The 115,343-nt window shown below is 60.0% G+C and carries 112 protein-coding genes and 1 pseudogene (2 of these 113 cut by a window edge); 105 read left to right on the top strand and 8 right to left on the bottom strand.

Features of this window, described 5'->3' with window-relative positions:
• The 18 genes from E6C55_RS09385 to E6C55_RS09300 all read left to right on the top strand — a co-directional run.
• Positions 1-850 carry the 3' portion of a PucR family transcriptional regulator gene (locus E6C55_RS09385; protein WP_136369521.1) on the top strand. The gene continues 755 nt to the left of window position 1, outside the view, so 850 of the gene's 1,605 nt are visible here — the last part of the coding sequence; its start codon lies beyond the left edge, outside the window; the stop codon is at positions 848-850.
• Positions 851-956: 106 nt separating this feature from the next.
• Positions 957-2,294: a 5'-deoxyadenosine deaminase gene (locus tag E6C55_RS09380; RefSeq protein ID WP_136369520.1), complete on the top strand. Its 1,338-nt coding sequence runs from the start codon at positions 957-959 to the stop codon at positions 2,292-2,294.
• Positions 2,295-2,321: 27 nt separating this feature from the next.
• Positions 2,322-3,389: an XdhC family protein gene (locus E6C55_RS09375; RefSeq protein ID WP_136369519.1), complete on the top strand. Its 1,068-nt coding sequence runs from the start codon at positions 2,322-2,324 to the stop codon at positions 3,387-3,389.
• The gene (locus tag E6C55_RS09370; RefSeq protein WP_136369518.1) at positions 3,304-3,933 is read left to right on the top strand and encodes a nucleotidyltransferase family protein; all 630 of its coding nucleotides are present in this window, start codon (positions 3,304-3,306) and stop codon (positions 3,931-3,933) included. Before E6C55_RS09375 ends, E6C55_RS09370 begins: the two co-directional genes overlap by 86 nt.
• Positions 3,934-4,275: 342 nt before the next feature.
• Entirely contained in the window at positions 4,276-5,454 is a 1,179-nt protein-coding gene (locus E6C55_RS09365; protein WP_136369517.1) for a BMP family ABC transporter substrate-binding protein, read from the top strand.
• A 160-nt stretch (positions 5,455-5,614) separates the two neighbouring features.
• Complete coding sequence (locus E6C55_RS09360) at positions 5,615-7,153, top strand: ABC transporter ATP-binding protein (RefSeq protein ID WP_136369516.1); 1,539 nt, start codon at positions 5,615-5,617, stop codon at positions 7,151-7,153.
• Complete coding sequence (locus E6C55_RS09355) at positions 7,150-8,265, top strand: ABC transporter permease (RefSeq protein ID WP_136369515.1); 1,116 nt, start codon at positions 7,150-7,152, stop codon at positions 8,263-8,265. Before E6C55_RS09360 ends, E6C55_RS09355 begins: the two co-directional genes overlap by 4 nt.
• Before the next feature lie 14 nt (positions 8,266-8,279).
• Entirely contained in the window at positions 8,280-9,209 is a 930-nt protein-coding gene (locus E6C55_RS09350) for an ABC transporter permease (RefSeq protein WP_136369514.1), read from the top strand.
• 27 nt (positions 9,210-9,236) lie between these two features.
• The gene (locus E6C55_RS09345; protein WP_136369513.1) at positions 9,237-10,157 is read left to right on the top strand and encodes an FAD binding domain-containing protein; all 921 of its coding nucleotides are present in this window, start codon (positions 9,237-9,239) and stop codon (positions 10,155-10,157) included.
• A 5-nt stretch (positions 10,158-10,162) separates the two neighbouring features.
• The gene (gene pucD, locus E6C55_RS09340; RefSeq protein WP_136369512.1) at positions 10,163-12,502 is read left to right on the top strand and encodes a xanthine dehydrogenase subunit D; all 2,340 of its coding nucleotides are present in this window, start codon (positions 10,163-10,165) and stop codon (positions 12,500-12,502) included.
• 47 nt (positions 12,503-12,549) lie between these two features.
• On the top strand, positions 12,550-14,838 hold the full coding sequence (pucD, locus tag E6C55_RS09335) for a xanthine dehydrogenase subunit D (protein ID WP_136369511.1): 2,289 nt from the start codon (positions 12,550-12,552) through the stop codon (positions 14,836-14,838).
• Positions 14,835-15,350: a (2Fe-2S)-binding protein gene (locus E6C55_RS09330; protein WP_136369510.1), complete on the top strand. Its 516-nt coding sequence runs from the start codon at positions 14,835-14,837 to the stop codon at positions 15,348-15,350. Before pucD (E6C55_RS09335) ends, E6C55_RS09330 begins: the two co-directional genes overlap by 4 nt.
• Positions 15,337-15,825, top strand: a complete 489-nt coding sequence (locus tag E6C55_RS09325; protein ID WP_136369509.1) for a nucleoside deaminase — start codon at positions 15,337-15,339, stop codon at positions 15,823-15,825. The genes E6C55_RS09330 and E6C55_RS09325 overlap by 14 nt, the downstream gene beginning before the upstream one ends.
• Complete coding sequence (gene uraD, locus E6C55_RS09320; RefSeq protein WP_211093550.1) at positions 15,822-16,331, top strand: 2-oxo-4-hydroxy-4-carboxy-5-ureidoimidazoline decarboxylase; 510 nt, start codon at positions 15,822-15,824, stop codon at positions 16,329-16,331. The genes E6C55_RS09325 and uraD overlap by 4 nt, the downstream gene beginning before the upstream one ends.
• A 209-nt stretch (positions 16,332-16,540) precedes the next feature.
• Entirely contained in the window at positions 16,541-16,891 is a 351-nt protein-coding gene (uraH, locus tag E6C55_RS09315) for a hydroxyisourate hydrolase (RefSeq protein ID WP_136369508.1), read from the top strand.
• An 11-nt stretch (positions 16,892-16,902) separates the two neighbouring features.
• Positions 16,903-18,291, top strand: a complete 1,389-nt coding sequence (gene allB, locus E6C55_RS09310; RefSeq protein WP_136369507.1) for an allantoinase AllB — start codon at positions 16,903-16,905, stop codon at positions 18,289-18,291.
• A 5-nt stretch (positions 18,292-18,296) separates the two neighbouring features.
• Complete coding sequence (gene allC / locus E6C55_RS09305) at positions 18,297-19,568, top strand: allantoate deiminase (RefSeq protein WP_136369506.1); 1,272 nt, start codon at positions 18,297-18,299, stop codon at positions 19,566-19,568.
• Entirely contained in the window at positions 19,565-20,794 is a 1,230-nt protein-coding gene (locus E6C55_RS09300) for a pyridoxal-phosphate-dependent aminotransferase family protein (RefSeq protein ID WP_136369505.1), read from the top strand. Before allC ends, E6C55_RS09300 begins: the two co-directional genes overlap by 4 nt.
• Positions 20,795-20,965: 171 nt before the next feature.
• On the opposite strand, the gene E6C55_RS09295 is transcribed toward E6C55_RS09300, so the two are convergent.
• On the bottom strand, positions 20,966-21,157 hold the full coding sequence (locus E6C55_RS09295; protein WP_136369504.1) for a hypothetical protein: 192 nt from the start codon (positions 21,155-21,157) through the stop codon (positions 20,966-20,968).
• 506 nt (positions 21,158-21,663) lie between these two features.
• Here E6C55_RS09295 and E6C55_RS33750 point away from each other — a divergent pair.
• The 15 genes from E6C55_RS33750 to E6C55_RS09225 all read left to right on the top strand — a co-directional run bounded on the left by E6C55_RS33750 (position 21,664) and on the right by E6C55_RS09225 (position 33,475).
• Positions 21,664-21,810 carry a hypothetical protein gene (locus tag E6C55_RS33750; protein ID WP_168735548.1) on the top strand — a complete coding sequence of 49 codons (147 nt, stop codon included), beginning with the start codon at positions 21,664-21,666 and terminating at the stop codon, positions 21,808-21,810.
• 129 nt (positions 21,811-21,939) lie between these two features.
• Complete coding sequence (locus E6C55_RS09290; protein ID WP_136369503.1) at positions 21,940-23,331, top strand: hypothetical protein; 1,392 nt, start codon at positions 21,940-21,942, stop codon at positions 23,329-23,331.
• A 137-nt stretch (positions 23,332-23,468) separates the two neighbouring features.
• Positions 23,469-23,822 (top strand): YlxM family DNA-binding protein, encoded by a 354-nt coding sequence (gene ylxM / locus E6C55_RS09285; protein ID WP_136369502.1) that lies wholly within the window; start codon positions 23,469-23,471, stop codon positions 23,820-23,822.
• 55 nt (positions 23,823-23,877) lie between these two features.
• On the top strand, positions 23,878-25,263 hold the full coding sequence (gene ffh, locus E6C55_RS09280; protein ID WP_136369501.1) for a signal recognition particle protein: 1,386 nt from the start codon (positions 23,878-23,880) through the stop codon (positions 25,261-25,263).
• A gap of 81 nt (positions 25,264-25,344) precedes the next feature.
• The gene (gene rpsP, locus E6C55_RS09275) at positions 25,345-25,617 is read left to right on the top strand and encodes a 30S ribosomal protein S16 (RefSeq protein WP_136369500.1); all 273 of its coding nucleotides are present in this window, start codon (positions 25,345-25,347) and stop codon (positions 25,615-25,617) included.
• Positions 25,618-25,642: 25 nt separating this feature from the next.
• On the top strand, positions 25,643-25,876 hold the full coding sequence (locus tag E6C55_RS09270; RefSeq protein ID WP_136369499.1) for a KH domain-containing protein: 234 nt from the start codon (positions 25,643-25,645) through the stop codon (positions 25,874-25,876).
• A gap of 92 nt (positions 25,877-25,968) precedes the next feature.
• Positions 25,969-26,496 carry a ribosome maturation factor RimM gene (gene rimM / locus E6C55_RS09265; protein ID WP_136369498.1) on the top strand — a complete coding sequence of 176 codons (528 nt, stop codon included), beginning with the start codon at positions 25,969-25,971 and terminating at the stop codon, positions 26,494-26,496.
• Positions 26,497-26,529: 33 nt separating this feature from the next.
• The gene (trmD, locus tag E6C55_RS09260; protein WP_136369497.1) at positions 26,530-27,459 is read left to right on the top strand and encodes a tRNA (guanosine(37)-N1)-methyltransferase TrmD; all 930 of its coding nucleotides are present in this window, start codon (positions 26,530-26,532) and stop codon (positions 27,457-27,459) included.
• A 206-nt stretch (positions 27,460-27,665) separates the two neighbouring features.
• The gene (gene rplS, locus E6C55_RS09255) at positions 27,666-28,007 is read left to right on the top strand and encodes a 50S ribosomal protein L19 (protein WP_136369496.1); all 342 of its coding nucleotides are present in this window, start codon (positions 27,666-27,668) and stop codon (positions 28,005-28,007) included.
• A gap of 209 nt (positions 28,008-28,216) precedes the next feature.
• The gene (gene lepB, locus E6C55_RS09250; RefSeq protein WP_136369495.1) at positions 28,217-28,936 is read left to right on the top strand and encodes a signal peptidase I; all 720 of its coding nucleotides are present in this window, start codon (positions 28,217-28,219) and stop codon (positions 28,934-28,936) included.
• 51 nt (positions 28,937-28,987) lie between these two features.
• The gene (gene ylqF, locus E6C55_RS09245) at positions 28,988-29,854 is read left to right on the top strand and encodes a ribosome biogenesis GTPase YlqF (RefSeq protein WP_136369494.1); all 867 of its coding nucleotides are present in this window, start codon (positions 28,988-28,990) and stop codon (positions 29,852-29,854) included.
• Positions 29,855-30,026: 172 nt separating this feature from the next.
• Positions 30,027-30,695 (top strand): ribonuclease HII, encoded by a 669-nt coding sequence (locus E6C55_RS09240; protein WP_407923706.1) that lies wholly within the window; start codon positions 30,027-30,029, stop codon positions 30,693-30,695.
• Between the two features lie 85 nt (positions 30,696-30,780).
• On the top strand, positions 30,781-32,715 hold the full coding sequence (locus E6C55_RS09235) for a hypothetical protein (RefSeq protein WP_136369493.1): 1,935 nt from the start codon (positions 30,781-30,783) through the stop codon (positions 32,713-32,715).
• Positions 32,712-33,050 (top strand): EscU/YscU/HrcU family type III secretion system export apparatus switch protein, encoded by a 339-nt coding sequence (locus E6C55_RS09230; RefSeq protein WP_136369492.1) that lies wholly within the window; start codon positions 32,712-32,714, stop codon positions 33,048-33,050. The genes E6C55_RS09235 and E6C55_RS09230 overlap by 4 nt, the downstream gene beginning before the upstream one ends.
• 17 nt (positions 33,051-33,067) lie before the next feature.
• Positions 33,068-33,475: a YraN family protein gene (locus E6C55_RS09225; RefSeq protein ID WP_136369491.1), complete on the top strand. Its 408-nt coding sequence runs from the start codon at positions 33,068-33,070 to the stop codon at positions 33,473-33,475.
• 722 nt (positions 33,476-34,197) lie between these two features.
• Here the strand turns inward: E6C55_RS09225 and E6C55_RS09220 are convergent.
• Complete coding sequence (locus E6C55_RS09220) at positions 34,198-35,751, bottom strand: YifB family Mg chelatase-like AAA ATPase (RefSeq protein WP_136369490.1); 1,554 nt, start codon at positions 35,749-35,751, stop codon at positions 34,198-34,200.
• Positions 35,752-35,956: 205 nt separating this feature from the next.
• On the opposite strand from E6C55_RS09220, the gene E6C55_RS09215 reads away from it, so the two are divergent.
• On the top strand, positions 35,957-36,142 hold the full coding sequence (locus tag E6C55_RS09215) for a WYL domain-containing protein (RefSeq protein WP_136369489.1): 186 nt from the start codon (positions 35,957-35,959) through the stop codon (positions 36,140-36,142).
• A gap of 14 nt (positions 36,143-36,156) precedes the next feature.
• On the opposite strand, the gene E6C55_RS09210 is transcribed toward E6C55_RS09215, so the two are convergent.
• Complete coding sequence (locus tag E6C55_RS09210; protein WP_136369488.1) at positions 36,157-37,149, bottom strand: hypothetical protein; 993 nt, start codon at positions 37,147-37,149, stop codon at positions 36,157-36,159.
• 399 nt (positions 37,150-37,548) lie between these two features.
• On the opposite strand from E6C55_RS09210, the gene sucC reads away from it, so the two are divergent.
• The 71 genes and pseudogenes from sucC to E6C55_RS08850 all read left to right on the top strand — a co-directional run.
• Positions 37,549-38,709, top strand: a complete 1,161-nt coding sequence (gene sucC / locus E6C55_RS09205) for an ADP-forming succinate--CoA ligase subunit beta (RefSeq protein WP_136369487.1) — start codon at positions 37,549-37,551, stop codon at positions 38,707-38,709.
• A 27-nt stretch (positions 38,710-38,736) separates the two neighbouring features.
• The gene (sucD, locus tag E6C55_RS09200; protein WP_136369486.1) at positions 38,737-39,663 is read left to right on the top strand and encodes a succinate--CoA ligase subunit alpha; all 927 of its coding nucleotides are present in this window, start codon (positions 38,737-38,739) and stop codon (positions 39,661-39,663) included.
• Between the two features lie 136 nt (positions 39,664-39,799).
• Entirely contained in the window at positions 39,800-40,933 is a 1,134-nt protein-coding gene (dprA, locus tag E6C55_RS09195; RefSeq protein WP_136369485.1) for a DNA-processing protein DprA, read from the top strand.
• 320 nt (positions 40,934-41,253) lie between these two features.
• The gene (gene topA / locus E6C55_RS09190; protein ID WP_136369484.1) at positions 41,254-43,356 is read left to right on the top strand and encodes a type I DNA topoisomerase; all 2,103 of its coding nucleotides are present in this window, start codon (positions 41,254-41,256) and stop codon (positions 43,354-43,356) included.
• Positions 43,357-43,438: 82 nt separating this feature from the next.
• Positions 43,439-44,779 carry an FADH(2)-oxidizing methylenetetrahydrofolate--tRNA-(uracil(54)-C(5))-methyltransferase TrmFO gene (gene trmFO / locus E6C55_RS09185; protein WP_136369483.1) on the top strand — a complete coding sequence of 447 codons (1,341 nt, stop codon included), beginning with the start codon at positions 43,439-43,441 and terminating at the stop codon, positions 44,777-44,779.
• A gap of 91 nt (positions 44,780-44,870) precedes the next feature.
• Complete coding sequence (gene hslV, locus E6C55_RS09180; protein WP_136369482.1) at positions 44,871-45,413, top strand: ATP-dependent protease subunit HslV; 543 nt, start codon at positions 44,871-44,873, stop codon at positions 45,411-45,413.
• Positions 45,414-45,445: 32 nt separating this feature from the next.
• A complete protein-coding gene (gene hslU / locus E6C55_RS09175) occupies positions 45,446-46,891 on the top strand; it encodes an ATP-dependent protease ATPase subunit HslU (protein ID WP_136369554.1) in 1,446 nt (481 codons plus the stop codon).
• 36 nt (positions 46,892-46,927) lie between these two features.
• On the top strand, positions 46,928-47,692 hold the full coding sequence (gene codY / locus E6C55_RS09170) for a GTP-sensing pleiotropic transcriptional regulator CodY (protein WP_136369481.1): 765 nt from the start codon (positions 46,928-46,930) through the stop codon (positions 47,690-47,692).
• Positions 47,693-47,963: 271 nt separating this feature from the next.
• The gene (flgB, locus tag E6C55_RS09165) at positions 47,964-48,377 is read left to right on the top strand and encodes a flagellar basal body rod protein FlgB (protein ID WP_136369553.1); all 414 of its coding nucleotides are present in this window, start codon (positions 47,964-47,966) and stop codon (positions 48,375-48,377) included.
• 145 nt (positions 48,378-48,522) lie between these two features.
• On the top strand, positions 48,523-48,966 hold the full coding sequence (gene flgC, locus E6C55_RS09160) for a flagellar basal body rod protein FlgC (protein ID WP_136369480.1): 444 nt from the start codon (positions 48,523-48,525) through the stop codon (positions 48,964-48,966).
• Positions 48,967-49,017: 51 nt separating this feature from the next.
• Positions 49,018-49,341: a flagellar hook-basal body complex protein FliE gene (gene fliE / locus E6C55_RS09155; protein ID WP_136369479.1), complete on the top strand. Its 324-nt coding sequence runs from the start codon at positions 49,018-49,020 to the stop codon at positions 49,339-49,341.
• Positions 49,342-49,385: 44 nt separating this feature from the next.
• Positions 49,386-50,960 (top strand): flagellar basal-body MS-ring/collar protein FliF, encoded by a 1,575-nt coding sequence (gene fliF / locus E6C55_RS09150; RefSeq protein WP_136369478.1) that lies wholly within the window; start codon positions 49,386-49,388, stop codon positions 50,958-50,960.
• Positions 50,961-50,980: 20 nt separating this feature from the next.
• Positions 50,981-51,994, top strand: coding sequence for a flagellar motor switch protein FliG (fliG, locus tag E6C55_RS09145; RefSeq protein WP_136369552.1), 1,014 nt, complete (start codon positions 50,981-50,983; stop codon positions 51,992-51,994).
• 142 nt (positions 51,995-52,136) lie between these two features.
• On the top strand, positions 52,137-52,829 hold the full coding sequence (locus tag E6C55_RS09140; protein ID WP_230986615.1) for a FliH/SctL family protein: 693 nt from the start codon (positions 52,137-52,139) through the stop codon (positions 52,827-52,829).
• A complete protein-coding gene (gene fliI / locus E6C55_RS09135; protein WP_136369476.1) occupies positions 52,813-54,135 on the top strand; it encodes a flagellar protein export ATPase FliI in 1,323 nt (440 codons plus the stop codon). The genes E6C55_RS09140 and fliI overlap by 17 nt, the downstream gene beginning before the upstream one ends.
• Before the next feature lie 13 nt (positions 54,136-54,148).
• The gene (gene fliJ, locus E6C55_RS09130) at positions 54,149-54,595 is read left to right on the top strand and encodes a flagellar export protein FliJ (RefSeq protein ID WP_136369475.1); all 447 of its coding nucleotides are present in this window, start codon (positions 54,149-54,151) and stop codon (positions 54,593-54,595) included.
• Positions 54,596-54,641: 46 nt separating this feature from the next.
• Positions 54,642-55,559 carry a MotE family protein gene (locus E6C55_RS09125; RefSeq protein ID WP_136369474.1) on the top strand — a complete coding sequence of 306 codons (918 nt, stop codon included), beginning with the start codon at positions 54,642-54,644 and terminating at the stop codon, positions 55,557-55,559.
• A 107-nt stretch (positions 55,560-55,666) separates the two neighbouring features.
• The gene (locus E6C55_RS09120) at positions 55,667-57,094 is read left to right on the top strand and encodes a flagellar hook-length control protein FliK (protein ID WP_168735547.1); all 1,428 of its coding nucleotides are present in this window, start codon (positions 55,667-55,669) and stop codon (positions 57,092-57,094) included.
• A gap of 25 nt (positions 57,095-57,119) precedes the next feature.
• Positions 57,120-57,623 carry a flagellar hook capping FlgD N-terminal domain-containing protein gene (locus E6C55_RS09115; protein WP_136369472.1) on the top strand — a complete coding sequence of 168 codons (504 nt, stop codon included), beginning with the start codon at positions 57,120-57,122 and terminating at the stop codon, positions 57,621-57,623.
• Positions 57,616-58,017 carry a TIGR02530 family flagellar biosynthesis protein gene (locus E6C55_RS09110; protein ID WP_230986614.1) on the top strand — a complete coding sequence of 134 codons (402 nt, stop codon included), beginning with the start codon at positions 57,616-57,618 and terminating at the stop codon, positions 58,015-58,017. Before E6C55_RS09115 ends, E6C55_RS09110 begins: the two co-directional genes overlap by 8 nt.
• Before the next feature lie 145 nt (positions 58,018-58,162).
• Positions 58,163-58,987: a flagellar basal body rod protein FlgG gene (gene flgG / locus E6C55_RS09105; RefSeq protein WP_136369471.1), complete on the top strand. Its 825-nt coding sequence runs from the start codon at positions 58,163-58,165 to the stop codon at positions 58,985-58,987.
• Between the two features lie 55 nt (positions 58,988-59,042).
• Positions 59,043-59,276, top strand: coding sequence for a flagellar FlbD family protein (locus E6C55_RS09100; RefSeq protein WP_136369470.1), 234 nt, complete (start codon positions 59,043-59,045; stop codon positions 59,274-59,276).
• Positions 59,273-59,761: a flagellar basal body-associated FliL family protein gene (locus tag E6C55_RS09095; RefSeq protein WP_136369469.1), complete on the top strand. Its 489-nt coding sequence runs from the start codon at positions 59,273-59,275 to the stop codon at positions 59,759-59,761. Before E6C55_RS09100 ends, E6C55_RS09095 begins: the two co-directional genes overlap by 4 nt.
• Positions 59,762-59,834: 73 nt before the next feature.
• Positions 59,835-60,836 (top strand): flagellar motor switch protein FliM, encoded by a 1,002-nt coding sequence (gene fliM, locus E6C55_RS09090; RefSeq protein WP_136369468.1) that lies wholly within the window; start codon positions 59,835-59,837, stop codon positions 60,834-60,836.
• On the top strand, positions 60,826-62,064 hold the full coding sequence (gene fliY, locus E6C55_RS09085; RefSeq protein ID WP_136369467.1) for a flagellar motor switch phosphatase FliY: 1,239 nt from the start codon (positions 60,826-60,828) through the stop codon (positions 62,062-62,064). The genes fliM and fliY overlap by 11 nt, the downstream gene beginning before the upstream one ends.
• A gap of 21 nt (positions 62,065-62,085) precedes the next feature.
• Positions 62,086-62,448 (top strand): response regulator, encoded by a 363-nt coding sequence (locus E6C55_RS09080; RefSeq protein ID WP_136369466.1) that lies wholly within the window; start codon positions 62,086-62,088, stop codon positions 62,446-62,448.
• Positions 62,449-62,452: 4 nt separating this feature from the next.
• Complete coding sequence (locus E6C55_RS09075) at positions 62,453-63,001, top strand: flagellar biosynthetic protein FliO (protein ID WP_136369465.1); 549 nt, start codon at positions 62,453-62,455, stop codon at positions 62,999-63,001.
• Positions 63,002-63,757 carry a flagellar type III secretion system pore protein FliP gene (gene fliP, locus E6C55_RS09070; protein ID WP_136369464.1) on the top strand — a complete coding sequence of 252 codons (756 nt, stop codon included), beginning with the start codon at positions 63,002-63,004 and terminating at the stop codon, positions 63,755-63,757. It abuts the gene before it with no gap.
• A gap of 37 nt (positions 63,758-63,794) precedes the next feature.
• A complete protein-coding gene (fliQ, locus tag E6C55_RS09065; RefSeq protein WP_136369463.1) occupies positions 63,795-64,064 on the top strand; it encodes a flagellar biosynthesis protein FliQ in 270 nt (89 codons plus the stop codon).
• Between the two features lie 6 nt (positions 64,065-64,070).
• On the top strand, positions 64,071-64,850 hold the full coding sequence (gene fliR, locus E6C55_RS09060) for a flagellar biosynthetic protein FliR (protein ID WP_136369462.1): 780 nt from the start codon (positions 64,071-64,073) through the stop codon (positions 64,848-64,850).
• Positions 64,851-64,884: 34 nt separating this feature from the next.
• Positions 64,885-65,994 carry a flagellar biosynthesis protein FlhB gene (flhB, locus tag E6C55_RS09055; RefSeq protein ID WP_136369461.1) on the top strand — a complete coding sequence of 370 codons (1,110 nt, stop codon included), beginning with the start codon at positions 64,885-64,887 and terminating at the stop codon, positions 65,992-65,994.
• 60 nt (positions 65,995-66,054) lie between these two features.
• The gene (gene flhA, locus E6C55_RS09050; RefSeq protein WP_136369460.1) at positions 66,055-68,088 is read left to right on the top strand and encodes a flagellar biosynthesis protein FlhA; all 2,034 of its coding nucleotides are present in this window, start codon (positions 66,055-66,057) and stop codon (positions 68,086-68,088) included.
• Positions 68,085-69,599, top strand: a complete 1,515-nt coding sequence (flhF, locus tag E6C55_RS09045) for a flagellar biosynthesis protein FlhF (RefSeq protein ID WP_136369459.1) — start codon at positions 68,085-68,087, stop codon at positions 69,597-69,599. The genes flhA and flhF overlap by 4 nt, the downstream gene beginning before the upstream one ends.
• Positions 69,592-70,455, top strand: a complete 864-nt coding sequence (locus E6C55_RS09040) for a MinD/ParA family protein (protein WP_136369458.1) — start codon at positions 69,592-69,594, stop codon at positions 70,453-70,455. Before flhF ends, E6C55_RS09040 begins: the two co-directional genes overlap by 8 nt.
• A gap of 87 nt (positions 70,456-70,542) precedes the next feature.
• Positions 70,543-72,054, top strand: a complete 1,512-nt coding sequence (locus tag E6C55_RS09035; RefSeq protein WP_136369457.1) for a protein-glutamate methylesterase/protein-glutamine glutaminase — start codon at positions 70,543-70,545, stop codon at positions 72,052-72,054.
• Positions 72,055-72,094: 40 nt separating this feature from the next.
• Positions 72,095-74,176: a chemotaxis protein CheA gene (locus E6C55_RS09030; RefSeq protein ID WP_136369456.1), complete on the top strand. Its 2,082-nt coding sequence runs from the start codon at positions 72,095-72,097 to the stop codon at positions 74,174-74,176.
• A 25-nt stretch (positions 74,177-74,201) separates the two neighbouring features.
• Positions 74,202-74,663: a chemotaxis protein CheW gene (locus E6C55_RS09025; RefSeq protein WP_136369455.1), complete on the top strand. Its 462-nt coding sequence runs from the start codon at positions 74,202-74,204 to the stop codon at positions 74,661-74,663.
• A gap of 3 nt (positions 74,664-74,666) precedes the next feature.
• Complete coding sequence (locus E6C55_RS09020; protein WP_136369454.1) at positions 74,667-75,287, top strand: chemotaxis protein CheC; 621 nt, start codon at positions 74,667-74,669, stop codon at positions 75,285-75,287.
• Complete coding sequence (locus E6C55_RS09015; protein ID WP_136369453.1) at positions 75,284-75,778, top strand: chemotaxis protein CheD; 495 nt, start codon at positions 75,284-75,286, stop codon at positions 75,776-75,778. The genes E6C55_RS09020 and E6C55_RS09015 overlap by 4 nt, the downstream gene beginning before the upstream one ends.
• Position 75,779: 1 nt before the next feature.
• Positions 75,780-76,184, top strand: a complete 405-nt coding sequence (locus tag E6C55_RS09010) for a hypothetical protein (RefSeq protein ID WP_136369452.1) — start codon at positions 75,780-75,782, stop codon at positions 76,182-76,184.
• A 16-nt stretch (positions 76,185-76,200) separates the two neighbouring features.
• A complete protein-coding gene (locus E6C55_RS09005) occupies positions 76,201-76,986 on the top strand; it encodes a FliA/WhiG family RNA polymerase sigma factor (protein WP_136369451.1) in 786 nt (261 codons plus the stop codon).
• Between the two features lie 25 nt (positions 76,987-77,011).
• Positions 77,012-78,433 carry a DUF342 domain-containing protein gene (locus tag E6C55_RS09000; protein ID WP_230986613.1) on the top strand — a complete coding sequence of 474 codons (1,422 nt, stop codon included), beginning with the start codon at positions 77,012-77,014 and terminating at the stop codon, positions 78,431-78,433.
• A 39-nt stretch (positions 78,434-78,472) separates the two neighbouring features.
• The gene (locus E6C55_RS08995; protein ID WP_136369450.1) at positions 78,473-78,790 is read left to right on the top strand and encodes a hypothetical protein; all 318 of its coding nucleotides are present in this window, start codon (positions 78,473-78,475) and stop codon (positions 78,788-78,790) included.
• Between the two features lie 28 nt (positions 78,791-78,818).
• Positions 78,819-79,439 (top strand): DUF6115 domain-containing protein, encoded by a 621-nt coding sequence (locus E6C55_RS08990; protein WP_136369449.1) that lies wholly within the window; start codon positions 78,819-78,821, stop codon positions 79,437-79,439.
• The gene (locus tag E6C55_RS08985) at positions 79,432-80,013 is read left to right on the top strand and encodes a hypothetical protein (protein ID WP_136369448.1); all 582 of its coding nucleotides are present in this window, start codon (positions 79,432-79,434) and stop codon (positions 80,011-80,013) included. The genes E6C55_RS08990 and E6C55_RS08985 overlap by 8 nt, the downstream gene beginning before the upstream one ends.
• Positions 80,014-80,287: 274 nt before the next feature.
• Positions 80,288-80,986: a 30S ribosomal protein S2 gene (gene rpsB, locus E6C55_RS08980; RefSeq protein WP_136369447.1), complete on the top strand. Its 699-nt coding sequence runs from the start codon at positions 80,288-80,290 to the stop codon at positions 80,984-80,986.
• Between the two features lie 136 nt (positions 80,987-81,122).
• Entirely contained in the window at positions 81,123-81,773 is a 651-nt protein-coding gene (tsf, locus tag E6C55_RS08975; protein WP_136369446.1) for a translation elongation factor Ts, read from the top strand.
• A 98-nt stretch (positions 81,774-81,871) separates the two neighbouring features.
• Positions 81,872-82,600 (top strand): UMP kinase, encoded by a 729-nt coding sequence (gene pyrH, locus E6C55_RS08970; RefSeq protein ID WP_136369445.1) that lies wholly within the window; start codon positions 81,872-81,874, stop codon positions 82,598-82,600.
• Positions 82,601-83,155, top strand: a complete 555-nt coding sequence (gene frr / locus E6C55_RS08965) for a ribosome recycling factor (protein ID WP_136369444.1) — start codon at positions 82,601-82,603, stop codon at positions 83,153-83,155.
• Between the two features lie 63 nt (positions 83,156-83,218).
• A complete protein-coding gene (locus tag E6C55_RS08960; protein WP_136369443.1) occupies positions 83,219-84,025 on the top strand; it encodes an isoprenyl transferase in 807 nt (268 codons plus the stop codon).
• A 3-nt stretch (positions 84,026-84,028) separates the two neighbouring features.
• Positions 84,029-84,820 (top strand): phosphatidate cytidylyltransferase, encoded by a 792-nt coding sequence (locus tag E6C55_RS08955; RefSeq protein ID WP_136369442.1) that lies wholly within the window; start codon positions 84,029-84,031, stop codon positions 84,818-84,820.
• Between the two features lie 126 nt (positions 84,821-84,946).
• Entirely contained in the window at positions 84,947-86,083 is a 1,137-nt protein-coding gene (gene dxr / locus E6C55_RS08950) for a 1-deoxy-D-xylulose-5-phosphate reductoisomerase (RefSeq protein WP_136369549.1), read from the top strand.
• 98 nt (positions 86,084-86,181) lie between these two features.
• The gene (gene rseP / locus E6C55_RS08945; RefSeq protein ID WP_136369441.1) at positions 86,182-87,444 is read left to right on the top strand and encodes an RIP metalloprotease RseP; all 1,263 of its coding nucleotides are present in this window, start codon (positions 86,182-86,184) and stop codon (positions 87,442-87,444) included.
• A 26-nt stretch (positions 87,445-87,470) separates the two neighbouring features.
• Positions 87,471-88,919, top strand: a complete 1,449-nt coding sequence (proS, locus tag E6C55_RS08940; protein ID WP_136369440.1) for a proline--tRNA ligase — start codon at positions 87,471-87,473, stop codon at positions 88,917-88,919.
• Positions 88,920-89,569: 650 nt separating this feature from the next.
• The gene (locus tag E6C55_RS08930) at positions 89,570-93,895 is read left to right on the top strand and encodes a PolC-type DNA polymerase III (protein ID WP_136369439.1); all 4,326 of its coding nucleotides are present in this window, start codon (positions 89,570-89,572) and stop codon (positions 93,893-93,895) included.
• Positions 93,896-94,095: 200 nt separating this feature from the next.
• Positions 94,096-94,557, top strand: a complete 462-nt coding sequence (gene rimP, locus E6C55_RS08925; RefSeq protein ID WP_136369438.1) for a ribosome maturation factor RimP — start codon at positions 94,096-94,098, stop codon at positions 94,555-94,557.
• A 25-nt stretch (positions 94,558-94,582) separates the two neighbouring features.
• The gene (gene nusA / locus E6C55_RS08920) at positions 94,583-95,683 is read left to right on the top strand and encodes a transcription termination factor NusA (RefSeq protein WP_136369437.1); all 1,101 of its coding nucleotides are present in this window, start codon (positions 94,583-94,585) and stop codon (positions 95,681-95,683) included.
• Between the two features lie 71 nt (positions 95,684-95,754).
• Positions 95,755-96,072 carry an RNase P modulator RnpM gene (gene rnpM / locus E6C55_RS08915; RefSeq protein ID WP_136369436.1) on the top strand — a complete coding sequence of 106 codons (318 nt, stop codon included), beginning with the start codon at positions 95,755-95,757 and terminating at the stop codon, positions 96,070-96,072.
• Positions 96,059-96,388, top strand: coding sequence for a L7Ae/L30e/S12e/Gadd45 family ribosomal protein (locus E6C55_RS08910; RefSeq protein WP_136369435.1), 330 nt, complete (start codon positions 96,059-96,061; stop codon positions 96,386-96,388). The genes rnpM and E6C55_RS08910 overlap by 14 nt, the downstream gene beginning before the upstream one ends.
• Positions 96,381-99,533 carry a translation initiation factor IF-2 gene (gene infB / locus E6C55_RS08905; RefSeq protein ID WP_136369434.1) on the top strand — a complete coding sequence of 1,051 codons (3,153 nt, stop codon included), beginning with the start codon at positions 96,381-96,383 and terminating at the stop codon, positions 99,531-99,533. The genes E6C55_RS08910 and infB overlap by 8 nt, the downstream gene beginning before the upstream one ends.
• Positions 99,534-99,564: 31 nt before the next feature.
• On the top strand, positions 99,565-99,921 hold the full coding sequence (gene rbfA, locus E6C55_RS08900) for a 30S ribosome-binding factor RbfA (protein ID WP_136369433.1): 357 nt from the start codon (positions 99,565-99,567) through the stop codon (positions 99,919-99,921).
• A complete protein-coding gene (locus tag E6C55_RS08895; RefSeq protein WP_136369432.1) occupies positions 99,918-100,901 on the top strand; it encodes a DHH family phosphoesterase in 984 nt (327 codons plus the stop codon). The genes rbfA and E6C55_RS08895 overlap by 4 nt, the downstream gene beginning before the upstream one ends.
• On the top strand, positions 100,898-101,842 hold the full coding sequence (truB, locus tag E6C55_RS08890) for a tRNA pseudouridine(55) synthase TruB (RefSeq protein ID WP_136369431.1): 945 nt from the start codon (positions 100,898-100,900) through the stop codon (positions 101,840-101,842). The genes E6C55_RS08895 and truB overlap by 4 nt, the downstream gene beginning before the upstream one ends.
• A gap of 42 nt (positions 101,843-101,884) precedes the next feature.
• On the top strand, positions 101,885-102,856 hold the full coding sequence (locus tag E6C55_RS08885; RefSeq protein ID WP_136369430.1) for a bifunctional riboflavin kinase/FAD synthetase: 972 nt from the start codon (positions 101,885-101,887) through the stop codon (positions 102,854-102,856).
• A 152-nt stretch (positions 102,857-103,008) separates the two neighbouring features.
• On the top strand, positions 103,009-103,278 hold the full coding sequence (gene rpsO, locus E6C55_RS08880) for a 30S ribosomal protein S15 (RefSeq protein WP_136369429.1): 270 nt from the start codon (positions 103,009-103,011) through the stop codon (positions 103,276-103,278).
• A gap of 189 nt (positions 103,279-103,467) precedes the next feature.
• The gene (pnp, locus tag E6C55_RS08875; protein ID WP_136369428.1) at positions 103,468-105,570 is read left to right on the top strand and encodes a polyribonucleotide nucleotidyltransferase; all 2,103 of its coding nucleotides are present in this window, start codon (positions 103,468-103,470) and stop codon (positions 105,568-105,570) included.
• A 975-nt stretch (positions 105,571-106,545) separates the two neighbouring features.
• Positions 106,546-107,562 (top strand): polysaccharide deacetylase family protein, encoded by a 1,017-nt coding sequence (locus E6C55_RS08870; protein WP_136369427.1) that lies wholly within the window; start codon positions 106,546-106,548, stop codon positions 107,560-107,562.
• Between the two features lie 97 nt (positions 107,563-107,659).
• Complete coding sequence (locus E6C55_RS08865) at positions 107,660-108,943, top strand: M16 family metallopeptidase (RefSeq protein WP_136369426.1); 1,284 nt, start codon at positions 107,660-107,662, stop codon at positions 108,941-108,943.
• Entirely contained in the window at positions 108,906-109,349 is a 444-nt protein-coding gene (gene dut / locus E6C55_RS08860) for a dUTP diphosphatase (protein WP_136369425.1), read from the top strand. Before E6C55_RS08865 ends, dut begins: the two co-directional genes overlap by 38 nt.
• A 372-nt stretch (positions 109,350-109,721) precedes the next feature.
• Positions 109,722-110,678: a sigma-70 family RNA polymerase sigma factor gene (locus E6C55_RS08855; RefSeq protein ID WP_136369424.1), complete on the top strand. Its 957-nt coding sequence runs from the start codon at positions 109,722-109,724 to the stop codon at positions 110,676-110,678.
• 54 nt (positions 110,679-110,732) lie between these two features.
• Positions 110,733-111,050: pseudogene (locus E6C55_RS08850) on the top strand (SRPBCC domain-containing protein); the annotation flags it as partial.
• Between the two features lie 80 nt (positions 111,051-111,130).
• Here E6C55_RS08850 and E6C55_RS08845 read toward each other — a convergent pair.
• The 5 genes from E6C55_RS08845 to proC all read right to left on the bottom strand — a co-directional run.
• On the bottom strand, positions 111,131-111,547 hold the full coding sequence (locus E6C55_RS08845; protein ID WP_136369423.1) for a VOC family protein: 417 nt from the start codon (positions 111,545-111,547) through the stop codon (positions 111,131-111,133).
• A gap of 618 nt (positions 111,548-112,165) precedes the next feature.
• Positions 112,166-112,822: a methylthioribulose 1-phosphate dehydratase gene (gene mtnB / locus E6C55_RS08840; protein WP_136369422.1), complete on the bottom strand. Its 657-nt coding sequence runs from the start codon at positions 112,820-112,822 to the stop codon at positions 112,166-112,168.
• Positions 112,819-113,574, bottom strand: a complete 756-nt coding sequence (locus tag E6C55_RS08835) for a 2-hydroxy-3-keto-5-methylthiopentenyl-1-phosphate phosphatase (RefSeq protein ID WP_136369421.1) — start codon at positions 113,572-113,574, stop codon at positions 112,819-112,821. Before E6C55_RS08835 ends, mtnB begins: the two co-directional genes overlap by 4 nt.
• Positions 113,571-114,818: a 2,3-diketo-5-methylthiopentyl-1-phosphate enolase gene (locus E6C55_RS08830; RefSeq protein ID WP_136369420.1), complete on the bottom strand. Its 1,248-nt coding sequence runs from the start codon at positions 114,816-114,818 to the stop codon at positions 113,571-113,573. Before E6C55_RS08830 ends, E6C55_RS08835 begins: the two co-directional genes overlap by 4 nt.
• 117 nt (positions 114,819-114,935) lie before the next feature.
• Positions 114,936-115,343, bottom strand: the 3' portion of a protein-coding gene (proC, locus tag E6C55_RS08825; protein WP_136369419.1) for a pyrroline-5-carboxylate reductase. 474 nt of this gene lie beyond the right edge of the window; the window shows 408 of its 882 coding nt (coding positions 475-882); its start codon lies off the right edge, out of view; it ends in the stop codon at positions 114,936-114,938.

Here is a 115,343-nt window from a genome sequence, read left to right as displayed (position 1 = left end):
TCTGAACTTCAATTACGAGGATTACTTCGAGCTGTCCGTGCAGAAGGATCTCGGTCTGCTGATCAGGCGGCATCTAAAAAATGGGCTGGCGATCGAGACGGTGAAGGAATATGCCGGGAAGTGGGAGATCGACCTTGTCGAGCAGCCTTATCTGGGGGTGCTGATCGACTATCCGAAGCTTGCGGGAGGGGAGCGCCCGATCGGCTTCGAGGCGTTGAAGACCGAAGTGCTCAGCCATTCCAAGCTGCAGGAGCTTGGAGGCCTGCATATGGTTGTGGATGAGGGGTTGTTCTCCTTGTTCCCGAACAAGGCCGAAGAAGACGGCGCCGCGATCGAGGCGGCGCTGAGCTCCTGCTTGGCGGGGCGCAAGCTGGAAGCGTTGGGCGAGGCGAGAATCGCGATCAGCGGCAGGAAGCGCAAGGCCGAGCAATTGACGGAATCATGGGGCGAATGTCTCGAGACGCTTCGCCTTGCGGACGAGTGGGGAGTCGGCGATCGCTTCGTCCGTTACGAGACGCTCGATCTGGCGTTCCTGTTCGAGCACGTCTCCCGCGAGCGGATGCAGATGTATTGCGATCGCTGGCTCGGAGGTCTTATGGGCAAGGACCCGGAATACGTGCAGGAGATGATGCGGACGCTCGAGACGTATCTCGACAACGACGGCCAGATGAACGAGACGGCGAAGAAGCTGTTTATTCATCGGAATACGGCGACGTACCGGATCGAGAAGCTTGGCGAGCTGCTTGACGTCGACTTCAAACGAATCAACGATCTGCTCCGCCTCAAGCTCGTGTTCCTGTTCCGCAAGGTTCTCGGAAGAGAGGACTACGCGACGTCCGTCCGGCTCTGACTTGGCGGGCAGGGCGGATTGTTCTCTGGGAGAGATTGATCTTGGAAGAGTCTCTTCTATATAAAGAAGGAATTCAAAGAGGGAAGTCATCGGAGGTGCGCCGATTATGGCCGATAAGCTTATTCGCAATGCCGTCATTCTGACGATGAACGGGAGCAACGATATCGTGACGGGCGACCTTCTGATCGAAGGCAATCGCATCGCGAAGGTGGGCGGGGACCTGGGGGCGGACATCGTCCCGGGCGAGACCGAAGTGATCGACGCGGGCGGCAAGGTGCTGCTTCCGGGCTTCGTCCAGACACACATTCATCTGTGCCAGACGCTGTTCCGCGGCCGTGCGGACGATCTGGCGCTCATCGACTGGCTCCGCGACAAAATCTGGCCGATGGAAGCGGCGCATTCGGAGGACTCCGTCTATTATTCGGCGCTGCTCGGCATCGGCGAGCTCATTCGCAGCGGCACGACAACGATTCTGGACATGGAGACCGTTCATTATACGGATGCGGCGTTCCGGGCAATCGAGAGCAGCGGGCTGCGGGCCATCTCCGGCAAGGTGATGATGGATCACGGAACCGAGGTTCCGCTGCCGCTTCAAGAGCAGACGGAGCGGTCGCTTCGGGAGAGTGTCGATCTGCTGGAGAAGTGGAACGGCGCGGCAAACGGCCGCATTCATTACGCGTTCTGCCCGCGATTCGTCGTCTCCTGCACGGAAGAGCTGCTCGTCGGGGTTCGCGATCTGTCCGCACAGTACGGGGTTCGGGTGCATACCCATGCGTCCGAGAACCGGGATGAGATTGCGATTGTCGAAGCGGAGCGGGGGAAACGCAATGTCGTCTATCTCGATCATATCGGGCTTGCGCAGCCGAATCTGATTCTTGCCCACAGCATCTGGCTGAGCGAAGAGGAGAAGCGGATCATCCGGGAACGCGGCGTCAAGGTGACGCATTGTCCCGGCTCGAACATGAAGCTGGCGTCGGGAGTGGCGGACATTCCGGATCTGCTCGCGAGGGGCATTCCGGTCGGCATCGGCGCGGACGGCGCTCCGTGCAACAACAACCTCGACATGTACCAGGAGATGCGGTTGACCGCATTTATCCAGAAGGTGCGGCACGGGCCGACGGTGATGGATGCAAGGAAGGTGCTGCGGATGGCGACAATGGGCGGGGCCGAGGTGCTTGGGCTCGAGAACGAGATCGGCAGCGTTGAGGTCGGCAAGCTGGCCGATCTTCAATTGCTCGACCTGGAGGACTTCCATGTGTATCCTTCGTACGATGCCGATCTGTTCTCCCGAGTGGTCTATGCGGCGACGCGCGGCGATGTCGACACGGTTCTGATCGACGGGCAAGTCGTTATGGCGGGGAAAAGAGTGCAGACGATCGACCGGGCGAACGTGCTGAAGGAAGCGGATCTTTCGCTGAAGCGCCTGCTTGCGCGGATCGGTTAAGCGATTGGAAGGGGCGGAGGGAAGCGGATGGATGCGTACGAGATTTTGCGATATGCCGCCTTGGGCGGCGGGCCCTCCGTTCTGGCCACGGTCATCGGGGTGGAGGGCCATTCTTACCGGAAGGCCGGAGCGGCTATGCTGTTCTTGGAGCGGGGCGGTGAGCTGGGGAGCATCAGCCCGGGCTGCCTCGAAGCGGATCTGAGGGAGCGGGTTCGGCCGATTCTCGATTCCGGGCGGCCGGAGCTGATCTCCTATAACCTGGAGCCGGACGAGGATGCGATGTGGGGCGAGGCGATCGGCTGCGGCGGGAAGCTGCTCATTCTGATGGAAGCCGTTCGCGGAGAACTGGCAGCGGCGCTTGCCGATGCTTGTCGGGCGAACGATTCGGGAGTTGCGGTTGTGCTCTCCCGTTGGAAGAGAGCGGGGCGGATCGAGTATCGGATGAGGAGAACGGACGAAGGAGGGAGCGCGGCTCTCTCCGGGGCGGACTCCGGATTGGCGGCAGAGGCGGGCGAACGGATCTTCGAACAGCGGTTCGAGCCGCGGACCCGCCTCGTTCTGTTCGGAGCGGGGGACGACGTGGACCCCGTCTTCCGGATCGCCGGCCGGGTCGGCTTCCGTGTGGCGGTGGCCGATTGGCGGAAGCGGCTGCTGACGAGGGAGCGGTTCCCGTCGGCCGAGCTTGCGGCCGGGAACGCGGAGGCGATCGTTCGCGAGCTCGGCGTCGGCAGCCGCGACTTCGTGCTTCTCTGCGGGCATCAACTGCAGCGGGACCGGGAGATGCTGGAGGCCGTGCTTCCGCTCGCTCCGGCTTATCTCGGCGTTATGGGCTCGCGCAAACGAATTCGCCTGCTGTTCGACGGTCTCGACATGCCGCCGTTCGTCCGCGCGCCGGTCGGTCTCGACATCGGCGGCGACGGGCCGGAGGAGATCGCCGTCAGCATTGCGGCGGAGCTGATCGCCGTCCGTCGTTCATGCGCGGCAGACTGGGCTTCGGGAGGAAGTGCGAATGAAGGTGACAGCCGTTTATTTGGCGGCGGGAATGAGCCGGCGGATGGGAGAACCGAAGCTGTCCCTCGAGCTTGCGCCCGGTAGGGCGCTCGGCGGCGCCGCGCTTGCGGCGCTGCTTGCGTGTTCGGGCATCGGGGAGATCGTCGCGGTGACGCGGGAAGAGGACGAGCTTGCATGGCTCGCCGGGATTGCGGCGGGCGAGGCCGCCCGCAGGCTGGACGTCGTCCGCTGCTCGGAAGCGGCGCTCGGGATGTCGCACTCGATTCGCTGCGGCCTGGAGCGGGCGCTTGCCGGAGCGCCGGACGCGATCCTGATCGTTCTGGCCGATCAGCCGTTCGTCACGGCATTCGATCTTGGACGTCTGCTTGCGCTCGGCTTGGACGAGGAGGCCGAATACGCCGCTTGCGGCCGATCGGGGGCTGCTCATCCGCCGGTTCTGTTCAAACGCGGAATGTTCGCGGAGCTCTGCCGGTTGTCGGGAGACGAAGGGGCGCGGAGGCTGCTCCAAGGCGGCGCGCGCAGAGGGCTTCTGCTGGAGTCGTGCGAGGATGCGCTGTTCGTCGACGTGGATACTCGCGAGGATTGGGAGCGGGCTGTGGCGCTGGCGGAATCGAAGGGGCTGGAATGAGGCGGTGCCGGCGATTGGAATCGTGGTGCGGCGCAACTTGGTTGTGTAATGTGAGTGTTTATGTTGGTTATGTAATATAAAATAACATTAAACTAGGCAAAAGGTGCATCGTGCACAATAAAAACCCGTACATTTTATTGTGAAGTCCAATTAAATGTAAAGTAAGTTGACGTTGGATTCCCTCGAACGTATATTGTAAATAAGTCATTCGCAATTCCATTCGAATCTCTCGCCTGTTGGGAATGAGCGAAGGGAAGACTCGGAGCCGGCCGGAACCTGCGGATAGGCGGGCGGCGGCACCGATAGAGATGACAAAAAAACAGGGAGTCGGGGAGGAACAGTATGAAAAAGGTAAAAAGGTCATGGTCTCTTAGTCTGGCGTTGTTGTTCGGATTGACGGGCGTTCTGTCGGCGTGCGGCGGCAATAACAACAATGGGTCCAACGGGTCCGCATCTCCGTCGGAATCGGCGCCGGCCTCGTCGTCGGCCAGCGAATCTCCTTCCGCATCGGCTTCCGGCAACGGCATCGCGAATCCCCGCGTCGCCTTCGTCTACATCGGACCTCCGGGAGACGGCGGCTGGACGTACCAGCACGATCAAGGGCGTCTGTACATGGAGAAGGAGCTGGGCATTACGGCGGACACGGTCGAGAACGTGCCGGAGAGCGCCGATGCGGAGCGCGTCATCAGCGAGCTCGCTCAGAACCACGACATCATCTTTACAACCAGCTTCGGCTACATGGACTACACCCTGAACGTCGCCCAGAAGTTCCCGAACGTCAAGTTCGAGCATGCCGGCGGCTACAAGACGGCCGACAACATGGCGACCTACTTCGGCAAGAACTGGGAAGCCAGCTACCTGAGCGGCATCGCGGCGGGCAAGACGACGAAGAACAACACGCTCGGCTATGTAGCGGCATTCCCGATTCCCGAGCTTATCTACAACATCAACGCGTTCACGCTTGGCGCCCAGAGCGTCAATCCGGATATCAAGGTTAATGTCGTATGGACGAACACGTGGTTCGATCCGACGACGGAGCGCAATGCGGCCGTCAGCTTGCTCGACAAGGGCGCCGACGTGCTGCTCGCCTACCAGGACTCCCCGGCTTCGCTGCAAGCGGCGGCCGAGAAGGGCGCGATGGCCGGCGGCAACGACTCCGACATGACGCGTTATGCGCCGGAAGCTTACTTAACGAACCCGGTCTGGAACTGGGGCCCGTACTACGTTAAGAAGGTTAAGGCGCTTATGGACGGCACCTGGACGAACGAGCAATACCTTGGCAACTTCCAGGACGGCATGGTCGACATTGCGCCGATCGGCGAGAATGTGCCTGCGGAAGCGAAGACGATCATCGAAGAGACGAAGGCGAAGTTCGTCGCCAGCGACATGAATGTGTTCACCGGCCCGATCTACGATCAGGCGGGCAACGAGAAGGTCGCTTCCGGTCAGTCTCTGACCGATGCGGAGATTCTTGAGATGAACTGGTTCGTCAAGGGAGTAGAAGGAACGATTCCGCAATAATCGTCGCCTTGGTCATCCGTTCATCCGTTCATCCGTTCGCCCATGGTTCCATCAAGAAATCCCTTCTCCAAGGGATTTCTTGATTTATCCCCCTCGAAGGCGAGTTATCGTCAACCCGCGAGGGAAGATCAAGCCCTCGCGGCACAAGGAGGAAGCTAGCATGAGAGAGACGTATTCCCTGGAAATGAGACAAATCGTCAAGCAATTCGGCACCGTCCTCGCGAACGACCATGTCGACTTCAACTGCAAGCCGGGCGAGGTGCATGCGTTGCTCGGGGAGAACGGGGCGGGCAAGAGCACGATCATGTGCATGCTCTCCGGCGTCTATCGGCCGACCAGCGGCGATATTTACATTCATGGCGAGAAGGTCAAAATCCGTTCGCCGAAGGATGCGACCAAGCTCGGGGTCGGCATGGTGTTCCAGAACTTCCGGCTCGTTCAGACGCTGACCGCCGCGGAGAATATCGTGCTCGGGGAGAAGTCGTCCTTCTGGCGCGGCCCGAAGTGGATGAAGAGCAAGGCGGAGGAGATCGATTCGATCGCGAAGCACTTCGGCCTGGCGTTCCCTGTCGATCGGCCGATCTGGCAGTTGTCCGTCGGCGAGCAGCAACGAGTCGAGATCGTCAAGACGCTGTATCGCGGCGCCGAATTCATCATTCTGGACGAACCGACTTCCGTCCTGACGCCGGGCGAGGCGGATCAATTGTTCCTGACGCTCGAACAGATGAAGGCGGAAGGCAAGACGGTCATCCTGACGACCCATAAGATGAAGGAAGTCATGGCTGCGGCCGACCGCATCTCGGTCATGCGCAAAGGCCGGATGATCCACACGATCGACAAGGCCGACACGAACGAGAAGGACTTGGCCCGTCTTATGGTGGGCAGCGACTTCACCCCGATCGAGATCAAGAGCAGAGCCCGCCCGAGAGGCGAGGTGCTCCTGAGCGTCGACAATCTGGACGTGTACGCCGAGCATGGACGCAAGGCGCTGAACGGCTTGAACCTTCAAGTGTACAAAGGCGAGATCGTAGGCGTTGCCGGAGTGGCCGGCAACGGGCAGAGCGAATTGGCCGAGGTGCTGAACGGCCTGTGCTCCTGGAAGAGGGGCAGAATCGCGTTCAATGGCAACGAAATCAAGTCCGCATCTGTGCGCGGAGCGATCGAGTCCGGAATCTCCCATGTGCCGGAGAATCGGATGAAGAGCGGCCTCGCGGGCAGCTTGGGGGTTGTCGATAATCTGTTGTTCAAGTCTTACCGGACGGACGATCGCTCGAAGTTCGGCTTCCTGAAGATCAGAAGCAATCGCGAATGGTCGCAGCAGCTTGTCGAGCAATTCGACGTGAAGACGCCGGGCATCGATGCACCGGTCCGGCAGCTCTCCGGGGGCAATCAGCAGAAGCTGCTGTTCGCCCGGGAGATCGACCGCAAGCCGGAGCTGATGGTCGCCGTCCATCCGACCCAAGGTCTCGACGTCGGCGCGACCGCAGGCGTGCACCAGCTTCTGCACGGGCTGCGGGACGAAGGCAAGAGCGTGCTGCTCATCTCCGAAGACCTCGAGGAAGTGATGCAGCTCTCGGACCGCATCCTCATTATTTACAACGGCAGCATCGTCGGGGAGATGACCCAGGCCGAAGCCAACCGCGAACGAATCGGCATGTACATGGCCGGCATCAGAGACAATGAGGAGGAAGCCGTATGAAGGAACAGCCTGCCTCCGGCACGCTTCAGTTGGACCCTTCGGCGAGCTCCGTCCGCCGCAGGCTCGGCTTCCGCTTCGAGATCGACCCTGCCCGCAAGGAGAGCCCGTGGTGGATGACGATCGTCTCGGTCTTCCTGGCGCTTGTCACCTGTGCTATCTTCATCGCCGCCAACGGCAAGAGCCCGCTCGTCGTCTACGAGAAGATGTTCCGCGGCGCGTTCATGACCGAGTTCGGCATCACCGAGACGCTCGTCAAGGCGATTCCGCTGCTGCTCTGCGGACTCGGCGTCGCGATCGCCTATCGCATCGCGGTATGGAACATCGGCGCCGAGGGGCAATTCGCCGCCGGCGCCATCGGCGCGACCGCGGTCACGATTTATTTCCCGGATCTGCCGATGTACGCAACGATTCCGCTTATGGTCGTATTCGCGATCGTGACGGGCGGCGTCTGGGGGGCTCTCACCGCGCTTCCGAAGATGTATTTCCAAGTGAATGAGCTGATTACGTCCCTGATGCTGAACTACGTCGCGCTGCTGCTGCTCGATTACCTCGTGTTCGGTCCGTGGAAGGACCCGAAGGGCTTCAACTTCCCGGGCACCCCGATGTTCGGAGCCGCGCAGTCGCTTCCGGTGCTCGGCGACACCCGCCTTCACTTGGGCCTCGTCTTCGCTCTGGTCATCGTCGTGCTGTATTGGTTCACCGTCAAGTACACCCGCTGGGGCTACGAGCTTCGCCTGATCGGCGCGAACCAGGATGCGGCGAGGAACGCGGGCATTAACATCAAGAGACACATTCTGATCGTCATGATCGCCAGCGGAGCGGTCGCCGGCATCGCCGGCATGAGCGAAGTGTCGGGCGTGACGCACCGCCTCATGTACGGCATCTCGCCGGGCTACGGTTACACCGCGATCATCGTCGCCTGGATCGCCAAGCTGAATCCGTTCGGCCTTGTCGTCTCGTCCGTTCTGTTCGGCGGGCTGATCGTCGGCGGCTACAGCGTGCAGACGCTCGGCCTTCCATCCTCGATCTCGAGCATGCTTCAAGGGGCGATTCTCTTCTTCCTGATCGCCGGCAATATGGTCAGTAAATTCCGGTTGCGCCGCAACGGTTAAGGAGAGATCGGATTATGGACTTGCTTACACAACTTCTCGTCGCCGCCATCTCGTCCGGCACGCCGCTGCTCTTCGCGACGCTCGGCGGCATTCTGATCGAGAGATCCGGCATCATGCAGCTCGGGGCCGAAGGCTTGATGCTGATGGGTGCGGTGATCGCGTGCATGACTTACATTCATACCGGCAGCCTCGGGTGGACGCTGCTTGCCGTATTCGTCGTCAGCGCGGCGCTCGGCCTGCTTCATTCCTTCCTCACGGTAACGCTGCGGGCGAACCAGGTCGTCAGCGGGCTGGCGATGACGCTGTTCGGCTCCGGCCTCAGCGCTTACCTCGGCAAGTCGATTACCGGCACGCCTATTCCGGGCGCCGTTCCGAAGATCAACCTTGGCTTCCTGGACGATGTTCCGATTATCGGCGACATGTTCGCACATCTGGACATCCTCACCTGGTTCAGCTTCGCGCTCGTCATCGCCGCCCATCTGTTTATCCATCGGACGTCGTTCGGTCTGCATCTGCGGGCGATCGGGGACAATCCGGCGACAGCGGACGTCATGGGCATTCCGGTGCAGTTGTTCCGCTACGGCTACATCATCGTCGGCTCCATGCTGATCGGCCTGGCCGGAGCGGACTTGCTCCTGATCTATTCGCCGACCTGGATCGAGGGCATGACCGCCGGACGCGGCTGGATCGCCGTCGCGCTGATCATCTTCGCCCGCTGGAATCCGATTCGCGCCCTGTTCTGCGCGTACTTCTTCGGGGCAATGGACACCATCGGGTTCAAAATCCAGTTGATCGGCAGCGCGATTCCTTCGTACTTCCTGAAGATGATTCCTTATATCGTCACGATTCTGGTGCTGATGTACCTTGGCTGGCGCAGCCGCAACAAGCCTTCGGGCTCTCCGGAAGCGCTTGGCGTTCCGTACATTCGCGAGCAGCGCTTCTAAGACTTCAAGCGGTTCCAAGACATTACAATGAGAAGAGAGGGGGAGCGGGAGATGGCGATGAGTCAAGAGGAGCTCCTTCGATCCCCTGCAGTATGGCAGCCTCGCTCGCCCGAGGAGGCTGCCAGCATGAAGACGGCGTTCGGGCCGGACGCCGTCTATGCGGCGGGCTCGACCTTGCTCCGCACCCAATGGGAAGCCGGGACGGCGACCATGCCGCGCCATCTGATCGATCTGGGAAGGGTCGCGGGCCTGAAGGGGATCACGGAGGACGGGGCGGAGACGGTCATCGGACCGATGACGACATTAACCGAATGCCGCACAAGCGAACGCCTCGCGGAGTCGGCGCCGATTCTGGTCGAAGCCGTCAAGGCGATCGCCGGCTGGTCGGTGCGCAATCTCGCGACTCTGGGAGGCAATGTCGTCTTCCGCGTCGGGGATTCCGTTCCGGCGCTGATCGCGCTGAACGCCAGCCTGGAATGGCTCGAGGGCTCCCGCCGGGTGAGGACGAGCGCGGAAGAGTGGGCCGCCGCTCCTTCGTCGGCGTCCCGCTTGCTGACGTCCATCCGCATTCCCGGCGGGGAAGCGGGAGCCCGGGCGAACGCGAAGCGGTTCTGCGCGTACCATAAAGTCGGCCGCCGGGAGGCGTTCACGCCCTCGCTGGTGACGATCGCCATCCAGGGAACGAGGGAGGAGGACGGGATCTCTTCGATCCGGATCGCGGCCGGAGGGGGGCAGACGACTCCCGTCCGGATGACCCGCGCCGAGGAGCTGCTGCTCGGCGGCAGACCGGACGCGAACCTGCTGCAAGCGGTCTATGAAGCGGTGCTCGAGCAGTACGAGCCGAAGACCGATCCGTTCGCCGCGGACCTGTACCGGAAGCAGACGGCCGCGAATCTCGTCGCGGCGGCGCTCTGGACGCAATTCCGCGATTCGGCTTCGAAGGGGTGAACGACATGCTGCTTACTCGCGAATCCAGCGGAGAGCGTTGGCGCATCCGGCCGGACGGACCGGGGAAGGTGACGGGAGAGTTGGCTTATCTGACGGATATGGCGGCTCCCGGCATGCTTCACGGCATGGTGCTGAGAAGCTCTTATCCGCACGCCAGAATCGTTGCGGTGTCGACGGAGAAGGCGAAGACGATGCCGGGCGTGCGGGCGGTGCTCACCTGCGCCGACGTGCCGGGGCTTAACCGGTTCGGCATTGCGCACCCCGACCACCCCGTCTTCTGCGAAGACCGGGTGCGCTTCATCGGCGATGCGATCGCCGCGGTGGCGGCGGATACGGCGCTGCAGGCGGCCGAGGCGCTGAAGCGTATCGAGGTCGAGTACGAGCCGCTGCCGATCGTCGACGATCCGGAGGCGGCGCTGCTCGAAGGGGCGCCTCAGCTTCACGAGCAGGGGAATGTCCAGCATCGCAACGATTACCGTCACGGCGATCCGGAAGCGGGCTTCGCCGCCTGCGCCCATATCGTCGAGGAGACGTACGCGACACCGCGCCAGATGCATACGTACATGGAGACCGAAGGCGGCCTGTTCATTCCGGAGAGGAATGGCAGGCTGACGGTCTATTCGCCGACCCAGCACGCGTTCATGGACCGGATGCAGCTCGCCCGCATTCTCGACCGGCCGGAGGCGGACATCCGCGTCGTCTCCAGCCCGATCGGCGGCTCCTTCGGAGGCAAGGACGAACTGAACGTTCAGCCGTACGGGGCGCTGCTGGCGCTGGCGACCGGCAAGCCGGTGAAGCTGCACAACTCCCGCTGGGAGTCGGTGCGAGCCGGCCTGAAGCGCCATCCGATGAAGATTCGGATGAAGACCGGGACGGACGCGGGCGGCAAGCTGCTCGCCCACCGGGTCAGCATCGTCTCCGACGCGGGGCCTTACTCCACGCTGAGCGCGGAAGTGCTCAACTTCTCCGTCGAGCACGCGCTTGGGCCGTACCGGTTCGGCGCGGCGGAGGTGAAGAGCGTCTGCGTGTTCACGAACAACGGCATGTCGGGCGAGTTCCGCGGCTTCGGAGGCAACCAGGCGGTGTTCGCGATGGAAGGGCAGCTCGACCGTCTCGCGGAGAAGCTCGGCATGGACCCGTGGGAGCTGCGGAGGATCAATCTCCGCAAGCCGGACGATCCGGGGCCGCTCGGCCAGCCGATCTCCGCGACCGACGGCGTCCGCCAAGTGTGGGAAGCGCTCGGCGAGAGCCGACTGTGGCGGGAGCGGGAACGGGCGCGGTCGGCCAATGCGGGCAGGCGAGCGGAGGTCGGGGCAGGAGCGAAGGAGGCGGACGCAACTTCGACAGGGGGAGGGCCGGCTGCGGTCGAGCCGCCGCCCTGGATCAAGACCGGCTACGGCGCCGCCTTCGTTATGCACGGCGCCGGGCTCGGCGTCGGCATTCCCGATCCGGCGGGCGGGCGCCTCCGCCTCGCGCAGGACGGGAGAATCGAAGCCGTCTTCGGCTACGAGGAGTTCGGCCAAGGGCTGATCGCCTCGCTCGAGCAGATGCTTATCGAGCAGTACGGCTTCGCGGCGGACGATCTGCGCATCGTTATCGGCGATTCCGACGTCGTGCCGAACAGCGGCTCGAGCACCGCTTCCCGCTCGACAAGCATGATGTGGCAATCGCTGCGGCGGCTGCGGGCGCCCTTCAAGGGCAAGCTGCGAGCCGAAGCGGCCCGCCTGCTCGGCCGCCCGGCCGAGAGCGTGAAGCCGTTGGCCGGAGGGGTGCGCGACGCCGGGACCGGGGAGCTGCTGCTGACTTACGCCGAGCTGGCAAGCCGGGCGGAGGAAGAGATCGCCGCCGAGACGAGCTTCTTCTATCCGACGTCCCCCGTCGATCGGGTCGGCTCCCACTTCATGTATTCGTATTCCTCGGTCGCGGTCAAAGCCGAGGTCAACACGCTGACGGGCCGGGTCCGGCTGCTCGATCAATTCCACGCCGTCGCCGCCGGGCCGGTCGTGAACCCGCAGGGCTACCTCGGCCAGATCGAAGGCGGCAGCGGCATGGCGCTCGGCTTCACGATTACGGAGGATGCCGTCATGGATAGGGGCGTGTACCTGACCCGGAACCTGGATACGTACCTCGTTCCGACAATCGCGGAGCTTAGGGGCGCATGCGAGGTGCTTCCGATCGAGGAGCTGCCGGAAGGCGACGAGCACGGGCCGCGGGGGATCGGCGAGCTGGGCTCGGTCGGCCTCGCTCCCGCGATCGCGCAGGCGATCTTCGAGGCCGTCGGCAAGAGGGTGGCGAAGCTGCCGGTCGATCCGCAGCTTCTTCAGGAGCGAGTCGGCTTCGGCTGACCGATCCGAACGACAGAGCCGGACGACAGGATGAAGGAGGGAACGGGATGTTGAATCGAATGTCGGCCGGAAGCCGTTGGCGGACGAGGCCGGACGGCAGGGGCAAGGTGACGGGCGAGCTGGCGTATCTGACCGACATGGCCGCAGACGGCGAGCTGATCGGACTCGTTCTCCGCAGCGTCCATCCGTTCGCCCGGATCAAGCGCATCGACACGGCGGCGGCCAAGGCCGTTCCGGGTGTCCGCGCCGTGCTGACGCACGCCGACGTGCCGGGGCTTAACCGCTTCGGAATCGTTGTCCGGGACCAGCCGGTGCTGTGCGAGGACGTCGTCCGTTACATCGGCGACGCGGTCGCCGCCGTGGCCGCGGAGACGGAGGCGGCGGCCAGGGAAGCGCTTCGGCTGATCGAGGTCGACTATGAAGTGTACGAGACGATCGCCAGTCCCGAAGCGGCGCTGAAGCCGGACTGCCGGAAGCTCCACCCGGACGGGAACGTGCTGAAGCGCATCCGCTACGGGAAGGGCGACGCTAGGTCGGCGTTCGATAGGTGCGTGTGCATAGCGGAAGAGACGTACCGGACCTCCCGGCAGATGCACACATACATGGAGACCGAAGGAGGGCTGTTCGTTCCGGGGCCGGACGGCCGCTTGACCGTCTTCTCCCCGACGCAGCACGGGCGCAAGGATCGCGAACAGCTTGCGGACATCCTCGGCATTCCGGAGGAGCGAATCCGGGTGCTCTCGAGTCCGATCGGCGGCTCGTTCGGCGGGAAGGACGAGCTGAACGTGCAGCCGTACGGAGCGCTGCTTGCGTGCCGGACGGGGCGGCCGGTACGCATTCACAACTCCCGGACGGAATCGGTTCGCGCCGGCATCAAACGCCATCCGATGACGATCCGGATGAAGACGGGAATCGATGCGAAGGGGCGAATTCTCGCCCATCAGGTCTCGGTTCTGGCCGACACCGGCGCCTACGCGACGCTCGGCGGCGAGGTGCTCACGAACGCGCTGGAGAACAGCCTCGGCTGCTACGTGTACGAGAATATCGAGATCGAAGGCGTGTCCGCCTTCACGAACAACGGGGTGTCGGGCGAATTCCGCGGCTTCGGCGCGAATCAGGCGGTGTTCGCGCTCGAAGGGCAGATGGATCGCCTGGCGGAGCTGTCCGGCATCGACCCGTGGCAACTGCGGAGGATCAATCTTCGGCAGATGAACGATCCGGGCGCCTACGGGCAGATGATCGTGCCGACGGACGGGGCCAGACAGGTATGGGAGGCGGCAGGCGCCTCTCCGTTGAAGCGGGAAGAGGCGGAGCGGCCTGGCGCGGGAGCCCCCGCCGCACCGTGGCTCAAGATCGGCTACGGCTCAGCCGTCGCGATGATGGGCACCGGCCTTGGCAAAGGCATTCCGGACCCCGGGGGCTGCCGCCTCTCGCTCGCGCCGGACGGCAAGCTGGAGGTCGCGTTCAGTTACGAGGAGTTCGGGCAAGGGCTGCTTGCCTCGCTGGAGCTGATGCTGATCGAGCGGTTCGGCCTGTTCGAAGGGGACTTCCGGATGGTGATCGGCGACACCGACCGGGTGCCCGAGAGCGGCTCGAGCACGGCGGCGCGAACGACAACGATGATGTGGCTGGCGCTTGGGCGGCTGATGCCGGAATTCAAGGCGCGGCTCGCCGAGGCCGCATCGCGGATGACCGGGCGAAGGGCGGAGGCTCTCTCTCTCGGGAGGGGCGGCATCTTGGACGAGGGAGGCGCGCTTGTCGTCCCCTACGCAGCTCTGGCGGCGGCCGAGCAGGCGAACGGGCGGACGATCGAGTGCGTGACGTCCGCGTCGTTCCCGGAGTCGCCGAACGGGGACTTCGCGAACCGTTTCCTGTTCGTTCAGGCCGGAACGACGGTGAAGGTCGAAGTGAACGAGCTGACCGGACGGGTGCGGCTGCTCGACCAGTACCATGCGGTTGCCGGAGGACCGGTGGCGAATCCGCAAGGGTATCTCGGCCAGATCGAAGGGGCGAGCGGCATGGCGCTCGGCTTCGCGCTGACGGAGGACGCCGCGATGAAGGATGGTCGCTATCTTTTCCACAACCTGGACTCCTATCTGATTCCGACGATCGTCGACCAGAGCAAGAGCATGACGGTCGAAGCGATCGAGGACGTCCCGGAGGGAGATCCGTACGGCCCCCGCGGCATCGGCGAGATCGGCTCGGTCACGCTGGCTCCGGCGATTGCGCAGGCGATCTGGAACGCCACGGGCGTGCGGATTGCCCGGCTGCCCGTCGATCCCGCCGAGCTGCAGAAGCGTCCCTACTACCTTCAAGAGGCGGTGCCAACGAGATGATAGACAACACATGGACGGAACGGACGGCGGGCGCGAGGCTCGAATGCGAGGTGAACGGTCGGCCGGTATCCCTTGACGTTGCCCCCTCGGCGCGGCTGCTCACGGTGCTCCGGGAGGAGCTGGGGCTCACGGGAACGAAGCGCTCCTGCGAGATCGGGCGCTGCGGCGCGTGTATGGTGATGGTCGACGGCAAGCCGATCAATTCGTGTCTGACGATGGCCTACCAGGTGTCCGGCTCCAGAATTACGACGATCGAAGGGCTGGCGAGCGAAGCGGAGCTTCATCCCGTTCAGCAGTGTTTTCTGGAGGAGGGGGGCTACCAATGCGGCTATTGCACGCCGGGCATGATCGTCTCCGTGACGGCCATGCTGGAGCACAACCCGAATCCGACGATGGAAGAGATCGAGGAAGCCATGTCCGGCAATCTGTGCCGATGCACCGGGTATGGCGGAATTCTTCGATCGATAGCGCGAGCGATAGAGACAGGAGGACAATCCAATGATTGCAGATAAAGAACACCATGTCGCCTACTTGCGCCGAGCCGTGGAGGTGTCCCGCAGGGCAAGAGAAGCCGGCAACACGCCGTTCGGCTGCATTCTCGTCGACCCGCAGGGGCGCGTTCTGTGGGAGCAGGGCAACATCGAGATTACCGAGCGCAACTGCACCGGCCACGCCGAGACGACGCTGATGGAAGCCGTGTCGAAGCGCTACTCCAAGCATGAGCTGTGGGGCTGCACGCTCTATACGACGGCGGAGCCGTGCGCGATGTGCGCGGGCTCCATCTATTGGGGCAATGTCGGCCGGGTCGTCTTCGGCATCACGGAGAAGCGGCTGGCGGAGCTGACCGGCGACGACGAGCAGAACCCGACGCTCGACCTTCCGTGCACCGAGGTATTCGCGGCCGGACGCAAGTCGATCGTCGTCATCGGGCCGTTCCCGGAGATCGAGGACGAGGTCGTGGCGGTTCACGAGGGCTACTGGCAATGACGGGGCCGGCGAAGCTGAAGCTGGAAGCCGTCAACCGGATGGAGCGCTCCGAATTCGTCGCTGCGCTGGGGGGCATCTTCGAGCATTCCGCGTGGGTGGCGGAGAGCGCCTGGGAGAAGAGGCCGTTCGGATCGGTCGCGGAGCTTCACGAGAGCATGATGCAGGTCGTGACGGGCTCGCCGGCAGAGAGCGTCATTGCATTCCTGAGGGCGCATCCGGATCTCGGGACCCGGCTCAAGGTGACGGACTACTCTGCATCGGAGCAGCAGGGGGCCGGTCTCGACCGGCTGTCCCCGGAGGAATACGAGATATTGTCGACGCTGAATCGCAACTACGTGGAGAGGTTCGGCTTCCCCTTCATTCTCGCCGTGCGCGGGCGAAGCAAGGACGATATTCTTGAGGCGATGAAGACGCGGATCGATAGCGGCATTCCGGAAGAGAAGGAAGAGGCGCTTCGCCAGATCGGGCGGATTACGCGGTTCCGACTGGACGATCTGCTGGAGTAACGGCCGATATGGGCGAGGGTCGCATAAGCAAGGAGAGCGCGAGCAATCATCGACACGGGCAAGGGCAGCACGGGCAAGGGCAGCACAGGCAAGGACAACGCTGGCAAGGGCAACACGAGCAAGGACAACACGGATTAACATAACACAGGCAACAATCGGCAAGAGCTGTACGCTTCAAAAAAAGTCGCAACAAAGGCGGAGGCGGGACCATGGGAGGCAAATTGACGACGCACGTGCTCGATACAGCGATGGGGACGCCGGCGGCCGGGATGAGAATCCAGCTCTGGCGGCTCGGAGAATCGGGCGGCGGGAGGGAGCTGCTGTCCGAAGGCTTCACGAACGAAGACGGGCGGATGAATCATCCGCTGCTGTCGGGAGAGGAGATGGCTGCCGGAACGTACGAGCTGCTGTTCGACGTCGGCGAGTACTTCCGCGGAGGCGCCCATGCCGCCTTCCTGGAATGGGTTCCGGTCCGCTTCCGTCTGGCGGACCCTTCTTCTCATTACCATGTGCCGCTGCTGGTCGCGCCGGGCGGCTACAGCACTTATCGCGGCAGCTAGGGGGAATCGGAATGAGCGGCACGTTCGATCTATTGTTGAAGGGCGGTCTCGTTGTTCTCCCGGATCGCGAGGCGCAGCTTGACATCGGCGTGAAGGACGGCCGAATCGCCGCGCTCGGGACCGATCTCGCAGCGGGCGAAGGAACGACGGTCGTTCGCGCGGACGGGAAGTGGGTGCTTCCGGGGATGGTCGACACCCACGTTCATCTGAACGAGCCGAACATGGGGCATTGGGAGGGCTTCGCCACCGGCTCGGCGGCGCTGGCCGCAGGGGGCGTGACGACCTACATCGACATGCCGCTGAACGGCTTGCCCCCCACCGTGAACGTTCCGGCGCTGCGGCTGAAGGAGGCGCTGGCACAGGGAGCTTCCGCCGTCGATTACGCGTTCTGGGGCGGGCTTGTTCCCGGCAACGTCGGCGAGCTCGAGGCGCTGGGGCGGGAAGGCGTCGCCGCCTTCAAGGCGTTCCTGTCGAACCCCGGCGGGGACGGGGAGGAGCGGTTCCGCGAGGTGGACGACGTGACGCTGCTCGAAGGCATGAAGGCAATCGCCTCGTTCGGCGGGCTTCTCGCTCTTCATGCGGAGAGCGATGCGATCACTTCCCGGCTGGCGGACGAAGCCGCCGCCGCAGGCCGGACCGGGCCGCGCGACTTCGCCGCGACCCGGCCGATCGTCGCGGAGCTGGAGGCGGTCGGCCGCGCGCTGCTGTTCGCGAAGACGACCGGCTGCCGGCTGCACTTCGTCCACATCAGCAGCCCGGAAGGCGTCGAGCTGATCGACATGGCGAAGCGGGAGGGCGTCGACGTCACCGTGGAGACGTGCCCGCATTATCTCGCCCTGTCGGAGGAGGATCTCGTCCGGCTGGGGCCGATCGCGAAGTGCGCGCCGCCGCTCCGGGACGAAGAGCGGATCGAGCGCATGTGGAAGCAGCTCGCGGAGGGCAAGCTGGATGTGATCGGCTCGGACCATTCGCCGAGCCCGGAGGAGCTGAAGTCGCTGGAGGGCCGGACGTTTATGCAAGCCTGGGGCGGCATCGCCGGCGCGCAGAGCAGCGTGGAGGTCATGCTGGAGGAAGGGCACTTCCGCCGCGGGCTGCCGCTGCCGCTTCTGTCGCGGCTGCTGTCGACGCAGCCGGCGAAGCGGTTCGGGCTCTACCCGCGCAAGGGAGAGATCGCGGTCGGCTTCGACGCCGACTTCGCCGTCGTCGATCCGGGCGCAGGCTATACGCTGACGAAGGAGCATCTGCTTCAGCGGCACCCGATCAGCCCGTACGCGGGCCGGACGTTCTCCTGCCGGGTGTCGTCCACCTGGGTCAGGGGCTGCAAGGTTTATTCGATCGAAGAGGGCGTAAGGCTGCCGGGTCACGGCATTCCGCTGAGCCCTAATCCACTGGGGAGGTAATCTGGATGATACCGAATTTGCCCGAACCGAACGAGACGGCTCACGAATTGACCCGTCTGCTGGATGAACTGGCTGCTTACTCCGACGGAACGAATCCGGAGGAAGGAGTTACGCGCCTGCTCTATTCCCCGTCGTGGCTGGAGGCTCAGCGCTACCTGTCGTCGACGATGCAGGCTGCGGGGCTTGCGCCCCGGTTCGATGCCGCAGGCAATCTGTACGGCCGGCTGGCCGGTCGCGATCCCGACGCTCCGGTCGTTCTGACCGGCTCCCACGTGGATACGGTGCGCAACGCCGGCAAGTACGACGGCGCATACGGCATCGTCGCGGGGCTCGTCGCAGTCTCTTATTTAAAGAAGAAGTACGGCGATCCGATCCGGCCGATCGAGGTCGTCTCCTTCGCGGAGGAGGAAGGCAGCCGCTTCCCGATCGCCTATTGGGGCTCGGGCAATGCGGCGGGCTTGTACGACTGGCGGCAGGACGGAACCGAGCTGAAGGATGAAGATGGCATCTCCTTAAGGGAGGCGATGCTTGCTTCCGGCTTCGGCGGCCGCGAGCAAGAGGATGCCCGCCGAAGCGATCTGGCCGCGTTCGTCGAGCTGCACATCGAGCAAGGCATGGTGCTCGAACGGATGGAGAAGCGCATCGGAATCGTCGAGACGATCGTCGGGCAGCGCCGATACGCGATCAGCCTGGAAGGGGCGGCCAACCACGCCGGCACGACGCCGATGACGATGCGCCAGGATGCGCTGGCCGGGGCGGCCGAAGTGATCTTCCGGCTGGAGGCGCTCGCGGCGCAATGGGGAGAGCCGCTAGTGGCGACGGTCGGCAAAATCGAGGCCTCGCCGAACACGCCGAACGTTATCGCCGGCGGCGTGGCGTTCACGGTCGACGTCCGGCATTCGGACGAATGGAAGCTGAACGCCTTCTGCGACCTGGCGCTGTCCGAGATCGAGCGGATCGCCTTGCGCAGAAGGCTGCGGCACCGGATTACGCCGTGGCTGGCGACGAAGCCGGTGCCGATGAGCCACGCGCTCACCCGCAGCACCGAGCGAATCTGCCAGGAGCTTGTGCTGCCTTATCGGAAGATGGTGAGCGGAGCGGGGCACGACGCGCAGTTGTTCCCGACGCTCTGTCCTGCGGCGATGATCTTCGTGCCGAGCAAGGCGGGCATCAGCCATTCGCCGAGCGAATACACGGAGCCGGGGCTGCTCGCGGACGGGGCTCGGGTGCTGACCGCGATGCTGTACGAATTGGCTTACGAGGAGAAATCAACATGAGGACCTACACCGAATTATGTCCATCGCCGAGAACGATTATGACGCCGGGGCCGGTCGAGGTCGATCCCCGCGTGCTTCGGGCGCTGTCGTATCCGATCCTGGGGCAATTCGATCCCGAATTCACCGCTTATATGAACGATACGATGGAGATGCTGCGCAGCGTCTTCCAGACGAAGAATAGGTGGGCGTTCCCGATCGACGGAACGTCGCGCTCTGGCCTTGAGGCCGTGCTGACCGGCCTGATCGAGCCCGGCGACAAGGTGCTCGTGCCGATCTTCGGCCGCTTCGGCCACCTGCTCGCCGAGATCGCCGAACGCTGCGGGGCCGAGGTGGCGACTCTTCATTGCGAATGGGGCACGGTGTTCGACCAGGAGGAGATCGTCTCCGCCATTCGCCGCGAGAAGCCCGAGCTGGTCGCTCTCGTGCACGGCGAGACGTCGACCGGCCGGGTGCAGCCGCTGGACCGGATCGGCCCGGCCTGCCGCGAGTCGGGGGCGCTGCTCGTCGTCGACGCGGTCGCGACGATCGGAGGCATTCCGGTGTTGACGGACGAATGGTGCCTGGATGCCGTCATCGGCGGCACGCAGAAGTGCCTGTCCGTCCCTTCGGGAATGGCGCCGATCACGTTCAACGAACGCGCGGAGCGCAAGATCCTCTCGCGCAAGCGCATCGAGCGGGGCATCCGGCCGCCGGGCTACGAGGAGCCGGAAGGCTTGGGAGCGCGCATCCAGAGCAATTATCTCGATCTGGCGCAGCTCATGGATTATTGGAGCCCGGTGCGGCTTAATCACCATACTGAGATGACGTCCATGCTGTACGGCTTGCGCGAAGGGCTCCGCATCGTTCTCCAGGAAGGGCTGGCGAGCCGCTTCGCGCGCCATCGTCTGAACGAAGCGGCGCTCATGGCCGGCCTTGCGGCGATGGGGCTTGAGCTGTACGGCGACCCGGGCTGCAAGATGGCGGTCGTCACCTGCGTGACGATTCCGGACGGAGTCGACGGGGAAGCGGTTCGTTCGATGCTGCTGGACGCGTTCGGCATCGAGATCGCCAGCTCCTTCGGCCCGCTTAAGGGCAAGATCTGGCGGATCGGCACGATGGGCTACAGTTGCAGCCGCAAAAACGTGCTCCATCTGCTGGGAGCGTTCGAAGCGGCGCTCGTCCGGCACGGCGCGCAGATCGAGGTCGGCCGGGCGCTGCAGGCGGCGCTTGATGTATATGAAGGTTAATCGGGAGACGGTGCCGGGGATTTTTCTCGGCGCTGTTTTTTTGACATATAAGAGGACGAGGGTGGCGAGCGATGTGAAGGCTCCTTCAGACGTTTAGTCGGAGTAAATTCGAAATCATCGATGCTGATTGTTGATCCCATCGGTTCGACATCTGAACTCTTCATATTTAACTTATACAATTATTTCAACATTCCCAGTATCGAAAACCTCCTCCAAGGTCATGCCATCAATAAGCACAGCAGCATAGAGGTCTTCAAGTGTTATGAAGTTTAGCGGGCTGTTTGTATCGCTTACCTTATAAAAGTACCTGCCTTCTTCAATAGTTTGGCCGACCGATATTGAGTATATTTCATTGTTATACATATAATGATACTTCTTCTCCGATTGATAGTTCCTCCTGAAATGTTGTATAGGAATACACTTCATCATCTCCTTGGTTTATCTTCTCAGTCAGGTCTGCAACGCTTCCCGTGGATGGATAGCCTATTGCAATGTCACCATGTCGCGTAAGCATCAAAATAGTATAAAAAAGACGATTTCTCGTCAAGAATATTATTCCTTTTGTTGAACTGACAACCGATCGATCACCTTCCGAGGGGGCGTGTGCAAGCGTATAAGTCATACTCAGCGGTAGTGGTGGGCCGATTCCGCCGCAGGCTGGCAGGAATTTATGCGAAAATTCACATTCGCGCAGCGCGATAGCGGGGGGGTGGGGCGATTCTATGTGAAAAATAGCATACATGGAGGAAATTCCGGATCGAATTGCTGCATATATGCGAAAAACCGCATAAAACGCTGCGATTGCCTTCGATCCACGTCGACGAATGTGAAAAATCGCATAAAATCGGAAAAGCCGTCGGGCGGGGGGCGTGAAGAGCGGCGGGGAGCGGACAGGATCGGACAGGAGCGGACAGCAGAGGGCGGAAGACGGCAGGGAGGCGGAAGACGACGGAAGACGACGGAAGGCAGGGGAAGGCAGCGGAAGGCAGGGGCGGGAGCTGGGCAACGGCGCTTGAGACGGCGATGCGGGCGGCAGGGGGCTGGCAAGTCTGCGGCTGGCGAGCTTGAGCAACTTTGTTCGTTGGTGTTCGTCTAATGTAGCGAATATCCGATAACGAACGAAATTTGCCGAAGGGGCGGACGGTATGAGGCTGCGCAAGGTTGGACGCTTAAGCATGTTGGCGGGGGTGACGGGCGTGCTGCTCGTATCCTGTGCACATTCGAACGATTCTGTCGGGCCGGCGAGCCCGTCCGCAGCGGCGGAAGCGTCTGTCGTCTCGACCCCGGTTCCATCCGCATCCCCGACGGAGGACGCGGCGGGAGCATCCGCGGAACAGCTTCTGAGCCGCAACTTCGATGCGGTCGTGTCGCTCCCGGACGACGGCTTCTATTACGGGGGCATCGTCGCGGCAAGCGACGAGGAGATCGTGCTGATCGGGGAGAATGAGGCCCGGGATCGCACGAGGCTGGCGAAGGTGAACCGGGAGACGCGAACGGTGGAGGAGTGGTTCACTTACGACGGGGAGCTTGCCTTCTATTCCGTGAAGCGAAGCGGCGAGCTTGGCGTGGAAGGCTTGGCGTATGCCGCAGAGGAGCCGAATCGTCGGACGGTCGTGCTGAAGGACGGGGAGTTGGTCGAGAGGCCGGGCATTCGGAGCTCAAGTCCGGATGGAAAATGGGCTGCCGTCTACGAGGACGGTCAAGAGGGGATCGGCGGAACCGATGTTGCGAGCGGCAGTGAAGTCCGTTGGACGAAGGGGGCGAACGACGCCCAGCCCCTATGGCTCCCGGACAGCTCCGGCTTCCTGTTCCTCCAGGATACGGGAGAGCGGCTCGGCGACGGGGCAGGCCCCAAGTACGCGCTGGCGACGTTCGACATCGAGACGAAGCGGATCGAGCGGCTGCCGTATGAGCAAGGCTTCTGGGGAAGGATCGAGTGGCTGGTGCCCGGGCGGGTCGTGCTGGCGCGCAACGGATTCGACGACGGAATCGGCCTGAAGCTGGTCGATCTGGCCGCCGGCACGGAGAAGCAGCTCGTAAGCACGGCGGACCTGACGACGCAGATCGCCTCCCATTCCGGCACGGAGCGGGTTCTGGTCGCCGAGCGGGACTCGTTTGTTTTGTATTCGGCCGAGGGGAACGAGCTGTCGAGGATGCCGTGGCCGGTCGATCTCGACGAATACACCGGGCGCAATCCGGATTACGACGCCAAGGCGGAGAACGAGCGGGCGCCCTACTACAAGTCGGGTCTGTCCGCGAGCTTCGGCATCAGCGGCCTGCGATTTCTCCCGGACGGCAAGCGGATCTCCTTCGAGCTCGGCGCGATCGGCGCGAGCATAGGGGACGTCGTGACGGGAACGAAGCTGTACACGGCAGCGCCCGGAGGCGGCGAGCCCGAAGCGGTGACGATGGATTACTTGACCATCGGAGCCTACGAATGGACATCTTCCGGCCGGAGCGCGGCTCTTCTGTTCGCTCTGCCGGACAGCGCCCAAGGTGCCTATATCGGATGGAAGGACGTTCCCGCTCGCGGATGATCGATGCTCCAGGCCCTTTTTTTCCACCCCTGTTAAGGTAATTGCCTTGACATCCCTGAGACTATCCCGTAAGATAAAGAACGTCACTGAGCTGTAAAGTTGTTTTCCTTGACACCGTTCGAAGGAGATGAGCCTTTGTGCAGGGGGAGAACGCGCTGAGCAAGACGAACCGGATCAACGTGCTCTTCGATTTCTACGGGGCGTTGCTGACGGAGAAGCAGCAGACTTTCTTGAAGTGTTACTACCACGACGACTACTCCTTGGGCGAGATCGCGATCGACTTCGAGATCAGCCGGCAGGCGGTGTACGAACACCTGAAGCGCTCGGAGCAGGCGCTCGAAGAATATGAGACGAAGCTGGGACTCGCTCGCCGCCATGCACGGCTGCAAGCGGGATTGGATAAGCTGGAGCGGCAGATCGGAGAGCTTCCCGAGCCTTGGCGCGGCGAGCTTCGCAGAACGGCGGAGCTGCTTCGCGGCGCGGAGAGTTGAGCGGGGCCGTCCGGCGCTGTAGAATGGAGATTATGCAGGAAGGAGGAGATGGGCCATGGCATTCGAAGGATTGACGACCAGACTCCAGAACGTGTTCGGCAAGCTGCGGGGCAAGGGCAAGCTGAGCGAGGACGACGTCAATGAAGCGATGCGGGAAGTTCGGCTGGCGCTGCTCGAGGCGGACGTCAACTTCAAGGTCGTAAAGGACTTCATCGCCAAGGTGAAGGAGAAGGCCGTCGGCGCGGAGGTGCAGAAGAGCTTCACGCCGGGCATGGTTGTCGTCGACATCGTTCATAAGGAACTGATCGAGCTGATGGGCGGCACCCAGGCGAAGCTGGCGAAGTCGAACAAGCCTCCGACGGTTATCCTGATGGCCGGTCTGCAAGGGGCGGGCAAGACGACGCTGACCGGCAAGCTGGCGAAGCTGCTGCAGTCGCAGGGCCATAAGCCGCTCCTGATCGCGGGGGACATCTACCGACCGGCCGCCATCAAGCAGCTCGAGGTGCTCGGCGGGCAGATCGACGTGCCGGTGTTCTCGCTCGGCGACAAGGTAAGCCCGGTGGACATCGCAGGGCAAGGCGTCCAGCTCGCGAAGGAGCAAGGGCATGACTACGTGCTGATCGATACCGCCGGCCGGCTGCAGATCGACGAAGCGCTGATGGAAGAGATCAAGCAGATTCACGCGGCGGTGAAGCCGGACGAAGTGCTGCTGGTCGTCGACGCGATGACCGGTCAGGAAGCGGTCAATGTGGCGAAGAGCTTCCACGAGCAGCTCGAGCTGACGGGCGTCGTGCTGACGAAGCTCGACGGCGATACGCGCGGCGGCGCAGCGCTGTCGGTCAAGGCGGTCACGGGCTGCCCGATCAAGTTCGCCTCCACGGGCGAGAAGATCGACCAGCTCGAAGCGTTCCATCCGGACCGGATGGCGTCGCGGATTCTCGGCATGGGCGACATGCTCTCGCTGATCGAGAAGGCGCAGACGAACATCGACGCCGAGAAGGCGAAGGACCTCGAGCGCAAGATGCGCAACGCGGAGTTCACCTTCGACGACTTCCTCGAGCAGATGGAGCAGGTTCGCAAGCTTGGCCCTCTCGATCAATTGCTCGACATGATGCCGGGCATGAACAAGCTGAAGGCGGCGCCGGGCTTCAAGATCGACGAGAAGCAGATCTCGCGCACGGAAGCGATCGTCAAGTCGATGACGAAGGCGGAGAAGGCGAAGCCGGACATCATCAACTTCAGCCGCCGCAAGCGGATCGCCGCAGGCAGCGGCACGAACGTGGCGGACGTCAACAAGCTGATTCGCCAGTTCGAGGATATGAAGAAGATGATGAAGCAGTTCTCCGGCATGATGGGTCCGAAGGGACCGAAGGGCGGCATGAAGGCGCTCAAGGGACTGATGGGCAAGGGCGGCGGCAAGGGAATGAAGTTCCCTTTCTAGAACAATCGTTCGCTGCGGGCTCGGAGTGTTGTTTTCCCCCCTCTAACTATTCGATACTCTATCAAGGAGGTGAATTTACCAATGGCAGTACGTATCCGTCTTAAGCGTATGGGTGCTCACAAGAACCCATTCTATCGTGTGGTCGTGTCCGATTCGCGCTCCCCGCGCGACGGCCGCTTCATCGAGGAGATCGGCATCTACAACCCGGTCGCTCAACCGACTCAAGTCCAAATCGACGAAGAGAAGGCTCTGAAGTGGCTGCAGAACGGCGCGCAAGCGTCCGACACGGTTCGCAATCTTCTTAGCAATGCAGGCGTTCTGAAGAAGTTCCACGAGTCCAAGATCTCGAAGTAACGTCCAACTCCCGGAGGGCTGAGCCATGGAACAATTGATTCGGGTCATTGCCCGGGCATTGGTGGATCATCCGGATGACGTGCAGGTCAAGGTCAAGGAAGACGCGCGCGGCCTCGTGTACGAGCTTTCCGTCCATCCGGGCGATGTCGGCAAAGTTATCGGCAAGCAGGGGCGTATCGCCAAGGCGCTGCGCACCGTAGTTACTTCCGCTGCCGTGAAGGAGCGGAAGCGCGTCATCGTGGACATCGTATCAGAATAACGCAAGGCAAGGGGCCGGCTGCCGATGGGCATGTCCGGCTTCTTGCCGTTTAAGAATAGATTCGCTGCACATATGCAAAGGAGGCTGCTTCCGTGACGGAAGAGCGATTGCTCAACGTTGGCAAGATCGTCAATACCCATGGCATCCGCGGCGAGGTGAAAATCTGGCCTCAGACCGACTTCCCGGATGTGCGCTTCCGTGGCGGAAGCCGCTTGCTCGCCTGCCCGCCGGAAGGGACGGCGGGAACGCCGTTCGAGGTCGAGGTGCAAAGCTCGCGCGAGCAGAGCAATGTTTTCGTCGTGAAGCTTAAAGGGTACGACAATATCAACCAGGTCGAGAAGTACAAAGGCTGGGAGCTGAAGGTGCCGGGCGCCGAGCGCGTCGAGCTTGAGGAAGGCGAATATTACTTCCGCGACATCATGGGCTGCGAAGTGGTGACGGAGGAAGGCGAGAAGCTCGGTACGATTGCGGACATCCTCTCGCCGGGGGCGAACGACGTGTGGGTCGTCAAGCAGGCGAAGGGCAAGGAGCTGCTGCTGCCGGTCATCGACGAGGTTGTGCTGAACGTGGACGTGGCGGCCAAGGTCGTCAAGGTGCGCCTGATGGAAGGGTTGCTATGAAGAAAGGCTGGCTCAATGGAAGGGTTGCTGTAGATGAGGATTGACGTTCTGACGCTGTTCCCGGAGATGTTCGAGGGCGTGTTCGGGAGCAGTATTCTCGGTAAGGCCCGCGACAAAGGAATCGTCTCGCTGAACACGGTCAACTTCCGGGATTATGCGAACAACAAGCACAACACGGTGGACGATACGCCGTACGGCGGCGGCGGCGGAATGGTTCTGAAGGCGGAACCGATCTTCGCTGCGGTGGAGGATGTCGTCCGGCGCGCGGAGTCTGCGGATGAGGTCGGGTACGCGGAAAATGCGGGCGGGGACGGGCTAAAGGAAGCTGCGGATGAGGTCGATTGTGCGGAGATGGCGGGCGAGGCCCGAGTCGCGACTGCTGCGCCTGGCGGCGTTAGGCCGCAGTCGTCCAAGCCACGCGTCATCCTTCTCTGCCCGCAGGGCGAGACGTTCACGCAGGCGAAGGCGCAAGAGCTGTCGCGCGAGCGGCATCTGATCTTCATCTGCGGCCATTACGAGGGCTATGACGAGCGCATTCGCGAATTCCTCGTGACGGACGAGCTGTCGATCGGCGACTATGTGCTGACCGGCGGCGAGCTTCCGGCGATGGTGGCGATCGATTCGATCGTCCGGCTGCTGCCGGGCGTGCTCGGCAACGAGCAGTCCGCCGCGCTCGACTCGTTCAGCGACGGCTTGCTGGAATATCCGCATTATACCCGTCCGCCCGAATTCCGCGAATGGAAGGTTCCGGACGTGCTGCTGTCGGGCCACCATGCCGAGATCGACAAGTGGCGGCGGCGGCAATCGCTCGAGCGCACGCTGCTGCGGCGTCCCGACCTGCTCGAGAAGGCCGAGCTGACCGCCAAGGAGCGGCAGTGGCTCGCCGAGAGGAAGCGGGAGCTGGAGTTGGAGAGGGAAGCGCCGTCCGCCGGCGATTCGACGAATGAAGCGGGACGGGCATAAACCTGCAGTCTCCTGCAATCTCCTCGTTGATTTTCTCCGCTGGATGTGATAAAATTTCAAATGTTGTTTGTGCCTAGCTGCCTATTCGTCCTTGAGGCGAAATCAGCGACGGCCGATAGTCGGACGGTCCTCTGCACGCCATGAGGCGAATCGCTGGATTCGCGGAGCGGGGTACGAACGTCTGTGATGAGAGGAGTTGAATACTCATGAATTTGATTCAATCCATTACGCAAGAGCAACTGCGCAAGGACATCCCGAGCTTCCGCCCAGGCGATACGCTGAAGGTGCACGTGAAGGTTGTGGAAGGCTCCCGCGAGCGTGTTCAGTTGTTCGAAGGCGTCGTGATCAAGCGTCGCGGCGGCGGAATCAGCGAGACCTTCACGGTTCGCAAGATTTCTTACGGCGTTGGCGTTGAGCGCGCATTCCCGGTTCATTCCCCGCGTATCGATAAGATCGAGGTGGCACGCCGCGGTAAGGTTCGCCGTGCGAAGCTGTACTACCTGCGCGGTCTGCGCGGCAAGGCGGCTCGTATCAAGGAAATTCGATAATAGCTGTCTAAGGGAGGGCTTGGCGAAGTTCAAGTCCTCCTTTTTGCGTATATCAGAAAGGATAAGATTCGGATATTCTTATCCTATCTGATACCGACGCAAAGCTTCTTCGGCCCCTTGGGGATGCCGAAGGAGTCGAAGCTGGATGGCCGGGCATCGCGAAGATGCTCTGCGGCGGATTGTTGGACCAGGAGAGAGGCGAATTCGACATGGATCAATCGAGTAACGGGAAGCGCGAGGACGAGGACGTTCTGGAACGAAGCGGGCTCGGCGGCGAATTCGGCAAGTCGGATGCCGCTTATCCCGAACGCTCCGAAGGAGCCGGCGAGGCGCCGCGCTCGGGGCCGGCCCCGAAGAATCCGTCCAAGGCGGGGAACGAGACGAAGGAATGGATCAAGGCGCTGGCGATTGCGGGCGTGCTCGTCGTCATCCTGAGATGGTTCATCATTCAGCCGTTCGTTGTGGACGGGGAATCGATGGAGCCGAACTTCCAGAACCGGGAACGGATCATCGTCAACATGCTGCTGTACGACATTCGTCAGCCGAAGCGCGGCGAGGTCATCGTGTTCAAGGTTCCGGAAGAGAACCGCAACTTCATCAAGCGCGTCATTGCCGTGCCGGGCGATACCGTTAAGGTCGAAGGCGACGATGTATATGTTAACGGCGAGAAGCTGAATGAGCCATACTTGACCGATGCGATCGAGCAGGCTCACGAAGCAGGGCATAACTACAACGATACGGACTTCCCGAACTCACTATACCCGGACGGTACCGTTCCGGAGAATATGTTGTTCGTAATGGGTGACAATCGCGGCAACAGCAAGGACAGCCGGATGATCGGTTACGTCCCGATGGACCATGTGATCGGGCGTGCCGAGCTGATCTTCTGGCCGCTTAACGAAATCAACTACATCGGTCGCGGATATTAAGCAACACGGAACGCCAACTCCGATTCCGCGCGATGTGCGGCGAGGTGCGGCATGACGATTCAATGGTTCCCCGGTCATATGACCCGGGCGAAACGCCAAATTCAAGACAAGCTGAAGCTGATCGACGTCGTTCTCGAGCTGATCGATGCGCGGGTGCCGGTGTCGAGCCGCAACCCGATGATCGACGAGATCGTCGGTCCGAAGCCGCGGCTTATTCTGCTCAACAAATCCGATCTGGCGGACCCTCAGCAGAACGCGAGATGGCTGGACTGGTTCCGCTCGTTCGGGCATGAGGTTCTGGCCATCGACGCGAATACCGGAACGGGCACGAAGGACATCTCCGCCCGGGTGAAGCTGCTGCTGAAGGAGAAGATCGACCGTCAGATCGCCAAGGGCATGAACCCGCGTCCTTCGCGGGCGCTCATCGTCGGCATCCCGAATGTCGGCAAGTCAACGCTGATCAACAAGCTGGCCGGGCGCAGCGCCGCGATTACCGGCGACCGTCCGGGCGTCACGAAGGGTCAGCAGTGGATTCGCACGGGAGCGGATCTCGAACTGCTCGATACGCCGGGCATTCTGTGGCCGAAGTTCGAGGACCCCGAGGTCGGCTTCCGCCTTGCGGCGACGGGCGCGATCAAGGAAGAGATTCTGCACGTGGACGAGGTGGCCTGCTTCATTCTTCGTTGGCTGGCGGTGGAATATCGGGAAGCACTGGCGGAGCGCTACGGCTTGTCGGAGCTCCCGTCGGAGCTGCCGGACATTGCATCGGCGGCCGAAGTGCTGGAGCAGATCGGGCGCAAGCGCGGCTGCCTGGCCGGAGGCGGCCATGTCGATTACGCGAAGGCGGCGGGAGTGCTGCTGCGCGATCTTCGCACGGGGAAGCTGGGGCGGATCACGCTCGAAGCTCCTGTCATCTAACGAGACGCACGTCGCTTCGGAAGGACTCCGGGCTGGCGGGTCGGCGATTCGCCGGTTCGCTTGTCTGCGGAGTCTTTTTTTTATGGGACAATGGGTGGAAAAAAGGTTGCGCGACCCTCCGTTCATGTCGGACAATGTTGGGTAACGGTACAGATGAGAAGGAGGAACGGAAGTGTCCGAGAAGAAAAAAAGCGGCTCCAGGGCGGTGTTTGTCGAAGCCGAGCCGGATCGATTGGCGTTCGAGGCCGAGCTGTGGGGGCGGGGGCTGACGGCGGTGGCCGGCCTGGACGAGGTCGGTCGGGGATGCCTGTTCGGGGACGTCGTCGCTGCCGCGGTTATTCTGCCGCCCGGGCTTGTCCTGGACGGCATCAACGATTCGAAGCAGCTCAGCGAGAAGAAGCGGGAACAGCTTTACGACGTCATTGTCGAGAATGCGGTCGCCTGGTCGGTGGCGCGCGTGGATGCGGCGACGATCGACCGAATCAATATTCGGCAGGCATCGCGGCTCGCGATGAAGACGGCGACGGAAGGGCTGCAGATGGCGGCGGAGCACTTGCTCATCGACGCGGAGAGCGTGGATCTGCCCGTGCCGCAGACGGCGATCATCAAGGGGGACTTCCGCAGCCAGACGATCGGAGCGGCATCGATTCTGGCGAAGGTGACCCGGGATCGGCTGTGCAAGACGACGTGGGACGCTCTCTATCCGGGCTACGGAATCGCCGGCAACAAGGGATACGGGACGAAGGAGCATCGCGAGGCGCTGCTTCGTCTGGGGCCGACGCCGATGCATCGGCGGAGCTTCCTGGAAGGCATTCTGTCCGAGCAGATCTCGTTGTTCTGATGGGAAGGGCGTAGGGAGGCCGCTGCAAAAAAACAGCCCGAAAGCCGATACAGTTACTAAGAGTACATAAGGGGTGAGCGCGAGCGTGAACATGAATATCGGGAATCTCATGCGCGCCATGCTGAACGACGGCCAGCCGACGGATGCTCGTGCGCTGGAGCTGCGCATCGGTCAGATCGTGCGGGGAGTTCTTCTGGAGGTGCTGGACGAAGGCGAGGCGCTCATCCAGATTAACGGGGCGCAGGTGCGGGCCAAGCTCGACGCCGAACTGCCGGTCGGCCGCGGCACGCTGCTGCAGGTGTCGCAGGATTCGAGCGCGGGGGCCATCGTGCTGAAGACGCTGGCCGACTTGACGGCGGCTCCGGCGGACGAAGCGCTGAAGGATGTGGCGAAGTCGTTCGGCTTGCCCGATCAGAAGTGGAGCTTCGAGCTGATGCGGGGCCTTCGGCGGGACGGCTATCCGATCGACAAGGAGACGGCGAGCTGGTTTAAGCAGGCGGCCGCCGCGAGGCCGGCGGGCGAAGATGTCCAGACGTGGATGAATGCGGCGGGAGTTGCTTTCAGGCGGGGCCTTGAAGCGACGGAAGCGACGATCTCGTCTCTGAAGACGGCGCTGTACGGCCCGCAACTGAGCGAGCAGATGAACAAGCTGGAATCGCTGCTTGCCGATTACGTCGGCAAGGGGACGACGCAAGAGGGCGAGCCGGCGGATGCGGGCCTGCAGGCCGCGAAGAAGCTGCAGCAACTGCTGGCGCGCGGCCAGGAGCTGCTGAGCGAAGGGGCGAGACAGCTTGCGGGCGGCGGCGGAGCGGAAGGGGCCGCTCCGGGCCGTAGCGCATCCGTGCAGGAGGGCGGAGGCGGCCGGGCGGCCGTCCCCCCGATGTCGGGAGGGCGCGAGGCCGCCGGGCAGGCGATGCCGGGTGCGGCGGAAGGGGCGAGCGCCGCGGCGAAGGGCGGCGATCCGGAGCTGAACGCCGCCGGTCGGTCGGCCGGCGGAACGCCGAGCGGAAGCGGAGGCAGCGGCGGAGGCGCGGCGGTTGGCGGCGTGGCCGGCGGAGCGGACGGCGCCCGGGGTGCGCTCGCGGCAGGCGATGAGACGCGCGGCGGCGCTTCGGCCAGGCCGGCGGACGCCGGACGAAGCGGCGAAGCGGTCGAGGCGGGCGCCCGAGGCGCGGCGGGCGGCGAGGCCGCAAGAGCCGGGGCGGCAGCGCAGGCGGCGGACGCTCGCGGAGGTTCGGCCGCGGATGGGGCGGCGAATGCCCGGCCTGCGGCGGACGGCTCCTGGCTCGGCCGCTTCATGGAGCTGCTCGGCGCGAGCCATGAGCGGCAGCTTGCGCATCAGTTGCTCTCTGGCGAGCTGGTCGGCCGAACGGCGGCGGAGACGGTCGGCAGAGCGGCGGACGACGCTCCGTCGACCTCGATGGAATCGCTCAAGAGCGCTCTGCTGGCGCTGGCCGGCGGTGACGACGTGCCTGCCGCGCTCAAGGAAGCCGCGCAGGGAATGGCGCAGCAGATTACCGGCCAACAGCTGCTGCTCTCCGCGGAACGGCAGAATACGGCGATGATGAGCCACATGACGCTGTTTGTGCCAATCAAAGGACAGAACGGCGACACGACCGCCACAATCCAGATCCAGACGCGGCGGGGGCGCAAGGGCGAATGGGACTCGGGCAATTGCCGCCTTGTTTTCCAACTGAATATGAGTCACATTGGCGATACGCTCGTCGACGTGCAGATCGTGGACAAAGTTGTCTCGCTGCGGGTGCTGAACGACCGTCCATGGGCGCTCGAACTGCTCGAATCCGCCCGGGACGAAGCGGCGCGCGGGATGCAGGAGGCGGGCTACCAGCTCCTGTCGCTCAAGACGTCGGCATTCCCTGTCGCGGTCCCCGCGGAGCCGGAGAGCTCGGACAAGGAAGGCGCGTCGGCGTCCTCCGCATGGGCCGCGGGCATTCTGCAGGAGCAAGCGGGTTCCGCTTATGCCGCCAAGCCGTACAAGGGAGTTGACTACCGAGCATGAGCGAATCATCCGGCTTGCCCGACGAGAAGAACGAGGAAGGGCTGTACCCCCGGCGCAAGGCGGTCGCTTTGAAGTACAGCCCGGAGCGCGGCGCGGCGCCGGTCGTCGTGGCGAAGGGACAAGGCGTCATCGCGGAGGAGATCGTCCGCAAGGCGAAGGAGAACGGGGTGCCGATCCAGGAGGACACCTCCCTCGTCGAAGTGTTGTCCAAGCTCGATCTGGAGCAGGAGATTCCGCCGGAACTGTATCGGCTGGTCGCGGAGGTGCTCAGCTTCGTCTACCGGACGGACCGGCGGGCGGGCTTGCGATCCGACGACGGTCATATGCTTCCTTAGCGAGGAGGAGGTCGTGAATGCAAAGGGAGCACTCGTCTGACAAGCGCAGATTGTCCCGGCCGGACCTGCGCCTGGCAACGGGCCGGGCGGCCGAGGAAGCCGCGGCGAAGCATCTGGAGCGGTGCGGCTACGGCATCGTGGCGCGCAATTGGCGTTGCCGCACAGGCGAGCTCGACCTCATCGCCACGGACGGCGATGCTCTCGTGATCGCGGAGGTTCGCTCGCGCCGCGGTGGGGCGACGCGCTTCGGCACCGCCATCGAGGCGGTCACCCTGCGCAAGTGCGCACAAGTCCGAAGCACCGCACAGGTCTACCTGAACCAGACCCGCCGCGAGCCGAGCCGCATCCGCTTCGACGTCATCGCCGTCACATTTGCCCCCGGCGGCGAGATCGCCGAGCTGAAGCACATTAAAGGAGCCTTCTGAGGGGCTCTTTTTTACGTTGTGGGCCAACTCAAAACACACCGAAACCATCAAACCTACTGAACTCGCTAAACCGAGATGAGTCGTGGTTACTCAAATGCGGGCGTACGAGCAGGTATGGTGGGCGTGGATCAGCAACCACGGGTCAACTGGAGCAGCGATAGGTGCGCGGAGGTACCGAGATGAGGAACATGGTTACTCAAGTGAGGACATACGAACAGACATGGTGGGTGCGGCTGAGTAACCACGACTCAACTGGAGCGACTATAGACGCGTGGAGGGACTGCTAAACTCGCTGACTACGCCGAAGTTACTGAAGCCATCACAGCCGACGAACCCGATGGGAACCTGATTTTATGTGAAAAATCACATTGGTGCTGCCCGAAAAGGGGGACATCGCCTATTTTTATGCGAAAAATCATATTCATGGAGGAAATTTCGGTTCGATTTTCCGTATACATGCTAAAAATCATATAAAACGCCTCGATTCTATCCAATTCAAGCCGACGAATGTGAAAAATCACATAAAATCGCAAAAGTCAGCGAATTGGAGGTGAATATCACGGCTGCGCAAAAGGACCGCCAGGGCGATCTTCCCTGACGGTTGTTTAAGCGTAGTTCGGATTAAGCTCGATGATTAAAATTTATCGATCGCATTCGAACCCGATCCACACCAATGGAATATGAAAATTCACTTTAGCCGATGGCGGAAATCCGGCTGTCTCTTACACTTCGGAACGGTCCAGGCAGCGATATTGGATCGCTTCGGCGACGTGCTCTTCGCGGATGGCGTCGGAGGAGTCCAGGTCGGCGATCGTTCGGGCCATCTTCAGGATTCGGTCATGCGCTCGGAAGCTCAGTCCCATGCGGTCGTAGGTGGTGTGCAGCAGCTTCTCGGCAGAGCCGGACAGAGCTGCGTGTTGGCGGAGATGTCGGCCGTGCAGCTCACTGTTCCAGCGAATGCCGAGCTTGCGGTAGCGATGAAACTGTCGCTCGAAGGCGGCTTCGACGATGGCCCGGGCTTCGGCGGAGGACAGGCCTCCCCGCACGCCGCCGGGCGACGCTTGCCGGGGCATCTCCACCTGCAGGTCGATGCGGTCGGCCAAGGGGCCTGACATCCGCCCCCGATAGCGAGAGATGGCAATCGTGGTGCAGGTGCAAGCGTTCTTACCGGGGGCTGAGCTCGAATCCGTGCCGTAAAATCCGCAAGGGCACGGATTCATCGAACAAGCCAGCATAAACCGCGCGGGAAAACGCACGACGCCGCGGGCGCGGCCGATCGTCACGTGCCGATCTTCAAGCGGCTGGCGCAGCGCCTCGAGCGCGGCACGCTGGAATTCCGGCATCTCGTCGAGGAACAGCACGCCGTGATGGGCGAGCGTCACTTCTCCCGGCTTCGGGACGGAGCCGCCGCCGATGAGGCCGGCCGCAGATACGGTGTGATGCGGAGACCGGAACGGGCGTTGCCGAATCAGCCCGCGTCGTTCGCCCGGCAGCTTGCCGCTGACACTGTAAATCTTCGTGACGGCGAGCGCTTCGTCGTCGTCGAGGTGCGGCAGCAGCGTCGGGAGGCGTCGGCACAGCATCGTTTTGCCCGTACCCGGCGGACCCATAAACAAAACATTGTGCATTCCCGCGGCTGCAATAAGAAGCGCGCGCTTGCCGTGTTGCTGTCCGATTACGTCGGAGAGATCGATCTCGGCATCGGTGTCGGCAGGAACGGAAGAGAAGGCGGCTCCCTTGCCAGGCGATTCGAGAGGGTAGATCTGGGCGCGACCGCCTCCGATGATCCACTCGCCGAGCGAACCGATTCCCCGCACGCGAATACCTTCGATGAGCGAAGCTTCGGCAACGCACGCTCGCGGTACGAACACTTGCTTTAATCCTTCGTTCCGGGCCCGTTCGACCATCGGCAGAACGCCGGGAACCGCCTTAATCTCTCCGCTTAACGACAGCTCCCCTATCAGCAGCGAGCCTTCCAGCATCTCGGGAGGGAGCTGGCCGCTCGCCCCGAGAATGCCGGCCGCGATGGCGAGATCGAAGGCGCTTCCTTCCTTGCGCATATCGGCAGGGGCGAGATTGACCGTGATGCGGTCAAGCGGAAACTTCATGCCACCGTTGCGGATGGCTGTGCGAACCCGCTCGATGGACTCCCGGATCGCCGGGTCGGGAAGTCCGACCACATTCACTTGAGGCAAACCGCTCGCAATATCGACTTCCACCTCGATCAGTCGTCCCTCGACGCCGGCGACGGTTGCGCTGAGCATTTTCACATACATAACAAAGAAACACCCTCCTCCCAAGCAACGATGGAGAAAGGTGCTTCCTTTCCGCGCTGTTCCATATATTTGCATTCTAACTTGGATAAGCAAGGGTGTCAAATCGTCGGCCATCGCCCAAATTTCCTCTTGATAAGAACGTAAGTTCGGGTTTATAATGTCTCATATAACAAGAACGAACGTTCCTATTCGGAGGCGAACGGAGATGCCTATCGGTAAGTATATCGGTTGTCGAGTAGAGATTGTTTATTTGAATTCCATCGGCCGCCTTACGCGCAAAGTGGTTCATGTTCTGGAAGTAACGAGCAAATCCGTATATGCTTTCGACAACGGCAAGCAGGCGTATCGGACGCTTCGACTGCAACGAATTTTGGCCGTTCTGCCGGCGTAGAGTGCTTCCCGATGTTATTTGTAATCGGGAGGAAGCAAGATGCGAAGGGGGGATTCTGTCGTTGCTGCGACTTCTTCCGCGCGCTCCATCGACTCCAAGATTTCGTCCGTTTCCGCGGTCTCCTCGGGATTCTCATCGCTCGCAAGATCTTGAGTTTGTTTGAGGTTGAATTTAATGTACAGGATGGACGATTTGGGGAGAATGATTTTGTTGTCGGTCTCATCGTCGAAGTCCTTCACAAGCAAGGAAGAGCCATCGATGCTTGTTTTGAGGATCGCCATGTTCAAGAACACCTCATTCGTAATCAGCTTGATGTCCGCCGTGATTTTGGTTGATGTGAACAAGCTGCTGATATAAAACAACTGTGCGTAGATTACTCGTACGGCTAAGTAGAGAATGAAGTAACAGATAACGAGGAACACGCTTTCGAATGCCGGCACGTCTGAGAACAAATAACCCACTGTTTCGATGGTACTCTTGACGTCTAATTCGAACGCGGCTGACCAGTAGAACAATAACACGTTAAGCGTGTATCCGGCTATAATTATCGGGCTAAGGATATAGGCATAGAAGAAAATGAATAAAACGATAATTTTTACGACCCTGCAATTGACTTGTTTATCGCCTATGTTCATGGTTGTCGCAAACCAGAGCTTCGCCTTGTTTACCCATCTGATTCCAAGAGCGCATCCGAATAGAAGCACCGCAACCCATAATGAGGTATAAAGCACCCAAGAGGGAACCGGCAATTCGGAGACATACGGAAAGTGTTCGATTCTCGAACGGTCTTGTTTCTCGAAGGAACCGATGAACAAAGCGATTCCGGTGATCAAGAGAAATTTGCCGATCCCCGCCAGCAGCTTCAAAAAAATTTGAATGTTTTGGTGAAGCAGCAGTTTTTCTTCTCGCGACATTTTTATGTATGTAATCAAGCTGCTGATAAACGGGGCTGCGATTGGAATGATTAAAGCCGTGGCCCATCCGCTGAACGAAACGTCAAAATCCACGATTATCCCCCTTGCCTACAAATAATATCGGGACAATCGGGGAAATAATTGAGAGCTTCAAGCAATTGGAAAAATCCCCATCCAAGAAGAGGAGAGGCTTGCGAGCGAGGCGGTTAAGCGCGGGGGCGAGGAGCAGCCGGACATCCAATTGAAGAAAATCGCACCCGCTGCGAAGAAAACGACAGCGGATGGTTAGATTTCTGCGTATTGGTAAATCTATTATCGGTTAGGGGTTGAATGATCGCATTCCGATATGAAATCATTGCCGATTGGGACTAATAAAAAGATGAAAAATGGAGGAAGACTCGCGGAAAAGGTGTTACAATGGTTAAGGTTTCGGTACATGCAAAAGTACCCAGAGATTCTTCAGATGCGTGCAAAACGGGAGGATGCTAGGCCATGAATATTCATGAGTATCAAGGCAAGGCAGTCTTGAGACAGTACGGCGTCACCGTGCCGAACGGCAAGGTCGCTTTCTCTGTCGAAGAAGCTGTAAGCGCGGCTCAAGAGCTCGGCACGCCTGTCGTTGTCGTCAAAGCTCAGATCCATGCGGGCGGACGCGGCAAGGCCGGCGGTGTCAAGGTTGCCAAGGGCTTGGACGAAGTCAAGCAATATGCGGAGCAAATTCTCGGCAAGGTGCTGGTTACTCATCAGACCGGTCCGGAAGGCAAGGAAGTCAAGCGTCTTCTGATCGAAGAGGGCTGCGACATCAAGAAAGAATATTACATCGGTCTGGTCGTTGACCGCGGAACGGGCCGCGTTGTGCTGATGGGCTCCGAAGAAGGCGGCACGGAGATCGAAGAAGTCGCCGCTCATTCCCCGGAGAAGATCATCAAGGAAGTCGTCGATCCGGCGATCGGCCTGACGACATTCCAAGCGCGCCGCCTGGCATATGCGATCAACATCCCGAACGAGCTTGTCAACAAGGCAATCAAGTTCATGCTGTCGCTGTACGCGGCTTTTGTGGACAAGGATTGCTCGATCGCGGAGATCAATCCGCTCGTCGTAACCGGTGGAGGCGATATTATCGCTCTCGACGCGAAGCTGAACTTCGACTCCAACGCATTGTTCCGCCACAAGGACATCGTGGAGCTTCGCGACCTGGATGAAGAAGACGAGAAGGAAATTCAAGCATCCAAGTTCGATCTGTCCTACATTGCCCTCGACGGCAACATCGGCTGTATGGTCAACGGTGCCGGTCTCGCCATGGCGACGATGGACATTATCAAATATTACGGCGGCGAGCCGGCCAACTTCCTCGACGTAGGCGGCGGCGCAACCAAGGAGAAGGTTACCGAAGCGTTCAAGATCATCCTCAGCGATGCGAACGTCAAGGGAATCTTCGTCAACATCTTCGGCGGCATCATGAAGTGCGACATCATCGCCGAAGGCGTCGTCGCGGCTGCCCGCGAGCTTGGCTTGGACAAGCCGCTCGTCGTACGCCTCGAAGGCACGAACGTGAATCTCGGCAAAGAGATCTTGAACAATTCCGGCCTGAACATCGTGGCTGCGGATTCGATGGCTGACGGCGCGCAGAAGATCGTTGCGCTCGTGAAATAGGGAGAACCAACCGGGGAGTGTGAAGTCATGAGTATCTTGATCGATAAGAACACCAAGGTGATCACCCAAGGCATCACAGGCGCAACGGGCGCGTTCCACGCCAAGGGTGCTCTGGATTACGGCACGCAGATGGTCGGCGGCGTTACGCCTGGCAAGGGCGGCCAAACGATCGATTTCGACCTGGAGAACGGCACTAAGGTAACGCTGCCGATCTTCAACACGGTTAAAGAAGCGATAGCGGCTACGGGCGCAACGGCTTCCGTTATCTATGTCGCTCCGCCGTTCGCGGCCGACTCGATCCTGGAAGCGGTAGATGCCGAGCTCGACCTCGTCATCTGTATCACGGAAGGCATTCCGGTGCTGGACATGGTCAAGGTCAAGCGCTACATGGAAGGCAAGAAGACTCGCCTGATCGGGCCTAACTGCCCGGGCGTCATTACGCCGGACGAGATCAAGATCGGCATCATGCCGGGCTATATCCACAAGAAGGGCCACGTAGGCGTCGTCTCCCGTTCGGGAACGCTGACGTACGAAGCGGTTCATCAGCTCACATCCCGCGGCATCGGCCAATCGTCCGCTGTCGGCATCGGCGGCGACCCTGTCAAGGGCTCCGAGTTCATCGACATCCTTAACCTGTTCAACGAAGACCCTGACACGTATGCGGTCATCATGATCGGGGAGATCGGCGGAACGGCGGAAGAAGAAGCGGCGGAGTGGGTCAAGGCGAACATGACGAAGCCGGTCGTCGGCTTCATCGGCGGCGCAACCGCGCCTCCAGGGAAGCGCATGGGCCATGCCGGCGCCATCATCTCGGGCGGCAAGGGCACGGCGGCCGAGAAGATTGCGAAGCTCGAAGAGTGCGGCATTCGCGTGTCCCCGACTCCTTCGGAGATGGGCGCTACGCTGGTGGGCGTGCTTGAAGAGCGCGGTTTGCTGGAGAAGTGCAAGAGCTAATTCGGCTTTAAGCCATAACGATATCGGATAGGCAGGCAGCCTTCCGCATTCCTCGAACGAGGGAAGCGGAGGGCTGTTTCTGTTTTGAAGCGATGAACGATTGCGGCAGTCGGTGCCCATTAGGAGGCGGGGGAGCATGGCGCGGGATTGGGAGGCAAGCGAACTGCTTGTCGGGATGCACGAGACGGAAGGCGTAGGATGGATCACGATAAGGCGCGTGATCGCGTGCGGGGCGTTGGAAGGAGCGAACCATCGGAGGGCGATGGATTGGCGGGAATTCGCCTTGTCTGCGAGGCAAGCGGCGAACCTCGCCGAGAGGCTGACGGACGAGAAGATCGAGCTGGCGATTCGCAAAAGGGAGAGGGCGGGCATCAAAGTCGTCACGAGGTTGGACCCGGAGTATCCGCCTCTGCTGAAGCATATCGAGGACCCTCCTTGGGTGCTGTATGCCGTAGGAAGGCTGGAGCTCCTTCTGAGGCCAGCGATTGCCGTTGTCGGCACACGGACCGCAACTGCCTACGGCAAACGCATGGCGGAGGAGCTGTCGGCCTCGTGCGCGCAGTCCGGGATAACGGTCGTGAGCGGACTGGCGAGGGGCATCGACACGTCGGCGCACATCGGCGCGCTCGGCAAGCCCGGGACGACGATCGCCGTCCTGGCCTCGCCAGTCGATCATCCGTATCCGTCGGAGAATCGCGGACTGTACCGGGAGATCGTCGACGAAGGGCTTGCAATCTCCGAATCTCCGCTCGGGGCTCCGTTGACGAAGGCGCACTTCTACTTGCGCAATCGGATCATCGCGGGCTTATGCCAGGGAGCGCTTATCGTGGAAGCGGGCGAAGGGAGCGGGGCGTTGATCACGTCCACGCACGCCTTGAATTACAACCGGGACGTATATATTGTGCCGGGGCCGATCACGTCGCCGCGCAGCGTCGGAGTGCTCAAGCTGCTGAACGACGGGGCCAAGCCGGTCCTTGGCGCGAACGATGTTCTCACGGATTACGTTCGGACGCTCGGAGAATGGAGAAGGGCGAACGGCCAGCCGGAGGAAGCGGCCGCCAGCGGCCACTCGAATGCGGGGAAGGCCGAGGAGCTGACGCCGGAGGAAGAGGCGCTGCACGAATGGCTTGCAGAAGAGGGGGCGCGCACCATCGACGAGTTGCTTGCTTGGAGCGGGATGCCGGCGGGCCAATTGCACGCGGCTCTTCTCGGCTTGCAGATGAAGCGGCTCGTTCAGCTACTGCCAGGATCGATCTACGAAGTCATCTAGTATATTAATGAAGGGACGCGATTCGGGAAGGGAGGAATTTGAGCTCTTCCCGATGCTCGTGTTATGATGGGCAACGAGAACCCGAGGAGGGAATATGGTCCGCCGAAGATGGTCGTTATCGCGAGGACAAAAGGGCGATCGTAGGGGCCGCTCGCGAACGATGTTTGCGTTCGGACGGTTTTATGAGTATCCTTACAGATAAAGCGCATATTTTCACCCAACACCTTGGTTCGTATAAACGATTCGCTGAAGGGAAGTTCTTGCGGAGCGATGTAAGCTCGGTCTAAGAACTTGTTGACTGTTGGAGAGGAGGAATGGACGTGGCGGATTCACTCGTTATTGTAGAGTCACCGGCTAAAGCCAAGACAATCGGCAAATACTTGGGCAGCAAATTTATCGTTAAAGCGTCCATGGGCCATATTCGGGACCTTCCGAAGAGCCAGATCGGCGTGGAGATCGGCAATGAATTCCAACTGAAGTACATTACGATTCGCGGCAAAGGGAGCGTCCTCAAGGAACTGAAGGACGCCAGCAAGAAAGTCAAGAAAGTCTATCTGGCGGCCGACCCCGATAGAGAGGGAGAAGCGATCGCCTGGCACTTGGCGCATTATTTGGAGCTCGACGAGTCGGACACGTGCCGTGTCGTATTCAACGAAATTACGAAACAAGCGGTCAAAGACGCCTTCAAGGCTCCGCGGCCTATCAATATGGATCTGGTGAACGCGCAGCAGGCTCGCCGCGTGCTTGATCGCCTGGTCGGCTACAAGATCAGCCCGCTGCTCTGGAAGAAGGTCAAGAAGGGGCTTAGCGCCGGTCGCGTTCAGTCGGTCGCGGTCAAGCTGATCATCGACAGGGAGCATGAGATCAAGGCGTTCGTGCCGGAAGAATACTGGAGCATTACGGCGCATCTCCTTAGAGAGGGGAAGGCGTTCGAAGCGAAGTTCCACGCGCTTGGCGACGACAAGAAGGAACTGAAGAGCCAATCGGACGTGAACGAGGTTCTCGCCGCGATTGCGGGGCAGCCGTTCTCGGTCGGCGAAGTGAAGGAGAAGGAGCGTCAGCGCAACCCGTCTCCGCCGTTCATTACGAGCTCCCTGCAACAGGAAGCGGCACGCAAGCTGAACTTCCGCGCCTCGAAGACGATGCAGATCGCGCAGCAGCTTTACGAGGGCGTCGATCTCGGGAAGGAAGGCACCGTCGGTCTCATTACGTACATGAGAACGGACTCGACGCGTATCTCTCCCGTCGCCCAGGAGGAAGCGCAGGGCTTTATCGTAGGCAAGTACGGTGCGAGCTATTACCCCGAGACTCCCCGGGTATACCTGAAGAAGAACGCGAACGCCCAGGATGCGCACGAAGCGATCCGTCCGACGTCCGTGCTCCGCGAGCCGGAGCAGATGAAGCCGTTCCTGTCCCGAGATCAGCTTCGTCTCTACAAGCTAGTGTGGGAGCGCTTTGTCGCCAGCCAGATGTCTTCCGCCGTGCTCGATACGATGACGGTCGATCTTGTAAGCGGCCCGGCCACGTTCCGCGCGAACGGTTCGAAGCTGAAGTTCTCCGGCTTCATGAAGGTGTATGTCGAGAGCAACGACGACGGCACGACCGAGGAAGATCGCCTGCTGCCGCCGCTCCGTTCCGGAGATGCGGTCGAGACGAAGGAACTCGATCCGAAACAGCACTTCACGCAGCCTCCTCCTCGCTATACGGAAGCGCGTCTCGTGAAGACGATGGAGGAGCTGGGAATCGGGCGCCCGAGTACCTATGCTCCTACGCTGGAGACAATTCAGAAGCGCAATTACGTCGCGATTGAAGAGAAGAAGTTTTTCCCGACGGAGCTCGGCGACCTGATCAATCAATTGATGGAAGAGTTCTTCCCTGAGATTCTCGACACCGAGTTCACGGCGAACATGGAAGGCGATCTCGACCATGTGGAAGAAGGCAAGGAGAACTGGATCGACGTCATCGAGGAGTTCTACAAGTCGTTCGAGAAGCGTCTCGAAGTGGCCGAGGAAGAGATGAAGGAGATCGAGATCAAAGACGAGCCTTCCGACGAGATCTGCGAGAAGTGCGGAAGTCCGATGGTGTACAAGATGGGCCGCTTCGGCAAGTTCCTCGCCTGCTCGGGCTTCCCTGAATGTCGCAACACCAAACCGATCGTGAAGGCGACCGGCGTTGTGTGCCCGAAGTGCAAGAAGGGCCACATTGTGGAGAGGCGGAGCAAGAAGGGGCGCATGTTCTACGGCTGCGATCAATATCCGGAGTGCGACTACGTCTCCTGGGATAAGCCGGTCGCGAAGCCTTGTCCGGAATGCGGTTCAATGATGACCGAGAAGCGGACGAGGAGCGGGGCGACCTGGAATTGCACGCAGTGCTCGCACAGCGAGACGGCTCCGGAGGCCGACGAAGGGCCGGATCTGGAATAATCCGAGCCGGAAGCGGCCGGTGCCGGCATGAAGCGGAACCGGTATCGAATAGGATACAAGCAAGGCGCAGGAGGTACTTAAGTTGGCTCACCATACGCAGGTTACCGTCGTAGGCGCGGGACTCGCGGGAAGCGAAGCCGCTTGGCAAATCGCTTCCCAGGGGGTTCCGGTCACACTGTACGAGATGCGACCCGTCCGCCGGACGCCGGCGCATCATACGGATCAGTTCGCGGAACTGGTCTGCAGCAACAGTCTAAGGGCGAACGGGCTGACGAACGCCGTCGGCGTCCTTAAGGAAGAGATGAGGCGGCTCGATTCGCTTATTCTGTCCGCAGCCGACCGGAACGCCGTTCCTGCGGGGGGAGCGCTCGCGGTCGACCGCGAAGGGTTCTCCGGAGAGGTGACGAGCCGGCTGCGGGAGCATCCTCTCATCACGGTCGTGAACGAGGAGTTCACCCAGATCCCGGCGGACGGCATCGTCGTGCTGGCGACCGGGCCGCTCACGTCGCCGGAGCTATCGGCGCAGATTCGCGAGCTGCTCGGCGAAGAGTACTTTTACTTCTTCGATGCTGCGGCGCCGATCGTCATGAAGGACTCTATCGACATGAACAAGGTTTTCCTTGCCTCGAGATACGACAAGGGCGAAGCGGCTTACCTGAACTGCCCGATGACGGAAGAGGAGTTCGAGGCGTTCTACGAAGCTCTCACGACGGCGGAGACGGCCGAGGTGAAGGACTTCGAGAAGAATATGGTGTTCGAAGGCTGCATGCCGATCGAAGTCATGGCGGGGCGGGGCAAGCAGACGATGCTGTTCGGTCCGCTGAAGCCGGTCGGGCTGGTCGATCCGAATACGAGCAAGCAGCCGTTCGCAGTCATCCAGCTTCGCCAGGACAACGCGTCCGGAACGCTGTACAATCTGGTCGGCTTCCAGACTCATCTGAAGTGGGGAGAGCAGAAGCGCGTGTTCTCGCTCATCCCGGGCTTGGAGAACGCCGAATTCGTTCGATACGGAGTCATGCATCGCAATACGTTCATCAACTCTCCCCGCCTGCTGAAGTCGACCTACCAATTCCGCGGACGGGAATCGCTCTTCTTCGCGGGCCAGATGACGGGCGTGGAAGGATATGTGGAATCGGCCGCATCGGGTCTTATCGCCGGGCTCAACGCCGGACGACTGGCACGGGGGCTGGAGCTGCTGCCGCTGCCGTCCGAGACGACGCTCGGCAGCATGGCCGAGTACATCACGACGGCCGACTTTCGGCACTTCCAGCCGATGAATGCGAACTTCGGCCTGTTCCCGCCGCTGGACACCCGCGTTCGCAGCAAGAAGGAGAAGAACGACAGGATCGCGGCGCGCGCGCTGGAAGCGATCGACGAGTTCAAGTCGACAATTCGCCAATCAAGCGAGATCAAGGCACAATGAAGCAGCGGCAGCCGGACAGAGCGCCTGCTGCTTCGCCGCGTTTCATGCCTTGGATGCTTGTCATAAGTTTGCAATTCGAGGAGGAATCCGAATGGAGATGTCATTCCACGCCACCACGATATGCGCGGTGCGCCATAACGGCAAAGGAGCGATCGCCGGCGACGGGCAGGTGACGTTCGGCAACAGCATGGTAATGAAGAGCACGGCCAAGAAGGTTCGCCGTCTGTACAGGGGGCAAGTGCTCGCGGGCTTCGCGGGCTCCGTCGCGGATGCGATCACGCTATTCGAGAAATTCGAAGGCAAGCTGGAAGAGCACCACGGCAACTTGCAGCGGGCGGCGGTCGAGCTCGCCAAGGATTGGCGGTCGGACCGCGTGCTGCGCAAGCTGGAGGCGATGCTGATCGTCATCGACGCCTCCGGCATGCTGCTCTTGTCGGGCAACGGCGAGGTGATCGAGCCGGACGACGACATTCTGGCGATCGGGTCGGGCGGGAGCTTCGCGCTGTCTGCGGCGCGAGCGCTCAAGCGCCACGCTCCCGATCTGGAAGCGAAGGAGATCGCGAAGAACGCCCTGCAGATCGCTTCCGAGATCTGCGTGTACACGAACAATAATCTGGTCGTCGAAGAGATCTGAACGCGAGCAACAGAATCGGAGGGATGGCAATGATGAACGATTCATTGAAGAAGGATGCGGGGAAGGATGCGGGCAGAGATTCGTGGAATGATTCGTGGACTCCCCGCCAGATCGTTGCAGAGCTCGATAAGTATATCGTCGGACAGAAGCCGGCGAAGAGATCCGTCGCTGTCGCGTTGCGGAACCGGTATCGCCGCAGCAAGCTGCCGGAGGCGATGCGGGACGAGGTCGTGCCGAAGAACATTCTGATGATCGGGCCGACGGGCGTCGGCAAGACGGAGATTGCCCGCAGGCTCGCGAAGCTGGTGCAAGCCCCGTTCGTCAAGCTGGAGGCGACCAAGTTCACCGAGGTCGGCTATGTGGGCCGAGACGTCGAGTCGATGGTACGCGATCTCGTCGAGACGGCGATCCGCATGGTGAAGGAGGAGCGCACGGAGAAGGTGCGCGACAAGGCGGAGGAGGCTGCCAACGAGCGGCTGGCGGCGCTGCTCGTGCCGTCTTCCTCGAAGCAGAAGCCGCAGCGCAATCCGTTCGAGATGCTGTTCGGCGGAGGGCAGAACCAGCAGGCGGCCGACGAGCCGGAGCCGGTCGATCCGTCCCTGCAGACGAAGCGCGCGGATACGCTTGCCAAGCTGAAGGCCGGCACCCTCGAGAACGAGATCGTCGAGATCGAGGTCGACGATACGACGCCGACGATGCTCGATATGCTCGGCGGGCCGGGGCAGGACCAGATGGGCAATATGCAGGAGATGCTGAGCCAATTCATGCCGAAGCGGCGCAAGAAGCGCAAGCTGTCCGTCAAGGAGGCGCGCAAGGCGCTTATCGTGGAGGAAGCGGGCAAGCTGATCGACATGGACGACGTGATCTCCGAGTCCGTAGCGCGAGCCGAGCAGTCCGGAATTATTTTCATCGACGAGATCGACAAGATCGCCAGCAACGGCAGGGGGCAAGGGCCTGATGTGTCCCGCGAAGGGGTGCAGAGAGACATTCTGCCGATTGTCGAGGGATCGACGGTGGTGACGAAGTACGGCCCCGTCAAGACCGATTACGTGCTGTTCGTCGCGGCTGGTGCGTTCCACGTATCGAAGCCTTCGGACCTTATCCCCGAGCTTCAGGGACGTTTCCCGATCCGGGTCGAATTATCCAGCTTGACGGATGACGATTTTGTGCGTATTCTTACGGAACCGGAGAATGCGCTGACGAAGCAGTATGCCGCGTTGCTGGCGACGGAGGGGGTCGAGATCGAATTTACCGATGCCGCGATCGTCGAGCTGGCGCGAATGGCCCAGGACGTGAACCGCAACACCGAGAACATCGGCGCACGCCGACTTCATACACTGCTCGAGAAGCTGCTCGAGGATTTGAGCTTCGAGGCGCCGGAGCTGCAGCTCACGCAGCTATCGATTACGCCGGAATATGTGAGAGATAAACTGTCCAGCATTGCCAGCGATCGCGATTTGAGCCAATATATTTTGTAGCGGCAGCGGGCGGTTACGTAGGAGGATATCGTTAACATGAGTTTGCTTTCTAAGATCAGAACGCTGAACGGCCTGCTTCAGGAGGCGGCAGGCAAGCCGCTCAACTTCCGAGTGATGGCGGAAGCGCTGCGGGGAACGCTCGGAGGCGGTGTGTTTGTCGTCAGCCGCCGCGGCAAGATTCTGGGGGCGGCGCAAGCCGCTTCCTTCGCGGAAGCGTGGCTGCGCCAGAATTCGGCGGACGAGCTCCGTTTTCCGGGGGAGACGAACGAACTATTTTTACGAATTACGTCCACAGCCTCGAACGAAGCGCCGGAGAAGGCGCTGAGCCCTGTAGAATCCGCATTTTCCGGGCAGAAAGTAACGATCGTGCCGATTATCGGCGGAGGAGATCGAATTGGGACTATAGTCCTATCTCGTGAAGAGGAAGTCGGGGATGATGAACTCATTCTAGCGGAATACGGGTCGACGATTATCGGGATGGAGATTCTTCGCGAGAGGGCGGAGGAGCGGGAGGTCGAAGCAAGGAGCAAAGCCGTCGTAACGATTGCGGTCAATTCCTTGTCGTTCAGCGAGCTTGAAGCCGTCGACCACATCTTCGAAGAGCTGGAAGGCAAAGAAGGGCTGCTCATCGCGTCCAAGATCGCCGACCGCGCCGGCATTACCCGCTCGGTCATCGTAAACGCGCTGCGCAAGCTGGAGAGCGCCGGGGTTATCGACACTCGTTCTCTTGGGATGAAGGGCACCTATATTCGCATTCTCAACGACAAATTGCTTCAGGAACTGGAGTCCCGCAAGGCATAGTCCGATTGGAAATAGTTTCCCGTTCAAAAGTCCGATCTTGGAAACAAGATAGGGCTTTTTTCTTATTGTCACTTTTTGGCCGATATCGGATGATTGATCTTAGAAATTTTTAATCTGCCAGGAATCGACTCGAATTGTGACGATTTGAAAAAAGATGTCGAACAGGCAGGATTATGCGCAATGGTTGTTGAATAATGGAATGTTGAATGTTTCATTTATGCAGCCGATGGGTACTTTAAAAGACTTAAAAATGGAAAAGGGGCGGTACGTGGTGGATTTGTTAGGCGGAGCGTCGTTCCAGAGGCTGGAAGGCGCCATAAAAGCCGCTTCGTTGCGACAGCAGGTCATCGCCAATAATGTGGCTAACGTGGATACTCCCAACTTCAAACGGTCGGACGTCGTCTTCGAGGAACTGCTGGAGCAGGCGATGAATTCGCAGGGCATAGGCTCCTTCGCAGGCACGCGTACGGACGAGAGGCATCTGGTTATCGGCAGCTCGCAGAGCGCGATCCCTTCTTCTAAAGTGGTGACGGACGAGAGCACGATATTCAACAACAGCAAAAACAATGTCGACATCGACAAAGAGATGTCGCTGATCGCAGAGAACCAGCTTCGCTACAATCTGTTCGTTCAGCAGATCAGCCACGAAGTCACGATGATGCGAACGGCGATCAAGGGCACCTGATAAAGCGCCGGATTAAAGGCCGATCGATTCGGAAGCCCCGTTCGGTAGCTTTAAAATGTCGATATGTCGATATGTCGATAGATTCAAGCCATCGATAGATTCAAGCCATCGATAGATTCAAGCCATAAGGAGGCAACCCAACTCTATGAAGCTAAGCGGATTTGATACGAGCGCGTCCGCATTGACGGCTCAGCGGCTTCGCATGGATGTTATCTCCTCCAACATCGCGAACGCCGAGACGACGAGAGCAAGCTACGTGAACGGCGAATTCGTGCCGTATCGCCGCAAGGAAGTCGTGTTCGAGCCGGATCAGCCGAGCTTCTCCGACATTCTGAACGGCAAGCTGGATTCCGGCACTTCGGCCGGCGTCCGGGTAACGGAGATTCGCGAGGATTCGACACCGTTTAAGCAAGTCTACAATCCGACTCATCCGGATGCGGACGCGGACGGCATGGTCAGCATGCCGAATGTCGACATCTTGAAGGAGATGGTCGACATGATCTCGGCCACCCGCTCCTATGAGGCTAACGTCACCGCGCTTAATGCCAGCAAGGCCATGTTCATGAAGTCCTTGGAGCTCGGCAAGTAAGCCTTCCGACCGAACCTCGACCGAACCTATTGAATGCGAGGAGGAAAAAGTATGATAAGTATACCTTCTTTATCGGCAATTCAGCCGGCAATTTCAAGTGTTTCCGCAAATTCGAATATTTCCGCGAATGCGAAGACTACGACTCCTGCGGAGGCGACCGAGAGCTTCGCGAATTTCCTTCAGCAAGCGCTCGACAGCGTCGCCGCGCAAGAGCAGAACGTACATACTGTCAACGATCAGTTCATCATCGGCCAGGCCGATGTAAACGACGTGCTGATTGCCGCGTCCCGGGCGGAGCTCAGCCTCGACTTGACCTCACAGGTTCGGAACAAGGTTATCGAAGCTTATCAGGAAATTATGCGGATAACCATCTAATCGCAGATCTACGATGCAGCAAAGTTCGCAAGTGAGGTGGAATCGTGAGCGAGAAGTTGGCCCGTATGCGGGATAAAGCTAAGGGCTTCTGGAATCAGTACAGCAAGAAACAAAAGTGGGTATTGGCCGCTTCGGCCGGACTTCTCATTATTGTCATTATCCTTCTGACCGTCTTGTTCACCCGAACGGAGTATGAACTGGCCTTCCAGGATCTGGACTCGACCGATTCGCAGGCGATCATGGAGTACCTCGACAGCAGCGGCATTCCGTACAAGCTTCAGAACGGAGGCACGAGCATCTCGGTCCCGAGCGCCGACGCCGCGAAGGTCAAGGTGGCCGTGGGCTCTCAAGGTCTCGTGCAGAACGGTTCGATCGGCTTCTCGGAGCTGAGCAAGAATGCCTCCTCGATCGGCACGACCGATCAGGAATTCAACGTGAAGTACCGCAACGCGCTGAACGGCGAGGTGCAGCAACTGCTGCTCGGCATGCAGGGGATTCAGCGGGCGAAGGTTCTGATCAACCTTCCCGAGGAGAGCGTGTTCCTGAACGACTCGGACAAGGAGCGGGCTTCCGCTTCCGTGCAGTTGACGTTCAAGCCGAGCTTCCGGCCCAAGCAGGAAGAGATCGACAGCTACTTCAATCTCGTGAAGACGGCCGTTCCCAATCTGAGCGTCGACGACATCACGATCACGAGCCAGACGAGCCAATTGACTCCGTCCGCCGAGATCGGAGGAAGCAGCGCCGTAAGCGGGACGCTGCTGGATCAGCAATTCGAGATTCAACGCAAGTTCGAGAACGGCATCAAGACGAAGATCGAGCAATTCCTGTCGACGATGGTCGGCATGGACAAGATGGTCGTCAGCGTAGTCTCGTCGCTTAACTTCGACCAGAAGACCCAGCAGGAATCGCTGGTGAAGCCGCTGGACAACAACGACAATAAAGGAATTATCATCAGCGAGGAAAATACGGCCGAGTCGTACACCGGTTCGGACGGCTCCACGGGCGGTGTTGCGGGAGTCGGCGATACCGATATTGCGAATTATCCGTCGACAAGCGGCTCTACGGGGTCCTCTTCCGAGAAAACCCAGTCGATGACGAACTATGAGCCGAGCCGGGTTACGGTGAACACGACGTTCGCTCCGTACCAGGTCAAGGATCTGTCGATCAGCGTTGCCGTCGACTCGGAAGGAATGACCGAGGAGAAGCAGCAGTCGATTCAGCAGAAGCTCGTTAACGACGTCAGAACGCTGCTGGCGGATTCGGGCCAGACCTTGTCGGACGAAGATCTCGCCAAGCGGGTATCCGTCATCTCGGAATCGTTCTCCGTCGCGGACGTCGGTTCGGGCGGTCTGTCGGTCTCATCCTCTTCGCTTGCGATCGCGGCGATTGTCGCCCTGGCGCTGCTCGGAGGCGGAGGCTACCTGCTCTATCGCCGTCGCCAGAAGGCGAAGGAGGAGCAAGAGCTCGCGGTTGCGGATCTGCCGAGAGTGGAGACGCCGACGATCGATATCGACAGCGTCACGAACGAGAACCAGGTGCGCAAGCAGTTGGAAGGATTGGCCAAGCGCAAGCCGGACGAGTTCGTCAATCTGCTACGGACGTGGCTTGTGGATGAATAGAGGTGTCATTGGTGGCTAAGATGGGTTCGGGCAATTATCAATTAAGCGGCCGCCAGAAAGCAGCGATTCTGCTGATCACGCTGGGGCCGGACGTATCCGCTCAAATCTTTAAGCACCTGCGGGACGACGAGATCGAGCAGTTGACGCTGGAGATCGCCAACGTTCGCAAGGTCGACAGCGGGGAGAAGGACGCCATTCTGGCGGAGTTCCACCAGATCTGTCTCGCGCAGGAATTTATCTCGCAGGGCGGCATCTCTTACGCGAAGGAGATTCTCGAGAAGGCGCTCGGGTCGCAGAAGGCATCGGATATTCTGCATCGCCTGACGGCTACGCTGCAGGTTCGCCCGTTCGACTTCGCCCGCAAGGCGGAGCCGACTCAGATTCTGAACTTTATCCAGAACGAGAACCCTCAGACGATCGCTTTGGTTCTGTCCTACTTGCAGCCGGATCAATCGTCCGCCGTGCTCTCTTCGCTGCCGCAGGACAAGCAGGCGGACGTGGCGCGAAGAATCGCTTTGATGGACAGCACGTCTCCGGAGGTTATCGCTCAAGTGGAGAGAGTGCTCGAGCAGAAGCTCTCCTCGACGGTCACGCAGGATTACACGAACGCAGGCGGCATCGAGGCGATCGTTCAGATTCTGAACGGCGTCGACCGCGGAACAGAGCGCACGATTCTCGATTCGCTCGAGATTCAGGACCCGGAGCTTGCGGAAGAGATCAAGAAGCGGATGTTCGTCTTCGAGGACATCGTCAACCTGGACAATCGTTCGATTCAACGGATCATTCGCGATATCGAGAACGCCGACCTTCAGCTCGCCCTCAAGGTGGCCAGCGACGAAGTTCGCGAAGCGATCTTCCGGAACATGTCCAAGCGCATGGCGGATACGTTCAAGGAAGAGATGGAATACATGGGGCCCGTTCGGCTGCGCGACGTGGAGGAAGCGCAGACTCGCATCGTAGCGACGATTCGCAGGCTCGAAGAAGCGGGCGAGATCATCATCGCTCGCGGCGGAGGAGACGATATTATTGTCTAATTTAATAAAATCCTCCCATGTGATCTCAATCGAGGACCTAAAGCGAATCGAACAGCTTCGGCTCGCGACCAAACCGCGAAATATTTCGGATTCCGCCGGCGAAGGCGAAGGAATATCCTCGGCGGATGTCGAAACACAAACAATGAAGGAAAGAATTCTGCAGGACGCCCAGCAAGTCGCCGAAGACATTCTGGCTGCGGCCCGCGAGGAAGCGGAGAGCGTCCGGTCGCAGGCGCAGCGGGAAGCCGAAGAGTGGTGGCAGGGGCGCCGCCAGGAGGACGAACAGATCGTCGAAGAGGCAAGGCGGCACGGCTACGAGGAAGGCTTCCGCCAAGGCAGCGAGCAAGCCGAGCGGCAGATGCGCGAGCGATGGGCGCAGGAGCTCGAGGAAGCGGCTTCGATTGTCAAGCAAGCGTACTTGACGAAGGAGAGCATCATCTCGGACGCAGAGCTGTTCCTCGTTGAGCTTAGCGGCAAGATTGCCGAGAAGGTGATCGCTTCGAAGCTCGAGGAGAAGCCCGAGCTGACGCTTGAGCTCATTGCCAGAGCGCTCGCAAGACGCAAGGAGCAGGGGGTCATCACTTTGTGCGTCGCCCCTTCCCAGTTCGCCTTCGTGCAAGCCGCGAAGGACGAGCTTGCGCTCGGAATCGACTCGCAGGCCGAGCTTCAGATCATTCCCGACCCGACGGTCGGGGAAGGCGGGTGCATCGTTCGCTCCTCCTTCGGCAGCATCGACGCGAGGATCGACACGCAGCTCGCCGCCATTCGTCAGGAACTGTTGCGAATTGCCGCTCATCCGGCCGAGGAGAGGAACGCCGATGTCCAGACTTCTTGATGCGTCCCGCTACGAGGAAGCGCTCGGGCACATCGATCCGATTCGCGTTAACGGCAAGGTCACCCAGATTATCGGACTGACGGTCGAATCCGAAGGTCCGGACGCCAGCATCGGCGATGTGTGCACGATTCATCCCCATAAGGGCGGCCCGCCGATTCTGGCGGAGGTTGTCGGCTTCAAGGACAATCGCGTTCTGCTCATGCCGCTTGGCGATCTGCACTCGGTCGGCCCCGGCTGCGACGTCGTCACGACGGGCAGGCCGCTCACCGTTCAAGTCGGCTCCGAGCTGCTCGGCAAGGTGCTCGACGGCTTGGGCAGGCCGCTGGACGGCTCGGCGCTTCCGGCCAGATTGCCTCATTACTCGACGCACAACTCGCCGGGCAATCCGCTGAGTCGGCCAAGGGTTGTCGAACCGCTTGGAACGGGAGTGCGATGCATCGATGGGCTGCTGACGGTCGGCCAAGGGCAGCGGATGGGCATCTTCGCCGGCTCCGGTGTCGGCAAGAGTACGCTGCTCGGCATGGTGGCGCGCAACACGTCGGCGGATGTCAACGTGATCGCGCTGATCGGAGAGCGCGGCCGCGAGGTGCTCGAGTTCATTGAACGGGATCTCGGGCCCGAAGGGCTGGCCCGTTCGGTTGTCGTCGTGGCGACCTCCGACCAGCCGGCGCTTATTCGAATCAAGGGAGCCCTGATCGCAACGTCCATCGCCGAGTACTTCCGGGATCGCGGGCTCAACGTCATGATGATGATGGATTCCGTCACCCGGTACGCCATGGCGCTTCGCGAGGTCGGTCTGGCGATCGGAGAGCCGCCGGCGACGCGGGGTTATACGCCTTCGGTGTTCGCGGCTCTGCCGAAGCTGCTGGAGAGAGCGGGGACCGGCCGAACCGGTTCGATCACCGCGTTCTATACCGTTCTCGTAGATGGCGACGACATGAACGAACCGATCGCGGACGCCGTGCGCGGCATATTGGACGGGCACATCGTGCTCAGCCGGCAGCTCGCGCATAAGGGCCACTATCCGGCAATCGACGTCTTGGCCAGCATCAGCCGGGTCATGAAGGACATCGTCTCCGAGGACCAGCAGGATTCCGCCGAACAATTGAAGAGGTTGCTGTCCGTCTATAAGGATTCGGAGGATCTCATCAATATCGGGGCGTATCAGCGGGGAACGAATTCGGAGATCGACAAGTCGATCCAGTTCATACAGACGATCAACTCTTATACGAGGCAGAAGACAAGCGAGAAGGTGACGCTTCGGGAAGCCCAGGAGAGACTGATCATCGACTTCTACAAGAGATGAGGCGTGAGAGACGATGAGATTCCATTATCCGCTTCAGAAGATAGTCGATCTTAAGGGCAGCGAGAAAGCGATGGCGGAATGGGAATACGCGGCCGCTCTCGGCAAGGTCAAGACCGAGGAAGAGACGCTTGCTTCGCTAACGGGGGATCTGGAGCAGATGGCGCGCGCGCTGGCGGAACAGACGAAGCGCCCGACCTCCTTGTTCGAGATCCAGCGAATGCAGGAGTATATCGGCTGGCTCGAGGGGCGGATTCGCCAGCAGCGCGAAGGCGTGCGCAAGGCGAAGGAAGCGGCCCGGCTCCGCCAGGCGAAGCTCGCCGACCGAATGGTGGACGAGAAGGTATGGCTGAACGCCCGCGATCGGGCGAAGACGGCGTTCGACCTTCAGACGCTTGCGGAGGAGCAGAATTCCCTGGACGAGATGGCGGTCATGAGGGCGGCTGCCTCGGCGAGAAGATAAGCAATTCATCAGGTTCGGCATCCACACAGAGAAGGAGGGGGAGTTCGTGTCGAATGCTAACGCGGAGAGGGAAGGATATTCCGGCTTCGAGCGGTTCCTCTTTTTCCTGACTCCCATCTTGTTCACAGCCGTTCTGCTAGGCGTATTGTTGTTCCTGTTCAATAGCGAGTTGAGGGACTCCGCCCTGAAGGTAGGCAATAAGATCCCGGTGCTCGGTTCGATCCTGCCGGAACCGTCGCAACCGGCTCAAACGGAAGTCAGCGAAGAAGAATTAACGGCAAGCAGCGCCATGAAGAAGATCGAAGAGCTGAACGCGCAACTGGTCAGCGAACAGGCGGAGCTGCAGCAGGAGAAGGACAAGACGGCGCAGAGCGAGCAGACGATCGCTTCGCTTAAGAGCCAGATCGAGTCTCTGAACAAGCAAGCCGAAGAGAACACGATCTCTGCCGGCGAGTACGATTCGAAGATCTCGTCTCTCGCCGAGATGTACGGCAAGATGGTGCCGGGCAAAGCGGCTCCGATTCTGGAGAGCATGACGCTCGAGGAAGCGTCCCTCATCCTTGGCGCGATGTCGGACACGCAGCGGGTTCGAATTCTTGAGAAGATGACGCCCAAGGTTGCGGCCGAGGTTACGAGCCGGATCAAGGATGCGGACAGCGCGGAGAATGAGCAGATCGCGGCGCTGCAAGCCCGGATCAAGGAATTGGAGTCGGCCAATTCCGACACTTCCATTCTGGATACGGCGGAATTGAAGAATACGTTCGCCGCGATGGCGCCTGCCAGCGCAGCGGAGATTCTGTACGAGATGGCGAAGACGAATCAGGCGAAGGCGCTGCGCATTCTCGGAGCGCTGACCGATTCCTCGCGATCGCAGGTTCTGGCGGCCATGGCGAACCTGGACGACGATAACGCGAAGAAGAAGACGGCCGATCTGGTCAGCAAGCTGATGCCTGCGAATCCGTAGTCTCCGCACCGTAATCGCAATCTCGCAATCGCCAACGCAGTCTCGCCAAGACGGTCGGAACTTGAACGGTCGACACTTGCCATTCCTGAATGAAAGGAGGTGAGAACATGAACATGATCGTTACGAATACGGCTCCGCTTCTGGCGACCGTGACGAACCAAGGAGCAAACGGCAAGTCGGCTTCTTCCGAATCGAATGCCTTCGCCGGAGCGCTTGTGCAGGCGATCGGCGGCCAGACGACAACGGAACCGTCCTCCGGAAGCCCGGTTCTTCCGACAAGCCTCGCGGCGTTCCTCGGGCAGCTCGGGATCGAAGAGACGGAGGACGGGCAGGAAGATTCTCTGTTGGCGGCGCTGGCCGAATGGCTGGGGAAGCTTGCAGACTCGTCGGAAGAGGACTTGTCCTCCGAGGATGGGCAGGAGAAGCTGAGCGATCTGCTCGCGGCGCTTCAGGCACTGCTGCTGCAGACGGCGGCTCCCGTTTACTTGTCGGCGGAAGCTTCGACGGGCGAGGATGCGGCTTCGCTTGCGACCTCGGCCGAGACGGAGGGAGGGCAAGACGCAGGCGCGCTGCTCCTGCTTCAAGGGCTGGCCGACGCGCTGAAGAACAACGACGGCAAGGTGGACGCCAAACAGCTTGCGAGCATCGCCGACCAGTTGAAGCAGCTTATCGCAAGCGGCAATGCGAGCACAGCGGCAAGCGCCTCCGGCGTCAATGCGCAAGCGAGCCAAGCCGTCGAGCCTACCCGCGTCGGCATGCTGCCTATCTATGCGGTGTCGGGAGCCTTGCAGCAAGCAAGCGCGCAGGCTGCCCAGCAGTCATCCGCCGTCGACGTCCGCAAGCCCGCCTCGTTCAAGGAGCCGGTGCTGATCTGGAACCTTATTCAAGGGACGCAGCCGACGGATCGAGAAGCGGATGCGAGTGTCGTTCAAGCGGCGGGAGAGAGCTCGTCCGCCGATGACAGCCAGACCTCTCTGGCCTGGATGCTGCAGTCTCAAGACGCGGCAACGCGGAATTCGGACACGGCTGCGGCCGGCGCGAAGCCTGCGCTTCCCGCACAGGTGCCGGTACAGCAGTTCAGCCAGCAGATCGGCAATTACTTGGTAAGGCAATTCGTGCTGAGCGGCGGCAACGGCATTACGGAAGCGAGAATTACGCTTACCCCCGAGCATCTCGGCCAAGTGGATGTTCGCCTGTCGATGCAGGACGGTCAATTGACCGCGCAATTCCTGACGCATTCCGGCACCGCGAAGGACCTGATCGAGAATCAGATGGGGCTGCTCCGCAGCGCCTTGCAGAATCAGGGCATCCAAGTCGAGAAGATCGAAGTCGTCCAACAGCCGTATGAAGCATCGGAATCGGCTTCCTTCCTGGGAGACCAGGATCGCGGATCGAATCCGGATGCGAGAGAGCGTCGCGCCGACCAGCGTCTGGACGACGGCAACCAAGATACGATCTCCTTCGAGGACGAGTTGGAGAGAACGACTCTGATCCGGGAAGCCGGCTTCGGAGGCGCCATTAACACGACGGCGTAACGGCAGGGCAGGGGAGGTGAGAGGGATGGCAAGCAGCTACAGCGCGGTGAATTGGCCGTATTATTCGTCCGAGAACGTGCAGCGGGCGACGAAGCAGTCGACGTCTTCGACGACGGACTCTTCCTCAACCTTGGGCAAGGACGAATTCCTGAAGATTCTTATCACCCAGTTGCAGAACCAAGATCCGATGCAGCCGATGGAAGACAAGGAATTCATCTCCCAGATGGCCCAGTTCTCGGCTCTGGAACAGACGATGAATATGGCGAACCAGATCGCGGCGCTCCGGAACGCACCGGGAATGCTCGCGAACACGCTCGGCATGAACGTGACCTGGAGCGAGACCGACAGCACAGGCAAGACGGTCGAACGGTCCGGCGTCGTCGACTCCATCGTGACGAGGAGCGGAACGGCTTACGCCAAGGTCGGCGCTGCGGAGGTCAAGATCGAGGACATTACGTCAATCTCGTATCCGGCGGCCGAGGAAGCCGGGGAAGCGGACGGAAGCGCGGAGGTGAGCGCGGGTGAGTGATCGAATGCTGGTCGGTCATCTGGCCGCATCGCGGCCGGGGCCCGTACAAGGCAGACGAACTTATCCTGCATCATCGGATGGCGGAACAGCGGCGGTAAGTGAGTCGGAGAAGTCGTTCCGAACGCTGCTTGAGGAAGCACGGCTGAAGTTCAGCCATCATGCGGCACAGAGGCTCGAACAGAGAGGAATTCGGTTCCAGCCGGAACAGCTCGATCGGATCGCAAGCGCGATCGATCAAGCGGAAGCCAAGGGAGCCAAAGATTCGCTCGTTCTGTACCGGGATGTCGCGATGATTGTCAATGTGCCGAATCGAACCGTCGTCACCGCCTTGGACGGGACGTCGATGAGAGAGCACGTGTTTACCCAGATCGACAGCGCGGTCGTCGTCGGTTAGACGATCGGGCGGGAAGCAAGAGTGGATCAAGAGCAAGAGTGGATAGAGAGCAAGATGGGGCTGGACCTCATAAGGGGGCCCCGGCACCGCGGACCGATTGAAGCGGCTGCCGACACGATATTGACCTTGGGAGGTAGATGGCAGCATGTTGCGTTCGTTGTATTCCGGTGTATCCGGCATGCGAGGGTTCCAGACGAAGTTAGACGTCATCGGCAACAACATCGCGAACGTGAACACGACAGGCTTCAAAGCGAGTCGGGTCATGTTCAAGGACATCTTGAGCCAATCGATGTCCGGCGTTACGGCTCCGGTGGAAGGCGAGCAGGGCGGCGTGAACGCGAAGCAGGTCGGCCTCGGCGTCACAGTGGCCGCGATCGATACGGTTCATACGGCAGGCAGCGCGCAGACGACCAACGTCGCGACCGACCTGAGGATCGACGGCGACGGATTCTTCGTTGTCAGTCCGACCGGAGATGCGGAGGGCGGGTACCTGACGCGCGCGGGCAACTTTACGCTTGACTCGCTCGGTTATCTCGTCAATGCGGACGGGATGTACGTACTCTCGACCGACGGAGAAGCCATTCAGATCGATACGGAGACCGTTACGGCGTTCTCCATCTCGCAGGACGGCAGCATTCTTCCGGTCGATGCCGATGGGAACACCGGCGACGCGATCGCGCAGATCGGCGTAGCCAAGGTCGTTAACCCGGCCGGTCTCGAGAAGGTCGGCGGCAACTTGTACCGGATGACGCCGAATGCGAATCCGGAAGGCGAACTGACGATCTCGGCCGCAAGCGACGAGGAAGTCGGGACCGGCGCCATCATCTCCGGTCAGCTCGAGATGTCCAACGTCGACCTGACGAACGAATTCACGGAGATGATCGTCGCGCAACGCGGATTCCAAGCCAATTCCCGTATTATTACGACTTCGGACTCCATTCTGGAAGAAGTCGTCAACCTGAAACGGTAATTGAAGGATCGCCAAGGAGGCCAAGCGCCTCCTTCGGCGGCACGGGAGGACTCCAATGATCGGCCTGACTCGATTAAACGGTACGAAATTTTACGTCAACGCGTTACTGATCGAAACGATAGAAGAAACACCGGATACGATCATCACCCTTACGAACGGCAAGAAACTCCTGGTATTGGAAAATTCTTCGGATGTGATCAGATCCATCCGGCACTATCTTCGCAGCATCGGCGTGCTGGCGGCGGTCGCTTCCCCTGCCAGCTCGCAATCGGAGGGAGCAACGTCATGAAAAAAATGTTACCTTGGCTCGTTTCACTGCTCCTGGCGATCACGTTAATCGTCATCGTCGGATTATATTCGTGGTCTACTCTGTTCGGAGATTCGGCTTCCGGATCGAAGGATCCGGAGAAGCAGGCTCAGGAAAGCGTCAAGGACGTCTCCGCCCAACCGATGTCTGCCGATGAGATGATCAAGGTCACATCCGAATTGAATGATATTAAGACGAATATTGCGGATACGGAATACGTCGTCATCCTCGGTCTGGCCATCCAGCTCGACAGCGAGCATGCGAAGGAAGAATTCGAGAAGGTCAAGAGTCTCCAGATCAAGCCGATCGTCAACCGCGCGCTGTGGTCGTTGACGCCGGAGGAGCTGAGCGGATCGGATGGGAAGGATCGGCTCGTAGCTTCCTTGATCAATGCGATCAATCCCGTTCTGGCGGACGGCAAAGTAACAAATATCGGCATAACGAACTTCATCATGACGCAGATCTAGCTTCGATGCAGATTTGGCTTCGTCATGAAGGGATCACATTCGCGAGCTTACCTTCGGAAAGGGGGGAGTAAAATTGGTTGACGTTCTGTCGCAAAATGAGATAGATGCGCTGCTGGCGGCGTTGTCCTCCGGCGAGATGGACGCCGAGGAGCTGAAGAAGGAAGAAGCGCAGAAGAAGGTTCGCGCCTACGACTTCAAGCGAGCCGTACGATTCTCCAAAGACCACATCCGCAGCTTGACCCGTATTCACGAGAACTTCGCTCGTTTTCTGACAACCTATTTTTCGGCTCAGTTGCGAACGTTCGTTCAGATCAATGTCGTCCAGGTTGAACAGTTGCCTTACGACGAATTCATCCGTTCTATTCCCAAGATGACGATTCTGAACATCTTCGAGGCGGAGCCGCTCGAAGGCCGAATGGTTCTCGAAGTTCACCCGAACGTTGCCTTCGCGATGCTCGACCGTCTTCTTGGCGGGGCCGGTTCGGCTCCGAGCAAGATCGGGAGTCTGACGGAGATTGAGAACATCATTATGGAGAAGATTTTCAGCCGGGCGCTGGAATCCCTTCAGGAAGCTTGGAAGACGATCGTGGATATCGAACCGCGGCTGGAAGCGCTGGAGACGAATCCTCAGTTCATGCAGATCGTATCGCCCAACGAGACGATCGCTCTGATCTCGCTAAGCACGAAGATCGGGGATACGACCGGAATGATCAACCTGTGTATTCCGCACGTTGTCATCGAGCCGATTATGTCCAAGCTGTCCGTCCATCACTGGTTCGTCTCGCAGAAGAAGATCCGGGCGCCGGAAGAGGTTAATCTGCTCGAGCATCGGGTCAGCAAGGCGAAGCTGTCGATTGTCGCCGAGCTCGGCTCGTCCATGATCTCCGTTCAAGAGTTCCTGAGCCTTGGAGTCGGGGATGTCATTACCCTGCAGAAGGAGACGAACGAGGGACTCGAGATCAAGGTCGGTGACAAGCTGAAGTACATCGGAAGCCCAGGGACGGTGCGCGACAAAATGGCCGTTCAGATCGTAGAGATTGTCAGCGAGGGAGTGGAAGATTTCAATGACGAGTAAAGATTACCTATCCCAGGAAGAGATAGACGCCCTGCTGAGACAATCGTCCTCCTCCGACGAGCCTGCCGAGAGTTCGGCCGGCAAGCCGGCGACGATTGACGATTATCTGACTCCGCTTGAGCAGGATGCGCTCGGAGAGATCGGCAACATTACGTTCGGAAGCGCGGCGACGGCTCTGTCCACGCTGCTTGGCAAGAAGGTCGACATCACGACCCCGAAGGTATCGATGATCTCGAGAGATCAGTTCGTAAGCGAGTTCCCGAAGCCGCACGTGGCGGTGCACGTTCACTATGTGGACGGGTTCGAAGGGATCAATTCGCTCGTCATCAAGTCGGTCGATGCGCAGATCATTGCCGATCTTATGCTTGGCGGCGACGGGCATGTGACGAATGAAGAGTTGAACGAGATACATATTAGCGCCGTCCAAGAAGCGATGAATCAGATGATGGGCTCCTCCGCGACGTCCATGTCGACGATCTTTAATCGCTTCGTCAATATCTCTCCTCCGGGAGTAGACATCATGGACGTCAAGGAGAATTCGGGAACCTCGAATCTCCCGAAGGAGGACATCTTCGTCAAGGTGTCGTTCCGGCTGAAGATCGGTGATCTGATCGATTCCACGATTATGCAGTTGCTCACGGTGCCTTTCTCGAAGGAACTGGTCGCTTCGCTGATTGGCACAACGGATATGGCGGTGCCGCCGACGCCTGCGGCGCAAGCTCCTGCCGCTTCCGCGCCGACGCCGCCGCAGGCGCCGGCAGCGCCAGCACCCACGCCGCCTCCGGCTGCCGCGGCCCAACCGCCGGCCGGCAACTACGGGGTGCCGCCCGCAGCTCCGCCTTATGCGTATCCGGAGCCGCAGCCGCATCATCCGCAGACGCTTGGGGCGCCCGGCGTGAACCGGAATGTCAACGTGCAGCCGGTGCAATTCTCCAACTTCCAGCAAGGAGGATTCGCGCAGACCGACGAGAGCAATCTCGGCCTGCTGATGGACATTCCGCTTAAGGTAACGGTCGAGCTCGGACGGACGAAGAAGCAGATCAAGGAGATTCTGGAGCTCTCTCAAGGCTCCATCATCGAACTTGACAAGCTGGCCGGCGAACCCGTCGATATTCTTGTGAACAACAAGCTGATCGCCAAAGGAGAGGTTGTCGTCATCGACGAGAACTTCGGCGTGCGGGTAACCGACATCGTCAGCCAATGGGATCGCGTTCAAAAAATACAATAACCTTCCTGGGAGGAACTTAAAATGGCAAACCGTATTCTTATCGTTGACGATGCTGCATTCATGCGCATGATGATTCGCGACATTCTGACAAAAAACGGCTATGAGGTAGTAGGAGAAGCGCAAGACGGAGCACAGGCCATCGAGAAGTTCAAGGAGTTGTCTCCCGATCTGATCACGATGGACATCACGATGCCGGAGATGGACGGAATCGCCGCTCTGAAGGAGATCCGCAAGATGGATGCCGGCGCCAAGGTCATCATGTGCTCGGCAATGGGACAGCAAGCGATGGTTATCGATGCGATTCAAGCGGGCGCGAAGGACTTCATCGTGAAGCCGTTCCAGGCCGATCGCGTTATCGAAGCGATCAAGAAGACGCTTGGCTGATTCCGTGAGAAATCCGGCAACGGCTTTTTTGGCTTCGGAGAACGATTTCGCCGACGTTACAGGGCTCGACATGCTGCGAATCCTGCTTGTGCTGGCTTTGATCGTCGGTCTTATTGTGTTCCTGCTAAGATATATCGGCAAGAAAAACCGGGGTTGGTGGAGCAATCGATCCCTTCGTTCGCTGGGCGGCGTCGCCGTCGGGACGAACAAGTCGCTTCAGATCGTCGAGTGGAACGGCCGCATCTACGTGCTCGGGGTGGGGGAGAACGTCACCTTGCTGGAGGTCATCGCGGACGAGGCGACGGTGACGGCGCTCCTCGCCGAGTACGAGTCGACCGGCGCGTCGGCGGAAGCGTCGATTCCCGCGTGGCTTAAGCGATTGGGCAACCGCAACTCCCCGAAGTCGCCGCGAAGCGAGGACATCGGGGAGCAGGCGGGGGAGATGAGCTTCGAACAGACGCTGGAGGCTCGCATGCGCGGGCTCTCCGAACGTCGTCAGAAGGTCGACCAATTGTTGGGCAAGGAGCGTGCCGAAGATCGGACGGATGAATAAATGAACAAAAAACTACTAGCCAGCTTGCTCGGTATGCTCCCGGTCTTGCTTCTGTTCGGGACGGCGGCATTCGCTTCGGACCCGATCGTCAGCATCGATATCGGAGCCGGAGGAGAGAACGGAACGGTCGGAGCTTCCTCCCTGAGCTTGCTGCTGATGATTACGATCCTCAGCCTGGCGCCTGCCATTCTGGTCTTGATGACCTGCTTCACCCGCATCGTCATCGTGCTGGGCTTCGTTCGAACGTCGCTCGGAACGCAGCAGATGCCGCCCAATCAGGTACTGATCGGTCTCGCTCTCTTCATGACGCTGTTCGTGATGTCGCCTACGCTGTCGCAAGTGAACGAGCAGGCGTTGCAGCCTTACATGGACGGGGAGATCTCCCAGACGGAAGCATTGTCCAAGGCTGCGGTGCCGATGAAGGAATTCATGTACAAGCAGACGCGGGAGAAAGACCTGCTTCTGTTCATGAATTACACGAAGACCGAGAAGCCGCAGACGTATCAGGACATCCCGCTGACGGTGCTTGTTCCCGCCTATGCCATGAGCGAGCTGAAGACGGCGTTCCAGATGGGCTTCATGATCTTCATTCCCTTCCTGGTGATCGATATGGTCGTGGCCAGTACGCTGATGGCGATGGGGATGATGATGCTGCCGCCGGTCATGATCTCCCTGCCGTTCAAGATTCTGCTGTTCGTCTTGGTCGACGGTTGGTACCTGGTTGTCAAGTCGCTGTTGACCAGCTTCCAGACGTGAGATTGGCTAACGCATTCGGAACGAAGGGGGGAGCTTGATGAGCTCGGAGTTTATTATCGGCTTGGCCGGCAGAGCCATGTATATCATTCTGATGGTCAGCGCGCCGATGCTCGGCTTAGGCCTGCTCGTCGGCCTGCTCGTCAGCATCTTCCAGGCGACGACGCAGATCCACGAGCAGACGCTCGCCTTCATCCCCAAGATTATCGCGGTATTCGTCGCTTTGCTCGTATTCGGCCCGTGGATTCTTAACCAGTTGGTTGACTTCACGACGAATCTGCTCGGCAACTTGGCGAAGTACATTGGATGACGGCGGATGGAACTGATCACTCAATACTTGCCGGCATTCCTGCTCGTCTTCTGCCGCATTATATCGTTTATGGTCGTGGCTCCGATCTTCTCGACGAAGACGGTGCCCGCCATACTCAAGATCGGATTGTCCTTCTTTATCTCTTATATCGTCTTTATGCAGGTAGGATTTAACGATCGCGTCGTCGCGGACGGCAATTTTATTTATTCGATCGTCAAGGAAGTGCTGGCCGGGCTGATTATCGGCTATGTCTGTTACTTGTTCTTCGCGGTCGTGCAGGCGTCCGGCGGCCTGATGGACATGCAGATGGGCCTCAGCATGGCGAATATCGTCGACCCGATCACAGGGGTGTCCGCTCCGCTCATGGGGAACTTCAAGAACATGCTGCTTATTCTGGTGTTCCTCTCGCTCAACGGCCATCACTACCTGATTACCGCGCTGATGAGCAGCTACGATTGGCTGCCTCTGGACAACCGCTTGCTCGGTCTTATCGCCGGCGGCTCGCTTACCGAGTTCCTGGCGCGAACGTTCGCGGACACATTCCTGCTCGCGCTCCAGATCTCGGCTCCGCTTGTCGTGGCGATGTTCTTGCTGGATCTGTCCCTTGCGCTGCTCACGAGAGCCGCTCCGCAGTTCCAGGTGTTCGTCATCGGCATTCCGATCAAGATTATGCTCGGACTTGCGATCATCATCCTGATTCTTCCGGGGTTCGGGACGCTGTTCCAGATGATCTTCGATCGAATGTTCGCGGCGCTTGAGCAGTTGTTCGTCATCTTTAAGTCTTGAGCCAAGGAACGAAGCGGCGGAGGAGGTCGAATCGATGAAGCCGGCAACGGATTCCCGCTATCTTCTGCCCATGAATCTGCAAGTGTTCGCGGGAGAGAAGACCGAGAAGGCGACGCCGAAGAAGAGGAACGACGCCCGCCGGAAGGGGCAGGTATCGCAGAGTCAGGAGATTAGCAATTCGCTGCAATTGATCGTGAGCGTCAGCCTCTTCATGGTGCTCGGGTCCTTCTTCTGGAATCGGATCGTCGCGATGTTCGGGGAGATCTTCCTACACAGGCTATCGATGGACGTCACTCCCGGCAACGTTCTCACGCTGTTCGGCCAATACGCGATTCAGATGCTCATCTTCCTGTCGCCGATCTTCATCGGGGCGATCGTGGTCGGATTCGCGGCCCACTACTTCCAAGTCGGCTGGCTCTTCACGACGGAGCCGCTGAAGTTCAAGCTTAAGCCGCTTAATCCGATCAACGGGTTCAAACGATTGTTCAGCATGCGGGCGCTGGTGGAGCTTGCGAAGAGCGTGCTGAAGCTGCTGGCCATCTCACTTATCGTTTATTTGGTCCTCTGGTCGGAGAGGGATCGGGTGATGGCGCTCGCGTACGTGCCGATCGAAGATATATTCGCCTTCGCGGGCAGCCTGACGACCCGGTTGGGCATGCTCGTTGCCATCACGCTGTTCCTTATTGCAATCGGCGATTATTACTACCAGAACTATTCCTACGAGAAGAGCTTGCGGATGAGCAAGCAGGACATCAAGGACGAATTCAAGAACCAGGAAGGCGACCCCAAGGTCAAAGCGAAGATCAGGGAGAAGCAGCGCCGCATGGCGATCATGCGGATGATGCAGGAGGTGCCGAACGCCGACGTCATCATCACGAACCCGACTCACTTCGCGGTCGCGCTTCAATACGATCAGACGAAGATGGATGCGCCCAAGGTCATTGCCAAAGGGCAGGATTACCTGGCGCTGCGGATTCGGGAGATCGCCAAGAAGCACGACGTCACAATTATGGAAAACAAACCTTTGGCCCGCGCCTTGTACGAACGGGCAGAAGTCGGACAAGCGATTCCGCCCGATCTGTTCCAGGCCGTCGCCGAGGTATTGGCATATATCTATCGTTTAAAAGGCAGGCGCAAGGCGTAAGGAGTCCGGCTTGGCACGCAGCGGAACTACCCGCAGGAACACGGAAAGGGAGGGAACGTCTTGAAGGTTCGGGACATTAGCATACTCGTCGGCGTCATAGGCATTGTCCTGATGATGGTCGTCCCTATTCCCAAAGAGCTGCTCGACATTCTTCTTATTATCAATATCTCCGCCGCGATCATGATTCTGCTTATCTCGATGAATACGCAGGACGCCCTTCAATTCTCGATATTCCCGACATTGCTGCTGATCACGACGCTTTTCCGCCTGGCGCTGAACATCTCGACGACCCGTTTGATCCTGTCGGAAGCCGAGGCGGGGAAGGTCGTTCACACGTTCGGGGAATTCGTGGCCGGGGGAGAGCTCGCGATCGGCTTTGTTGTCTTCCTCATTCTTGTCGTTGTGCAGTTCATCGTCATTACGAAGGGTGCGGAACGCGTATCCGAAGTCGCGGCGAGATTCACCCTCGACGCGATGCCCGGCAAGCAGATGAGCATCGACGCCGACCTCAACGCGGGGCTCATCAATGAGCAGCAAGCGAAGGATCGCCGGGAGAAAATCGAGAAAGAAGCGGATTTCTACGGGGCGATGGACGGAGCGAGCAAGTTCGTCAAAGGGGACGCGATTGCCAGCATCATCATCGTTGCGATCAACCTGATCGCCGGCATTATCGTCGGCATGGTCATTCACGGAATGTCGGCGACGGACTCGCTCAATACATATTCGATCCTTACGATCGGCGACGGACTCGTCAGCCAGATTCCGGCGCTGCTCATCAGCACCGCGACAGGCATCATCGTTACCCGCGCCGCATCGGACGGTAATCTCGCCCAGGATCTGATTCAGCAGGTTCTCCGGTTCCCGAAGCTTCTCTACATCGTAGCGGGCACGATCGCCCTGCTCGGCATCTTCACGCCGATCGGACCGCTGGCGACGTTCCCGATCGCCGCCGTGTTCATCTTCGCGGCTTACCGTCTCCAGAGGAGCGCGGATCGCAAGCAGAAGGAAGAGGATCTGCTCGTGGAGGAGAAGGAGATCGAGGAGGTGCGCAGCCCGGAGAGCGTCATCAGCTTGCTCCAGGTCGACCCGATCGAATTCGAATTCGGCTACGGCCTGATTCCTCTGGCGGATACGCAGCAGGGGGGAGACTTGCTTGACCGGATTATTATGATCAGGCGTCAGTGCGCGCTGGAGATGGGGCTAATCGTCCCGGTTATCCGAATTCGCGACAATATTCAACTTAAACCGAACGAATATATTATCAAAATGAAAGGAAATTTGGTAGCTCGCGGCGAATTATTGCTTAACCACTATTTGGCGATGAGCCCAGGCTATGACGACGATTCGGTAACGGGCATCGAGACGAAGGAGCCCGCGTTCGGATTGCCGGCGCTCTGGATCGACGAATCGACCAAGGAGCGCGCCGAGATGGCGGGCTACACGGTGGTGGACCCGCCTTCCGTCGTTGCGACCCATCTGACGGAAGTGATCAAGAAGCATGCGCATGAGCTGCTCGGCCGTCAGGAGACGAAGTCGCTTATCGACAGCGTCAAGGAGAGCTACCCGACGCTTATCGAGGATCTGATTCCTTCGACCTTGTCGATCGGGGACGTGCAGAAGGTGCTCTCCAAGCTGCTCAAGGAGAAGATCTCGATTCGGGATCTCGTCACGATCTTCGAGACGCTTGCCGACTACGGCAAGTATACGAAGGACCCCGACGTGCTGACCGAGTACGTAAGGCAAGCGCTGTCTCGCCAGATTACGCTGCAATATGCAAGCCCGAACGAACCGCTTAAGGTCATCACGGTCAGCCCGACGGTGGAGAAGAAGATCTCCGATTCCGTGCAGCAATCCGACCAGGGCAGTTATCTTGCGCTCGATCCTCCATCTACGCAGGCGATCTACTCCAGATTGTCGGAGCAGGTGAACCGGGTGCTCCAACTGGGGCAGCAGCCGATCATTCTGACATCGCCGACCATTCGCATGTACATGCGGCAGATGCTGGAGCGCAGCTTGCAGGATATCCCGGTCATCTCGTACAGCGAGCTGGAACCGAACATTGAAGTGCAAAGCGTCGGGGTGGTGAACGCATGAAGGTTAAACGATATGTCGTCCAGGACTTGCCGGAGGCCGTGCAGAAGATTCGCGCGGAGCTCGGATCGGATGCCGTTATTCTCAATACCAAGGAAATCCGCATCGGCGGATTTCTTGGCATGTTCCGCAAGAAGCGCGTAGAAGTATTCGCCGCGATCGACGAGCAGTCGGCCCGGTCGAATCCGGCGGCAGCCGCCGCCCGCGCGCTGCGGCCGCAAGCCCAGCTCCAGCCGCGAGCCGTTCCTCCGACCGCCTCGGCTCCCCCTTCGCCGTCGTCGGCAGACTCGCCCCTGACGGCCGGAGCGGGAATTCCGGACGAGCCGGGTTCCTTCCTTCCACCCCAAGCGGTGAGGAGCCGGTACAGCCAAGGGAATGCGCCGAGGAGCGCGGCGCCGGTGGCGACGTTGGAGCCGGCGCCGACGGCCGAAGCATCGGCCGCGAAGGCGGCGAGCGCGGTCAGGCCGCCAGCGGCGGAGGGATCCTCGCAAGGAGCGGCCGAAGCCGCCCTGGAGCTGATCGCGGGCATGTCCGCCGGCAGGAGGCCGAGCGCCGAAGAGAGGGGCGCGCCTCCTCCTCCGGTTCGCGGCGAGCCTTGGGCAGCGGAGCGGCAGGAGAGGGGCAGAATCGTGGAAGACGAGACCGCCCAGCTTCTGCAGGAGCTTCGCGCCATGAAGGAAATGATGAAGGAGATGAACCGCCAGCAGTCGTTCCGGATCATTCCCGAACCTGTCATGAAGCTGGCGAAGACGCTTGCGGAACAGGGAGTCGAGCCGTATCTGGTCGAGCGGTTCGCGGAGACCGTCATGGAGCGGGTTGAAGGCGGCGATGCGGACGATGCCGGCCGAGTCTACGAGGCGGCAAGCGGCGTGCTGAGAGAGTGGCTCCTTCCGTCGATCGGACAAGGCATCTCGGCGAATACGCGGATCGTGAACTTCGTCGGTCCGACCGGCGTCGGCAAGACGACGACGATCGCGAAGCTGGCTGCCGATCAGGCATTCGTTCACCGCAGAGCCGTCGGCTTCATCACCGCGGACACGTACCGGATCGCGGCTGTCGATCAGCTTCGGACGTATGCGGAGATTCTGAACATTCCGCTCGAGGTGGTGTTCTCCTCTTCGGAGCTTCCGAAGGCGTATCGCAAGCTTGAGGATCGCGACCTGATCTTCATGGATACGGCAGGGCGCAACTACCGCAACGAGCTGTTCGTCTCCGAGGTGAATGCGCTGCTGTCTCCGGGAGAGCAGTCCGAGAGCATCCTCGTTCTCAGCCTTACCCATAAATACCAAGATATGAAGCAGGTGGCGGCCCAGTTCGCGAAGTACGGAGTGAAGCGGCTTCTGTTCACCAAGATGGACGAGACGGACTCCTTCGGCTCGATCCTGAACCTGGTTCAGGCGTTCGACTACGAGATCTCCTACCTGACATGCGGTCAGACCGTGCCCGACGATATCCGCAACTTCGACCCCGAGGATATGATCCGACGGTTGCTGGGAGAGTTGCGGAATGAATGACCAAGCGGAGGCGCTGCGCAATCTCGTATCCATCCGGGAGCAGCTAAGCACGCCCAAGGCGACCCGCATCATCACGGTGACGAGCGGGAAGGGCGGGGTCGGCAAGTCGAACTTCAGCCTGAACTTCGCACTCTCGTTGCAGCGCAGAGGCTTCAGCGTTCTGCTGTTCGATGCGGACATCGGAATGGCGAACATCGACGTGCTGCTCGGGACGCCCGCCGAATACAATCTGTTCCATCTGCTCAAGCGGGAGAAGACGATCTGGGACATCGTCCAGACCGGCCCCGGAGGGCTCAAGTTCATCGCGGGAGGCTCCGGCTTCAAGGACCTCATTCGGCTCAGCGAAGAGGAGCTCGAGTACTTCGCGGACCAGATTGGCAAGCTTCACGGCCACTTCGACTTCCTGCTCTTCGACACGGGAGCCGGGCTGTCGAAGGAGACGCTCCGCTTCATCACGGCGGCCGAGGAGACGATCGTTATTACGACGCCCGAACCGACCTCGATCACGGACGCTTACGCCCTGATCAAGATGGTCAAGACGATGGGACACGAGGTGCAGTTCCGGCTGGTGGTGAATCGGGTCGCCGACGAGAAGGAAGGCCGTCAGACCGCGAACAACATTCAACAGGTGGCAAGCAAGTATTTGAATTTGGAACTGCCGCTGCTCGGCTTCGTGCCGGACGACAGCCACGTCATGAAGGCGGTCAAGCGTCAGAGCGCGCTGTTCCTCTCTTACCCGGACAGCCAGGCGAATCGGGGCATCGAACGGATCGCCTCCGCTTATCTCGCGGAGGAGAAGGCGGAGGGCGGCGGCGCGAAGGGCTTCCTGCAGCGTATGCGGCGTCTATGGAAGTAATCGGCGAGTTGTGAACCGGAATGGCGAAAGGCCGGCATTGCGAGTTGATCGAAGCATCACATCACAGGAGAGAGAGGGGTCTTCCAGATGACCAGGTTCAAGGTGCTAGTCGTTGACGACTCCCCTTTCATGCGCAAAGTATTCAGCGATTCGATCTCCGCGGACCCGACCTTCGAGGTAGCCGCGACGGCATCGAACGGACTCGAGGCCATCGAGAAGACGCTGGCGATCGAGCCCGACGTCATCACGATGGACCTGGAGATGCCGACCATGAACGGGTTGGAGGCGCTGCGAAGAATTATGTCCGTGAAGCCGACCCCCGTCATCATGCTGTCGGCCGTGACGGACAACGGAACAAGGGATACGATCCGAGCGTTGCAATACGGGGCGCTCGACTTCATTCGCAAGCCGGACGGCTCGGTGAAGCTGGACATCAAGCAAGTCGGCGACATGCTGCGGGAGAAGCTGCACGTCGCCATTGAGCTCGCCAAGAGAGACAACGTCCACCTGCTCGCCGCCGCGGACGATTACCCCGAGCCGGATGAGGTGCTGCACGTCGCCGCGGAGGAAGAGGCTGCCGCGGCTTCGCAAGAGCCGCCGCCTCCCGAGCCGGGATTGCCGGCTGCGGACATGCGGAAGAAGTGGGAATCGCCGCAGCTTCCCGCAGCTCCGCCGGCCAAGCCGCCGGAGAACCCGGGCGCCGAGGCCGCTCAGGCGAAGCGGTCGGGCAGAGCCGCTTGGGCGCCGGACGGGCGAAGGACAAAGGGAGGGCTGCCCGGAATCGACGAGCCTGCGGGCGATCCGCGATCGGGCAAGCGCGCTTCGCCGAAGGACAAGACGTCCTCCCGGGGCAAGCCTGCCGTCGATTTGCCTCAAGGACGGGCGAAGCCGGCAAGCCGGCTGGAGTCGGTGCACTCTCCTCCGGAGCTTCCGCGCGCCGCGCACGAGCCGGAGGCGGAATCGGGCGGCCGCAAGCAGGTGTCCGGGGACAAGGCGCCGGGATCGCCGAAGTTCGGCCACATCGTCGCAATCGGGACCTCGACCGGAGGACCGCGGGCTCTGCAGGAGGTTCTGACCTCGATCCCGCCTGATTTTCCGGCACCGATTCTGATCGTACAGCATATGCCGCCCAAGTTCACGCATTCGCTCGCGCAGCGGCTGAACAGCTTCTCGAACATTCACGTGCGCGAAGCCGTTCAAGGAGAGCGCGTTCTGTCGGGCACGGCGTACATCGCCCCTGGCGGGCTGCACATGACGCTTGTACGCGAAGCAGCCGGTTCCTATCACATCGCCTTGTCGGACGACGCGCAGGTATCCGGGCACCGCCCTTCGGTCGACCGCATGTTCGAATCGCTGCTCGGCATGAAGGAGCTGAAGCGGCACATCGTCCTCATGACGGGGATGGGAAGCGACGGCGCCAGGGCGATGATGGCACTGCAGGAAGACGGAGCGGACACCTTGATCGCCGAGTCGGAACAGACTTGCGTCGTCTACGGGATGCCGCGCTCGGCGGTCGAACTGGGGGCCGTATCGCAGGTTCTGAATTTGCAGCAGATCGCGCCCGCGATCGTCTACGAGGTTACCGCCAGAAGAAGGTAGATTTCGAGGCAAGACTAGTCGCCCAGGAGGTGTCCGTACAGTGGAAATGAACCAATACCTATCCATCTTTATCGACGAGGCCAACGATCACCTGCAGTCGCTTAACGAGAGCATGCTGAGACTGGAGCAGTCGCCCGAGGATATCGGCATCGTGCAGATCATCTTCCGTTCCGCCCATACGCTGAAGGGGATGTCCGCGACGATGGGCTTCGAGGACTTGGCATCGCTCACGCACGAGATGGAGAATGTGCTCGATATGGTGCGCAACGCCAAGCTTACGATGAACGGCACGATTTTCGACACCCTCTTCAAATGCTTGGACGCGCTCGAAGGCATGGTGCAGGACGTTGTCGGCGGGGGCACGGGCAAGGCGGACGTCAGCGAGCTGGTCGAGACGCTCAAGGCGATCGTCAGAGGCGATCTGACCGCTCCCGGGGGAGCGGCTGCGGACTCGGCCGTCGAGGACAAGCCGATCGTCGCGACGGAGCTGCTGCTGGATCAGTTCCAGATGTCCGTGCTCGAGCAATCGGTCGACAGCGGAATGAAGGTGTTCCACGTTCAGGTGTTCATTCGCGAGGATTGCGTGCTCAAGGCCGTTCGCGCCTACATGGTATTCGACTTCCTCGAGAAGAACGGAGAGGTCGTCAAGTCGCACCCTTCCGTGCAGGACATCGAGCAGGACAAGTTCGACCGCAGCTTCTCGGTCTACTATATCTCTCGCATCGAAGAGGACGAGCTTCGCGACGGGATTCTCCGGGTGTCGGAGATTGAATCGGCAACGGTGATGGGAGTCGATCGCTCCTCGCTCGCCGAGTTGGATCAATCGAAGGAGCAAGCCGCGATGCAGCAGGTTCAGGCGATCAAGCAGGCCGCCTCGGCGGCAGCGGCTCCCGCGAGCGCCGTGCCCGCGCCCAAAGCTTCGGCAGCTCCTGCCAAGCCGGTGGCGCAGCAGTCCGGGGGAGCGAGCACCGCGAACCGGACGATCCGGGTCGACATCGAGCGTCTGGATGCGCTCATGAACTTGTTCAGCGAGCTTCTGATCGATCGTTCCCGGCTCGAGCAGTTGGCCTCCGAGGTGCGCCGCAACGATCTGACCGAGACGGTCGAGCATATGGCGCGCGTGAGCGGCGACCTGCAGAATATCGTGCTTAAGCTGCGGATGGTGCCGGTCGAGAGCGTCTTCAATCGCTTCCCGCGCATGGTGCGGGACCTCGCCAAGTCGCTCGACAAGAAGCTGGAGCTTGTGGTCACGGGAGCCGAGACCGAGCTGGACCGGACGGTTATCGACGAGATCGGCGATCCGCTTGTCCACTTGATTCGCAACTCCGTCGACCACGGCATCGAGATGCCAGCGGTTCGCACGGCGGCGGGCAAGCAGGAGACGGGGACGATTCACCTTCGCGCCTTCCACAGCGGCAATCACGTGTTCATCGAGATTCAAGACGACGGGGCCGGCATCAATCGGCCGAAGGTGCTCGACATCGCGATCAATAAGGGCATTGTGAAGCCGGAGGACGCGAAGAAGCTCAGCGACGACGAGATCAACATGCTTCTGTTCGCGCCGGGCTTCAGCACGGCGGACAAGATCTCCGACATCTCCGGACGCGGGGTCGGGCTCGACGTCGTCAGGTCCAAGATCGAATCGCTCGGAGGCCGGGTCAGCGTGACGTCTGCGATCGGGCACGGCTCGATCTTCTCGATTCAACTGCCGCTGACGCTGTCGATCATCTCGGCGATGCTGATCAAGCTCGGCTCCGAGAAGTATGCCTTCCCGCTGTCGTCGATCGTCGAGACCGGCTCGATCCGGCGAGAGGACATTCGCGACCTCCAAGGCAACAAGGTGATCGAATACCGCAAGTCGATCATCCCGGTCGTCTCGCTAGCGAGGGTGCTTGATGCGCCGGATTACCGGGACGATGAAGAGAAGGAGACCGAGATGCTCGTCATTCGCAAGGGGGACAAGCTTGCGGCGGTGCTCGTCGACGAATTCATCAGCCAGAGCGAGATCGTCCTGAAGACGCTCGGCAAGTACTTGGCGAACCAGAAGCTGATCTCGGGAGCGACGATCATGGGCGACGGGCAAGTGGCGCTTATCGTCGATCCGAACGCTCTTATCAAATAACGGAACAATAATAGGAGGGCTCGACATGGCAGAAGAGTTGAAGGTAATTGTCTTTACGCTTGCGCACGAAGAATACGGCATCGAAGTCGACAAAGTAAGGACGATTGAGCGCATGGTTCCGATCACACGCGTTCCGAAGACGCCGGCATTCGTCAAGGGCGTCATTAATCTTCGCGGCGTCGTCATTCCTATTATCGACTTGCGAGGGCGATTCGGGCTTCCGGAATCCGAGCCGACGGAGAATACCCGGATCATCATCGTGGCGGCGAACGACCTGGAGGTCGGCTTTATCGTCGATTCCGCGAACGATGTCGTCGACATCATGAGCGATACGATCGGCGTTCCTCCGGAGGTGGTCGGCGGAATCAAGGCGAAGTACCTGAGCGGCGTGGCCGCGCTCGGCGACAACCGGCTGCTGATTCTTCTGAATCTGTCGGAAGTGCTGAACCGTTCCGAGATCATTCAGCTCGAGCAGATGGGAGATTGACGAGTGGAGCTGTTTAATCACGATCCGGACTTCAAGATGGACGTTCTCCGCGAAGTCGGGAATATCGGCGCCGGCCATGCTGCGACCGCGCTGTCCCGACTTCTGGACAAGCCTGTGGACATGGCCGTTCCGACCGTCAACTTCGTCCCCTTCGAGATGATTGCAGATCGCGTCGGCGGATCGGAGGAAGTGGTTATCGCGATCTTCCTCCGGGTGGACGGAGAATGTCCGGGCAACATGTTCTTCCTGATGAGCAAGCCGCAAGCTTCCAGGCTGCTCCTGGTGCTGCTGGGATTCGAAGCGGCCGAGAGCGATAAATATTCCGAGATGGAGTTGTCCGCCTTGTGCGAGATCGGCAATATTCTTGCCGGATCCTACTTGTCGTCTCTTGCGGATCTAACCGGCCTCTCGATGTCCCCATCGGTTCCGTCTATCGCGGTTGACATGGCGGGAGCAATTCTCAGCTATGGTCTGCTGCAATTCGGAACGATGGGAGACGATGCGCTGCTCATCGATACGACATTCCTGAAGGGTGAGCAGGAAGCGGAGGGGCACTTCTTCTTCATCCCGGACCCTCAATCCTTCGAACGAATGTTCGTCTCTCTCGGAGTGCCTATCGAATGATAGAAGTCCATATTGTGAAGGTCGGAATGGCCGACCTGAATGTCGCTTCCGACGGAGCTTCCCTTAAGACGACGGGGCTTGGCTCTTGCGTAGGATTAACCTTGTACGACCCGAGCCGGATGATTGCCGGAATGGCGCATATTATGTTGCCTTCCTCGGAGATTGCGCGCGAAGGACAGCTCAACCTTGCCAAGTACGCGGATACGGCAATCCCGGAGCTGCTTCGCAGGCTTCTGGAGCTGGGAGCGGACAAGCGCAGGCTGATCGCCAAGCTGGCCGGCGGCGCCCAGATGTTCGCTTTTGCCGGAGGCAGCGATAGCCTCCGAATCGGACCGCGCAACGTCGAATCGAGCAAGCTGACCTTGGCCGCAATGGGAATTCCGATCGCCTCGGAAGATACGGGGGGCAACTTCGGACGTACCGTGGAGTTGAACAGCCAGACCGGCATTCTCTCCATTCGCAGCGTGCAGCATGGTGTAAAGGAGATTTGACATGGCTCTTTCTTGGCGTTTCGTCTTGGGATTCGGCGGGTTCGGGGCGTTGCTGACGTTCTTGTTCTCGATAGGAAGCAATCCGCCGGGGACCACGATTATCCGCAGTTTCTATGCTTTTGCCGCCTTCCTGGCGCTTGCGCTTGTCCTTCGAATCGTGCTGTCGGTGCTACTCCGCCCGGCCGCGCTTCCTCAAGAGGAGTCGGAGGAGGCGCGGGGAGCGCATCTTGATCTGGCGACGCCAAGCGACGACGCCGAGCTGACGGATTTGATGAAGGGGCAGTGGTCCGGGGAGCAGGCTCCCGTGGCCGGATTCCAGCCCTTGCAGCCTGCAAGGTTCGTATCGATCGACAATGCGAATGACGAACGGATGGTACAGGCGGTTCGACAGATGAAGGACGAATAAGGAAGGTGAAGCAAAAATGATCGATCATAAACGTTCGCGGCTTTCCCACCAATCGTTCTGGCAGCGTTGGAAGGAAGATGGGGATCTGGAAGCGAAGAAGCAACTGATCGAACATTATTTGCCGCTCGTTGATTACGTCTCAAGCCGGATGGCCGTCGGACTTCCGAAGAACGTCACGAAGGACGACCTGGTCAGCAACGGCGCGATGGGGCTGATCGACGCCATCGAGAAATTCGATTACCAGCGGGGACTGCAGTTCGAGACTTACGCCTCCTGGCGAATTCGCGGCTCGATTATCGACGGACTTCGTCAAGGAGATTGGGTCCCCCGATCGGTAAGGGATAAAGCGAAAAAAATGGAAGACGCATATACCGTTCTGGAGCAGCGGAACTTGCGCTCCGCCACGGACGAGGAAGTGTGCGACTACCTCAACATAACGGACAAGGAATTCCAACAGATGCTTCAGGAGGTGGCGGTCTCGACGATCTGCTCGCTGGAAGATCCCATTCGCGAAGAGGAATCGGAGACCCGGCTGACCTTGCTCGTTGACGACAAGGCGGTAAATCCGGAATCCAAGGTTCACGAGACGTTCCTGAAGGAGACGCTCATGCAAGGGATCGACCGGCTGACGCCGAAGGAGCGAACTGTCGTCTCGCTGTTCTACTATGAAGATTTGTCGCTGAGCGAGATTGCCGAAGTGATGTCCTTGTCGCCTTCAAGAATCTCTCAATTGCATTCCAAAGCCATCCTGAGATTAAGAGCGGCGTTAAGCAAGCAGAAGGATCAGCTCATGCATAAATGAGAACCTCGGACTGGAGGGGCGAATCATGTCTAACGAGAAGATGACGAACTTGGATGAAGCCATGCAGATAGAGCTCTCCGAAGATAAGATGTCGGCTTTTCTCATCTTCAAGCGCGTGGAAGGAGCGATTCAGGTATCGGTTCAGGACCTGGAGAGAATCTTGGCCGGACGGGGCGTGAAGCACGGCATCGAGCGCGACGTTCTGGGCATGATCTCTGCTCGGCCGCAGGACTTCTACTTCAGCCAGAACATTGTCGCGAAGGGGACGCCTGCGAAGAACGGCACGGACGGGTACATCAAGGTGCTCTTCGAGGACGAGGCGGCGCAGGATCGCAGGCCGACGGAGCGCTCCGACGGAAGCGTGGATTATCGGGAGGTAAGCCAACTGGCCAACGTGAAGGCGGGCCAACTGATCGCGGAGCGATACCCTCCGCTGCCGGGAGCGTCCGGCACCGATGTGACCGGGGGAGAGCTGAAGCCGAAGGACGGCAAGGAGGCTCACTTCAAGGTCGGGAAGAACGTGGTCGTCAATGCGGAGAGAACGGCGATGTACGCCGCGGTGGACGGGCTCGTTACGAAGACGGAGAAGGACAAGCTGAACGTCTTCCCCGTCTATGAAGTGAACGGGGACGTCGACTATCGTTCCGGCAACATCGACTTTGTTGGAACCGTCGTCATTCGCGGCAACGTGCTGAGCGGGTTCAAGGTTCGGGCCTCGGGAGACATTCGCGTCACCGGAGGGATCGAGGGGGCCGAAGTGGAATCCGACGGGTCGATCGAGATCAGCGGCGGCATTATCGGCAACAACAAAGGTCTGGTCAAGGCCGGACGGGCCGTGAGATGCTCCTTCATTCAGGAAGGAATCGTACACGCGAACGAGGACGTGGTGGTCACCCAGAGCATCATGCACTCGAACGTGAGGGCGGGCAAGGAGATCATCTGCCTCGGCGCCAAAGGGCTGATCGTCGGCGGCTCGCTGCAAGCGGGAGATCGGGTTGCCGCCCGCATGATCGGCAACTCGATGTCGACCGCAACGACGATCGAGGTCGGGGTCCGTCCGGAGCTCAGGAACGAGCTGGGCGAGCTGCGGGCAACGATTCGCACCCTTACGGATTCGCTGGACAAGACGGACAAGGCGCTTGCGCTCCTGAACCAACTGGCCGCGACCGGCCAACTGCCGCCTCAGCGGATGGCGATGCGCCTTCAGTTGAACGCAACGCGCAAAATAACGGCGGAGGAGCTGCTTAAGGCGAAGGAGAGCATTCTTGAGATCGAGAAGGTGCTCGAGGATGCGTCGAACTCGCGAATCGATGCGGCCCATACGATCTTCGGCGGCACGAAGCTTGTGATCGGACGATATACCCGATTCGTCAAGGACAGCATGCAACGGGTATCCTTCCGCTTCATTGAAGGGGAGATCGTTCCGGTTCCTTATGTCGGGAAATAAAACGAACAATCTCTGATTCGGGAAGGCGGGTGCAAGAGGATGGCGTATAAGCCGCTGGATTTGCAGGTGTCGATGCCTCGTACGGTGGAGATGTCCCCGCTGCAGCAGCAACAGCAGCAGCGGCCGGCGATGGAGCAAGCCGCGCTTGGCCAGCAAGCGGTGAAGCAGGCCGAGAAGCAGGCGCGCAGCAACACGAAGGCGGAGGGGGCGGAGAAGCGCTCAATCTCCGATAAGGAACCGAAGCAGAAGCAGAAGCAGGCATCGACTCGCAAGAAGACGAATCCGGACGATCCGGAAGGGACGGAGAACGTCTCCGCGCATCCGTACAAGGGCAAGCATCTCGACATATCGCTGTGAGCGGATGGCATCGAAAGGAGACAGCCAGGTGGAGTCATGGATCACAATCGTCATAACGGGAGCCGCGATCGCCGGGTACGGCCTGCTGCTTCCGAAGAACGCGGCGGCCGGCAAGCCGGACCAGGCGGCGTATCAAGCGGAGGCGGCATACGATCGGTTGCTCGAGGATCTCGAAGCGGAGAATCGGGAATTGATCGATGCCGTCTCCGAGTTTAAGCGAGAGCAGGACGCGACGGTGGATAAGCTGAGCAGCCGAATTCGGGAGATGGAGCGGCAGATGACGGAGTTGGCGGATCGCGAGCGGACCGCGGAAGCGAAGCTTCCGACTGCCGCCGCCGTTCTCGTTCCCGCAGCCGCCGTTCAAGCGGCTGCGGCAAGCGAAGCGTCTTCCGCGCCGCTGCCATGCCCGTCGCCGCCGGGCACGGACAAGCTCGCGCAGGAGGACGCCTATGCGCAGGCGGCGGCCGCCAAGGAGCCGGAGGAGGCTCCGGCCGCTCCCGCAGGCATTAAGGAGCGTTATGCGTCCTTAATGGAGCTGCACGGCCGGGGCCGTTCGATCGAACAGATCGCCAAGGAGCTCAGCATGAACAAAGGCGAGATCCAATTGATTCTGCAATTGGCCAGACGGGAGGAGAAGGACCGTGCTTAAACGTCGGGGATTGCTGATCGGACTCGGACTCGGCCTGATGATCGGCGCATCGTCGCTGCAACTGATGCTGGCCGCGGAGAAGGGAGCATCGTCGCTTAACCTGTCCGATGCCTCGCTTACGCGGGAGGAGCTGCGGGAAGCGGCCGAGGCGCAAGGCTTCGCGCTTGTCGACGCTGCCGTTAAGACGTACACCCAGGAAGAGCTCGATGCGGCCGTGCAGAAGGCCGGCAGCGACGCGCAAGCGGCCGGCGGCACCGACGGCATAGCGGGGAGCGGCGCCGACGAAGCGGCGACCGGGCCGGCTTCTTCAGCCGCTTCGCCTGCATCCTCTCCCGCCGACTCTTCCGCTGCCTCTAGTGAAGAAGAACACACCTATTCGTTCTACATCCGCGCCAAAGCCAGCTTGCTCGAGGTGGCGACAGGGCTCGAAGAGCTCGGACTTATCGACGACAAGGAGCAGTTCGCGAAGCAGGCTGCCGCATACAGCAAGAGCCTGAGAGTCGGCACGTGCTTGTTCGTCGGGAAGCCGACGTACGAGGAGATTATCGCGGAGATTACCAGAGCCAAGTATTGACGCAAACAAACTCATGTTCGCTTTTTCCGCGCATTCCGAGCGCCGCCGAGGTCAAGTCGTCCTGCTGCGACCGACTTGCCTGCCTTATTTTCACAGTGAAATTGAGCATAAGCCATTGCTAACGCAGTGGAGTTATGATATAGTATTCCCCGGTGTGAAAAAACGCACGCCGTTCAATTTCGTCGGCGGTGCTTCTCTGCTAGAGAAGTTCCGGCGGAAGACGCGATCGGCGGAGGGATTCACCTACACAAAACCACTAGGAGGTGCAGTAAAGATGGCAGTAATCTCCATGAAGCAGCTTCTCGAAGCCGGGGTACACTTCGGTCACCAAACCCGTCGTTGGAACCCTAAGATGGACAAGTACATCTTCACTGAACGCAACGGCATCTACATTATCGACCTGCAGAAGACGGTCAAGAAAGTCGACGAAGCGTACAACTTCGTTCGCCAGCTCGGCGAGCAAGGCGGAACGATGCTGTTCGTCGGCACGAAGAAGCAAGCTCAGGATTCCGTTAAGGAAGAAGCTGAGCGCAGCGGCCAATATTACATCAACCAACGTTGGCTCGGCGGTACGCTGACGAACTTCTCTACGATTCAGAAGCGTACGGATCGTCTGCATCAACTGACGAAGTGGGAAGAAGACGGCACGTTCGAAGTTCTTCCGAAGAAGGAAGTTATCCTGCTCCGCAAGGAGAAGGATCGTCTCGAGAAGTTCCTCGGCGGCATCAAGAATATGCGCAAGCTTCCGGACGCGTTGTTCATCATCGACCCTCGCAAGGAGCGCATCGCGGTAGCCGAAGCTCGCAAGCTGGGCATCCCGATCGTCGGCATCGTCGACACGAACTGCGACCCGGACGAGATCGACTACGTCATCCCGGGCAACGACGACGCCATCCGCGCCGTGAAGCTGTTGACGTCCAAAATGGCTGATGCCATCGTCGAATCGCGCCAAGGCGAAGAAGCGACGGTCTAAGCGAGGCCGACGCCAATAAGCAAATCAAGCAAGGGTGGTCAGAAGTGAACCTTCTCGCCGCCCTTTTTTTGAAGAACAAAATCGATTCGTCCGTCCGGCGGGAAACGCCGCGCGGCATATACAGGAGGTCATTCACTTGGCAGTAAATGCAGCAGACGTCAAGACGCTCCGCGAGAGAACGGGAGCGGGCATGTTGGATTGCAAGAAGGCGCTCGAAGAAGCGGGCGGCGATATCACGAAGGCTTCCGAGCTCCTGCGCGAGAAGGGCCTTGCAGCGGCAGCCAAGAAGGGCGACCGCGTCGCAACCGAAGGCCGCGTTGAATCGTATATTCATGGCGCGGGCCGCATCGGCGTCCTTGTCGAAGTCAACTGCGAGACCGACTTCGTGGCGATGACCGATCAATTCAAGGAATTCGTGCGCGACCTCGCGATGCACATCGCAGCAGCGGCTCCCAAGGTTGTTCGCCGCGAAGAAGTCGAGGCAGCCGACCTGAACAAGGAACGCGAAATCCTGCGCAACCAAGCTCTGAACGAAGGCAAGCCGGAGAAGATCGTCGACAAGATGGTCGAAGGCCGCATCAACAAGTACTACGAAGAAGTCGTTCTGCTTGAGCAATCGTTCGTCAAGGACCCGGACAAGACGATCCAGACGCTGCTGAACGAGAAGATCGCAACGATCGGCGAGCAGATCTCCATCCGTCGCTTCGTTCGTTTCGAACTGGGCGAAGGTCTCGAGAAGAAGCAAGACAACTTCGTAGAAGAAGTTATGGCTCAAGTCAAAGCATAAGCAACCCGAATCAGAAGGGAACACAGCGTGTTCCCTTTTTCTTAACCTAATCGGTCCATGCTTCGCGCGGGCCAAATCGAATGCTGGAGGTACAAACGTTGAATCGTCCCGAATACAAACGAGTGGTGCTGAAGGTCAGCGGAGAATCGCTGTCCGGGTCGAATGGGTACGGCATCGACGCCGCGACAATTCTATCGATCGCCGAACAAGTGCAGGAAGTTGTCGAGCTGGGGGTAGAAGTAGCGATCGTCTGCGGCGGAGGCAACATTTGGCGCGGAATTTCCGGAAGCCAGAAGGGGATCGATCGCGCAACGGCCGACTACATGGGCATGCTGGCGACGGTCATGAACTCGCTTGCTCTGCAGGATGCTCTTGAGCAGATCGGAGTGCCGACACGCGTTCAAACCTCCATTGCCATGCAGCAGATCGCGGAGCCCTATATTCGCAGGCGGGCGATTCGCCACCTTGAGAAGGGACGCGTCGTTATCTTCGCCGCGGGAACGGGCAATCCGTTCTTCTCCACCGACACGACGGCCGCTCTTCGCGCCGCGGAGATCGAGGCCGAAGTCATTCTCATGGCGAAGAACAAGGTAGACGGCGTCTACAGCGCGGACCCGTTCAAGGACCCGACCGCCGAGAAGTACGAACAACTGACGTACCTGGACGTTCTGAACAAGAACCTGGGCGTCATGGATTCCACCGCCTCGTCGCTCTGCATGGACAACAATATTCCGCTCCTCGTATTCGCGATTACGGAGCAAGGCAATATTAAACGTGCGGTCATGGGCGAGAAAATAGGAACGATTGTAAAGGGGAGCGTGAATTAAGTGCCTCAAACGATCAAGAAGAACGCGGAAGACCGAATGGAGAAAGCGCTCGGAGCGCTTAAACGGGATCTTGCGACGCTGCGGGCGGGCCGCGCGTCTCCGGCGATCCTCGATCGCGTGCAAGCGGAATATTACGGCGCGCTTACGCCGGTCAACCAGCTCGGTACGATCAATACGCCGGACTCCCGCACGCTGATCATTCAGCCGTGGGACAAGTCGGCGCTGGCGGCGATCGAGAAGGCGATCCTCAAGTCCGACGTCGGTCTGACGCCGGCGAACGACGGGACGATCATTCGCCTGAATATCCCGGCGCTGACCGAAGAACGCCGTGCGGATCTCGTGAAGGCGACGAAGAAGTTCGGAGAGGAAGCCAAGGTTGCCATCCGCAACATTCGCCGCGACGCCAACGACGACATCAAGAAGAAGGAGAAAGGCGAGATCTCCGAGGACGAGTCGAGGCGCCATCAGGAAGACGTTCAGAAGATTACCGACCGCTATACCGCGGAAGTCGATAAGATCCTTGTCGCTAAAGAAAAAGAAATTATGGACGTGTAACGCCTTCTACTCCGACCCCTCCGTCAGGTGGGGTTTATTGTTCTTGAACCAAGGGGGACAACCATGACGAACCGTTTCTTCGGCTGGATACGGCGCCTGCGAGGCGGCAAGGCTCATAAGGAGAACGAACGGCAGAGACGGGCGGACCCGGGAAACGGCGACGAACAGGCAGTCAAGGTGCCGCAGCACGTAGCGATCATCATGGACGGCAACGGACGCTGGGCGAAGGCGAGAGGATTGCCGCGAATAGCCGGCCATCACAGCGGCATGAAGGCGATCAAGCGGGTTACAAGAGAAGCGGATCGCCTCGGCATCCGGTACTTGACCTTGTACGCGTTCTCCACGGAGAACTGGAAGCGTCCCAAAGCCGAAGTCGACTTCCTCATGAAGCTCCCCCAAGAGTTTCTGGCGCTTGAGCTGGACGAGCTGATGGAGAACAATGTCCAGGTTCGCATGATGGGAGTCGAGAACCTGCTGCCGGATTACACGCTGGCCGCGATCGAGGAAGCCGCGCGCAAGACCGCGAACAACACGGGACTCGTTCTTAACTTCGCGTTAAACTACGGCAGCCGCATGGAGATGGTAGAAGCCGCCCGCAAGCTGGCCAGACAGGCCGCGAAGGGCGAGCTCGATCCCGAAGCCATCGACGAGCGAATGTTCGGAGCGAATCTGCTCAGCGGCGACATTCCCGACCCGGACTTGCTCATTCGCACAAGCGGAGAGCTGCGCCTGTCGAACTTCATGCTGTGGCAGATTGCTTACAGCGAATTCTGGTTCACCGACGTCTATTGGCCGGAATTCAACGAACAACATCTGAACGAGGCAATAAACGAATATCAACGCAGGGCAAGGCGCTACGGGGGGCTGTAATCGATGGTTCAGCGATTAATATCCGGTGTCATAGCGGGTCTAATTTTTCTCGGGGTCATTCTTCTAGGCGACGGGTATTATTCCGCATTTCTTACGATAGTAGCGCTGCTCGGGTACCACGAATTCGCCCGGCTGAACGGATTCCCTCCCTTCAGGTGGGACGTGATCGCCGGGTACGCGGCGGTGCTGCTGCTCTCCGTGCCGGTTCCCCCGTTCGGCTGGGACCCGGTCTCCATCGAAGGCTGCACGTGGCTGCTCTTGTTCCTGCTTCTGTCGAGCACCGTCTTTAGCAAGAACAAAATCCATCTCGAACACGCCAGCCTGCTCTTCCTGGGCGCATTCTACATAGGGATCGGCTTCCGCTATATGGTGGTCACACGCGATCTCGAGCACGGCGTCTTCTGGACGCTGCTTACCTTCTTCTGCATCTGGGCTTCGGACGCCGGCGCTTACTTCGTCGGACGAGCCGTCGGGAAGCGCAAGCTGTGGCCGGCCATCAGCCCGAACAAGACGGTGGAAGGAGCTGTCGGCGGTCTTGTCATCTCGGTCATCGTCGGCCTCGTGTTCTACTTCCTCCATCCGAATTGGGTCGGACTGTGGCAGGCGATGGGCGTTGCGCTTGCTTCCGCGATCGCGGGCACACTCGGCGATCTGGTGCAATCCGCTTACAAGCGGCTCCGCGGCGTGAAGGATTCGGGCAATCTGCTGCCCGGTCACGGCGGCGTGCTCGATCGGACCGACAGTTGGCTCATCGTATTCCCCTTCGTGCATGTGCTCGGCCTGCTTCCGAACTGACGGAACGGTCGAACTGACGGAACGGCTGAACTGACGGAACGGACGAGCGGACGGGGAACCGGGCGAATTGACGGAACCGACCGGGCTGCCGCCAAGTCGCAACATTGATGGAGGACTGACATGACCATTCGCAAAATAGCGGTGCTGGGAAGCACCGGCTCGATCGGTACACAGACGCTGGACGTCATCTCCCGGAATCCCGAGGCTTATGAGGTCGTTGCGCTGGCCGCCGGAACGAACGCCGAGCTGCTGCTGACGCAGGCGCATGCGTTCCGCCCGAAGCTCGTGTCGATCGCGAGCGAAGAGGCGGCCGCCCGGCTGCGGGGCGAGCTTCCGGAAGGAACCCGCCTGCTTATAGGGGAGGAGGGGCTGACCGAAGCTGCGGCGGGCTGCGGCGCGGATTATGTCGTCTGCGCCCTTGTCGGGGCGGTCGGCCTTCGTTCGACGCTCGCCGCCATCGACGCGGGAGCGGCGATCGGGCTTGCCAACAAGGAGACGCTTGTCACCGCGGGTCACATCGTGACGAAGCGCGCCGGCGAGAAGGGCGTTCCGCTGCTTCCGATCGACAGCGAGCATTCCGCCATCTTCCAATGCTTGAACGGGGAAGACGGAAGAGCGGTCAAGCGGCTGCTCATCACCGCCTCGGGAGGCAGCTTCCGCGATCGAACGCGGGAACAGCTTGTTCACGTTACCGTCGAAGACGCGCTGAAGCATCCCAATTGGTCGATGGGAGCGAAGATTACGATCGATTCGGCGACGATGGTCAACAAGGGGCTTGAAGTGATTGAGGCCCACTGGCTGTTCGGGCTCCCGTACGAGCAGATCGACGTCGTTCTGCACCCGGAGAGCATCGTCCACTCGATGGTCGAGTTCTCCGACACGAGCGTCATCGCGCAGCTCGGCAACCCGGACATGAGGGTGCCGATTCAATACGCCCTCACGTATCCGCAGCGCCGGCCGTCGCCGGCTTCTCCGCTGGACTTGGTCAAGGCGGGAGCGCTTCACTTCCGCGAGATGGACTTCGTCCGTTACCCTTGCCTGCGCATGGCCTACGAGGCCGGACGAGCGGGCGGAACGGCGACGACGGCGTTCAACGCGGCCAACGAGGCGGCGGTCGGCCGGTTCCTGCGCGGCGAGATCCCCTTCCTCGCGATCGAATCGATCATCGAGAGTGTGCTTGGCAAGCATGATGCGATAACGAATCCGGATCTGGAGACGATTCTCGGGACCGACGACTGGGCGCGCCGCGAGGCGCTTAAATAATTGAGACAATCTTTCCCCCAGTCCGTATTCTCTTGTAACGGCTCGGAGAATAATGTTAATCTAAGGACAGCCGTTACAGGCAACGGGGGTAGAATCGCATGGAAATGGTAAGGATCGTATTTCTGACGGTATTGGTGTTCTTCGTGCTGGTCACGATTCATGAATTCGGGCATTTCTACTTCGCGAAGCGCGCGGGAATTCTTGTGCGAGAGTTCGCGATCGGCTTCGGCCCGAAGCTCTTCTCGATCAAGAGAGGAGAGACGAGATTCACCCTGCGCCTTCTTCCGGCCGGCGGCTTCGTCCGCATGGCGGGGGAGGACCCGGAGGTCGTGGAGATGCAGCCGGGACAGACGGTCGGCCTCCGCGTCAAGGACGGCAAGGTCACCCGCTTCTATCTCGACCGGTTGGATGAGCGCTCGCAGATCGTCCGGGGCGAGATCGTCTCGCTCGATATCGAACGGAGCTTGTATGTTACGCTTGACGTCGACGGCGAGACGGAACGCTATGACGTCCATCCGCAGGCGCTTATCGTGGCCAGAGGCCAGGAGACGCAGATTGCGCCGCGCGACAGACAGTTCGGCAGCGTCTCGACGGGCAAGCGGGCGATGGCGATCTTCGCGGGTCCGATGATGAATTTTATTCTCGCTTTCTTCTTGTTCGCGCTTTATCTGCAGCTCGCCGGCGTCGCCGTCGAGAATTCGTCCAAGGTGTTCGTCAGCGGAACCGAGTCCGGCATGCCGGCGGCGGAATCCGGCTTACATAAGGGAGACTGGATCAAGACGGTGGACGGCGAGACGATCGGCGGCGACAGCACCAAGCTGGTCGAGAAGATTCAAGCGTCCGCGGGCAAGCCGATGGAATGGACGGTCGAGCGCGACGGTCAGGACGTGACGCTTCGGATTACGCCGGATGCGTCGACCGGCAAGGTCGGCATGTATCTAAGCCCCGAGACGCGGCAGGCGGGCTTCGTAGAGACGTTCAAGTTCGCGGGCACAACGATGGTCGACATGACCGGCCGGATCTTCGAAGGCTTCCGCAAGCTGATCTTCGGCGAATTCAAGCTGGACGATCTGGGCGGACCGGTCCGCACGGCCGAGATGACCGGACAGATCGCGAAGCAGGGCATTCCGGAGCTGACCTCGTGGGCGGCCATCTTAAGCTTGTACCTCGGCATCTTCAACCTGCTTCCGATTCCGGCGCTCGACGGCAGCCGCCTTCTGTTCATCGGCCTGGAAGCCGTACGGGGCAAGCCGGTCGATCCGAACCGGGAGAGCATGGTGCACTTCATCGGCTTCGCGATGCTCATGCTGCTGATGGTCGTCGTGACGTACAACGATATTTTACGATTGGTTAAAAATTAGCCGCAGTCAGGGATTGGAGAACCGATATGTCGAAGGATAAAGGGTTTGTCAGCGAAATTACGCCTCAGGCGGAAGACTTCTCCCGCTGGTATATTGACGTCATCAAGAAGGCCGAGCTCATGGACTATTCGCCCGTTCGCGGCTGCATCGTCTTCCGTCCGGAAGGCTATGAGCTGTGGGAGAACATCCAGCGCGATCTCGACCAGCGCTTCAAGGATACGGGCCACCGCAATGCGTACTTCCCGCTGTTCATTCCGGAGAGCTTCTTCCAGAAGGAGAAGGAGCACGTCGAAGGCTTTAATCCCGAGCTTCCGTTCGTAACGGAGGCCGGCGGCGAGCAACTGGAAGAGAAGCTTGCCATCCGTCCGACGTCGGAGACAATGTTCGGCCACATGTATTCCAAGTGGATTCAATCCTATCGCGATCTTCCGCTGCTCATCAACCAATGGGCGAACGTCGTTCGCTGGGAGAAGCGGACGCTGCCGTTCCTGCGCACGAGCGAATTCCTCTGGCAGGAAGGCCATACCGCTCACGAAGACGAGGCCGATGCCCGCCGGGAGACGATGCAGATGCTCGACGTCTACACCGAATTCGCCGAGAACGTGCTGGCGATTCCGGTCATCAAGGGCCAGAAGACTCCTTCGGAGAAGTTCGCGGGTGCGGTCGATACGTTCTCGATCGAAGCGATGATGAAGGACGGCCGCGCGGTGCAGGCCGGCACATCGCATTATCTCGGCACGAACTTCGCGGTTGCGTTCGATATCAAGTACCTGAGCCGCGACAACAACCTGGAATATTGCCATACGACGTCCTGGGGCGTGAGCACGCGCCTGATCGGCGCGCTGATCATGGTTCACGGCGACGACAGAGGGCTTGTCATGCCACCGAAGGTCGCGCCGACGCAGGTGATCATGATTCCGATCGGCCCGCCGAAGACCCGCGAGCAGGTCATCGCGAAGACGGACGAGCTGTTCGCCGAGCTGAAGGCGGCCGGCGTGCGCGTGCGCGTCGACGACCGTTCCGACGTGTCGCCGGGCTGGAAGTTCAACGAGTACGAGATGCGCGGCGTTCCGATCCGTCTCGAGCTCGGTCCGCGCGACCTGGACAACGGCGTCTGCGTGCTCGTCTCCCGCGTGACCGGCGAGAAGAAGCAGGTTCCGCTGGACAACATCGCCGCCGAGGTGAAGGCGGCTCTCGACGCGGTTCATGAGGAGATGTTCGAGCGAGCCCGTCAGTTCCGCGAGGACCACTTTTATTCCGTCGAGACGTTGGACGAGCTCAAGTCTTCCGCCGACGAGAAGAGAGGCTTCGCGCTTGCCGGCTGGTGCGGTTCCGACGCTTGCGAGCAGCAAGTGAAGGAAGAGACCGGCTACACAAGCCGCAATATTCCGTTCGAGGCGGCCGAGACGAAGGCGAAGTGCCTCGTCTGCGGCGACGCCTCGAAGCATACGGTCGTGTTCGCCAAGGCCTATTGATCTCAGGCAGCCCCAAGAGCGCCCTGCGTCGCGATGACGCGGGGCGCTTTGTGCGAATATGCGGTTGGGAATGGTGGCGGGCCGGTGTTCGTCGCGCGAGCCAGCGAGGCGGGGGAATGTGGCGCCGGTCGTTGCCGGAATTTATGCGCAAATTCGCATTCGCATTCGTATTCGCGTTCGCGCGCACGTCGCTCGATTGCTCGATGCCACGGATTTATGTGAAATTTCACATTCGTGCAGCTCGATAAGGGCAAGGTGGAGGAATATATGTGAGAAATCACATTCGTAGAGGAATTTCCGACGCGGGTGGCCGTATATATGCTAAAAATCATATAAAACGCCGTGATTGCCCCCAATCCAAACGAACGAATGTGAAAAATCGCATAAAATCGTGAGTCGTGGGCGGCAAGCGGTGGATCGCAGTCGGGAGATGGCAGGCGGCAAGCGGGAGATCGCAGGCGGGAGACGGCAAGCGACAGATCGCGGACAGTATATAGCGTGTCGCATCGGTTCTGTCGATGTTTGTCTATTGAGCGGTTCGGGAAGGTGCGGTAGAATAAATGTTCGAGGTATTTGAGGCAATAGCAGGTTTGAAGCAATAGATAGTTCGAGGCAATAGGTTTGGCGATGGAATGCGGGGAGGAACGTACATGCAACCGACAGCGGATCAGAGGAAGCGATATGAACTGCTGCTTAAGCAGTCCGGCGTCTCGGCACAGTGGATCGATGAGTTTTTCCGGGAAGGGTACATAGAGCGGGTCGAGATCGACCGCGGCAAGCAGGAATGGCATCTCTATCTCTATCAAGGAACGACTCTGCTGCCGGCCAACGTATATGGGGAAGTGTGGTCGAAGCTGCGCGGCGAGATGGCGAACAATCCGGTGAAGGCGATCCAGCTCTCGCTTCGCTATGCCGAAGAGGTGGCGACGAGGGCCGTTCTGGAGCAATATTGGCCGGTATTCGTCGTATGGATGCAATCGGAGGTCGCTTCCGTCAACGGCTGGCTCGCGAAGGCGAGACCGGAGGTCGAGGGCGATCTGATCACGCTCTTCATGCTGGACCAGACGGGGCTGGAGATGGCCAGGCGCAAGAACATCGACAGTTGCGCGGTCGCATTCTACGAGAGCCGGTTCGGCCGGTCGTGCCGGGTGAAGCTCGCCGTCGGGGAATCCCGGCAGGAGGCGTACGAGGAATGGAACCAGAAGGTCAAGAAGGAAGAGACGGTCGCCATTCAGAAAATCATGGAGAGCGCCCGGGACGACGCGCCTCCTCCGGACGAGGGCGGAGACGCGCCAAGCGTGTTCGCGCACGGCTACGAGATCAAGGACCCTCCCGTGCCAATCCAGGACATTCGGGAAGAGGAGAAGAAGATCACCGTTCAGGGAACCGTGTTCGGCCTCGATGTCAAGGAGCTTCGCAACGGCAACACCTTGTTCACGTTCAACATTACCGACTATACGGATTCTCTCGGCGTCAAGCTGTTCGCGAAGAACAAGGAAGACTTGAAGATGTTCGGCTTGATCGAGAACGGCAAGTGGCTGAAGCTGCGCGGACGGGTCGAGTATGATCGCTTCATGAACCCGCCCGAGCTGATCATGATGCCGAGCGACGCCCGGGAGATGAATCCGCGTCCGCCGCGCAAGGACGAAGGCGAAGAGAAGCGGGTCGAATTCCATCTGCACACGACGATGAGCACGATGGACGCGGTCACGCCGGTCGATGCGTACATCAAGACGGCCGCCAAGTGGGGACACAAGGCGATCGCCGTCTCCGACCACGCGAACGTGCAATGCTTCCCTGATGCCGCGAAGGCGGGCAAGAAGAACGGCATCAAGGTGATGTTCGGCGTCGAGGCGAACGTGGTGAACGACTCCGTCCCGATGGTGCTGAACCCGCGCGAGGAAGCGCTCATGGACGCAACCTACGTCGTCTTCGACATCGAGACGACCGGTCTCTCGGTTACGGCGAACAAGATCATCGAGCTTGCAGGCGTGAAGATGAAGGACGGCAAGGAGATCGACCGGTTCGCGACGTTCATCAATCCGCACGAGCCGATCCCGTACAACATTCAGCAGCTCACGAACATCAACGACGAGATGGTGAAAGATGCGCCGGAGCTCGAGCCGAAGCTGAAGGAGTTCCTCGAATTCGCCGGCGACGCCATTCTCGTTGCCCACAACGCGCGGTTCGATATCGGCTTCTTGCAGCACAACTGCAAGGAGCTCGGCCTTCCGCCGATTCCGAATCCGGTGCTGGATACGCTCGAACTGGCCCGTTATATTTATCCGACGATGAAGAATCACCGGCTCAACACGCTTGCGGATCTGTACAAGGTCGCGCTCGAGAGCCATCACCGCGCCATCGACGATACGCTCGCGCTCGGCGGCATCTTGAACGGGCTGATCAAGGACGCGGCTTCGCGCAATGTCACGATGCTGGATCGGCTCAACGAAGCGAACGGGAACAGTTGGAAGACGACTCGCCCGTTCCACTGCGGCATCTATGCGCTGAACGCAGTCGGCAAGAAGAACCTGTACAAACTGATCTCGATGTCTCACACGGAGTATTTTCACCGCGTTGCCTGCATTCCGAGAAGCAAGCTGATCGAGTTGCGCGAAGGGCTCCTTATTCTGTCCGGCTGCGAGAGGGGCGAGCTGTACGAGACGGTGCTCAACAAGTCGGTGGAAGAGGCCGAAGAGGTTGCCGAATTCTACGACGTGCTGGAGATCCAGCCGCTCGACTTCTATATGCACCTGCTGGACAAGGGGCTGGTCGGCAGCCGGGCGGAGCTGGAGGAAGCGCTGCGGAAGATCGTGCGGATCGGGGAGAAGACGAGCAAACCGGTCATCGCGACCGGCAACGTGCACTATCTGGAGCCGAGAGACAAGCTGTTCCGCGACATCACGATCCACGGCATTACCGGCTTCAGCCCGCTTAAGGATCAGCGCAAGCCGGACGCGCACTTCCGGACGACGCCGGAGATGCTCGAGGCGTTCGCGTTCCTCGGAGCCGAGAAGGCGCGCGAGGTCGTCGTGACGAACACGAACGAGCTGGCGGATCGCTTCGAGGAGATCAAGCTGTTCCCGGACGAGCTGTTCACGCCGATCCTTGACGGGGCGGATGATGAGATTCGGAACACCTGCTACGAAACCGCCAAGACCTTGTACGGGGAAGAGCTCCCCGAAGTCGTCGTGGCTCGCTTGGAGAAGGAGCTTGTCCCGATTATCAAGTACGGCTTCTCGGCCAACTATCTCATCTCGGAGAAGCTCGTCAAGAAGTCCAACCAAGACGGCTATCTCGTTGGCTCGCGGGGGTCCGTCGGTTCGTCCGTCGTCGCGACGTTCCTGGGAATATCGGAGGTTAATCCGCTTCCTGCGCATTACCTATGCAAGAATCCGGAATGCAAGCACAGCGAATGGATTCTGGACGGAAGCGTCCCTTCGGGCTTCGACTTGCCGGACAAGGCGTGTCCGAACTGTGGGACGATCATGCGCGGCGAAGGTCAGGACATTCCGTTCGAGACGTTCCTTGGGTTCAAGGGGGATAAGGTTCCCGATATCGACCTTAACTTCTCGGGCGTCTATCAGCCGCAAGCCCACAACTATACAAAGGTTCTGTTCGGGGAGAAAAGCGTTTTCCGTGCGGGCACGATCGGCACCGTCGCCGAGAAGACGGCGTACGGCTTCGCGAAGAAGTACGAGGAGGAGCATCAGAAGTCGTGGCGCGGAGCGGAGCTGAACCGTCTGGCGTCCGGCTGTACCGGAGTCAAGCGCAGCACCGGCCAGCACCCGGGCGGCATCGTCGTTGTGCCGGACTACATCGAAGTCGAGGACATCACGCCCGTCCAGTATCCTGCCGACGATACGAGCGCCGAATGGAAGACGACGCACTTCGATTATCACGCCTTCGACGCGAACCTGCTCAAGCTCGATATTCTGGGGCACGATGATCCGACGATGATGCGGATGCTGCAGGACTTGACCGGCGTCGACCCGACGACGATTCCGATGAACGATCCGAAGGTGATGAGCATCTTCAGCTCGGTCGACGCGCTTGGGGTTCGGCAGGACCAGATCCGCACGCCGGTCGCCACCTACGGGGTGCCCGAGATGGGCACGCGGTTCGTTCGCCAGATGCTCGAGGAGACGAAGCCGTCCAGCTTCGCCGACTTGCTGCAGATCTCGGGGCTGTCGCACGGAACGGGCGTATGGCTCGGCAATGCGCAGGAGCTTATCAAGAACGGAACGTGCACGATCAAGACGGTTATCGGCTGCCGCGACGACATCATGCTGTTCCTGATCTACAAGGCGGGAATGGACGCTTCGCTCGCATTCAAGATAACGGAGAGCGTGCGTAAGGGCAAAGGCCTTACGCCGGAATGGATCGAAGAGATGAAGAAGTGCGGAGTGCCGCAATGGTACATCGATTCGTGCCTGCGCATCGAGTACATGTTCCCGAAGGCGCACGCCGCCGCGTACGTCATCTCGGCCGTCCGCACGGCCTACTTCAAACTGTATTATCCGATTCAATATTACGCGACTTATTATTCCGTTCGGGCGGCCGACTTCGACGTGGATATTTTCTGCCAGGGGTATGACGCCATCCTGAAGACGATCAACGAGATCGAAGCGAAGGGCTTTCAGGCGTCGACGAAGGAGAAGAGCATGATCTCCATTCTCGAGATGGGGCTGGAGATGACGGCGCGCGGCTTCAAGTTCAAGCCGATCGACCTTTATCGATCCGATGCAACGGAATTCATTATCGACGGAGACTCGCTCATTCCGCCGTTCGCGGCGATCGCCGGCATCGGCGACAACGCGGCGAAGGCGATCGTGGCTTCCCGCGAGGACGGCGAGTACCTGTCGATCGAAGACTTCCAGCGAAGATCGAAGGCGAGCAAAACGATTATCGAGCTGCTCACCGGCATGGGCTGCTTCCGGGGGCTGCCGGAATCCAATCAATTGGCGCTGTTCTGATCGGCCACCGCCAGCGGGACTCTTCCAAAATTCCAATTGCCATCCGAATCAAGGTTATGGTATATTATTTCTGGTAATCATGTGGATATCACTGTCTGCAGAAGAGTGGGGAAACCCACTCTTTCCGTTTTGCCATGGGACTTTTAGGTCTTACGCGGCGGAAGCGGTAGAGCCATTCGCAGCAAGCGGGAGGTCATGATTTGAGCGTACCCAAGATCAAGTCCATCGTAGAAGAGTTCGTCTCTCCATACCTGGACGAGAACGGCTATCAGCTTGTGGATGTCGAGTATGTGAAGGAAGGAAGCAACTGGTTCCTGCGCATCTTCGCGGACAAGGAAGGCGGCGTCGATCTGGACGATTGCAGCCGCATTACCGAATTCGTCAGCGCGAAGCTGGATGAGCTGGACCCGATCGCCGATCCTTACTTCCTGGAGGTCAGTTCTCCGGGGGCGGAGCGCCCGCTCAAGAAGCCGGAGGATGTGACGAAGGCCGTAGGCAAGCACGTGTTCGTCACGACCTACGAGCCGGTCGGCGGCGCCAAAGAATTCGAAGGAAGGCTGGACAGCTTCGACGGGCAGACGATCGCGATGACGATCGGCCGCCGCGAGATTTCCATCCCTTACGATAAAGTGGCCTCGGCTCGCCTGGCCATTGTTTTCTAATCTTGGAAGGAGGAATCATTCCCCAATGAGCATGGAGTTCATCGAGGCATTGTCGGAGATCGAGCGTGAGAAAGGCATTACCAAAGACGTTCTGCTCGAAGCGATCGAAGCGGCATTGATCTCTAGCTACAAGCGCAACTTCAACACCGCGCAGAACGTGCGTGTCGATATCAATCGCACGACCGGCGTCATCAAGGTGTATGCGCGCAAGACCGTCGTGGAAGAGGTGCTCGATCCCCGGCTCGAGATCTCCTTGGAGACGGCGCGAAGCATCAACCCGCACTACCAGCTCGAGGACATCGCCGAGATCGAAGTGACGCCTCGCGACTTCGGGCGGATCGCCGCCCAGACGGCGAAGCAGGTCGTCACCCAGCGCATTCGCGAAGCGGAGCGCGGGCTGATCTACAACGCTTATGTCGACAAGGAGCAGGACATCGTCACCGGCATTATCCAGCGCCAGGACCTGCGCAATCTGTACATCGACCTGGGCAAGGTGGAAGCCGCTCTTCCGCTCACGGAATTGATGCCGACCGACAAGTTCAAGCAGGGCGACCGCGTCAAGTCGTACATCACGAAGGTGGAGAATACGAGCAAGGGGCCGCAGATCATTCTGTCCCGCACGCATCCCGGCCTGTTGAAGCGCTTGTTCGAGCTTGAGGTTCCCGAGATCTTCGACGGCACGGTCGAGATCCGCTCGGTCGCGCGCGAAGCGGGCTTCCGCTCGAAGATCGCGGTTCATTCCCGCGCGGAGGAGGTCGATCCGATCGGCTCCTGCGTCGGTCCGAAGGGAATTCGTGTGCAGACGATCGTCACCGAGCTGAGAGGCGAGAAGATCGATATCGTCCGTTGGTCCGAATCCGTCGAGGAGTATGTCGCCAACGCGCTCAGTCCTTCGAAGGTGCTCGAGGTCATCGTGTTCGAGAGCGAGAAGATGGCCCGCGTCATCGTGCCGGATTATCAGTTGTCGCTCGCGATCGGCATCAAGGGGCAGAACGCCCGTCTGGCCGCGAAGCTGACCGGCTGGAAGATCGATATCAAGAGCGAGACGCAGGCGGAGCAGGAATACGGACGTCCGAAGACGGCCAGCGCCGACGTCATGCACCAGGACAGCGTCTCGATCGATTGATTGCGGCTTGCGGGGTGTTCCGGCTTGCGGAGGCGCCTGCTTCCGAAGCTTCAAGGGGGAGGAGTGGAGCCTTGAGAACGAGGAAGATACCTCAGAGAAAGTGTGTGGCCTGTCAAGAGATGATGCCGAAGAAGGAACTTATTCGCATCGTTCGCTCGCCCCAAGGGGACATTCAGATCGACTTGACGGGCAAGAAGCCGGGGCGCGGAGCTTATTTATGCGGGAAGAGCGCTTGCTTCAAGCTGGCGAAGAAGTCGAAGGCGTTCGAACGGGCGCTCAAGACTCCCGTCGCGCCGGAGATTTACGATAAGCTGGAAGCGGACTTCATTCAGGTGGAAGACGAGTTCCAAGCGAACAAGGAGCTCATGCAAGACGATGACGACGAATAAGGCATTGTCGCGGCTTGGTCTCGCCATGCGGGCCGGCAAGCTGGTGTCCGGGGAAGAGATCGTGCTGAAGGCGATCCGTTCCGGCGAGGCGAGGCTTGTTCTGCTGGCGGGAGACGCTTCGGACAACACGAAGAAAAAAGTTGCCGACAAATGCGAAAGCTATAAGGTAGAGCTGTTAATCGGTTTCACCCGTTTCGAGCTTGGGGGAGCCGTCGGTAAACCCGAACGGGTATTGTTCGCTGTAACGGACAAGGGGTTCGCGGACATGATTCGAAGCGGCTGGGTTCAACATTCGGAGGTGGAGAATATTGAGTAAACAAGAAGACAACAAGGATAAGCTGCGCGTGTATGAGTATGCGAAGCAGCTCAATATGAGCAGCAAGGAAGTCATCACGATTCTGAAGCGGGTTAATCTGCCCGTTAACAACCATATGAGCGTGATGGAAGACAATATGGTCGGCGCCGTGGAGAAGTTCTTCCGCGACGTGAAGGCGAATGCCGCCGCGAAGATGGCGCAAGCGCCGAAGCAAGGCGGCGGCTCCCAAGGCGGGGCTTCGTCCCGTCCGGCGCAAGGCAATCACGGCGGCCAGGGCGGCCAAGGACAAGGCGCGCAAGGACAAGGGCAAGGCGCGCAAGGCCAAAGCTCTTCCTCGCAGCCGCGCCGTTCGGAAGAGGCGTCCACCGCTTCCAACTCGGCCGCTTCTTCGGCATCGTCGGCGCCTCAAGCGTCCATCGCTTCCACGCCGGCGCCGAGTGCGCCTGCTTCCGGCCAAGGCGGCGAGCGTCCGCACAGCGAGCGCGCTCAGGGCGACCGCCCGCAGCAAGGCCAGGGCGGCGATCGTCCGCAGGGCCAAGGCGGCTACAATCGCGGCCAAGGCGGCGACCGTCCGCAAGGCCAAGGCGGCTATAACCGCGGCCAAGGCGGCGACCGTCCGCAAGGTCAGGGCGGGTACAACCGCGGTCAAGGCGGCGACCGTCCGCAAGGCCAAGGCGGCTACAATCGTCCGCAAGGCGACCGTCCGCAAGGTCAAGGCGGCTACAATCGTCCGCAGGGCGACCGTCCGCAAGGCCAAGGCGGCTACAATCGTCCGCAGGGCGACCGTCCGCAAGGCCAAGGCGGGTACAATCGCCCGCAGGGCGACCGTCCGCAAGGCCAAGGCGGGTACAATCGTCCGCAGGGCGACCGTCCGCAAGGCCAAGGCGGCTACAATCGCCCGCAGGGCGACCGTCCGCAAGGTCAAGGCGGCTACAATCGTCCGCAGGGACAAGGCGGCGGCTATAATCGTCCGCAGGGCGATCGACCGCAAGGCCAAGGCGGAGGCTTCAATCGTCCGCAGGGTCAGGGCGGCGGCTTTAATCGTCCGCAGGGCGACCGTCCGCAAGGTCAAGGCGGAGGCTTCAATCGTCCGCAAGGCGGTCAGACAGCCGGCGGCGGAAGCAGCTTCGGCGGTCGCGCGCAGAGCGGATTCGGCGTCGGCACCGGCGCGGGACGCTCGTCGTCGCAGCCGGCGGCAGCGGGCAATCGCGGCGGCGCAGGCCGTCCGGGCGGACGTACGGACGGCCGCAAGGATTCCGACAGCAACCGCAGCGGCGGCAAGCGGAAGGACAACGAATTCAACAACCGGTTCGGCGAGGATCGGTTCCGTTCGAAGGGCAAAGGCAAGGGCGCCAGAGGCAAAGGCCAGCCTCAACGCGAGAAGATCGACAATACGCCGAAGAAGGTTATCGTCCGCGGCGAGATGACCGTCGGCGAGCTGGCGAAGCTGCTGCATAAGGACGCTTCCGAAGTCATCAAGAAGCTGCTTATGATGGGCGTCATGGCGACGATCAATCAAGAGCTGGATCTGGATACCGTCCTGCTCGTCGCAGGCGAATACGGCGTCGAGACCGAAGTGAAGATTGTCGTGGAAGACTCGAACTTCGAGACGATCGAAGAGAACGACAACCCGGATGCGCTGATTACCCGTCCTGCCGTCGTAACGATCATGGGCCACGTCGACCACGGGAAGACGACTCTCCTCGACGCGATCCGCGAGACGCAGGTGGCGAGCGGCGAAGCCGGCGGCATCACGCAGCATATCGGCGCGTACCAGGTCGAGGTTCACGGCCAGAAGATTACGTTCCTGGATACCCCGGGCCACGAAGCGTTCACGACGATGCGCGCCCGCGGAGCCCAGGTTACCGATATTACGATTCTTGTCGTCGCGGCGGATGACGGCGTCATGCCGCAGACGGTCGAGGCGATCAACCATGCGAAGGCGGCGAACGTGCCGATCATCGTTGCGGTCAACAAGATCGACAAGCCGGGCGCGAACCCGGACAAGGTGAAGCAGGAGCTGACCGAGTACGGCCTCGTTCAGGAAGCGTGGGGCGGCGATACGATCTTCGTCGAGCTGTCCGCCAAGCAGCGCATCAACCTCGAAGGCTTGCTCGAGATGATTCTGCTTGTCGCCGAAGTGAACGACTACAAGGCGAACCCGGATAAGCGCGCCCGCGGCACGGTCATCGAAGCCGAGCTCGACAAGGGCAAAGGCCCGATCGCACGTATTCTCGTGCAGAACGGCACGCTTAAGGTGGGCGACGCGTTCGTTGCCGGCGACTGCTTCGGCCGTGTCCGCGCCATGACGAACGACCGCGGACGCCGCGTCAAGGAAGCCGGGCCGTCGACTCCGGTCGAGATCACCGGTCTGACGGAAGTTCCGCAAGCGGGCGATCCGTTCATGGTGTTCGAGGACGAGCGGAAGGCTCGCGAGATCTCCGATAAGCGCTCGATCAAGACGCGACAGGAGACGATGAAGGCGAATTCGAAGGTGACGCTCGACGACCTGTTCAGCAAGATCAAGGAAGGCGAGATCAAGGACCTCAACGTCATCCTCAAGGCGGACGTGCAAGGCTCGCTCGAAGCGCTTAAGGGCTCGCTCGAGAAGATCGAGGTCGAAGGCGTGCGCGTCAAGACGATCCACAACGGCGTCGGCGCGATTACCGAATCCGACATCTCGCTCGCCATGGCCTCTTCCGCGATCGTTATCGGCTTCAACGTCCGTCCGGAGCCTCGCGCGGCGGCGACCGCCGATCAGGAGAAGGTCGATGTGCGCCTGCACCGAATCATCTACAAGGTGATCGAAGAGATCGAACAGGCGATGAAGGGCATGCTCGATCCGGTATTCAAGGAGAAGGTCATCGGCCACGCGGAAGTTCGCGAGACGTTCAAGGTCAGCAAGGTCGGCACGATCGCCGGCTGCATGATCACGGACGGCAAGGTCAGCCGCAACGCCGAATGCCGCGTCGTTCGCTCCGGCATCGTCGTGCACGAAGGCAAGCTCGATTCCTTGAAGCGGTTCAAGGATGACGCGAAGGAAGTATCGGAAGGCTATGAATGCGGCATTACGCTCGAGAAGTTCAACGACATTCAGATCGGCGACGTGATCGAAGCCTTCGTGATGGAGTCCGTCGAGCGATAATCCGCGACAGGAAAAAAGAGGTGAAGGCCGCATGGCGAAATTCCGCGTCGGTCGGGTAGGAGAGCAGATCAAGAAAGAGATCAGCTCCCTTATCCAGACCGAGCTTAAGGACCCTCGCATCGGGTTCATAACGGTTACGGGCGTCGACGTGACGAGCGATCTGTCTCTCGCGCGCGTATACCTCAGCATTCTTGGCAACGAAGAGCAGAAGGAAGCGACTCTTCATGCGCTTGCCAAGGCGAAGGGCTTCCTTCGCTCCGAGCTCGGCAGAAGAATGAGACTCAGACATACGCCGGAGATCGAATTCCGCTTCGACAGCTCCATCGAGTACGGCAGCCACATCGAGTCGCTTCTGCAGGAGATCAATCGGGAGAATCGCAACGGATGACGTGGGGCGACAAGCTCAACGCGGCAGCCGAGTTCATTCGTGAGCGGGACGACTTCCTGGTGGTGTCCCATGTCCAGCCGGACGGGGATGCCATCAGCTCCACGGTCGCGGCCGCATGGCTGCTCGGGAAGCTGGGGAAGACGTACACGATGTACAACGACGGCCCGATTCCGTCGCGGCTCGCTTATCTGCACGGCAGCGATTCGATCGCGACGGCCGCAAGCAGGCCCGATCGGAAGTTCAAGCACGTCATTACCGTCGATTGCGCGGATTTCTCCCGCTGCGGGACGGCGCAGGAGCTGTTCGAGGACGGCTTCGAGCTGCTTAACGTCGATCATCATCCGACGAACGACGGCTTCGGCACCGTCAACCTGATCGACAGCAATGCGGCCGCAACCGTCGAGATTCTGCACGATCTGATCGAATCGGCAAAGCTCGCTCCCGACGAAGGAACCGCCACGGCCATCTACACCGGGCTCATGACGGATACCGGGGGCTTCCGCTACGCGAATACGAGCGCGAAGGTGATGGACATCGCCTCCTCCATGCTTCGGGCGGGAGCGAACGGCCCCGATCTGGCGGAGCGGCTGCTCGAGCGCATGACGCTCGGTCAGATGAGAATGATTCAGACCGCGCTAGCCCGGCTGGAATTCAGCCCGGACAACCGGGTCGGATGGCTGTGGGTGACGACCGAAGACCTCTCCGAGACAGGGGCTTCGAACGAAGACCTGGAAGGGCTTGTCAACTACCCCCGCAACGTCGAAGGGGTGGAGGTCGGCATTCTGTTTAAGCAGAACGCCCCGGATTCGGTCAAGATCAGTCTGCGGTCGGCGGGCAAGGTCGACGTCGCCGCAGTCGCTCAGCAATTCGGAGGGGGGGGACACGTTCGCGCGGCCGGCTGCCGAGTGGGCGCGAATCTCTCCGCAGCGATTCCGCTCGTTGTTGCGGCGGTACGGCAGGCGCTGGACGAAGCGCAATGACTCAACCTTTATCGTTCGTTCCCGAAGGAGTTCTCGGCATCTGGAAGCCTGCCGGCTGGACGTCCCATGACGTTGTCGCGAAGGCGCGGCGGATTGTGGGCGTGAAGCGGATCGGTCATACCGGCACGCTCGACCCGGCGGTTACCGGAGTGTTGCCGATCTGCGTCGGACGAGCTACCCGCATGGTTGAATACCTTCAGGAGATGCCGAAGACGTACGAGGCGACGCTCCGCTTCGGAATTGCGACCGATACGGAGGATGCCGAAGGCGACATCATCGAGACCGCGGACGTCAGCCATCTGACGGAAGCGCAAATCAGGGACGCCGTGCTCGCCTTCGTCGGAGACATCGTTCAGATTCCCCCGATGGTATCCGCCGTGAAGGTGAACGGCAAGCGTCTGTACGAGTTGGCGCGCGAAGGCGTGACCGTCGAGCGTCAGGCGCGGCCGGTTACGATTCACGGGATCGACCTGCTGCAGATCGACGTCTCGAAGCCGCAGCCGGAGGTTCGCTTCTCCGTCCGCTGCTCCAAGGGAACCTACATTCGCACGCTCTGCGTCGATATCGGACGCAAGCTGGGCGTTCCCGCCGTCATGGCCGGCTTGATTCGGACGGTAAGCGCGGGATTAACCCAAGAGGATTGCGTCACCTTGGAAGAGCTGGAGGAGCTTAAGCGGGAAGGCCGTCTGGCCGAGCGGTTCGTGCCGGCGGACGAGATGCTCGGCTTCCCGAGAACCGAGGCGGGGGAGCGGGAGGCAATCTTCGCGCTGCAGGGCAAGACGCTTGCGGGCGCCGACTTGCTTCCTCCTCCGGACCGCGAAGGAATCTGGAGGCTGTATCGCGGCAGCGACGACGTCTTCCTGGGCTTGTTCGACAGCGATCCGGCCCGGGGAACGTTGCGCCCGCTCAAGGTGTTCCATCCTTCGGAGCAGAACGGCTGACGCTGACGGGAAGCCGCTAGATTGGATGCAGGAGGACAGCAGGTGGAACTTTACGGAATCGCGTATTCGCCGCAATCGGACGTTTTTGACTTGCCGGAACAAGCCGCGAAGCCGCAAGGCTTGTCGCTCGCAATCGGCTTCTTCGACGGGGTGCATCTGGGGCACCGGGAAGTCATCCGGCGAGCGGTGACGCTCGGGCGGGAACGGGGAGAGACCCCCGCGGTCCTCACGTTCGATCCGCACCCGCGGGTCGTGCTCGGCAAGGACCAATACCATTCGGTGCTCACCCCGATGGAGCACAAGCTGGAGCTGTTCGCGGCGGAAGGGGTAGAGACGTCGCTTGTCATGTCGTTCGACAGAGCCTTCTCGGAGGTAACGGCGGAGCGCTTCATCCGCGAGCTGCTCCTCCCGCTAGGCGTCAGGACGATCGTCGTCGGCTTCGACTTCCACTTCGGCCATCGCGGGCAAGGCTCCGCCGAGCTTCTGAGGCAGATCGGCGGAGCGGCCATCGACGTGCAGGTGGTGGAGCCCGTATACCGGGACGGCGCGAAGGTAAGCAGCTCTCGGGTTCGCCAGCTTCTGACGGACGGAGAATGCCGGCAAGCGGCGGAGCTGCTGGCCCGTCCTTACGAGGTCAGAGGGGAAGTCGTCCACGGCAAGGCGCTCGGCAGACAGCTGGGGTTCCCGACGGCGAACATCGATCCCTCGCACTCTTATTTTCTGCCGAAGCATGGGGTTTATGCCGTTACGGTGCGGACGGACGATGGTCCGGATGCCCCTGTCTATAAGGGCGTTATGAACGTCGGCCTTCGTCCGACCGTGGACAAGGGCGCGATCGAGCCGAAGCTGGAGGCGCACTTGCTGGACTTCGACCGGGACCTGTACGGCAAGAGCTTGCAGGTTCGGTTCCACGACTTCCTGCGGCCGGAGATGAAGTTCGGTTCCCTTGACGCCCTCGTCGAGCAGATCGGCAGGGATGCGGCGAATGCTAGAAAAAGGTTGGAGTTGTTGTAACGGTCATTCGACTGTGCTATACTGATAAACGTTGCGATTCGCGGCATTCGCCCGCAGCGCAATCGAACCTTGGCTTGGCCGATCGCTCTCACCGGCGGCGGCGAGGCTAACGGCGATTATTTGGCAAGAACAATTCTAGGAGGTGAATGAGGATGGCACTTACGCAAGAGCGCAAGCAAGAGTTGATCGAGGAACACAAGACTCACGCGACGGACACCGGGTCTCCGGAAGTCCAAATCGCTATCCTGACGGAGAACATCAACAACTTGACGGGACACTTCCGTTCCCACAAGAAGGATCACCACTCCCGTCGCGGATTGCTGAAGATGGTCGGTCAACGCCGCAAGCTTCTGGCTTACCTGAAGAACAAGGACGTTAACCGCTACAGCGCACTGATCGCGAAGCTCGGCCTGCGCCGCTAATTCGCTTGGTAGAGAGCAACCTGGTCTTGTCGCGAGGGAAGGTTCCCGACCGACTCCGGGTTGCTTTTCCTAATTTACGGGAACAAATCGGCGTCTATCGCACGGCGAGCATGCCTAAGAAGCGCCAAGCAGGAAATAATGGGTAATGTGTCGAAATTACATAAGTCTACTTATTGAGGAGGGATTATGTTGGCTCAAAGTGTAGAAATGCTGCTGGGAGGACGTCCGTTCTCGCTCGAGACGGGACGTCTCGCGAAGCAGGCCAATGGCGCCGTCGTCGTTCGTTACGGCGATACCGTCATTCTATCCACCGTTACAGCTTCGCCCGGTCCGAAGGATCTTGATTTCTTCCCATTGACCGTCAATTATGAAGAGAGGCTCTACTCGGTAGGCAAGATTCCGGGGGGCTTCATCAAGCGCGAGGGACGCCCGAGCGAGAAGGCCATTCTGGCCAGCCGCCTGACGGACCGTCCGATTCGCCCGCTGTTCCCGGAAGGCTTCCGGAACGACGTGCAGATCGTCAACCTCGTCATGAGCGTCGACCAGGACTGTTCGCCGGAGATTGCTGCCATGATCGGTACGTCCGCCGCCCTGTCGATCTCCAACGTGCCGTTTAACGGACCGGTCGGAGGCGTTGTTGTCGGCCGAATCGACGGCCAATTCATCATCAATCCTACCGTTGCTCAAGAAGAGAAGAGCGACATGTACGTCGTTGTCGCCGGTACCCGCGACGCGATTATGATGGTCGAAGCGGAAGCGAACGAAGTGCCGGAGATGGACATTCTCGAAGCGATCATGTTCGGCCATGAAGAGATCAAGCGGATCGTCGATACGATCGACCGCCTCACGGCCGTTGCCGGATCGCCGAAGATGGACGTCGTGCTCCACGAGGTCGACGCTTCCGTTGCCGCGGACGTCAACGCCTTCGCGCAGCAGCGCCTCGTCGAAGCAGTGCGTATCGAAGAGAAGCACGCCCGCCAGGAAGCGATCGACGCGATCAACGACGAGACCGTAGCCCACTTCACGGGCGTCTACGCCGATGCTCCGGAGAAGCTGGCCGATGTCAAGGAAGTGCTCTACGACATCGTCAAGAACGAAGTGCGCCGCCTGATCACGCACGACAAGGTTCGTCCGGACGGACGCAAGCCGAGCGAGATCCGCCCGATCTCCGGCGATGTCTCGCTGCTGCCCCGCACACACGGCTCCGGCCTGTTCACGCGCGGCCAGACGCAAGCGCTCAGCATCTGTACGCTCGGCCCGCTCGGCGACGTTCAGATTCTCGACGGTATCGGGACCGAAGAGACGAAGCGCTTCATGCACCATTACAACTTCCCGCCGTTCTCCGTCGGGGAAGCCCGTCCGCTTCGTCCGCCGGGACGCCGCGAGATCGGCCACGGAGCGCTCGGCGAGCGCGCGCTGCTGAAGGTTATTCCTTCGGAGTCCGAATTCCCGTATACGATCCGCCTCGTCTCCGAAGTGCTCGAATCGAACGGCTCCACCTCCCAGGCGAGCATCTGCGCCAGCACGCTCGCGATGATGGATGCCGGTGTGCCGATCAAGGCTCCGGTTGCCGGCGTGGCGATGGGTCTGATCAAGGACGGCGACCACTTTACGATCCTGACCGATATCCAAGGGATGGAAGACCATCTCGGCGACATGGACTTCAAGGTTGCGGGAACGGCCAAGGGCGTTACGGCGATCCAGATGGACATCAAGATCGACGGCATCGACCGCTCGATTCTGACGCAATCGCTCGAGCAGGCGAAGGAAGGACGCATGTTCATTCTCGGCAAGATGATGGAAGTCATCCAGCAGCCGCGCACCGAGCTCAGCAAGTATGCTCCGAAGATCGTCACGATGCGCATCAATCCGGACAAGATCCGCGATGTCATCGGATCGGGCGGCAAGGTCATCAACAAGATTATCGAAGAGACCGGCGTCAAGATCGACATCGAGCAGGACGGCATGGTGTACATCGCTTCTTCCGATGCGGCGGCGAACGAGAAGGCGCGCTCCATCATCGAGGGCATCGTCCGTGAAGTCATCGTCGGCGAGATTTACCTCGGCACCGTCAAGCGCATCGAGAAGTTCGGCGCGTTCGTCGAGATTCTGCCGGGCAAGGACGGCCTCGTGCACATCTCGCAGTTGGCGGTCGAACGAGTTGCGAAGGTGGAAGACGTCGTGAACATCGGCGACAAGATCCAGGTCAAGGTGACCGAGATCGACCAGATGGGCCGCGTCAATCTGTCCCGCAAGGTGCTGCTTGCACCGGAAGAACCCGTGAAGAAGTAGGATAAGAAGGAAGACGAGCCCCTCAGGGGACCGATTAGGCTAGAAGAGAGAAGAGACCGATTCCGTCAGTCTCTTTTTTTGTGCGATTTTTCCATTATGCGACGACCCGCTGGAGGACAAAACGGAACACAAACCACACTATGCCAAAGCGCACTGTGACATACTGCGTCGCACCATGCGGGAATATACTGCAACACACCACGATACCCTGCGACACACCACACCACAACACACTACAAATACACCACGACGCACTGCAACACACCAGAACATGCTGCCGGAGCGCACACATACTGCCGGAGCGTACACAAGCTGTCGGAGCGCACACATGCTGTCGGAGCGCACAAGGCGACGCAATGCAGCACACTATGCGGCCGCCGCCGCTAAGCGACAACTTGCATTGAAGCTGTGCGACAGTCGGCTAGACTATGTAGACGATTACATGCGGGAACTCCCCTTCGTTCGGAGGGAACTAGGGACTTTGAGGCGGAAGGAGCCGATGGACGCCGAATTATATGTGAAAAATCATATTCGATCCCACCGATATCGGGCACTTTGAGCAATTATATGTGAAAAATAGCATACATGGCGGAATTTCCGGCGCAAAATGCTGGATGTACGCGAAAAATCACATAAAACATCTTGATTCAGCCGGAATCCACGCCAGCGAATGTGAAAAATCGCATAAAACCGAATAAACGCCAAGCGTCCCCGGGTTTCCGGCAACCGAAGACCTTGACACGGCGGAGTTTGCCGAAGGCGCTGTTGCTCGTCCCTCCGCCATCGCCCTCCGCCGTCACCTCTCGTCTTCGTCCCTTTACCTGCATCTCTCCGCCATCGCCCCCTGAATTCGGACAAACACATAATTCGGCCGACTTTGGCATAGGATGGAGGCGAGACGGGATCGGCCAAGCCAGCCGCCCCGCCATTCGGCCGCCTGCGAGCGGACCCCAAGAGAGCGGAAGGAGAGGTCCGATGAGAGTCACGTCGCCACTCGTGCCTGCGGCGATGCTGCTGTGTCTCGTTGCCATCCTGGCCGCCGGCCGGTATGGCCCGGTAAGCGAATATGTCCGCCAGGTGAAGAACGGTCCATCTGCGACCATCGCGTTTGACAACGACAACCCGAACGCGTCCGGACTGAAGCAATGGATCGTCTCCGAGGCGAAGAAGCGATATGAAGCGCCGGTTAACGCGGTCGTGGACCGAGTGTGGAAGGCGATTCCCGGTTATAGCGGCCGAGAGGTCGATATCGAAGCCACTTACGAACAGGCGCTTGGCCAAGGCTACCGGGAAGCAGGGGGCGGGGGAGGAGCTGGAGACGGTGCTTTTCCATGGGTGTACAAGGAACTGAAGCCGTCCGTCAGCCTGCGGGATCTTCCGGCAAGCCCGATCTATCGGGGCAACTCGCATAAGCCGATGGTCGGCCTCATGATCAACGTCGCTTGGGGCGAGGAGTACTTGCCTTCGATCCTGCAGACCCTCGACGAGGAGAAGGTGAAGGCGACGTTCTTCTTCGACGGCAGTTGGCTCGCGAAGCATGCCGACATCGCCCGGGACATCGTTCAGCGGGGTCATGAAGCGTCCAATCATGCGTATACGCACCCGAACATGAGCACGCTCGGGGCGGCGCGGCAGCGGCAGGAGATCGCGAAGACGGAGGGCCTGCTCACGACGAAGCTTGGGGTGAACAACCGTTGGTTCGCGCCTCCTTCGGGGGACTTCAACCAGACGACCGTCGACATCGCAAGGGAGCAGGGGCTTCAGACCGTGCTGTGGACGCTTGATACGATCGACTGGAAGAAGCCGCCGGCTTCCCAGGTTATCGATAAAGTATCGGCTCGCGCAAGCGCCGGAACGCTGATCCTGATGCACCCGACGCAGACGACGAAGGATGCGCTGAAGGGCATGATCCGTGTCCTTCGATCGAAGGGCCTGACCCCGGGAACCGTATCGGAGACGCTCTCCGAGGAGCGCATCGAGGAGCCGAAGTAGCGCCGCAAGCGGGTCTTGCAGGGTGTTGTCCGTCTGTTGTTCCGACTCCCGATATTTGATATAGTGGTACTATTGATCTGTTGTAGGGGGAGAATGGGTGGAAAAGTTTACGTTAAAGAACGGTCTGCGAGTGATGATTGAGCCGATTCCGACCAGCCGCTCCGTATCGTTCGGCATCTGGGTGAAGACCGGCTCCCGTTACGAGACCCCGGCGGACAATGGCATCTCCCACTTTATCGAGCACATGCTCTTCAAAGGCACGAAGCGCCATTCCGCCAAGGAGATCGCCGACCGCTTCGACGGCATCGGCGGCAACGTGAATGCGTTCACGTCGAAGGAATATACTTGCTATTACGCGAAGGTGCTTGATCAGCACCTCCCGATTGCGGTCGACGTCCTGTCCGATATGTTCTTCGAATCGTTGTTCGACGAAGAGGAGCTGGCGAAGGAGAAGAACGTCATTATCGAGGAGATCTCGATGTATGAAGATACGCCGGACGATATGGTCCACGATCTGGTGACGCGGGCATCGCTCGGCGACCATCCGCTTGCGTATTCCATTCTCGGTACGGCCGAGCGGTTGAATGCGATGACGAGCGACGATCTTCGCGGCTACATGGGCAGAAGGTATACGATCGAGAACACGGTCATCAGCCTCGCGGGCAATGTCGACGAGAAGGTGATCGACCTGCTCGAGCACCACTTCGGAGGCTTCGCCGTTCGCGGCGGAGAGGCCAGCTTGACGGTTCCGACGTATCGCTCGGACGCGCTGTTCCACCGGAAGAAGACAGAGCAGAACCATCTCTGTCTGACGTTCCCGGGCTGCTCGATTCACGAGCCGAAGATGTACGCGATGATTCTGCTCAACAACACGATCGGCGGCGGCATGAGCTCGCGGCTGTTCCAGGAGATCCGCGAGAAGCGCGGCCTCGCTTATTCGGTGTACTCTTACCATACGTCCTATGCGGACAGCGGGCTGTTCACTGTATATGCCGGAACCGCGCCGAAGCAGACACAGGACGTATACGATCTCACGCTCGAGATGCTTAGCGACGTGAAGGCGAAGGGACTGACGGACGCCGAGATTCACCGCGGCAAGGAGCAGCTCAAGGGCAACCTGATCCTCAGCCTGGAGAGCTCCGGAAGCCGCATGAACCGCCAGGGCAAGAATGAATTGATGCTGGGCCGTCATCAGACGCTCGACGAGATGATCGAGAGGATCGACGCCGTCACGAAGGACGACGTCGCCGAGATGATCGACCGGGTGATGGGAGCCGATTCGTGCGCCATCGCCGTCGTTGGAGCCCAAGAGAAGGTCTTGAATGGATTGGGGAGGGAATTCGTTGTATCCAGTACAGTTGAAGCGGCTGCCGGGGAATGAAGACATCGCCCTGCCGCGCCGAATGTCCGAATGGGCGGCGGGCTTTGACCTGCATGCGGCCGTAGTCGAACCTATGATTCTGGCGCCGGGCGAGAGAGCGCTCGTGCCGACAGGCTTCGCGATGGCGATGCCCCGCGAGCTGGAGGCGCAAGTGCGCCCGCGCAGCGGCCTGGCCTTCAAGCATGGAATTACATGCCTTAACTCGCCCGGCACCATCGATGCCGACTATCGCGGCGAAGTGAAGGTGCTGCTCGTCAATCTGGGGCAGCAGCCGTTCACGATCGAACGCGGCGAACGGATCGCGCAGATGGTGTTCCAGCTCGTTCCGCAGGTGGAGCTGACGGAAGTCGAGGAGCTGTCCGACACCGTTCGCGGCGAAGGCGGCTTCGGGCATACGGGCAAGTAACCGCACTTTATAGTGATCCTTGAAGAGCATAAACCGAGTTCCGTTACGGAGACGAGATTCCGTGACGGGCTCGGTTTTGTTTTTTGTAGGCTATTTCTGCAAGATTCGTTGTGTGTATGATATGATGGCATCAGATGCAAACGCTGACAATGAAATTGATGTAAGGGCAATAATAAAGCTAATCGTTCACAAGAATGCATACAGAAAGGAAGATAAAGGAAGATAAATTATCATGCTTCGATGCTCATGGTGTATGAAAAAGATTAATGAAGATAAAGAACGTTATGGATTAAGCGTCAAATTCATTGAAGGAGCAGATCTAAAACAGGATGAAGGCACCGCCCTTCGGGGAGATCGTTAAGGGAGGACGCGATGAACGAGACCGCATTTGACGAATCATTATTTGCCAGCTTGAAGCCGGGCTTAACCTCGTTCTGTTACCGGATGCTAGGCTCCATGGACGATGCGGATGATGTCGTTCAGGAGACGAGTATTCGGGTCTGGCAGAGCTGGAGCACGTTCAGACAGGATTCCTCGTTCAAAACTTGGGTTTATCGGATTGCCTCCAACCTGTGCGTGGACAAGCTGAGACAATCCAAACGCCGCGCGCTTCCCGTTGACCTGTTCGATCCGGCTGTCGCGATCGTCGAGCCGCGCGCCACGCTGCCGGACTCTGCCTGGATCTGGCCGTCTCCCGACTTTGGGGGCAATCCGGAGGATCGGCTCGTCCGCAGAGATACCCTTCAACTGTGCTTCATCGCTCTCCTGCAAACCTTGCCTCCGCGGCAGCGCGCGGTACTTATTTTGAAGGATGTATTCGAATGGTCCTCCAAGCAGATCGCGGAGACGTTGGCGATGTCGCCGGCAGCGGTGAACAGCGCCTTGCAGAGAGCCCGAGAGACGATGGACCGGGCGCAGCTTCGCTCGGATGAACTCAGCAGCATGGACGTTCAACCGGACCAGCAGTTGCTGTCCCGGTACGTGGAGGCCTTCGAGCAATTCGACATTGCTGCGCTCGTCGCGTTGTTCCACGAGGAAGGCTGCATGTCGATGCCGCCCTTCGAGATGTGGGTCCGCGGCAAGGAAGATTTGTCCGCCTTCTATTCGCTTACTCGTTGGCATTGCGAAGGTTCGCGATTTGTGCCCATTACGGTGAATGGCGGTTATCCGGCGTTGGCCCAGTATATGCCGGGCAAAGAAGGCTCCGGCCTGGTACCCTGGGGCATCCACGTCATCGAAACCAAAGAAAATCAAATTCTGCACGTGCAAAACTTTATTCATACGCCATTATTTTCGCGATTCGGGCTGCCTGAGCGAATGGACCGATGAAATTCGCCATTGACTTACGTCTATATCACCCGAGAATAACCAAATGACGAATATCGTGCATCCGAGGATTGGCATGCGCCGAGATCCGACAACGATCTGCGGGTTGGCGGCAAGTTTCTGACACGGATGGAAGCGAAGGATGGCAGCATGGGCTTTGATTTTGGCGGCGTCTACGATGTCGTGAATCGGCATGAGGCGATCGGCTACACCATGGGAGACGGAAGAAGAGTGGATATTGCTTTTGTCGATCAAGGGAATGAGACGAAGGTCATTGAGACATTCGATGCGGAAAGCACCAATCCCGTCGAGTTCCAGCAAGCAGGCTGGCAAGCGATCATGGACAATTTCAAAGCCTATACCGAACAAAACTAAGCATCGCGAAGAAGACGCCGGGGGAAGCTGCCCGACGTCTTTCTTTTTGAACCCTAGTACGAGCGTGCCCTTCGTTAGCCTTAACCTTGCGCCGCATCCATGTTCATGCAGTTAATGGCCCACAGATGCCCGTCCAAGTCCACGAAGCCCCAATGATACATTACCCCATGCTCTTCAGGTTCAGCGTGCAACTTCCCGCCCAAGGAGACCGCGGCATTCACGATTTCATCGACTTTTTCCCGGCTCTCGAAGGCCAATGCGATCGTCATCTGCGCATACTTGCTCGTATCGACGGATTCCCTCTCCGTAAGCGTATTAAAGAATGCTTGATTGATCAGCATGACCTGCAGGTTGTCGCCGATTACGATGGCTGCCGAATTCTCGTTATCGGGGAATTGCGGGTTGAGCTCGAATCCGAGTCCGGTGAAGAACGCTTTCGATTGTTCTACGTTGTTTACAGGCAGGTTGAAGCTCGTGAATGCGGACGTTAATGCCATTTGCCATACACCTCTTCGTCAATTTAGTTTGTGTTCATCTATGCTCTCATTTATATAGACGACAGCCGATCCGGGAATTCATCGGTCTCCTGGATAGTTCGGATACCCGTCATTCCCGTAAGGTTGGAATGATGTTGGGATCAGATGTAACATTTTGAGTTGTTTGAACTTGGCGGTTACATCACGAAGCATCTTCGGCTTAACGAGCTGCTTCATGTCGTGTTGGCGGTGCCTATCCGGTGAGCGGGAGAACCTTGCCCCTGCGTGAAGGTTTATTCCGCAATGGGCAGGCAGAGCCGCGGAGGGCGACGAGCGAGGGAAGGCGGCGATAACGTCGGCGGACCCGTCGAGGCCGGCAGCAGCGGAGTTTTATGTGGAAAATCACATTCGTGCGGTCCGATGACAGGATGTTTGGGCGGATGTATGTGAAAATTAGCATAAATGGAGAAATTCCGGGATGGAGTTGCCGTATGTATGCTAAAAATCGCATAAAACGCCCCGATCCATCCGGATTCCGGGACGATGAATGTGAAAAATCATATAAAATCGCAAAAACAGCCCTCCCGGACACAAACGGCCACCGGAGAGGGCTGCGCTGCAATTCGCACGATCCTAATCTTAACGTCCCTGGACCAGCTTCAGCTTGTACACGTATTCGAACAGGAACTCGAACGCCTCGAGGTGCTTGCGGGCTTCGAAGGCGTCGCGGCCCCAGGCGTAGATGCCGTGCTTGCGCAGCAGGATGCCGGGGATGCGCTTGTCCAGGCGGTCGCGCACTTCGGGCACGATCAGCGGAATGTTCGCGAAGTTGGAGACGATCGGCACCTCGATGACCGCTTCCTCGTCCCAGATGTTGAACGCCTTGATCAGCTCGACGCCCTCCACCGGAACGGACCTGCGGTCCCAGAACAGCTCGGAGACGAGACTGTTGTAGACGGAATGAATGTGGAAAATAGCGCCGCATCCCGTCTGGCGATAAATCTCGCAATGAATCAGCGTCTCGGCGGACGGCTTCAGCGCAGTCGGCTCGCACGCCGCTCCGGTCTCGTCGACGAGCAGAAAGTCGTCCGGCGTCGATGCGGCTTTGTCCTTGCCGCTCGCGGTGACGGCGAAGGTGAATTGCTCGGGCGTGAACGCGCCGACGCGCATCGACAGGTTGCCGCTCGTGCCGGGGAACCAGCCGCGGGAAGCGAAGTCGGTCTTCACCCGATCCAGCTCGCGATAAACGCGCTGTTTCTCCTCCAGCAGGATGGACTTGCTCGGATGTTCGCTCATTTTCTCCAGTCTCCTTGCTCCAGATGATGGACGATGTCGTGGAAGTTCTCGAACGGAATGTGCGGCAGGCCGAGCTCGCGGCATCTCTCGGTCAGGTGGGAGCGGGAGAAGACGAGGTCGACGAGCTTCGCTCCTTCGAAGTCGGTGATGCTGTCGCCGATCAGAATGCGGGTGAATTGCTCCTTCGGGTACCGGCGGATGACCGCTGCCTTGCACATGCCGCAATCGTTCGTGCAAATCTCGTCGCATGGATGCGGCCAAACAATCTCGATCCGTTCGCCGCTGAAGTCGCTTCCGTTGCAATAAATATGATCGCTCGGGATGCCGAACGGCGCAAGCAGCGGCTGGACGAAGAAGTCGATGCCTCCGCTCGTGACGAAGAACGCCACGCCGTTGTTTTTGCACCAGTCGAGCAGCTCCTGGAACCCCGCGCGAATGCCGGCGCTGCGGAGGATGAAGTCCGTAATCTCCTGCCTCATGGAGGAAGGGAAGAGGGCGAACATCTCGCCGACGCCTTGGCGCAGCGACTTCTTGAAGCTGACGATGTCGCTCATGATCGCCTCGTAGCCGGGCGGGCTGAAGTGCTTCATGACGGCAACGATGTTGTCGCTCAGTGTGATCGTCCCGTCGAAGTCGCAGAACAGAACGGGAGGCTTGGCGCCGCCGCTTCCGCTTGCCTGGGCGCTTGCGGCGCCACTGGCTTGGAGCTCCGTCGTTTGATTCGCAAGGCTGTTCGTCGCGCTGTCCGTCATGCCTCGCGTACCCCCCACCGTTCGATGGCGAGCCGCAGCTCCTCATGCTCCTTCGCATAGTCGGCAAGGCCGATGCCCGCCTTCGCCGCGTCGATCGCCTGGCGGAACGCCCGGCCGCCGGCCGCGGCCCCCTGGGCATGTCCATGCACGCCGCCGCCCGCGTTGACGACGACCGCTTCGCCGAAGTCGCGCATAATAAGCGGCACGAGGCCGGGGTGAATGCCCGCGGACGGCACCGGGAACGAGGCCTTCAGCGGAAGCGAAGGGTCGATCAGCGCCGCCTGGACGGCGAGGTTCTCTTCCTTCGGCATAACGACGGAGCCGTATGGGGAAGGGAAGAGCGACAGGTCCGCCCCGGCGATCCGCGTCAGCTTGCCCAGCAGCAGAGGAGCGGCGATGCCGTGGTGCGGAGACGGATAGGAGGCGCCGGCGAGCGCCGGATGGGCCGCGATCGGCACATTAATCGCACGGTCTGCGGCAAGCTCGGCCAGCGCGTCATAGCCGTAGGCCAGCACGTTGAACAGGAAGCCGTTCGCTCCCGCATCGATTGCGCGCAGCGCGTTCTCCCGCAGCTTGGACGTCGGTCCCGTCAGGTTCGTGAAGTAGATCAGCTTCTGGCCGGTCGTCTGCTCGGCTTCGCGCGCCGCAGCGATGCACGTCTCCACGCGGCGTTCGAGCGGGGTCAGCGGGTTCTCGAACAGAATCTCGTCGTCCTTGATCAAGTCGACGCCGCCGAGCGCCTGCTGAAGGAATTGCTCGCGCAGGTTCGGCAGATCGTAGCCGATGACGGACTTGAAGATGCTCATAAGCAGAGGCCTGTCCGTCACGCCGAGCTGCTCGCGAACGCCCGACATGCCCAGCTTCGGTCCGGGGAAGGCCGACAGGAAGTCGGACGAAGGCGTCAGGTCGAGCAGCTTGATGCGGCCGTCCATCGACAGCTTGCCGAACGTCGTAACGAGGAGGGCGGGGATGTCTCTCGAGAAGTTGAGGTCCGGGTAGGCAATCGTAATGTCCGCATACCGTTCTCCGGCTGCCGCGCCTTCCGGCTCGTGCGCCTTGATCGAGACAACCTGTCCCAGGTACTTCTCCATCTTCAGCTTGGCCACTTCGGGAAGCTCGGTCCAACTGCCGACGGTCAGGCCGACCGCGATCCCTTCCGCCTTCTTCGCGAAGTCGGCTTTGTCGTCGAACAAGCGATAGGTAGCGGTGCTGCAGCCCGGATTCGGCTTCTTGTTGTCGTTCATTGCTCTACACCTGCTTCCGTATGGTTAATTGACGAATGAATGTGCAATTGTGGAAAATCAATGGAGCGAACGGGATGCGGCATATGGCTGAACGAGCGGCTGAGTAAGGCGAATGCCTTATTTGCGGGCGAACGCCTCGTCGGCAATCGCTTGCCCCATCTCTTCCGCGCGCTCGGCGCAGCGGAGCATCGCCTTGTCGATCGCTTCCGGGAAGCCGAGCCGCTCGAGCGTCTCGATTGCCGCTTGGGTCGTGCCGTTCGGCGAGGTGACCTTGCGGCGCAGCTCGGCCGGGTCTTCTCCCGTCGTCCGCACCATCTCCGCCGCTCCGCGCACCGTCTGCACGACGAGCTCGCTTGCGGCGTCAAGGCTGAGCCCTTGCTCGATGCCGGAGCGAATCATCGCTTCCATCATGTAATAGATGTAAGCCGGTCCGCTGCCCGAGACGGCGGTCACCGTCTGAAGCAGGTTCTCTTCGACGACGGCGGCGATGCCGATCGCCTGGAACATCGAGAGGGCGAGGGCGCG

Origin of the sequence: Cohnella fermenti (assembly GCF_004801405.1) — a bacterium.
GTDB lineage: Bacteria > Bacillota > Bacilli > Paenibacillales > Paenibacillaceae > Cohnella > Cohnella fermenti.
The sequence above is the reverse complement of the archived record's forward strand: the minus strand, read 5'-3'. Positions and strand labels throughout refer to the sequence as shown.

Coding starts and splice junctions, on each gene's coding strand:
- E6C55_RS09350 (WP_136369514.1), top strand. CDS start 8,280: ATGGACTTGCTTACACAACTTCTCGTCGCCGCCATCTCGTCCGGCACG.
- E6C55_RS09375 (WP_136369519.1), top strand. CDS start 2,322: ATGGATGCGTACGAGATTTTGCGATATGCCGCCTTGGGCGGCGGGCCC.
- fliE (WP_136369479.1), top strand. CDS start 49,018: ATGATAAGTATACCTTCTTTATCGGCAATTCAGCCGGCAATTTCAAGT.
- E6C55_RS08835 (WP_136369421.1), bottom strand. CDS start 113,574: ATGACGGACAGCGCGACGAACAGCCTTGCGAATCAAACGACGGAGCTC.
- mtnB (WP_136369422.1), bottom strand. CDS start 112,822: ATGAGCGAACATCCGAGCAAGTCCATCCTGCTGGAGGAGAAACAGCGC.
- E6C55_RS09370 (WP_136369518.1), top strand. CDS start 3,304: ATGAAGGTGACAGCCGTTTATTTGGCGGCGGGAATGAGCCGGCGGATG.
- fliG (WP_136369552.1), top strand. CDS start 50,981: ATGGGTTCGGGCAATTATCAATTAAGCGGCCGCCAGAAAGCAGCGATT.
- E6C55_RS08895 (WP_136369432.1), top strand. CDS start 99,918: ATGACGTGGGGCGACAAGCTCAACGCGGCAGCCGAGTTCATTCGTGAG.
- E6C55_RS09015 (WP_136369453.1), top strand. CDS start 75,284: ATGATAGAAGTCCATATTGTGAAGGTCGGAATGGCCGACCTGAATGTC.
- E6C55_RS09025 (WP_136369455.1), top strand. CDS start 74,202: ATGGCAGAAGAGTTGAAGGTAATTGTCTTTACGCTTGCGCACGAAGAA.
- fliY (WP_136369467.1), top strand. CDS start 60,826: ATGACGAGTAAAGATTACCTATCCCAGGAAGAGATAGACGCCCTGCTG.
- E6C55_RS09330 (WP_136369510.1), top strand. CDS start 14,835: ATGATAGACAACACATGGACGGAACGGACGGCGGGCGCGAGGCTCGAA.
- lepB (WP_136369495.1), top strand. CDS start 28,217: ATGGATCAATCGAGTAACGGGAAGCGCGAGGACGAGGACGTTCTGGAA.
- trmD (WP_136369497.1), top strand. CDS start 26,530: ATGAGGATTGACGTTCTGACGCTGTTCCCGGAGATGTTCGAGGGCGTG.
- truB (WP_136369431.1), top strand. CDS start 100,898: ATGACTCAACCTTTATCGTTCGTTCCCGAAGGAGTTCTCGGCATCTGG.
- flgG (WP_136369471.1), top strand. CDS start 58,163: ATGTTGCGTTCGTTGTATTCCGGTGTATCCGGCATGCGAGGGTTCCAG.
- uraD (WP_211093550.1), top strand. CDS start 15,822: ATGACGGGGCCGGCGAAGCTGAAGCTGGAAGCCGTCAACCGGATGGAG.
- E6C55_RS08995 (WP_136369450.1), top strand. CDS start 78,473: ATGGCGTATAAGCCGCTGGATTTGCAGGTGTCGATGCCTCGTACGGTG.
- E6C55_RS08930 (WP_136369439.1), top strand. CDS start 89,570: ATGCAACCGACAGCGGATCAGAGGAAGCGATATGAACTGCTGCTTAAG.
- E6C55_RS09005 (WP_136369451.1), top strand. CDS start 76,201: ATGATCGATCATAAACGTTCGCGGCTTTCCCACCAATCGTTCTGGCAG.
- rpsB (WP_136369447.1), top strand. CDS start 80,288: ATGGCAGTAATCTCCATGAAGCAGCTTCTCGAAGCCGGGGTACACTTC.
- fliR (WP_136369462.1), top strand. CDS start 64,071: ATGGAACTGATCACTCAATACTTGCCGGCATTCCTGCTCGTCTTCTGC.
- E6C55_RS08960 (WP_136369443.1), top strand. CDS start 83,219: ATGACGAACCGTTTCTTCGGCTGGATACGGCGCCTGCGAGGCGGCAAG.
- E6C55_RS09115 (WP_136369472.1), top strand. CDS start 57,120: ATGGCAAGCAGCTACAGCGCGGTGAATTGGCCGTATTATTCGTCCGAG.
- E6C55_RS09295 (WP_136369504.1), bottom strand. CDS start 21,157: ATGTATAACAATGAAATATACTCAATATCGGTCGGCCAAACTATTGAA.
- codY (WP_136369481.1), top strand. CDS start 46,928: ATGAGTTTGCTTTCTAAGATCAGAACGCTGAACGGCCTGCTTCAGGAG.
- E6C55_RS09230 (WP_136369492.1), top strand. CDS start 32,712: ATGAGCGAATCATCCGGCTTGCCCGACGAGAAGAACGAGGAAGGGCTG.
- flhB (WP_136369461.1), top strand. CDS start 64,885: ATGAAGCCGGCAACGGATTCCCGCTATCTTCTGCCCATGAATCTGCAA.
- E6C55_RS09380 (WP_136369520.1), top strand. CDS start 957: ATGGCCGATAAGCTTATTCGCAATGCCGTCATTCTGACGATGAACGGG.
- ffh (WP_136369501.1), top strand. CDS start 23,878: ATGGCATTCGAAGGATTGACGACCAGACTCCAGAACGTGTTCGGCAAG.
- allB (WP_136369507.1), top strand. CDS start 16,903: ATGAGCGGCACGTTCGATCTATTGTTGAAGGGCGGTCTCGTTGTTCTC.
- E6C55_RS09360 (WP_136369516.1), top strand. CDS start 5,615: ATGAGAGAGACGTATTCCCTGGAAATGAGACAAATCGTCAAGCAATTC.
- E6C55_RS09040 (WP_136369458.1), top strand. CDS start 69,592: ATGAATGACCAAGCGGAGGCGCTGCGCAATCTCGTATCCATCCGGGAG.
- E6C55_RS09035 (WP_136369457.1), top strand. CDS start 70,543: ATGACCAGGTTCAAGGTGCTAGTCGTTGACGACTCCCCTTTCATGCGC.
- E6C55_RS09000 (WP_230986613.1), top strand. CDS start 77,012: ATGTCTAACGAGAAGATGACGAACTTGGATGAAGCCATGCAGATAGAG.
- pucD (WP_136369512.1), top strand. CDS start 10,163: ATGCTGCTTACTCGCGAATCCAGCGGAGAGCGTTGGCGCATCCGGCCG.
- fliP (WP_136369464.1), top strand. CDS start 63,002: ATGAACAAAAAACTACTAGCCAGCTTGCTCGGTATGCTCCCGGTCTTG.
- flhF (WP_136369459.1), top strand. CDS start 68,085: ATGAAGGTTAAACGATATGTCGTCCAGGACTTGCCGGAGGCCGTGCAG.
- E6C55_RS09365 (WP_136369517.1), top strand. CDS start 4,276: ATGAAAAAGGTAAAAAGGTCATGGTCTCTTAGTCTGGCGTTGTTGTTC.
- E6C55_RS09325 (WP_136369509.1), top strand. CDS start 15,337: ATGATTGCAGATAAAGAACACCATGTCGCCTACTTGCGCCGAGCCGTG.
- E6C55_RS08845 (WP_136369423.1), bottom strand. CDS start 111,547: ATGGCATTAACGTCCGCATTCACGAGCTTCAACCTGCCTGTAAACAAC.
- sucC (WP_136369487.1), top strand. CDS start 37,549: ATGAATATTCATGAGTATCAAGGCAAGGCAGTCTTGAGACAGTACGGC.
- rplS (WP_136369496.1), top strand. CDS start 27,666: ATGAATTTGATTCAATCCATTACGCAAGAGCAACTGCGCAAGGACATC.
- rbfA (WP_136369433.1), top strand. CDS start 99,565: ATGGCGAAATTCCGCGTCGGTCGGGTAGGAGAGCAGATCAAGAAAGAG.
- E6C55_RS09355 (WP_136369515.1), top strand. CDS start 7,150: ATGAAGGAACAGCCTGCCTCCGGCACGCTTCAGTTGGACCCTTCGGCG.
- E6C55_RS09290 (WP_136369503.1), top strand. CDS start 21,940: ATGAGGCTGCGCAAGGTTGGACGCTTAAGCATGTTGGCGGGGGTGACG.
- E6C55_RS08910 (WP_136369435.1), top strand. CDS start 96,059: ATGACGACGAATAAGGCATTGTCGCGGCTTGGTCTCGCCATGCGGGCC.
- E6C55_RS09225 (WP_136369491.1), top strand. CDS start 33,068: ATGCAAAGGGAGCACTCGTCTGACAAGCGCAGATTGTCCCGGCCGGAC.
- fliJ (WP_136369475.1), top strand. CDS start 54,149: ATGAGATTCCATTATCCGCTTCAGAAGATAGTCGATCTTAAGGGCAGC.
- fliQ (WP_136369463.1), top strand. CDS start 63,795: ATGAGCTCGGAGTTTATTATCGGCTTGGCCGGCAGAGCCATGTATATC.
- E6C55_RS08955 (WP_136369442.1), top strand. CDS start 84,029: ATGGTTCAGCGATTAATATCCGGTGTCATAGCGGGTCTAATTTTTCTC.
- sucD (WP_136369486.1), top strand. CDS start 38,737: ATGAGTATCTTGATCGATAAGAACACCAAGGTGATCACCCAAGGCATC.
- E6C55_RS08870 (WP_136369427.1), top strand. CDS start 106,546: ATGAGAGTCACGTCGCCACTCGTGCCTGCGGCGATGCTGCTGTGTCTC.
- fliI (WP_136369476.1), top strand. CDS start 52,813: ATGTCCAGACTTCTTGATGCGTCCCGCTACGAGGAAGCGCTCGGGCAC.
- E6C55_RS09010 (WP_136369452.1), top strand. CDS start 75,780: ATGGCTCTTTCTTGGCGTTTCGTCTTGGGATTCGGCGGGTTCGGGGCG.
- E6C55_RS09095 (WP_136369469.1), top strand. CDS start 59,273: ATGAAAAAAATGTTACCTTGGCTCGTTTCACTGCTCCTGGCGATCACG.
- allC (WP_136369506.1), top strand. CDS start 18,297: ATGATACCGAATTTGCCCGAACCGAACGAGACGGCTCACGAATTGACC.
- nusA (WP_136369437.1), top strand. CDS start 94,583: ATGAGCATGGAGTTCATCGAGGCATTGTCGGAGATCGAGCGTGAGAAA.
- E6C55_RS09345 (WP_136369513.1), top strand. CDS start 9,237: ATGAGAAGAGAGGGGGAGCGGGAGATGGCGATGAGTCAAGAGGAGCTC.
- pucD (WP_136369511.1), top strand. CDS start 12,550: ATGTTGAATCGAATGTCGGCCGGAAGCCGTTGGCGGACGAGGCCGGAC.
- E6C55_RS08855 (WP_136369424.1), top strand. CDS start 109,722: ATGAACGAGACCGCATTTGACGAATCATTATTTGCCAGCTTGAAGCCG.
- ylqF (WP_136369494.1), top strand. CDS start 28,988: ATGACGATTCAATGGTTCCCCGGTCATATGACCCGGGCGAAACGCCAA.
- hslU (WP_136369554.1), top strand. CDS start 45,446: ATGAACGATTCATTGAAGAAGGATGCGGGGAAGGATGCGGGCAGAGAT.
- E6C55_RS09140 (WP_230986615.1), top strand. CDS start 52,137: ATGAAGGAAAGAATTCTGCAGGACGCCCAGCAAGTCGCCGAAGACATT.
- E6C55_RS08830 (WP_136369420.1), bottom strand. CDS start 114,818: ATGAACGACAACAAGAAGCCGAATCCGGGCTGCAGCACCGCTACCTAT.
- proS (WP_136369440.1), top strand. CDS start 87,471: ATGTCGAAGGATAAAGGGTTTGTCAGCGAAATTACGCCTCAGGCGGAA.
- E6C55_RS09270 (WP_136369499.1), top strand. CDS start 25,643: ATGGAACAATTGATTCGGGTCATTGCCCGGGCATTGGTGGATCATCCG.
- E6C55_RS09080 (WP_136369466.1), top strand. CDS start 62,086: ATGGCAAACCGTATTCTTATCGTTGACGATGCTGCATTCATGCGCATG.
- E6C55_RS09120 (WP_168735547.1), top strand. CDS start 55,667: ATGAACATGATCGTTACGAATACGGCTCCGCTTCTGGCGACCGTGACG.
- E6C55_RS09220 (WP_136369490.1), bottom strand. CDS start 35,751: ATGTATGTGAAAATGCTCAGCGCAACCGTCGCCGGCGTCGAGGGACGA.
- dprA (WP_136369485.1), top strand. CDS start 39,800: ATGGCGCGGGATTGGGAGGCAAGCGAACTGCTTGTCGGGATGCACGAG.
- rseP (WP_136369441.1), top strand. CDS start 86,182: ATGGAAATGGTAAGGATCGTATTTCTGACGGTATTGGTGTTCTTCGTG.
- E6C55_RS09300 (WP_136369505.1), top strand. CDS start 19,565: ATGAGGACCTACACCGAATTATGTCCATCGCCGAGAACGATTATGACG.
- hslV (WP_136369482.1), top strand. CDS start 44,871: ATGGAGATGTCATTCCACGCCACCACGATATGCGCGGTGCGCCATAAC.
- rpsP (WP_136369500.1), top strand. CDS start 25,345: ATGGCAGTACGTATCCGTCTTAAGCGTATGGGTGCTCACAAGAACCCA.
- E6C55_RS09215 (WP_136369489.1), top strand. CDS start 35,957: ATGCCTATCGGTAAGTATATCGGTTGTCGAGTAGAGATTGTTTATTTG.
- E6C55_RS09100 (WP_136369470.1), top strand. CDS start 59,043: ATGATCGGCCTGACTCGATTAAACGGTACGAAATTTTACGTCAACGCG.
- uraH (WP_136369508.1), top strand. CDS start 16,541: ATGGGAGGCAAATTGACGACGCACGTGCTCGATACAGCGATGGGGACG.
- flgC (WP_136369480.1), top strand. CDS start 48,523: ATGAAGCTAAGCGGATTTGATACGAGCGCGTCCGCATTGACGGCTCAG.
- rpsO (WP_136369429.1), top strand. CDS start 103,009: ATGGCACTTACGCAAGAGCGCAAGCAAGAGTTGATCGAGGAACACAAG.